The 107,436-nt window shown below is 70.8% G+C and carries 100 protein-coding genes and 2 pseudogenes (1 of these 102 running past the window's edge); 60 read left to right on the forward strand and 42 right to left on the reverse strand.

Annotated features, from left to right (window positions below; all coding sequences use genetic code 11):
* The 3 genes from ACFYPC_RS12300 to ACFYPC_RS12310 all read right to left on the reverse strand — a co-directional run.
* Positions 1–2,109, reverse strand: partial view of a DNA repair ATPase gene (locus tag ACFYPC_RS12300; RefSeq protein ID WP_388674114.1) — the start only. It extends 2,826 nt beyond the left edge of the window; the window shows 2,109 of its 4,935 coding nt (coding positions 1–2,109); the start codon lies at positions 2,107–2,109; its stop codon lies off the left edge, out of view.
* A gap of 101 nt (positions 2,110–2,210) precedes the next feature.
* Complete coding sequence (locus tag ACFYPC_RS12305) at positions 2,211–4,244, reverse strand: flotillin family protein (protein ID WP_388674116.1); 2,034 nt, start codon at positions 4,242–4,244, stop codon at positions 2,211–2,213.
* Between the two features lie 87 nt (positions 4,245–4,331).
* A complete protein-coding gene (locus tag ACFYPC_RS12310) occupies positions 4,332–4,769 on the reverse strand; it encodes a hypothetical protein (protein ID WP_388674118.1) in 438 nt (145 codons plus the stop codon).
* 231 nt (positions 4,770–5,000) lie between these two features.
* On the opposite strand from ACFYPC_RS12310, the gene ACFYPC_RS12315 reads away from it, so the two are divergent.
* Positions 5,001–6,059, forward strand: coding sequence for a PucR family transcriptional regulator (locus ACFYPC_RS12315; protein WP_388674120.1), 1,059 nt, complete (start codon positions 5,001–5,003; stop codon positions 6,057–6,059).
* Between the two features lie 96 nt (positions 6,060–6,155).
* Here the strand turns inward: ACFYPC_RS12315 and ACFYPC_RS12320 are convergent, their stop codons facing one another.
* Positions 6,156–6,806 carry a peroxiredoxin-like family protein gene (locus ACFYPC_RS12320; protein ID WP_388674122.1) on the reverse strand — a complete coding sequence of 217 codons (651 nt, stop codon included), beginning with the start codon at positions 6,804–6,806 and terminating at the stop codon, positions 6,156–6,158.
* A 183-nt stretch (positions 6,807–6,989) separates the two neighbouring features.
* Here ACFYPC_RS12320 and ACFYPC_RS12325 point away from each other — a divergent pair, with 183 nt between their 5' ends.
* The 4 genes from ACFYPC_RS12325 to ACFYPC_RS12340 all read left to right on the forward strand — a co-directional run bounded on the left by ACFYPC_RS12325 (position 6,990) and on the right by ACFYPC_RS12340 (position 9,203).
* The gene (locus tag ACFYPC_RS12325) at positions 6,990–7,589 is read left to right on the forward strand and encodes a TetR/AcrR family transcriptional regulator (RefSeq protein ID WP_388674124.1); all 600 of its coding nucleotides are present in this window, start codon (positions 6,990–6,992) and stop codon (positions 7,587–7,589) included.
* Positions 7,590–7,637: 48 nt separating this feature from the next.
* A complete protein-coding gene (locus ACFYPC_RS12330; RefSeq protein ID WP_388674126.1) occupies positions 7,638–8,327 on the forward strand; it encodes a haloacid dehalogenase type II in 690 nt (229 codons plus the stop codon).
* A gap of 89 nt (positions 8,328–8,416) precedes the next feature.
* The gene (locus tag ACFYPC_RS12335) at positions 8,417–8,866 is read left to right on the forward strand and encodes an SRPBCC family protein (protein WP_388674128.1); all 450 of its coding nucleotides are present in this window, start codon (positions 8,417–8,419) and stop codon (positions 8,864–8,866) included.
* A 7-nt stretch (positions 8,867–8,873) separates the two neighbouring features.
* Positions 8,874–9,203: a TfoX/Sxy family protein gene (locus ACFYPC_RS12340; protein ID WP_388674130.1), complete on the forward strand. Its 330-nt coding sequence runs from the start codon at positions 8,874–8,876 to the stop codon at positions 9,201–9,203.
* Positions 9,204–10,563: 1,360 nt separating this feature from the next.
* Here the strand turns inward: ACFYPC_RS12340 and ACFYPC_RS12345 are convergent.
* Both ACFYPC_RS12345 and ACFYPC_RS12350 read right to left on the reverse strand, forming a co-directional pair.
* Complete coding sequence (locus tag ACFYPC_RS12345) at positions 10,564–11,007, reverse strand: PIN domain-containing protein (protein ID WP_388674132.1); 444 nt, start codon at positions 11,005–11,007, stop codon at positions 10,564–10,566.
* Positions 11,004–11,264, reverse strand: coding sequence for a CopG family transcriptional regulator (locus tag ACFYPC_RS12350; protein ID WP_388674134.1), 261 nt, complete (start codon positions 11,262–11,264; stop codon positions 11,004–11,006). The genes ACFYPC_RS12345 and ACFYPC_RS12350 overlap by 4 nt, the downstream gene beginning before the upstream one ends.
* Before the next feature lie 473 nt (positions 11,265–11,737).
* Here ACFYPC_RS12350 and ACFYPC_RS12355 point away from each other — a divergent pair, with 473 nt between their 5' ends.
* Complete coding sequence (locus tag ACFYPC_RS12355) at positions 11,738–11,941, forward strand: hypothetical protein (RefSeq protein ID WP_388674136.1); 204 nt, start codon at positions 11,738–11,740, stop codon at positions 11,939–11,941.
* A 191-nt stretch (positions 11,942–12,132) separates the two neighbouring features.
* The gene (locus tag ACFYPC_RS12360; RefSeq protein WP_388674138.1) at positions 12,133–12,807 is read left to right on the forward strand and encodes a TetR/AcrR family transcriptional regulator; all 675 of its coding nucleotides are present in this window, start codon (positions 12,133–12,135) and stop codon (positions 12,805–12,807) included.
* Here ACFYPC_RS12360 and ACFYPC_RS12365 read toward each other — a convergent pair.
* On the reverse strand, positions 12,776–15,697 hold the full coding sequence (locus ACFYPC_RS12365) for a BREX system ATP-binding domain-containing protein (RefSeq protein ID WP_388674140.1): 2,922 nt from the start codon (positions 15,695–15,697) through the stop codon (positions 12,776–12,778). The genes ACFYPC_RS12360 and ACFYPC_RS12365 overlap by 32 nt on opposite strands.
* 453 nt (positions 15,698–16,150) lie before the next feature.
* On the opposite strand from ACFYPC_RS12365, the gene ACFYPC_RS12370 reads away from it, so the two are divergent.
* The 9 genes from ACFYPC_RS12370 to ACFYPC_RS12410 all read left to right on the forward strand — a co-directional run bounded on the left by ACFYPC_RS12370 (position 16,151) and on the right by ACFYPC_RS12410 (position 25,095).
* Positions 16,151–16,792: a hypothetical protein gene (locus ACFYPC_RS12370; protein WP_388674142.1), complete on the forward strand. Its 642-nt coding sequence runs from the start codon at positions 16,151–16,153 to the stop codon at positions 16,790–16,792.
* Complete coding sequence (locus ACFYPC_RS12375) at positions 16,789–17,535, forward strand: thioesterase II family protein (protein WP_388674144.1); 747 nt, start codon at positions 16,789–16,791, stop codon at positions 17,533–17,535. Before ACFYPC_RS12370 ends, ACFYPC_RS12375 begins: the two co-directional genes overlap by 4 nt.
* 80 nt (positions 17,536–17,615) lie before the next feature.
* Positions 17,616–18,506 (forward strand): methyltransferase, encoded by an 891-nt coding sequence (locus ACFYPC_RS12380; RefSeq protein ID WP_388674146.1) that lies wholly within the window; start codon positions 17,616–17,618, stop codon positions 18,504–18,506.
* 588 nt (positions 18,507–19,094) lie between these two features.
* On the forward strand, positions 19,095–19,922 hold the full coding sequence (locus ACFYPC_RS12385; protein WP_388674148.1) for a BTAD domain-containing putative transcriptional regulator: 828 nt from the start codon (positions 19,095–19,097) through the stop codon (positions 19,920–19,922).
* A 105-nt stretch (positions 19,923–20,027) separates the two neighbouring features.
* Entirely contained in the window at positions 20,028–20,489 is a 462-nt protein-coding gene (locus ACFYPC_RS12390) for a group II truncated hemoglobin (RefSeq protein WP_388674150.1), read from the forward strand.
* Between the two features lie 380 nt (positions 20,490–20,869).
* A complete protein-coding gene (locus tag ACFYPC_RS12395) occupies positions 20,870–22,096 on the forward strand; it encodes a Cmx/CmrA family chloramphenicol efflux MFS transporter (RefSeq protein ID WP_388674152.1) in 1,227 nt (408 codons plus the stop codon).
* A 155-nt stretch (positions 22,097–22,251) separates the two neighbouring features.
* Complete coding sequence (locus ACFYPC_RS12400) at positions 22,252–23,001, forward strand: methyltransferase (protein ID WP_388674154.1); 750 nt, start codon at positions 22,252–22,254, stop codon at positions 22,999–23,001.
* 111 nt (positions 23,002–23,112) lie between these two features.
* Positions 23,113–24,570, forward strand: a complete 1,458-nt coding sequence (locus tag ACFYPC_RS12405) for an NAD(P)/FAD-dependent oxidoreductase (protein ID WP_388674156.1) — start codon at positions 23,113–23,115, stop codon at positions 24,568–24,570.
* Positions 24,571–24,687: 117 nt separating this feature from the next.
* Positions 24,688–25,095: a RidA family protein gene (locus ACFYPC_RS12410; RefSeq protein WP_388674158.1), complete on the forward strand. Its 408-nt coding sequence runs from the start codon at positions 24,688–24,690 to the stop codon at positions 25,093–25,095.
* Between the two features lie 81 nt (positions 25,096–25,176).
* Here the strand turns inward: ACFYPC_RS12410 and ACFYPC_RS12415 are convergent, their stop codons facing one another.
* The gene (locus ACFYPC_RS12415; protein ID WP_388674160.1) at positions 25,177–25,761 is read right to left on the reverse strand and encodes a flavoprotein; all 585 of its coding nucleotides are present in this window, start codon (positions 25,759–25,761) and stop codon (positions 25,177–25,179) included.
* 223 nt (positions 25,762–25,984) lie between these two features.
* On the opposite strand from ACFYPC_RS12415, the gene ACFYPC_RS12420 reads away from it, so the two are divergent.
* From ACFYPC_RS12420 to ACFYPC_RS12440, 5 genes are all read left to right on the forward strand, one after another.
* The gene (locus tag ACFYPC_RS12420) at positions 25,985–29,257 is read left to right on the forward strand and encodes an amino acid adenylation domain-containing protein (RefSeq protein ID WP_388674162.1); all 3,273 of its coding nucleotides are present in this window, start codon (positions 25,985–25,987) and stop codon (positions 29,255–29,257) included.
* Positions 29,254–30,912 carry a GMC family oxidoreductase gene (locus ACFYPC_RS12425; protein WP_388674164.1) on the forward strand — a complete coding sequence of 553 codons (1,659 nt, stop codon included), beginning with the start codon at positions 29,254–29,256 and terminating at the stop codon, positions 30,910–30,912. The genes ACFYPC_RS12420 and ACFYPC_RS12425 overlap by 4 nt, the downstream gene beginning before the upstream one ends.
* A gap of 2 nt (positions 30,913–30,914) precedes the next feature.
* Complete coding sequence (locus ACFYPC_RS12430; protein WP_388674166.1) at positions 30,915–31,664, forward strand: thioesterase II family protein; 750 nt, start codon at positions 30,915–30,917, stop codon at positions 31,662–31,664.
* 4 nt (positions 31,665–31,668) lie between these two features.
* A complete protein-coding gene (locus ACFYPC_RS12435) occupies positions 31,669–32,811 on the forward strand; it encodes an acyl-CoA dehydrogenase family protein (protein ID WP_388674168.1) in 1,143 nt (380 codons plus the stop codon).
* 111 nt (positions 32,812–32,922) lie between these two features.
* On the forward strand, positions 32,923–33,534 hold the full coding sequence (locus ACFYPC_RS12440) for a helix-turn-helix domain-containing protein (RefSeq protein ID WP_388674170.1): 612 nt from the start codon (positions 32,923–32,925) through the stop codon (positions 33,532–33,534).
* A gap of 51 nt (positions 33,535–33,585) precedes the next feature.
* On the opposite strand, the gene ACFYPC_RS12445 is transcribed toward ACFYPC_RS12440, so the two are convergent.
* Positions 33,586–34,569, reverse strand: coding sequence for an NAD(P)/FAD-dependent oxidoreductase (locus ACFYPC_RS12445; RefSeq protein WP_388674172.1), 984 nt, complete (start codon positions 34,567–34,569; stop codon positions 33,586–33,588).
* Between the two features lie 352 nt (positions 34,570–34,921).
* Here ACFYPC_RS12445 and ACFYPC_RS12450 point away from each other — a divergent pair, with 352 nt between their 5' ends.
* Entirely contained in the window at positions 34,922–35,818 is an 897-nt protein-coding gene (locus tag ACFYPC_RS12450) for an ArsR/SmtB family transcription factor (protein ID WP_388674174.1), read from the forward strand.
* Between the two features lie 3 nt (positions 35,819–35,821).
* On the opposite strand, the gene ACFYPC_RS12455 is transcribed toward ACFYPC_RS12450, so the two are convergent.
* Positions 35,822–36,205 carry a peptidoglycan-binding protein gene (locus tag ACFYPC_RS12455; protein WP_388674175.1) on the reverse strand — a complete coding sequence of 128 codons (384 nt, stop codon included), beginning with the start codon at positions 36,203–36,205 and terminating at the stop codon, positions 35,822–35,824.
* A 75-nt stretch (positions 36,206–36,280) separates the two neighbouring features.
* Positions 36,281–36,664 carry a peptidoglycan-binding protein gene (locus tag ACFYPC_RS12460; RefSeq protein ID WP_388674177.1) on the reverse strand — a complete coding sequence of 128 codons (384 nt, stop codon included), beginning with the start codon at positions 36,662–36,664 and terminating at the stop codon, positions 36,281–36,283.
* 509 nt (positions 36,665–37,173) lie between these two features.
* Between ACFYPC_RS12460 and ACFYPC_RS12465 the strand changes: the two genes are divergently transcribed.
* Complete coding sequence (locus ACFYPC_RS12465; protein WP_388674179.1) at positions 37,174–38,709, forward strand: fused MFS/spermidine synthase; 1,536 nt, start codon at positions 37,174–37,176, stop codon at positions 38,707–38,709.
* Between the two features lie 46 nt (positions 38,710–38,755).
* On the opposite strand, the gene ACFYPC_RS12470 is transcribed toward ACFYPC_RS12465, so the two are convergent.
* Positions 38,756–40,723: a serine/threonine-protein kinase gene (locus tag ACFYPC_RS12470; RefSeq protein ID WP_388674181.1), complete on the reverse strand. Its 1,968-nt coding sequence runs from the start codon at positions 40,721–40,723 to the stop codon at positions 38,756–38,758.
* A 321-nt stretch (positions 40,724–41,044) separates the two neighbouring features.
* Between ACFYPC_RS12470 and ACFYPC_RS12475 the strand changes: the two genes are divergently transcribed.
* From ACFYPC_RS12475 to ACFYPC_RS12485, 3 genes are all read left to right on the forward strand, one after another.
* Positions 41,045–41,431, forward strand: coding sequence for a hypothetical protein (locus ACFYPC_RS12475; protein WP_388674183.1), 387 nt, complete (start codon positions 41,045–41,047; stop codon positions 41,429–41,431).
* 238 nt (positions 41,432–41,669) lie between these two features.
* Positions 41,670–42,026, forward strand: coding sequence for a PRC-barrel domain-containing protein (locus tag ACFYPC_RS12480; RefSeq protein WP_388674185.1), 357 nt, complete (start codon positions 41,670–41,672; stop codon positions 42,024–42,026).
* Between the two features lie 33 nt (positions 42,027–42,059).
* Positions 42,060–42,230, forward strand: coding sequence for a hypothetical protein (locus ACFYPC_RS12485; protein ID WP_385730254.1), 171 nt, complete (start codon positions 42,060–42,062; stop codon positions 42,228–42,230).
* 51 nt (positions 42,231–42,281) lie between these two features.
* On the opposite strand, the gene ACFYPC_RS12490 is transcribed toward ACFYPC_RS12485, so the two are convergent.
* The gene (locus ACFYPC_RS12490) at positions 42,282–43,607 is read right to left on the reverse strand and encodes an acyltransferase (RefSeq protein WP_388674187.1); all 1,326 of its coding nucleotides are present in this window, start codon (positions 43,605–43,607) and stop codon (positions 42,282–42,284) included.
* A gap of 131 nt (positions 43,608–43,738) precedes the next feature.
* Positions 43,739–44,002 (reverse strand): hypothetical protein, encoded by a 264-nt coding sequence (locus ACFYPC_RS12495; protein WP_388674189.1) that lies wholly within the window; start codon positions 44,000–44,002, stop codon positions 43,739–43,741.
* A 317-nt stretch (positions 44,003–44,319) separates the two neighbouring features.
* On the opposite strand from ACFYPC_RS12495, the gene ACFYPC_RS12500 reads away from it, so the two are divergent.
* On the forward strand, positions 44,320–46,248 hold the full coding sequence (locus ACFYPC_RS12500; RefSeq protein ID WP_388674191.1) for a YncE family protein: 1,929 nt from the start codon (positions 44,320–44,322) through the stop codon (positions 46,246–46,248).
* Positions 46,249–46,284: 36 nt separating this feature from the next.
* Here ACFYPC_RS12500 and ACFYPC_RS12505 read toward each other — a convergent pair whose 3' ends face one another.
* Together ACFYPC_RS12505 and ACFYPC_RS12510 are read right to left on the reverse strand one after the other, a co-directional pair.
* Entirely contained in the window at positions 46,285–47,310 is a 1,026-nt protein-coding gene (locus ACFYPC_RS12505; RefSeq protein WP_388674193.1) for a hemolysin family protein, read from the reverse strand.
* The gene (locus ACFYPC_RS12510) at positions 47,307–48,641 is read right to left on the reverse strand and encodes a hemolysin family protein (protein ID WP_388674195.1); all 1,335 of its coding nucleotides are present in this window, start codon (positions 48,639–48,641) and stop codon (positions 47,307–47,309) included. Before ACFYPC_RS12510 ends, ACFYPC_RS12505 begins: the two co-directional genes overlap by 4 nt.
* Before the next feature lie 429 nt (positions 48,642–49,070).
* On the opposite strand from ACFYPC_RS12510, the gene ACFYPC_RS12515 reads away from it, so the two are divergent.
* The 4 genes from ACFYPC_RS12515 (at position 49,071) to ACFYPC_RS12530 (ending at position 52,478) form a co-directional block, all read left to right on the forward strand.
* Entirely contained in the window at positions 49,071–49,274 is a 204-nt protein-coding gene (locus tag ACFYPC_RS12515) for a cold-shock protein (RefSeq protein ID WP_055611897.1), read from the forward strand.
* 346 nt (positions 49,275–49,620) lie between these two features.
* Positions 49,621–51,141, forward strand: coding sequence for a DEAD/DEAH box helicase (locus tag ACFYPC_RS12520; protein ID WP_388674197.1), 1,521 nt, complete (start codon positions 49,621–49,623; stop codon positions 51,139–51,141).
* A 103-nt stretch (positions 51,142–51,244) separates the two neighbouring features.
* Positions 51,245–51,574 carry an SCO5918 family protein gene (locus ACFYPC_RS12525; protein ID WP_388674199.1) on the forward strand — a complete coding sequence of 110 codons (330 nt, stop codon included), beginning with the start codon at positions 51,245–51,247 and terminating at the stop codon, positions 51,572–51,574.
* A gap of 565 nt (positions 51,575–52,139) precedes the next feature.
* Positions 52,140–52,478, forward strand: coding sequence for a MerR family transcriptional regulator (locus ACFYPC_RS12530; RefSeq protein WP_388674201.1), 339 nt, complete (start codon positions 52,140–52,142; stop codon positions 52,476–52,478).
* A gap of 5 nt (positions 52,479–52,483) precedes the next feature.
* Here the strand turns inward: ACFYPC_RS12530 and ACFYPC_RS12535 are convergent, their stop codons facing one another.
* A complete protein-coding gene (locus ACFYPC_RS12535) occupies positions 52,484–53,149 on the reverse strand; it encodes an SDR family NAD(P)-dependent oxidoreductase (RefSeq protein WP_388674203.1) in 666 nt (221 codons plus the stop codon).
* A 242-nt stretch (positions 53,150–53,391) separates the two neighbouring features.
* Between ACFYPC_RS12535 and ACFYPC_RS12540 the strand changes: the two genes are divergently transcribed.
* On the forward strand, positions 53,392–54,339 hold the full coding sequence (locus ACFYPC_RS12540) for a TauD/TfdA dioxygenase family protein (protein WP_388674205.1): 948 nt from the start codon (positions 53,392–53,394) through the stop codon (positions 54,337–54,339).
* A gap of 2 nt (positions 54,340–54,341) precedes the next feature.
* Here ACFYPC_RS12540 and ACFYPC_RS12545 read toward each other — a convergent pair whose 3' ends face one another.
* Entirely contained in the window at positions 54,342–55,331 is a 990-nt protein-coding gene (locus ACFYPC_RS12545; protein ID WP_388674207.1) for an alpha/beta fold hydrolase, read from the reverse strand.
* A gap of 265 nt (positions 55,332–55,596) precedes the next feature.
* Here ACFYPC_RS12545 and ACFYPC_RS12550 point away from each other — a divergent pair, with 265 nt between their 5' ends.
* On the forward strand, positions 55,597–55,992 hold the full coding sequence (locus tag ACFYPC_RS12550; RefSeq protein ID WP_388674209.1) for a molybdopterin-binding protein: 396 nt from the start codon (positions 55,597–55,599) through the stop codon (positions 55,990–55,992).
* A gap of 79 nt (positions 55,993–56,071) precedes the next feature.
* On the opposite strand, the gene ACFYPC_RS12555 is transcribed toward ACFYPC_RS12550, so the two are convergent.
* Both ACFYPC_RS12555 and ACFYPC_RS12560 read right to left on the reverse strand, forming a co-directional pair.
* Positions 56,072–57,238: an NAD-dependent formate dehydrogenase gene (locus ACFYPC_RS12555; RefSeq protein ID WP_388674211.1), complete on the reverse strand. Its 1,167-nt coding sequence runs from the start codon at positions 57,236–57,238 to the stop codon at positions 56,072–56,074.
* 198 nt (positions 57,239–57,436) lie between these two features.
* On the reverse strand, positions 57,437–58,369 hold the full coding sequence (locus ACFYPC_RS12560) for a LysR substrate-binding domain-containing protein (protein WP_388674213.1): 933 nt from the start codon (positions 58,367–58,369) through the stop codon (positions 57,437–57,439).
* A 162-nt stretch (positions 58,370–58,531) separates the two neighbouring features.
* Between ACFYPC_RS12560 and modA the strand changes: the two genes are divergently transcribed.
* The 4 genes from modA to ACFYPC_RS12580 all read left to right on the forward strand — a co-directional run bounded on the left by modA (position 58,532) and on the right by ACFYPC_RS12580 (position 62,098).
* A complete protein-coding gene (gene modA, locus ACFYPC_RS12565; RefSeq protein ID WP_388674215.1) occupies positions 58,532–59,311 on the forward strand; it encodes a molybdate ABC transporter substrate-binding protein in 780 nt (259 codons plus the stop codon).
* 89 nt (positions 59,312–59,400) lie between these two features.
* Positions 59,401–60,276 (forward strand): molybdate ABC transporter permease subunit, encoded by an 876-nt coding sequence (gene modB, locus ACFYPC_RS12570; RefSeq protein ID WP_388674335.1) that lies wholly within the window; start codon positions 59,401–59,403, stop codon positions 60,274–60,276.
* A 176-nt stretch (positions 60,277–60,452) separates the two neighbouring features.
* Positions 60,453–61,523, forward strand: coding sequence for an ABC transporter ATP-binding protein (locus tag ACFYPC_RS12575; protein WP_388674217.1), 1,071 nt, complete (start codon positions 60,453–60,455; stop codon positions 61,521–61,523).
* Positions 61,524–61,573: 50 nt separating this feature from the next.
* Positions 61,574–62,098 carry a cupin domain-containing protein gene (locus tag ACFYPC_RS12580; protein WP_388674219.1) on the forward strand — a complete coding sequence of 175 codons (525 nt, stop codon included), beginning with the start codon at positions 61,574–61,576 and terminating at the stop codon, positions 62,096–62,098.
* Here the strand turns inward: ACFYPC_RS12580 and ACFYPC_RS12585 are convergent.
* A complete protein-coding gene (locus ACFYPC_RS12585; protein WP_388674221.1) occupies positions 62,062–62,892 on the reverse strand; it encodes a regulator in 831 nt (276 codons plus the stop codon). The genes ACFYPC_RS12580 and ACFYPC_RS12585 overlap by 37 nt on opposite strands.
* Positions 62,893–63,062: 170 nt before the next feature.
* Here ACFYPC_RS12585 and ACFYPC_RS12590 point away from each other — a divergent pair.
* The 3 genes and pseudogenes from ACFYPC_RS12590 to ACFYPC_RS12600 form a co-directional block, all read left to right on the forward strand.
* Positions 63,063–63,592 (forward strand): annotated as a pseudogene (locus ACFYPC_RS12590) (alpha/beta hydrolase); the annotation flags it as partial.
* 183 nt (positions 63,593–63,775) lie between these two features.
* Complete coding sequence (locus ACFYPC_RS12595) at positions 63,776–64,189, forward strand: ATP-binding protein (protein ID WP_388674223.1); 414 nt, start codon at positions 63,776–63,778, stop codon at positions 64,187–64,189.
* A gap of 261 nt (positions 64,190–64,450) precedes the next feature.
* Positions 64,451–65,266, forward strand: coding sequence for a hypothetical protein (locus ACFYPC_RS12600; RefSeq protein WP_388674225.1), 816 nt, complete (start codon positions 64,451–64,453; stop codon positions 65,264–65,266).
* A 24-nt stretch (positions 65,267–65,290) separates the two neighbouring features.
* On the opposite strand, the gene ACFYPC_RS12605 is transcribed toward ACFYPC_RS12600, so the two are convergent.
* Together ACFYPC_RS12605 and ACFYPC_RS12610 are read right to left on the reverse strand one after the other, a co-directional pair.
* Positions 65,291–65,575: an SCO5918 family protein gene (locus ACFYPC_RS12605; protein ID WP_388674227.1), complete on the reverse strand. Its 285-nt coding sequence runs from the start codon at positions 65,573–65,575 to the stop codon at positions 65,291–65,293.
* Positions 65,576–65,761: 186 nt separating this feature from the next.
* Positions 65,762–65,965: a cold-shock protein gene (locus ACFYPC_RS12610; protein ID WP_010986199.1), complete on the reverse strand. Its 204-nt coding sequence runs from the start codon at positions 65,963–65,965 to the stop codon at positions 65,762–65,764.
* A 369-nt stretch (positions 65,966–66,334) separates the two neighbouring features.
* On the opposite strand from ACFYPC_RS12610, the gene ACFYPC_RS12615 reads away from it, so the two are divergent.
* Entirely contained in the window at positions 66,335–66,565 is a 231-nt protein-coding gene (locus ACFYPC_RS12615) for a hypothetical protein (RefSeq protein WP_388674229.1), read from the forward strand.
* A 271-nt stretch (positions 66,566–66,836) separates the two neighbouring features.
* The gene (locus ACFYPC_RS12620) at positions 66,837–67,676 is read left to right on the forward strand and encodes a hypothetical protein (protein ID WP_388674231.1); all 840 of its coding nucleotides are present in this window, start codon (positions 66,837–66,839) and stop codon (positions 67,674–67,676) included.
* 137 nt (positions 67,677–67,813) lie between these two features.
* On the opposite strand, the gene ACFYPC_RS12625 is transcribed toward ACFYPC_RS12620, so the two are convergent.
* Both ACFYPC_RS12625 and ACFYPC_RS12630 read right to left on the reverse strand, forming a co-directional pair.
* Positions 67,814–68,539 (reverse strand): L,D-transpeptidase, encoded by a 726-nt coding sequence (locus ACFYPC_RS12625; protein WP_388674233.1) that lies wholly within the window; start codon positions 68,537–68,539, stop codon positions 67,814–67,816.
* Complete coding sequence (locus ACFYPC_RS12630; RefSeq protein WP_388674235.1) at positions 68,529–69,077, reverse strand: SigE family RNA polymerase sigma factor; 549 nt, start codon at positions 69,075–69,077, stop codon at positions 68,529–68,531. The genes ACFYPC_RS12625 and ACFYPC_RS12630 overlap by 11 nt, the downstream gene beginning before the upstream one ends.
* Positions 69,078–69,262: 185 nt before the next feature.
* Here ACFYPC_RS12630 and ACFYPC_RS12635 point away from each other — a divergent pair, with 185 nt between their 5' ends.
* The 6 genes from ACFYPC_RS12635 to ACFYPC_RS12660 all read left to right on the forward strand — a co-directional run bounded on the left by ACFYPC_RS12635 (position 69,263) and on the right by ACFYPC_RS12660 (position 74,689).
* Positions 69,263–70,195: a L,D-transpeptidase gene (locus tag ACFYPC_RS12635; protein ID WP_388674237.1), complete on the forward strand. Its 933-nt coding sequence runs from the start codon at positions 69,263–69,265 to the stop codon at positions 70,193–70,195.
* Between the two features lie 281 nt (positions 70,196–70,476).
* Positions 70,477–71,043 carry a hypothetical protein gene (locus ACFYPC_RS12640; RefSeq protein ID WP_388674239.1) on the forward strand — a complete coding sequence of 189 codons (567 nt, stop codon included), beginning with the start codon at positions 70,477–70,479 and terminating at the stop codon, positions 71,041–71,043.
* Positions 71,044–71,135: 92 nt separating this feature from the next.
* Positions 71,136–71,696 carry a SigE family RNA polymerase sigma factor gene (locus ACFYPC_RS12645; protein WP_388674241.1) on the forward strand — a complete coding sequence of 187 codons (561 nt, stop codon included), beginning with the start codon at positions 71,136–71,138 and terminating at the stop codon, positions 71,694–71,696.
* A complete protein-coding gene (locus ACFYPC_RS12650) occupies positions 71,693–72,436 on the forward strand; it encodes a hypothetical protein (RefSeq protein ID WP_388674243.1) in 744 nt (247 codons plus the stop codon). Before ACFYPC_RS12645 ends, ACFYPC_RS12650 begins: the two co-directional genes overlap by 4 nt.
* Positions 72,433–74,115 carry a transglycosylase domain-containing protein gene (locus tag ACFYPC_RS12655; protein WP_388674245.1) on the forward strand — a complete coding sequence of 561 codons (1,683 nt, stop codon included), beginning with the start codon at positions 72,433–72,435 and terminating at the stop codon, positions 74,113–74,115. Before ACFYPC_RS12650 ends, ACFYPC_RS12655 begins: the two co-directional genes overlap by 4 nt.
* 352 nt (positions 74,116–74,467) lie before the next feature.
* Positions 74,468–74,689, forward strand: a complete 222-nt coding sequence (locus ACFYPC_RS12660; RefSeq protein ID WP_081218430.1) for a hypothetical protein — start codon at positions 74,468–74,470, stop codon at positions 74,687–74,689.
* Between the two features lie 209 nt (positions 74,690–74,898).
* Here ACFYPC_RS12660 and ACFYPC_RS12665 read toward each other — a convergent pair whose 3' ends face one another.
* From ACFYPC_RS12665 to ACFYPC_RS12675, 3 genes are all read right to left on the reverse strand, one after another.
* Entirely contained in the window at positions 74,899–75,681 is a 783-nt protein-coding gene (locus ACFYPC_RS12665) for a TIGR03943 family putative permease subunit (protein ID WP_388674247.1), read from the reverse strand.
* Positions 75,678–76,712, reverse strand: coding sequence for a permease (locus ACFYPC_RS12670; RefSeq protein WP_388674249.1), 1,035 nt, complete (start codon positions 76,710–76,712; stop codon positions 75,678–75,680). The genes ACFYPC_RS12665 and ACFYPC_RS12670 overlap by 4 nt, the downstream gene beginning before the upstream one ends.
* Positions 76,713–76,972: 260 nt before the next feature.
* Entirely contained in the window at positions 76,973–78,316 is a 1,344-nt protein-coding gene (locus ACFYPC_RS12675; protein WP_388674251.1) for a helix-turn-helix domain-containing protein, read from the reverse strand.
* Positions 78,317–78,469: 153 nt separating this feature from the next.
* On the opposite strand from ACFYPC_RS12675, the gene ACFYPC_RS12680 reads away from it, so the two are divergent.
* The gene (locus ACFYPC_RS12680; RefSeq protein ID WP_388674253.1) at positions 78,470–78,607 is read left to right on the forward strand and encodes a hypothetical protein; all 138 of its coding nucleotides are present in this window, start codon (positions 78,470–78,472) and stop codon (positions 78,605–78,607) included.
* A 66-nt stretch (positions 78,608–78,673) separates the two neighbouring features.
* Here ACFYPC_RS12680 and ACFYPC_RS12685 read toward each other — a convergent pair.
* Positions 78,674–78,850: pseudogene (locus tag ACFYPC_RS12685) on the reverse strand (Uma2 family endonuclease); the annotation flags it as partial.
* Between the two features lie 281 nt (positions 78,851–79,131).
* Between ACFYPC_RS12685 and ACFYPC_RS12690 the strand changes: the two are divergent.
* Positions 79,132–80,376, forward strand: coding sequence for an amidohydrolase (locus tag ACFYPC_RS12690; RefSeq protein ID WP_388674255.1), 1,245 nt, complete (start codon positions 79,132–79,134; stop codon positions 80,374–80,376).
* Here ACFYPC_RS12690 and ACFYPC_RS12695 read toward each other — a convergent pair.
* From ACFYPC_RS12695 to ACFYPC_RS12705, 3 genes are all read right to left on the reverse strand, one after another.
* Complete coding sequence (locus tag ACFYPC_RS12695) at positions 80,355–81,584, reverse strand: hypothetical protein (RefSeq protein ID WP_388674257.1); 1,230 nt, start codon at positions 81,582–81,584, stop codon at positions 80,355–80,357. The genes ACFYPC_RS12690 and ACFYPC_RS12695 overlap by 22 nt on opposite strands.
* Before the next feature lie 83 nt (positions 81,585–81,667).
* Positions 81,668–83,065 carry a SpoIIE family protein phosphatase gene (locus ACFYPC_RS12700; protein ID WP_388674259.1) on the reverse strand — a complete coding sequence of 466 codons (1,398 nt, stop codon included), beginning with the start codon at positions 83,063–83,065 and terminating at the stop codon, positions 81,668–81,670.
* Positions 83,066–83,094: 29 nt separating this feature from the next.
* Positions 83,095–83,736, reverse strand: a complete 642-nt coding sequence (locus ACFYPC_RS12705) for an NAD(P)-dependent oxidoreductase (RefSeq protein ID WP_388674261.1) — start codon at positions 83,734–83,736, stop codon at positions 83,095–83,097.
* Positions 83,737–83,953: 217 nt separating this feature from the next.
* Between ACFYPC_RS12705 and ACFYPC_RS12710 the strand changes: the two genes are divergently transcribed.
* Positions 83,954–84,334, forward strand: coding sequence for a hypothetical protein (locus ACFYPC_RS12710; protein WP_388674263.1), 381 nt, complete (start codon positions 83,954–83,956; stop codon positions 84,332–84,334).
* Positions 84,335–84,406: 72 nt separating this feature from the next.
* Here the strand turns inward: ACFYPC_RS12710 and ACFYPC_RS12715 are convergent, their stop codons facing one another.
* Entirely contained in the window at positions 84,407–84,994 is a 588-nt protein-coding gene (locus ACFYPC_RS12715; protein WP_388674265.1) for an SH3 domain-containing protein, read from the reverse strand.
* Positions 84,995–85,227: 233 nt separating this feature from the next.
* Here ACFYPC_RS12715 and ACFYPC_RS12720 point away from each other — a divergent pair, with 233 nt between their 5' ends.
* From ACFYPC_RS12720 to ACFYPC_RS12740, 5 genes are all read left to right on the forward strand, one after another.
* A complete protein-coding gene (locus ACFYPC_RS12720; RefSeq protein ID WP_388674267.1) occupies positions 85,228–86,154 on the forward strand; it encodes a hypothetical protein in 927 nt (308 codons plus the stop codon).
* 144 nt (positions 86,155–86,298) lie between these two features.
* Positions 86,299–87,102 carry an alpha/beta fold hydrolase gene (locus ACFYPC_RS12725; protein ID WP_388674269.1) on the forward strand — a complete coding sequence of 268 codons (804 nt, stop codon included), beginning with the start codon at positions 86,299–86,301 and terminating at the stop codon, positions 87,100–87,102.
* A 109-nt stretch (positions 87,103–87,211) separates the two neighbouring features.
* On the forward strand, positions 87,212–87,652 hold the full coding sequence (locus tag ACFYPC_RS12730) for a hypothetical protein (RefSeq protein WP_388674271.1): 441 nt from the start codon (positions 87,212–87,214) through the stop codon (positions 87,650–87,652).
* Between the two features lie 112 nt (positions 87,653–87,764).
* The gene (locus ACFYPC_RS12735) at positions 87,765–88,769 is read left to right on the forward strand and encodes an endonuclease/exonuclease/phosphatase family protein (protein WP_388674273.1); all 1,005 of its coding nucleotides are present in this window, start codon (positions 87,765–87,767) and stop codon (positions 88,767–88,769) included.
* 27 nt (positions 88,770–88,796) lie between these two features.
* Positions 88,797–90,734 (forward strand): FUSC family protein, encoded by a 1,938-nt coding sequence (locus ACFYPC_RS12740; protein ID WP_388674275.1) that lies wholly within the window; start codon positions 88,797–88,799, stop codon positions 90,732–90,734.
* A gap of 137 nt (positions 90,735–90,871) precedes the next feature.
* On the opposite strand, the gene ACFYPC_RS12745 is transcribed toward ACFYPC_RS12740, so the two are convergent.
* A complete protein-coding gene (locus tag ACFYPC_RS12745; protein ID WP_388674277.1) occupies positions 90,872–92,935 on the reverse strand; it encodes a PhoX family protein in 2,064 nt (687 codons plus the stop codon).
* 314 nt (positions 92,936–93,249) lie between these two features.
* Between ACFYPC_RS12745 and ACFYPC_RS12750 the strand changes: the two genes are divergently transcribed.
* From ACFYPC_RS12750 to ACFYPC_RS12760, 3 genes are all read left to right on the forward strand, one after another.
* Positions 93,250–94,713, forward strand: coding sequence for a VWA domain-containing protein (locus ACFYPC_RS12750; protein WP_388674279.1), 1,464 nt, complete (start codon positions 93,250–93,252; stop codon positions 94,711–94,713).
* A 118-nt stretch (positions 94,714–94,831) separates the two neighbouring features.
* Positions 94,832–96,439, forward strand: a complete 1,608-nt coding sequence (gene metG, locus ACFYPC_RS12755) for a methionine--tRNA ligase (RefSeq protein ID WP_388674280.1) — start codon at positions 94,832–94,834, stop codon at positions 96,437–96,439.
* 173 nt (positions 96,440–96,612) lie between these two features.
* The gene (locus ACFYPC_RS12760; protein WP_388674281.1) at positions 96,613–97,089 is read left to right on the forward strand and encodes a hypothetical protein; all 477 of its coding nucleotides are present in this window, start codon (positions 96,613–96,615) and stop codon (positions 97,087–97,089) included.
* A 16-nt stretch (positions 97,090–97,105) separates the two neighbouring features.
* Here the strand turns inward: ACFYPC_RS12760 and ACFYPC_RS12765 are convergent, their stop codons facing one another.
* From ACFYPC_RS12765 to ACFYPC_RS12785, 5 genes are all read right to left on the reverse strand, one after another.
* A complete protein-coding gene (locus tag ACFYPC_RS12765; protein ID WP_388674282.1) occupies positions 97,106–98,980 on the reverse strand; it encodes a carbohydrate-binding domain-containing protein in 1,875 nt (624 codons plus the stop codon).
* Positions 98,977–99,777 carry a VTC domain-containing protein gene (locus tag ACFYPC_RS12770; protein WP_388674283.1) on the reverse strand — a complete coding sequence of 267 codons (801 nt, stop codon included), beginning with the start codon at positions 99,775–99,777 and terminating at the stop codon, positions 98,977–98,979. The genes ACFYPC_RS12765 and ACFYPC_RS12770 overlap by 4 nt, the downstream gene beginning before the upstream one ends.
* Positions 99,774–100,367 carry a DUF4956 domain-containing protein gene (locus ACFYPC_RS12775; protein WP_388674285.1) on the reverse strand — a complete coding sequence of 198 codons (594 nt, stop codon included), beginning with the start codon at positions 100,365–100,367 and terminating at the stop codon, positions 99,774–99,776. The genes ACFYPC_RS12770 and ACFYPC_RS12775 overlap by 4 nt, the downstream gene beginning before the upstream one ends.
* A gap of 191 nt (positions 100,368–100,558) precedes the next feature.
* Positions 100,559–101,374 carry a hypothetical protein gene (locus tag ACFYPC_RS12780; protein WP_388674287.1) on the reverse strand — a complete coding sequence of 272 codons (816 nt, stop codon included), beginning with the start codon at positions 101,372–101,374 and terminating at the stop codon, positions 100,559–100,561.
* Between the two features lie 418 nt (positions 101,375–101,792).
* Entirely contained in the window at positions 101,793–102,905 is a 1,113-nt protein-coding gene (locus ACFYPC_RS12785; RefSeq protein WP_388674289.1) for a glycosyltransferase, read from the reverse strand.
* A 228-nt stretch (positions 102,906–103,133) separates the two neighbouring features.
* Here ACFYPC_RS12785 and ACFYPC_RS12790 point away from each other — a divergent pair, with 228 nt between their 5' ends.
* Complete coding sequence (locus tag ACFYPC_RS12790; RefSeq protein WP_388674291.1) at positions 103,134–103,871, forward strand: peptidylprolyl isomerase; 738 nt, start codon at positions 103,134–103,136, stop codon at positions 103,869–103,871.
* 31 nt (positions 103,872–103,902) lie between these two features.
* Here ACFYPC_RS12790 and ACFYPC_RS12795 read toward each other — a convergent pair whose 3' ends face one another.
* The 3 genes from ACFYPC_RS12795 to ACFYPC_RS12805 form a co-directional block, all read right to left on the reverse strand.
* Positions 103,903–105,231, reverse strand: coding sequence for a DUF2079 domain-containing protein (locus tag ACFYPC_RS12795; RefSeq protein ID WP_388674293.1), 1,329 nt, complete (start codon positions 105,229–105,231; stop codon positions 103,903–103,905).
* A 423-nt stretch (positions 105,232–105,654) separates the two neighbouring features.
* On the reverse strand, positions 105,655–106,020 hold the full coding sequence (locus tag ACFYPC_RS12800) for a hypothetical protein (protein ID WP_388674295.1): 366 nt from the start codon (positions 106,018–106,020) through the stop codon (positions 105,655–105,657).
* Positions 106,021–106,239: 219 nt separating this feature from the next.
* The gene (locus ACFYPC_RS12805; RefSeq protein ID WP_388674337.1) at positions 106,240–107,115 is read right to left on the reverse strand and encodes a dioxygenase; all 876 of its coding nucleotides are present in this window, start codon (positions 107,113–107,115) and stop codon (positions 106,240–106,242) included.
* Positions 107,116–107,436 lie beyond the last annotated feature (321 nt).

Raw genomic sequence — 107,436 nt, forward strand, 5'->3', positions numbered from 1 at the left:
GAGTGCGCCGGTGACGGCTTGGCCGAGCAGCGCGAACTCGGCGGCGAACTCCGCGCGTCCCTCGCGGTTCTGAAGGTCGCGGCGGCGGCCGTCGAGGGTGGCCCGAGCGCGGTTGACGCCGGCGAAGACCTCGGCGATCCGCTCCAGGACGGCCGTACGGACGGTGGCGTCGCCGATGTCGAGGCCGGCGACGACCTCGGTCACCGTGCGCAGCTGGTCGGCGAGTTCGTCGAGGCGGGCGGCGACGGGCCCGGCCTCGGCGACGGTGGCGATCACCTCGGCGTCGGAGACCAGCGTCTCGACGTCGGCCTGGTGATCGGCGAAGGCGTCCTCGCGGGCGAGGTGGGTGACGGCCCGCTGCCCGAAGGCGGCGAGGTCGGTCCCGGTGTCGGCGGCGAGTGCGTCGATACGGGCGATGTCCGCGTAAGGAAGGTCCTTGAGGGTGAGCAGATGGCCCTGGGCGTGCCGGAGTTCGGTCAGGCCGGTGACCCAGGCGGCGGCACTGCGGGGAGCTTCGCCCCGCAGACGTCGTACGACCGTGGCGACCCGGGTGGCAGCCTCGGTGAGCGCGTCGGCGGCCTGGCGGGTGAGGTCCTGGACGGTCTCGAACTCGGACAGCACCTGCTCGGCGGCGGCCCGCACCTGCGCGAGAGGCTCGGCCAGATCGCCGAGTTCGGGTTCGCCCAGCCAGTGGTAGGAGTCGGCGGCGCGGACGCACGCGGCGGCCAGTGCCTCGTACACCTCGCTCGTCGGGTTCGTCCCGGTGACCGCGCGCGTGATGGACAGGCAGTCGGAGATACCGCGCACGAGGTCGGAGTTGCCGACGCGGGCCAGCGGGCCGGTGCCGACGGGGAGGGCGGCGGCGTGGGTGTCCGAGACGTACGGGGACGTCCACAGCTGGACCGGGTGCACGCGCTGCGGCTCGTCGCTGTCGGCGCGCAGGACGACGAGCGCACCGTCGTCGAAGAGCGCCCAGCCGTGACAGGACAGCGGGGTGGCGACCTCCTTGCGGATCACGTTGTACGGGAGCAGCAGGCTGCGGCCTTCCACCCGCGCGTGGAAGGCGTACAGCAGGTCCTCGCCGTTCGGAGAGCGCACCTCGCGCTCGAACTCCAGGCCCGTGGTGTCGAGTTCGTACGTCCTGTGCGTGCCGGAGGCCAGGCAGTAGCCGCCGGGGAAAACGATGCCCTGGTCCTCGGGCAGCCGGCGGCAGGCCCTGCCGATGCCGTCGAGGCGGGCGACCTCCCTGGTCAGGGTGTTGAAGACCAGGTAGCGGTCGGCATCCTCCTTGTAAGGGAGGATGCGCAGCAGGATCAGGGCGCCCACGCGCGCGTACGCGATGCCGGCGTCTGCGAGGGACTGCAGCGGCTCGTCGACCGGCTCCGTGTAAATGCCCTCGCCCGTCTCGGTGTTGTCCTCGGCCTTGACCGTCAGCGTCCCCCCGAGCGTCTCGACGAAGACCTCGCCCTCGATGGACACGTGCGGGTGACGGCCAAGGACGTGGTCCTCGCGGGTCGTCCGCGTCCAAGCGAAGTCGTGGGTGGGCGGAAAGACGCGGTCGCGATCGCCCCGCGCGTCCAGGAAGGCCACCTGTCCGTCGTCCGCGAGCGTCCAGCGCAGCACACGGATGTCGTCGGCCTTCTCGCCGGTCCGGAAGACGGCGAGCAACTTGCCTTCCACTCTGCGGAGTTGGAGGAGGTGCGCCTGCCGGTAGTAGCGGTGGAGGGCGGCGAACTCCCGTACAAAGGCAGGGTCGTCGAGCAGGCCGGGCACGGCGTCGTCGGGCAGGCGGTTCAGGTCGCGGTCGTGCAGCGCGAAGACGTCACCGACGGCCGTCTCCGGCTTCAGGCCGAGGAAGCCGTTGTGACCGAACAGCAGTACGTCGCCGACGGCGACGAGGTCGCGGGGCACGCAGGCGTGTTCGGTGCGCAGCCGTTCGGTGCCGGCCAGTTCGAGCCGGGACGAGCCGAACTCCTCGGTGCGGCGGGCGTTGAGCGCCTCTGCACGGCGGGCCAGTTCGGCGGACTGCGCGGTGAGGCGCTCGCGCAGCACCTCGTAGGCGCCCATGTCGAGCGCGCCGTACGTGCCGGTGTCCGGGCCGGGGGTCATGGGGTCCCTTTCAGAAAGGTGGTCATGGGGTCCTCTCAGAAAGTGGGTGAACATGGCCGGGAGCTGCCGTCCCCTGTGCGGCAGCTCCCGGCCATGGGCCGTCAGAGCTTGGCGTTGCCGTTGACCGTGGCGAGCGGAGTGTCGGCCAGACCCAGCTCGCCGGCCCGGTCCAGCAGTTGCTGGAACTGTCCGGCGTTCACGCCGTCGGTCTTCATCAGCTTCATCAGCAGCGCGGAGACGGTCACGTTCTGCACGTCGGCCGTGGACACCGAGCCGAGGATCCGGCCGAGGTCGTCGGTGAAGCTGGAGGTTCCGTCCAGCCAGGGCTTCACCAGCGCCTGCGCGGTCTCGGAGTGCTGGACGAACCCGTCGACGCCCTTGCCGAGCGCGATGGAGGACACCAGCCGGTCGAAGAAGACCGAGTCCCCTCCGACGATGTTGATGTCGGCGTTCTCCAGACCGGTGGCCAGCACCGTGGCCTGCGCCTCGGCGACCTGCCGCTGCACCTCGAGACCGGCGAGCCGGATGTCCTTGTCGGCCTCCAGCCGCAGCCGGTACTCCTCGTGCCCGCGAGAGGCGTCGTCCAGGATCGCCATCGCCGCCGCCTTCTCGGTCAGGCCGGCCGCCTCCGCCTTGAGCTTCTCGCCGATGCCCTCGGCCTCGGCCAGGGCCTGCGCCCTGGCGCCCTCCGCTGCCGCCCGCATCCGCGCCTCGGCTGCTCCCGCCTCCGCCCGGCCGGCCTTCTCGATGACCTCGGCCTCCTTGTCGCGTACCTGGACGGCCGCAAGGCCCTCGGCCGCGCATTCGGCCTGGACGCCCTCGGCGAGCCGCAGCTTGGCCTGCGCGTCGAGGTCGGCACTCTTCAAACGGGCCTCCGCCAGAGTCACTTCCTCGGCGGCGCGGTGGGAAGCGGCCTGTTCTGCGGCCTCCGCGGCCTTGATGTCCTTGACCAGCTGCTCCTGCGCCTCGGCCTCGGCGGCGATGACGACCGCCTGCCGCTGACGCTCCGCGTCCTCCACCACCCGCAGCGTCTTGATGGACTCCTCCTGCTCGGCGACGGTCCGGTCCACCGCGATCCGTTCCCGGATGACCTCGGCGATGTCCCGCTTCTCCGCCTCGACCTCCTTCTCGGCCGCGATCTGCGTCAGTTGCGTCTCCCGCTCTCGGGCGATGACCTCCAGCTGACGGTCCTTCTCGATGCGCTCGTTCTCGATGGCGATGACCCGCTCGCGGTTCTTCGCGGCGACGGCGACCTCGCGGGCCTGGTTCTCCCGCTGCACACCCAACTGCTCCTCGGTGCGCAGGAACGCGCCCTGCGCCCGCAGCCGCTCCTCCTCCACCACCCGTGCCGTCTCGGCCTCCTCGCGGGCCCGCACGGTGTCGATCTCCCGACGCTGCTTGATCTCCGCGTCCGCCTGACGCCGCTCCAGCTCCAGGATGGCCTCACGGGCGTCGACGTTCTGCCGGGTGATCTCCTTCTCCTCGGTGCGCTGCGCCTCGTTGGTGGCCACGTGCTCCACGGCCGTCAGCTCGGTGATCTTCCGGATGCCCTGGGCATCGAGGACGTTCGCCGGGTCCAGCTGGGTGATCGGCGTCTGCTCCAGGTAGTCGATCGCCGCGTCCTCCAGGTGGTAGCCGTTGAGGTCGACGCCGATGACCTCGATGATCCGGTACCGCAGCTCCTCGCGCTTGGTGTACAGATCGGTGAAGTCCAGTTGCTTGCCGACGGTTTTCAGCGCCTCGGAGAACTTCGCGTGGAACAGCTCCTGCAGCGTGTTCCGGTCACTTGCCCGCGCCGTCCCGACGGCCTGGGCGACCTTGATGACGTCCTCGACGGTCTTGTTGACCTTCACGAAGAACGAGATGCGGATGTCGGCGCGGATGTTGTCCCGGCAGATCAGCCCTTCCTTGCCGGCCCGCATGATCTCGATGGTCTTCACCGAGATGTCCATCACCTCGGCCTTGTGCAGCACCGGCAGCACGACCTGCCCGGTGAACGTCACGTCGACCTTGCGCATCTGGGACACGATCAGGGCCTTGCCCTGCTCCACCTTGCGGAACAACCGGGCGACGACGAGTACGACGAGCAGGCAGACGGCGACGAGCACGCCGATGCCGACTATCACGGCAACCATGGCATACGTCCTTCAGGGATAAGGGAGTTGAGCGTGAGGCAGAGAAGAGGCAGAGAAGCCGCAGCTGAGATCCCGAGGCGGCACGAATCAGGCGGCGTGGTCCCGCAGGTGAGGCTCGGCGGCATCGCCGGTGCAAGCGTCGCTCGGCACAGGCAGCCCGGGTTCGTCGGGGAAGAGGCGATGCAGCGGCCGCACGATCCGGCGGGTCAGGGACCAGGCGACGAACAGCGCCCCCACCGGTACGCCCGGACGCAGCAGGCCGACGGCAGGCCCCGCGGGGGCGAACACGTCAAGCGCGACCGCTGTCCCGACGCTCAAGGACCAGGCGACCACGGTCACAAGTGAGAGGGCGACCGTCACGGGCACCCCGCCCAGGTGCCATCTCCCCAGGTCCACGTCCGTGTCGAAGCTGTCCACGGCGGCGGCGCCCACGGCGACCAGGAGCCAGAAGCAGACGACCACGACGAGGGCGGCGGACAGCAGGATCGTGTGCAGGCCCGTGGCCGCTGCCAGAAACGTCCACATCTCCTGCTCCCCCCTTCCGACGCTCTGCAAGTGGGCACGGCTTCCCCCGGTTCCGGTGCCGGACCACCTGCCGGTGTCCGGCACCGGAACCATCCGCCGTGCTCCCCGTGAACCATGCTGCACGAGGGGATCGCACCCGCGCATTGCCGGTTCCCGGCAACGTTCATTAGGGTCTGCATGCCGGTGGGCGTCAGGAAACCGTCAGCGGCGCGTCAAGAATCGGGGGCGGGCGTGACGGAGCGGGAGATTCCCGAGCAGTACCTGGACGGCTACGACCGCATCCTGGCCGAGGTGTCGACCACCGGCCGACGTCTCACCCGGGACGAGCTCCAGGCCCGGCGCGCCTTGGGGGAACAGGCCGCGGAAGCCGGTCACGGGCTGCGTGCCCTGGTCAGCGCACACCTCACCGCCGCCCGCACGGCCTGGCCGGGCACAACCGGCTCGGCCGCCGACGCCCTGGCCGCCGTGCAGCAGGTCATCGACGCCTTCGCCGAGGGCTACGAACGCGCCCAGCGTCTCGCCGTACGCCAAGAGGAGGCCGCACGCCGGGAGTTCATCGACGACCTCCTCTACGGCCGCAGCGACCTGGGCCGCCTCGCCGAACGCGCCGAACGCTTCGGCCTGCGCCTGTCCCAGGCCCACGCGGTCGCCGTCGCGCGGGGCCCGGCCGCCTATGAAGAGGGCGACCCGGTACCCCGGCAGGTGGAACGCGCGCTCAACTCCCGCTTCAGCGACCGCAGCGTCCTGCTCACCACCAAGGACGGCCGGCTCCTGTGCATCGCCCCCGGCCACCAGGACGAGATCCTCACCCACTTCGCCAAACAGGCACATGCCGCCACCGACGGCGGCCAAGTCGCCATCGGCCGCCCCCAGCCCGGCCCCGGCGGCGTCGTCCAGTCCTACGAGGAGGCCCTGGGCGTTCTCGAACTGGCCGAGCGCCTCGACCTCGACGCCCCCGTCCTGCGCGCCGCCGACCTGCTGGTCTACCCGGTCCTCACCCGCGACCGGCAGGCCATGGCCGACCTCGTCACCGGCACGCTGGGCCCGCTCAACACGGCCCGCGGCGGCGCCGATCCCCTCCTCGACACCCTCACCGCCTACTTCGACTGCGGCTGCGTGGCCGCCGAGGCCGCCCGCCGTCTCTCGCTCAGCGTGCGCGCCCTGACCTACCGTCTGGAACGCATCCACAAACTCACCGGCGCCAACCCGGCCGACCCGGCCCACCGCTACATGCTCCAGACCGCGGTCATCGGCGCGCGGCTGCTGGACTGGCCCGTCAAGGCGCTCTGACCACTGCCCTTGTTCCCCGGCAGTCGCCCCTGTCATATCGGTCGGGCCGTCGGGCCCCCCGCCCCGCTCCTTCAGGGACCTGACGGCCCTCGGGATTCAGCGCAGCGTGTCGAGGACGGCGATGATGTCGGCCGGTTCGGCTCGGGTGGTGTAGTCGGAGTTGACGAAGGCCCAGCGGATCGCGCCGTCGCGGTCGATGACGTATGTGGCGGGCAGCGGGAGTGTGCGCGGGTGGCCGTCGTTGACGCGCTGGAGGTCGAAGCCGAGTTTGTCGTAGACGGCGGCGAGGTCGTCGGGGAGGTCGAAGGCCAGGCCGTACTGCTTGGCGGTGTCGGAGCCGATGTCGCTGAGGACGTCGAAGGCGAGTTCGTGCTTCTCGGCGAGAGCGAGGGACTCGTCGGGGATCTGCGGGGAGACGGCCACCAGGCGGGCGCCGCGTGCGGTGATGGCGTCATGGTGCTGCTGGAGGGAGCGCAGGGCGATGTTGCAGTACGGGCACCAGGCGCCGCGGTAGAAGGTCAGCACGACCGGTCCGTCGGCGAGGAGGTCCTCCAGGGCCAGCGGCTGCCCGGTCGCGGCGGGGAGGCTGAAGCGCGGTGCCTGCGCGCCGACGGCCAGGGCGCGGTCGGCCTGGCCGGAGTCGGCGAGTTCCTGACCGGCCCGCTGCATGATCTCCCGGATCCCGGCGGGGATCTGCTGCCGGCGGGCTTCGTAGAAGGTGCGCAGTTCGGCGTTGAGGGTGGTCATGATGCTTGTTCCTCCTGGCTGACGACCGGAGCGGGACCGGACGCGACTCGGGGCTCTGGCAGTACCGGTAACACATCTTGAAATGACCGTTCCAAGATAGGGCCATGCATGGCCCCGCGCCAGCCCCGGCACGATGAACGGGGAGTATCTTGGAATCCTTATTTCAAGATGGCGGGGTGAAACATGCCGGACATCAAGCACTTCGATCCGGACGCCACCCTGGAGACCGTGGTGCGACTCTTCTGGCGGCAGGGCGTGACCTCGACCGGTATCCAGGACGTGGTGACCGCGACCGGGCTCAACCGCTCCAGCCTGTACGCCACGTTCGGCGGCAAGCAGGAGCTCTACCGCGCCGCGCTGCGCCGCTACCTGGAGCAGCGGTCCCGGCCGATGTTCCGGCGTCTGGCGGAGGACGAGCGGGGGCTGGCGGCCGTCTCCGAGTTCTTCGGCGGGCTGATCGATGCTCGTTGCTCGGGCGACTACGCCCGCTGGGGGTGCATGGTCTCCAACGCGCACGCCGGGGCCGACAACAGCGATCCGGACGTACGCGCCGTCCTGGACCAGCACCACCGGGAGCTGCGGGACGCGCTGTACGCGGCGCTCGTCACCGCCGAGCACCAGGGGCAGCTCGCCCCGGGCGCCGACCCCGGCGACTCCGCAGATCTGCTGGCACTGCTCGCCTACGGCGTCAACCTGCGCTCCCGTGCCGGTGCCGACGCCGTGACGCTGCGGAAGACGGTGACCGCCGCCCTGGGCTCGATCGCCGACCGGGCGGCGGCGTAGTCGTGCGTGGATCCGGCTCCCGGGTACGGACGCCAAGAGGAGGAGAGCATGCTCGCCGACCAGCACCGGGTCCTCGTCTTCGACGTCAACGAGACACTCAGTGACTTCACGCCGCTGCGCACTCGCTTCGAGGACGTCGGAGCCCCCGCGCATCTGCTGCCGACCGGGTTCGCCGGGGTACTGCGGGACGGATTCGCCCTGCCGGCCGCCGGTGCGTACGCGGACTTCGCATCGGTCGCCCACGACGGGGTACGGGCGCTGCTGTCCGGTCTGGAGGGCTGGGCGGGGGACGGTGAGGCCGCGGCCCGGCACATCCTGGATGGCTTCTCCCACCTGGACGTACACCCCGATGTACCGGACGGCATACGGAAGTTGAGTGACGCCGGTTACCGGCTGACGGCGATGACCAACGGCAGCGTGGCCCTGACCGAACGGCTCCTGGAGAAGGCCGGAGTACTGGACCGCTTCGAGTCCCTGTCGGACGTGCGCGGCCCCCGCTGCTGGAAACCGGCCCCCGCCGCCTACCACCACGCCGTCGCGCGGGCCGGCGTACGACCCGACCAGGCGCTGATGGTCGCCGGGCATCCCTGGGACATCGATGGGGCGCGGCGTGCCGGACTGGACGGTGCCTGGCTGCGTCGCGGGGCTTCCGTGTACCCACGGGCGATGGCCCCGCCCAGTTGCACAGCGCAGGACCTGCTGGAGCTCGCGGACGTGCCGGCCGCCGGCCGATCGTGAAGCTCGCCTTCGTCCGAGTGCACGGTGGCCGGGTTGCTGGAGTGCTCACCGGGTGGTGACCGCTCGCGAGAAGGCGGATGCTCGATGCCATGACGATCGACGTGACGGCCGACCGGGTCATCCCCCTGCCGCCCGAACGCGTGGCCGAGTACGCCATGGACTGGCGCCACGACGCCGACTGGACCCAGGGCATCCGTACGGCGGAACTGACCGCGGAGGCGGACGGGGGCGGCTTCGGAGCCGGGGCCGAGGTGACCCGTACCGCCTACTTCCTGGGCCGCCGCATCGACTACGTGCTACGGGTCACCGCGTACGAACCGCCCGGCCTCCTGGACATGGTCTCGGTGGCGGGCCCGATGCCGATGCACGTCACGTATGCCTTCGAGCCCCACCTGACTGGCACCCTCGCCCGTATCCGCGTCCGGGGCAGCGGGGGAGGTTTCTACCGGCTGGCGGCACCGCTGCCGGCCCGCCAGGTCCGCGCCAACCTCACCAAGGACCTGCGCGACCTCGAAGCAAGGCTCTTGGAACAGGGGTGAGAGGACGATGGCGTACGACGCAGGACTCGCGCAGAGGATCAGAGAGCGCTGGGCAGCGGACCCGGAGGTCAGCGAGAAGCAGATGTTCGGGACGGTGGTTTTCCTGTACCGGGGCAACATGGCCGGGGGCGTCACCGGCGACGACCTCATGGTCAGGGTCGGCCCGGCGGCGGCCGAAGCGGCGCTCGCCCGGCCGGGAACCCGTGTCTTCGACATGACCGGCCGTCCGATGCGGGGCTGGGTCGTGGTCGACGGCGCGGCGGTCGCGGAGGACGACACGCTCAGCGCCTGGCTCGACGAGGGACGCGCCTTCGCCGCGAGCCTGCCGCCCAAGTAGGACGCCCGGTAGAGGAACCGGCACGCAGTTTCGGACCCTTCCCATGCCACGTTGCCGATTGCACACGCGAGCTCGCCAGGCACGTCCATCGGTGGACGTGCCTATCGGTCGGCTCTCCGCCGACAAGACAGGCAGACAATCGGCGCCGCCCGAGGCCGTGCCCAATCAGTGCCCGAGCCGTGCCCGAGCCGTGCCCGTTGAGAGCGGACAACAGCGGTCCACCACGGTGCGAACCCAGTCACCCAGCTGCGCCACGAGGCCGCATAACCTCAGGTCAAGCCCGTCTCGCCGCCCAAGCGCCGTCGCTTCCCAAGCTCAGGGCTTCGGCCACCGAATACGCGGTGGCCACCTGGCGCGTGGTTCTGTAGTTTGCCCCCATGACCGCCAATCGAAGGGGCAATGCCGCGTAGGCGCCCGTCAGCCCTGCGGGGCGGCCTCCCTATCCGCCCCTGGAGGCGGCGACGGTACCCGTTCATTGATCGCCTTTCAGGATCTTGCACAGTTGACCTGCGGCGGCTGGAGCGGACCCGCTTCTGGCCCGAAGCCACAGAAGAAGCGTTCTGGCACTGGCAGGCCTATGCCCACGGCCCCCTCAGACAACTTGCAGACCCACTCACAGGTCCCGATTGCGGCATCCCTGAGTGCGGGTGTTACGGCGCCGGCTTCCGCGAGCACCTCGAAGCCGTGCTTCACGCACTGCCCAGGAAGAGCGCACGTGAGTTGCGCGCCCTCGTGTGGGCCCTCGACGGGAAGATTCTGGCAAGGGCCAAGGTCATCCCAGCTGACAGCCTGGACGTGCCATGGTGGCGAGGTCAGTTCTAGGACCATGGGCGGCCGTGTCAGTTTCCGTCTCAGTGACCCCCGTTCACGACCGTTCACGACCGTTCAGGCGAGACCCTCCGCCGTCCCCGCGTCGACAGCCAACCGCCCATGAACGCAGGTGAACGCCTCCGCACACACCCGCCCCCCACCACCACAGTTGGAAAGCGTGCGCCCTCGGCACTGATTTGGCGCGCGTCGGCGCTGCCCAGGCCGTGGGTGCTCCCCGAGTTCGGGGACCTGTCGGGGCACGTGCAAGGAGAGTCTTCAGTACGCGATGGCTCTCCATCGGTCGGCCCACAGCAGCCAGTCACCGCCCGTAGCGCCCACCTGGACGCGGCAGGCTTCCACCTGCCAGACGGTGCCGTGGAGCGTGGCGCTCGGAAGATCTGCTCTGACAACGTCGTAGACGTCGAGGTCATCCTCAACCGGTCGACTCCATACGGCCAAGAGGACAAGAGGACAGGGGCAAGGGGACAAGGGGAACTGCCGCCGTTGGGCGCCGCGCAGTTCCTGATCGACACCAGCGCCCTCGCTCGTGTCAGAGCGGGAGGTCGTCAGGCAGTACCCGGAACGCCTTGTGGCGGCCCAACGGCCGTACGGCCCGGAAGTCCCGTCGGTCGAGGGTGAGGATCGCGTCGGTGTCGTAGTCGGCGGCGAGCGCCACGTTCACCGCGTCGGCGAGGTCCAGGTCGAGCGCGCTGTCGCGGACTCGGACGGACTGCGCGGCGCCCAAGTGGTGCTCCGTGATCTGGGGCATGACGATCCGACCCCGGCTCATCCACCGCCGCAGGTCATCGACCGCGCTGACGGCGGCTGCTCGCCCCAGCTCGCGCGTGGCCACGTGATCGAGTTCCGCCAGCAGGAGCGGGGACATCACCAGGAGACCGGCCGCCATGATCGCCTCGTTAGCCGCTCCGTGTTCCGGATGCGTCGAGTCGAGAGCAGCCAGGAGGCCGGACGTGTCCGCAATGACGATGATCACGCGGCGGTTCCGGGGTCTGTCTCGCGGCGGACCGCATCGGCGACCGCGTCACGGACCTCAGCCTTGGTCGCCGTACGCCCCGGCCCCTCGAACGTCCGCGAGAAAAGCGGCTCGTCCCAGACCCGGTTCGCCATGGCCGCGAGATGGATCCCCTGTCGGATGATCTCGGCCTCGCTTATCCCCCTCCGCTTGGCCGCCTCCTTGATGATCGCCAGGTCTTCGGGATCGGCATAGACGTTCGTACGCTTCATGGACATGTACCAACGGTAGTCCATGTACTGGATTGATGTATTCGGGAATCCACTCGCTTTGAGGTCGAGTCGGAGTTCTTGAGCCGGTGTCCCATCCAGCAGGCCGCCGTCGGCAGGACGCTCACGACCTGCGAAGGGATTCAGGTGATCCACTCAGTGCCCCCAGCAGGCACCGACGCGTTCACAAGCGCACGATGGGAGACAACGCCTCATGGGAGGACGGGTCCATGAGCAAGATTCGGCATTCTCGGCACCCACAAGCCCAGCCGCCACAGACGTGGGGCGCAGGGGCCCCCGGTCCTTCGTCATCAGAACCGGTCCAATGGCCCGGACCGCCACAGGTTTCCCGATCAGGCAAACTGGTTTCCCCATCAGGCCAACTCCCCAACCAGGGGCAGCCCGCTCCTCCCCCGAGGAAGCGCCGTCGCGTCTTCTTCTGGATCTTCCTGGCAGTCCAGATCCTCTTCCTGATCTGGGTCGTGGCAGGTGCCGCCAGTAGTAGCGGGACGCCGGAATCGTGCTCCGGCCTGACGGGCGACAGCCTTCAACTGTGCAAGGACGCCGGCGACCTCGGCACCACGATCGGGGTGGGCCTGGTCGTCGCGTTCTGGGTGGCCACAGACTTCATCCTGGCCCTCACGTACGTGATCTACCGGATGGCCACCAGGCAGCCACGAGCGTAAGCGGGCCTGTCGTCCCTTGCAGTGCTACGGGCCGGGTGCTCTCTCAGCTGAAGCAGGGAGATTCCGCCAGCCGGGACGAGCGCGTGGCGTGGGAACGCAACAGTCATGTTTCGTTGCCTCCCTTTCCGTGTCGGAGCGCGTCTTGGTGCGAGACGATGCCGCTCCCAATGCCCCATACCTCGGAGCGTGCGATGACGCCGCTGACGCGTCCCCACATCGTGGCGGCGGGACTGCGTCTGCTGGAGCGCGAGGGCGTGGACGGTCTCAGCATGCGCAAGCTGGCCGACGAACTCGGCAAGGCCCCGGCCGCCGTCTACCGGCACGTCAGCGACAAGCGGGAGCTGATGTCCCTGCTCTTCAACGAGGTGTCCCGGCGGATCGTCCTGCCGGACGCCGGGGACGACCCCCGTACGGCTATCGCTGAGGCGGTGCAGAGTGCGCACCGGGTCCTGGAGAAGCACGGCTGGATCGCCACCGAAATGCTCAACGGGGGGTTGCTCGGTGCCACCTCGATGCGGCTGTCCGAGTTCATCCTGGACTCCCTCGTCCGGGACGGGCTGAGCGACGCGCAGGCCGCGCGCCTGCACGTCGCCATCTGGGAGTACCTGGTGGGGCACCTGGTGGCCGCGCGGGCCACGGCGCCGGGACTGTCCCCGCACCCGATGGCGGGGACAGACGAGGACTATCCGACCGTATGCCGGGTCGCCCCGCTCGTGGCCGAGATGAGCGACCAGGAGCGGTTCTCCGCCGGGCTGATGGTCCTGCTCGACGGGGCGTTCGCGGAGCCGCGGGCTTCGCACGGAGGGACGGCCGCCTGCGAGGAGCCGTCATCCGTCAGCCGATCAGCAGCTGGTGCGGTGGAGTGAGCGCGGTCCGCGACTGGTAGAGCAGCACCGGCTCCGCTGCGGAGTCCTGGTCCGGAGGGAAGAACCTGGCCAGCTCGTGCCGTCCGCTGATCCGTAACTTCCGGTAGGAGTGGGTGAGATGGGACTCGACGTTCCGCAGACTCACCTTCAGCCGCTGGGCTATGTCGCGGTTGCTTATACCGCGCGCGGCCAGCCCGGAGACCTGCCGTTCGGTGGGGGTGAGCAGTGATTCCGTGGAGTCCTTGCGCGGGTCGGGCCGACCACCCGCGTACCGCAGCTCCCGTTGCACCGCCTCCACCAGGCCGCCTGCGCCGAGCGAGATGCCCACCTCGTTGGCGCGGTGGAGCAGTTCACGGGAGCGCCGGGCCTTGCCGAGCTGCCGGTGGGCGCGCCCCGCCTCGTGCAGGGCGTGGGCGAAGAGCAGGGGCGTGGGGGCCGGTTCGAGTATCTCCAAGGCCCGGTCCACGAGCTGGAGCGCCTCGCGTCCCGAGCTCGCCGAGGCCTGCGCGACCAGGGCCCGGCCCAGGGCGAAGGGGGCACCCCAGCGGCGGGCGAGTTCGGTCTCCTCGCGGGCGACGCAGCGGGCGGCGGCCATGTTGCGCAGGGACAGCTGGAGGGCGGCCCGGGTCGAACGCCAGGGCAGGATCGCCGGGTTGACGACGCCCCGGCGGGCCAGCTCCTCCTCGCACTGGGCGATCAGGGCGAGGCCGCGCTGTGCCTGGCCGAGCCGGCCCAGGGCGCGCCCGGCGCTGTGCAGGAGGTGCAGCCGCCACCAGGTGACGGGCTGTTCCTCAGGGAGCAGCGGCGCCTCCTCGAGCAGGGCGCCGACCGCGGCGACGTCGTCCTGCTCCAGGGCCACGTCGATGAGGACGCTGCGGACGAGCGCCCCCGCGTGGTATTTGCCGGCGCCTATCCCGGTGAGCAGGTCAAGCGCCTGGCGGGCGTCGTCCTTGGCGTCCTCCAGCAGGCCGCGGTGCAGTTGCACCAGTCCGCGTACGGCCAGGGCTTCGGCGATCTGGGTCATGGCGCCCTCGGCACGGGCGAGTCGCACCTCGGTGTCCATGTGCCGCCGGGCCTCGTCAGCGTCGCCCGACCACAACAGGGCGAGCAGCGCGTGGTACCAGGTGGGGGAGCCGTACGGGGCGCGGGGGCCGGCCAGGAAACGGTCGGCGATCCGCCGTACCGCCTGCGCCGAGTCGCCCGCGGCGGTGCGCAGCAGCATCACCCGCTCCAGCCGGTCCTCGCCTTCGTCCTCTTCGTCCCCCTCCCCGGGCCGGTAGGTGCCCTCGTGGAGCCGGATGTGGGTGAGGCGCTCGCGCAGCCGCGCGGTGGTGGAGGGGTCCGGGGTGCCGATCTCTCCGCGGGCGTCCTCCAGGACTTGGCGGGCGCAGGCCGGTTCGTCGAGCCGCAGAAGGATGTCGGACAGCCGCAGGGCCTCCTGGAGCCGCTCCTCGGGCCCCAGGTCTCCGGCGGCGTGCGCGGTGAGCGCCCGGGCGGAGGCGGGCAGGTCCAGGTCGGTGAGTGCCTGGATCAGCAGCCCCTCGGCGCGGGAGGCCAGTTCGTCCGGTACGCCGTGCAGCACGGCCTTCTCGATCAGCCGTCGGGCCCCCGCGGGGTCACGGCCGACCATGGCCTGGGCGACATCGAGGAGCAGCCGGGCCATCCACGGCTCGTCCAGCCGGTGGGCGTGCAGCAGGTGGGCGGCGATGTCCTCGCAGGGGGCACTGCGGCGCCACATGAAGCGGGCTGCGAGCCGGTGGAGTTCGGCGCGCTCAGAGCACGGGATGTCCTGGTAGAGCAGTCCGGCGAGGAGGGGGTGGCGGAACTTCATGTCGTGGGGACACAGCAGCCCCGACTCGGTGAGCCGCGAGAGGCTTCGGCAGGCGTCCTCCGTCGGCACGCCGCACAGGTCGGCGAGGCCGGCGGGGTCCCGGGCCGAGCCCAGGATGCTGGCCGCCCTGGCGACGTCCAGGCTGTGCGGGTCCAGACGGCGGAGCATGCACATGATGCGCTCCTTGACCGCTTGCAGGCGCATCCTCTCTTCGGGCGGGCCCGCCGGCGCCCGGCCGGCCAAGGTGTCGACGGGGTGCCCGGCCCCGCTGGGGAGCGGGGCGCCGTGGCCCGTCGGCACGGCCCGTATCTGCTCGGTCAGCAGATACGGGTTGCCGCCCGTGTCGGCGACCAGTGCGTCCACGGACACCTGGCCGTGGCCGCACAGCGCGGCGGCCAGATCGAAGGCGGCACTCGGGCTGAGGTCGTGCAGATGGATGTGGCGGTCGGGGCGGATGCCCTCCATGAACTCGACCAGGAGATGCTGGTCGCTCGCCGGCTCACCGCAGCGCTTGGTGGCGAGCAGCAGGACGGGGAAATTGTCGAGACGGCGGCTGAGGAAGCCCAGCCAGAGCAGGGACTTGCGGTCGGCGTGCTGGACGGAGTCGACCGTCAGCAGGATCGGGGTACGCCGCGCGGCCCTGCCCACGCCCGCGCAGAGTTCGGCGAGCAGCGGGTAATCGGGCTCGGCCGGCCCGTCGTCAGTCGCGCCGCTCGACGCGAAGGCGCGTTCCCACACCTGTGCCGTCTCGGGCAGCGTGGCGAGGAGCTGGTGCACGATTCCCAGCGAGAAGTGCTGCTCGGTGTGGGACGCCCTGGCGGACAGCACCACCATGCCCTGCGCACGTGCGGATTCCTCGGCCCAGCGTAAGAGTGTGGTCTTGCCTGTTCCGATGATTCCATCTATTAGAGCGCCGGCGCCCGCGCCCGCTCTCGCGGACTCGAGCATCTCGGTGATGATCTCAGATTCTTCGCTTCTCCCGAACAGTTCCTGGGGCACCGCACGTCTCCCGCCTGAACAGTGAATGATCCGGACAAAACGGCTGGTGTGGCGGACCATGCGCTCTCGTCCGCTCGCCGACCGGCACGGTCGCGCTCTTCATCGGAATGGTGTGGCAGGACGGCCGGTGTCAAACCAGCGTCCTCAAGGCGTTTTCCGGTCATTATCAAGCCGGTCCCGCCCTGACGGAAAGGGAGTTTCCCCAGACAGTGCGGACGAGGCTCCGACTCCCCCAATTCGCCTCCCGTTCACCGGTGAACGGCGTTCACATCTGACGCGCCCGGACGTTAGCACGGCCGACTGTCGAATTTGTACAACCACTTCCGCCCGAAGGATTCGAAGCGTGTTTCTTCGGCCATTACTTCGGTCCCACCGTATTGATGTGCCCGGGTACCGCATGGGTACGGTCTGCACGGTGGCGAGCGGTAAACCACGTGGAAAGCGCTCCCCCGGTACCTGACATATTCCCCCTCCACTTAATGGCCGAAATCTGATGGAAGGATCGGTGCCCGCGTGCCCGCGACCAGTGAGGACCTTCGCCCGTTATGGGGCATCCGCCCGGCCCTGCCACCGCGGCCGCACCGCAGCCCGTCCGACGGCGGCCGCGCCGAGCAGTTCGTGTTGTCCCTGAGCGGCGTCCTGCCGTTGGTGTACGAGCAGGCCTGGCAGTCGGTCCTGGACGGCACGCTCCTGTGCCGCACCGCGTTCCACCGGTGTCCGGACGGCGGCCTCACCCGCACGGTCCGGCCGGAAGCCCGCTTCCGCCTGCACGTCGTGGACTGGCGGGCCACTCGCGCAGAGGTGCAGGACTCCCGTCTCTCCGAGCGGCTGACCCGGGAGTCGGCCACCGGACTGCCCCTGGATCGGGCGCCGTTGATGTGCGCCACGCTCATCCGGCGCGACGACAGGACCTGGACCTTCGCCTGGCGGTACGCCCGCGGTCTGATGGAGCGGCGTGCGGGGCTCCGTCTGCTGGAGGAGGCCACCGAGGCGTACGGGGTACTGCTGCGCGGAGGCACCCCTCGCCGCAGCCACACCCGGCTCGGTGCGGACGACCCACTGAGCGCGGGCGACCCACTGAGTGCCGACGACCCACCGAGCGTCGACGACCCACCGAGTGCGGACGACCTGCTCGTGGGGCCGGTGACCCGATGACCGGCGACAACTCGGTGCGGCTGTTCTGTCTCCCGTTCGAGGGCGTCTCGGCGGGCGTGTACCTGCCCTGGACCGAGGTCATCGGTCCCTCGGTGGTCGTCACGCCCGTGGAGCTGCCCGGAAGGGGCAGCCATCCGCGCACCAAGCCGTGCGGCAGTCTGGAGCCGCTGATGGCCGAGATCATGCCGTTCGTGGTCCGCATGTGCGACCGGCCGTTCGCGCTGTACGGGCACGGCTTCGGTGCCCTCCTCGCGTACGAGATAGCGGCGCGGTTCGAGTGGGAGCACGACGCGGTGGCCGAGCGGCTGTACGTGTCGGGCTCCGGAGTGTCGCACCGGCCGAACCTGGAGCGATCGGTCGGTCATCTGTCGGAGGCAGCCATGGTCCGCAGGCTCCGCGACCGGGGCAGGATGCCCCCGGTCGCCCGGGATCCGCGGCGCGCGGGCCGGGCGATGTCCGCGCTCCGCGCGGACATCGCCGTCATGGAGGCTTACCGGCGCAACCCGCGCCACGTCGTGCACTGCCCGGTCACCGCGATGGGTGGGCGTCGGGACCCGAGCGTCACGGGGGCGGACCTGGCCGGCTGGCGTCGGTGCACCCGGCGCGCCATGCGCGTGGAGATGTTCCCCGGCGACCACTACTTCCCGCTCACTTCCCAAGCGGAGCTGCTGGAGACCTTCGGCCGGGACCTCATCCGCCCGTCGGCCGCGCGCCGCGTGCGGTCGTCGGCGGCCGTGTACTGACCGCCTGCCAGTTCCGGAATTGGCAACAAGAGTTGTCCGGGAGGCGCGGCGTCCACAAGCTGGCCGCCGGAGGTGACCGTATGACACCCATACACCGAACCCAGGACCTCGATGGCGAGGCCCCCGGTGCCGAGGCGGAGCAAGAGGCGGAACTGCACTCCGGCTTTCTGAGGGACGCGGCGCAGTGGCTGCGGGGCCTGCTCGGGTCCGAGGACCGGGTCACGGCGTCGGTCCGCCGGATCCTCGACGTCGGCAGCGGGCCCGGAGTGGCTTCCTGTGTACTGGCCCGCGCCTTTCCCCAGGCGAACGTCATCGCCGTGGACCGGTCCGCACCGCTCCTCGCCCGGGCCGAGGTCCGCGCGGCGGAGCGAGGGCTGACCGGGCGGGTCACCACCCGACGAGCCGAGCGGCCCGAGGAGTTCGGACGGCTGGGGCCTGCCGAACTGATCTGGACCGGCAACGTCTGCCGTCACCTGGGCGACCAGCAGGCGGTGCTGCGGAGTCTGGCGTCCGCGTTGCGGCCCGGCGGAGTGGTCGCCGTCGCCGAACGCGGGCTGCCACCGCGTTTCCTGCCCCGCGACATCGGCCTGGGTCGGCCCGGCCTCCAGGCACGCCTGGACGCGGCCATCGAGGCGCAGTTCGCCGCCGAGCGGGCCCGGCTGCCGGGTGCCACCTCCGTGGTCGAGGACTGGCCGTACCTGCTGGCGTCCGCCGGGCTCGTCCCCACCGGCACCCGCACCTTCCTGATCGACCTCCCCGCTCCGCTGGGCCTGCCCGCGCGCCGGCATCTGCACACCCGGCTGCGTCGCATGCTCGCCGCGCTCGGCGACGGGCTCGACCTCGTCGACCGGCTGACCGTGGAGCAACTCCTGGACGGGGACGCCTGTACGGGCATCCTGTGGCGCCCCGACGCGTTCTACCTCACGGCGGTCACGGTGCACACTGCCCGCCTGTGCCGGCCTCGGACCTGACCGAGCCAGCCCCAGCCCCAGCCCCAGCCCCGCGATACGCCGACGGAGCCGACGGAGCCGACGGAGCCGACGGAGCCGACGGAGCCGACGGCCATTCGAATCCCGGTCAGACCTCGGTCCGACCGGGATTCGCCTGTTCTTCGGCAGGCCGGGGGCGGTCCCTTCGACGATTCGCCTGTTCTTCGGCAGGCAGGGGGCGGTCCCTCGACGCTCCCGGATTCCATTCGCGCGCTCGCGAGCCTGCTCGTCGCGGTGTCCCCGTCATGCCGGCCACGGTCCCGCGCGAGGGCCGCCGGCCTCCGGGCCCGGCGTCGGACAGGACGCCGCGGTGATCGCGGACGGTGCTCGCGGCATGTCCGCGGCGGTCCGGTTCCGGGTGAAGCCGACGTGCGCGGGGTCGATGTCGCAGGAGTGGACGGGGAGTCGGGCATGACCGTAGGGCGATCCCGACCGCAGATTCTTCGGTCAGCCCTACGGTCCCACCGTATTGAGGCCCTCACCCCCGCACTTCTACGTTCCTTCCCAGAGCAGCCGCCCGGCGAAATCGGGAAACCGGACCGGGTGCGATGAGTGAGGGAGGCAGGACGCGTGAAGTTTCAGATCCTTGGCCCGCTGCACGCCGAGACGGGCGGAGTTCCGGTCGTCCCCTCGGCGGCGAAGGCGCGGCAGATTCTGGCGCTCCTCGCGCTCTGCCCGGGGCAGCTCGTTCCGGTGACCACCCTGCGGGAGGAGCTGTGGGGGCCCGTGCCGCCGCGCAGCGCGCGCACCACCTTCCAGACGTACATCCTGCGACTGCGCCGAATCCTGGCTTCTGCCCTCGGCGGTCCGGACGGCCCGGCCCGCGCACGGCGGTTGCTGGCCACCGGTCATGGGGGATATCTGCTCCGGGTCGCCGAGGAGGACGTGGACGCCTTCGCGTTCCGGCGGGCAGCCCAGGCCGGCCACGCGGCCTTCGCGAACGGCGACAGCGAGCTGGCGTCCCAACTGTCGCGCCAGGCCTTGGCGCTGTGGCGGGGGCCGGCGCTCGTGGACGTACGGGCGGGTTCGGTGCTGCGGGTCCACGCGGCCGGCCTCGAGGAGAGCCGGCTGCTCGTGACCGAGCGCCTCATAGACGCCGAGCTGCGCCTCGGGCGGCACAGAGAACTCCTTGCCGAACTCGTCGAACTGACGGAACGGCATCCCTCCAACGAGCGGCTGTACGCCCAGGCCATGATGGCTTTCTACCGCTCCGGTCGGCAGTCCGCGGCGCTCGACCTGTACCGCAGGCTGCGCCGACGGCTGATCGAGGAGCTTGGGCTGGAGCCCGCTCCGCAACTCCAGCGACTGCACCAGGCGATGCTCTCGGTCGATCCCCGGCTGGACACGGCCGCCCAGGGCGGCCGGCCCACGTCGACCTTCGACCTGTACGCGGCCTGACCCTGCCGCACCACGGACACCGAGCATTCAGGGACACCGGGCCCACCCGTCCCAAGGACCACCCATGCCTCCGCCCAGGCGGCCGAGCGAGAAGGTGACAAAGCGATGGAAAAGATCCCCAGCCTCTACGAGTGGGCAGGCGGCGCCGAAGCGCTGGAACGGCTCACGGAGGAGTTCTACCGGCGCGTCCGCAAGGACGAGATCCTTGCCCCGCTCTTCACGCACATGGCCGACGACCACCCCCAGCACGTCGCGACCTTCCTCGGCGAGGTCCTCGGCGGCCCCCAGAGCTACACCGAGCACCACGGCGGCTACCCGCACATGGTGTCCCGGCACGGCGGCCGGGCCATCAAGCCGGAGCAGCGGGAGCGGTGGGTGGCCCTGATGCTGGAGGCCATGGACGTCGTAGGGCTTCCGTCGGACGCGGAGTTCCGCTCGGCGTTCGTCGGCTACATCGAGTTCGGCTCGCGCCGGGCAATGGCCAACTCCCAGCCGGACGCCGGTCCTTCGAGCCGTACGACCATCAAGAAGTGGGGCTGGGGCGAGGCCCTGCCCGGTCATGACTGATCCGGTGGCCGTTCTGCGGGCCCGGCCCCGCCGGATCCCGGTCGCGCGTCCCGGTATCGGCAACAAACGTTGCCTGTCCGCCACGCACGATTCCAGCATGGGGACCAGTAGTGATCACCGTGATCAGGCGGATCACCGTGGCGGCCGTGCCGCGCAGGCAGCTGCCGGAGGAGTCCGGCGTTGCCGGCCTCCCCATGCCTGGCTGACCGGCACGCACCCGCCCTGATCCGCCCGCCCGAACCATCCGATACAAGGAGTTCGCCCATGCGTTTGACCACTCCTGGGCCGGTGCACAGCGTCACCGCGCAGACAGGTCCCGAGCGCGTTCTGTCGCGGTCCGCCCAGCGGCCGGCAGCCGAGCAGGCGGGAGGCGGCAGCCGATGAGCGTCCGGACCGAAACGCACGAGGCGGCCTCTCGCAGGACCGCCGACAGGCTGCCGCTCGCGGTGTACCTGCTCGCGCTCAGCCTGTTCGCGATGGGCAGCGCCGAGTTCCTGCTCGCCGGAGTCCTCCCGGACATCGCCGACGACCTGCACATCTCGCTCTCCTCCGCCGGCGCGCTGATCTCGGCGTTCGCCATCGGCGTGGTGATCGGCGGACCGCCCCTCGCGGTCCTGACCCTGCGCTGGCCGCGGCGGACCACGCTGGTGATCTCGCAGGCCGTCTTCGCCGCCTGCGTGGCGATCGGCCTGGTGACCGACAACTTCACCGTCCTGCTGGTCACCCGCTTCCTGTGCGGCCTGGCCTACGCCGGATTCTGGGCGGTCGCCGCGGTCACGGCGATCGGACTCGTCACCCCTGACCGCACCGCACGGGCCTCGGGCGTGGTCGTCAGCGGACTCAGCGTCGCCATGGTCGCCGGCGGCCCCGCCGGCGCGCTGCTCAGCCACTTCACCGGCTGGCAGGGCGGATTCTGGGCGGTGGTCGCCCTCACCCTCCTCGGCGCGGTCGCGACGGCGATCGCCGTCCCGGCGACTTCGGCGGCCCAGGAACAGAGCGTGCGACGCGAACTGCGCACGATGCGGCAGCCGCAGCTGTGGGTGGTGTACGTCGCCACCCTGCTGAGCACCGCCGCGTACATGATCTCGTACAACTACCTCGCGGCGTTCCTCACGGACGTCACCGACGTCGACTCCGTGTGGGTGCCCCCGATCCTCGTGCTGTTCGGCATCGGCGCCTTCGTGGGTCTGTCCATCGGCGGGCGGATCGCCGACGGCCGTCCCCATCACGCGCTCCTCATCGGAGCCGGCGGCATCCTGGTCACGTCGGTCCTGCTCGCTCTCCTCGCCGAGCACATCGTCGCCGTCATCGTCCTGGTCCTGCTCATGGGCGTCGCCGGATTCGTGCTCAACCCGGCCATCTACGGGCGGGTGTTCACCGTGGCGTCCAACGCGCCGACGCTCGCCGGAGCCACCGCCGTCTCCATGTTCCAGCTCGGCATCAGCCTCGTCCCCCTCCTCGCGGGCGTCGCCCTCGGTGCCGGAGCCGGACTGGATTCCATCCCCTGGCTGGGCGCCGGACTGGCCCTGCTCACCATCCCGGTCGTCCTGATCGACCGGACGATTGCCCGAAATCGGGCGCGGAGCCCGCAGACCGGCGAGAACTGACACCCCTTTCCGCTCCCAGGTCTGCGCAACACCGTCCGGCGTCCGTTTCCCCGTCCGGCGTCCGTTTCCCCGTCCGCCGGCAGCACATCCATCGCCGGGAGCCGCAGAGAGTTCCGACAGGATTTCTCCGCGGCTCCCCCCAGAGGGAGGTTCTCATGGACAACAAGCTCGGTTACGAACTCGGAAATTGGGTGGTGTCGCAGATCCAGGGCCCGGACGGTCCGACGCAGACGACTTTCACGCTGCTGGACATGGAGTGGGAGCTGCTTCCCGAGGTGTTCCCGCCCTACACGGACCCCGGTCCCGGGCTGTTCGCCTCCTGGGTGCCGTACGAGAAAGGCGTCCGCTTCCTCGAGATGGGCTGCGGCGCGGGCATCTCGGCGGTGCTCGCCGCCCAGCGCGGCAGCGAGCACGTGGTCGCCCTGGACATCAACCCGGCGGCGACGGAGAACACCCGCCGCAACGCTGCCAGACATGGGGTGTCCGACCGGATCACGGCGCTGACCAGCGATCTGTTCGACGCCCTGGAGCCCGCCGAGCCGTTCGACCTCATCTTCTGGAACACCCCGTTCATCGAGGCGCCCGCGAGCCACTCCTACGCCGGCCAGATCGAACGCGCGGTCTTCGACCCCGGATACGAGATGGTGCGCCGGTTCTTCCGCGACGCGGCGGCCCATGTGGCGCCGAACGGACGGGTCTACCTGGGCACGAGCGAGGCGATGGGCAACAAGGAAAAGTTGCTGAGGGCGGCCGCCGACGCGGGCTTCGAGGGCCACCGCTACCGCAGCGATTCCGTCGAGCTCCCCGCGGCGGACTTTCCCGACTCCCCGGTGGTCGCGGCCCACACGAACGAGCGCGGAATCGTGGACATGGACTTCACGATGTACGAGTTCCTGCGCCACTGACCCCGCTTTCCCGGTGCCTCGGTAACCCCCCGTACCGCGGCACGAGCACCAGTTCAGACGAATTCGATTCACCACTGGGCGACACGAACGCCCCAGGAAGATGGGAATGTCATGAGCGCCAACGGGAAAGCGAACGACACCGGTTTCGATGTCGTCATCGCCGGCAACGGAGTCCTCGGACTCTCGCTCGCCTGGGTCCTGGCACAGCGAGGGCAGCGCGTCGCCGTGCTCGGTCAGCCACACCGCCCCTGGGCCGGCTCGGCCGCGGCCGGAGCCATGCTCGGCTCCTTCGGCGAGGTCACCACCTCGCTGCTGTCCACCGAGCACGGCCGGGCCAAGCTGGAACTCGGCATCCAGGCCACCAAACTGTGGCCGCAGTGGCTGGCGGAGCTGGAGGAGGGGACCGAAGGTGCCCGCGTCAAGACCGCCGAAGGCACCACCGTCATCCTCAACACCATCGGTACGGCCGAGATCGACGACGCCAACTACAACGCCATCCGCGCCGAACTCACCCGCTATTCGGAGCCCTTCGAGGACGTCGAGCCCACCGACCTCGACTGGGTGGACGCCGAGCCGATCTCCCGCCCGCTGAAGGCCTTCCACATACCCGGTGAGCACGCGGTCAACGCCGCCACCCTACTGGAGCGGCTCGAGCAGGCGGTCGTCCGGGCGGGCGCCACCCTCGTCCCCGAGCTCGCGACCCGCGTCGTGCACCAGGGCGAGCGCGTGACGGGAGTCGTCACGACCTCCGGGCGGACGATCAGCGCCGACCACGTGACGCTGGCCGCCGGCGCACGCAGCCAGGAACTCCTGGACAGCCTTCCCGTCGGCCCCCGCGTCCCCCGTCTCGTCAGCGGCTACGGCGTCTCCTCCCTGATCAAGACCGTGGACGGCACGACGCCGGACAGTGTCATCCGGACCCCGAACCGCTCCTTCGCATGCGGCCTCCATGTCGTCCCCCGCGGCGACGGGCACGTCTACCTCGGCGCCACCAACGTCATCGCCGTGGAGCCGCGCGACACCGCCGAGATGCGCGACCTGGTGTTCCTCCTCCAGTGTGCCCACCGCCAGGTCCGCCGCAGCCTCTGGAACAGCGACGTCGTCAAGGTCCAGGTCGGCAACCGCCCCGTGTCCATGGACGGCTTCCCGCTGCTCGGTCACGGCGGTATGGACGGCCTGTGGATCATGACCGGCACCTACCGTGACGGCCTGCACCTCTCCCCGCTCCTGGCCCAGGACTTCGCCGCCCGGATCCTGGGCGAGCAGCCCCAGGCCGACCTGGACCGGTTCGCGCCCCTCCGGAAGCCCATCAAGGCGGGCACCCGCCAGGAGATCGTGGACCTCCTCATCGACCACCAGATGGGAATCGGCTACGAGCAGGACTGGACGATCCCCGTCGAGTGGCACCAGTGGATCGAGATGGACCTGCGGCCGGCCACCCTCGCGTGGGCCAACGAGCTGGACCCGGAGTTCACCCCGCCGGCCGAGCTGCTCTTCGCCTCCCGCTTCGATCCCGAGCTCGTCAGCCTGCTGCGCAAGTACTACGCGACCTGCCGGGAGAACGTCTGACCGCGGGGCCCGCACCGCTGCCTTCCGCGTCTCTCCCCCTCCCCCGAACCGCATGGTCGCCGTGCGGGTGGGTGCGACGGCATCCGCCCGCACGGCACTTGAAGAAAGGACGAAACAATGGCAGTCGAGGCGATCGACCCGCCCGGCCTTCCCAAGCCCTACGGATGGCGGCAGCTTGCCGTCGGCACCGGCAGCCGGATGGTGTTCCTCAGCGGCCAGACCCCGCGTACCGCCGACGGTGAACCGGTGGGCATGGGAGACCTCGCGGCCCAGACCGAGCAGATCTACCTCAACATCGCCACGGGCCTCGCTGCCGCCGGCGCCACCTTCGACGACGTCCTGCGCCTGACCGTGTACGTCGTGGACTGGTCGCTGGACAAGTGGGCCGACATCACCGCCGGCGCCGAACGCGCGGCGGCCAAGCTGGGTGCCGACGTCATCAGGCCCACCACCCTGGTCGGGGTCGCCACGCTCGCCGAACCCGACTTCCTCATAGAGGTCGAGGCGACCGCCATCGCTTCCTGACAACGCCCGCACAGAGGTGAGGCCCCGCTCTCGGCGGGGCCTCACGCGTTGTGTGTGTGTGGGGGCGGTGCTGCTCTTCGGTCAGTGCTGCCCTGCGAGGAGCTCGTCGAGCACCTTGGCCACCGACTCGGGCGAGGGCAGGGCGGGGTGATGGCTGACGCTGCCCGTGGTCGGGTCGAAACTGTCGTGCCACTGCGGCTCGTTGACCAGCCCCCCGTCCTCGCGGATCCGGGCGATGTTCCGCTGCACGGCCGGTTTGAACCACATTTTGGCGCCCATCACCGGAAAGTAGACGACCGGATAGTCCACCGACAGTGCGACCGTCATCAGACGGTTGGGCGCGGCGCCACCCGCGGCGGAGGCGAGCGTGTGGGCGGTGGCCGGCAGGACCGCGAGGATGTCGTGGTCGCCGGCGAGCCGGGACGGCTTGTCGGTCGGCCAGTGGGCCGGGGAATCCCCGTACACCACCCGCTCGGCGAAGAGCGCGACGCTCTCGGGGGAAATGAAAGATGCCGCGGTGTGCGTGAGCAGAACGGTGAACGTGCTGCCCGATATCTGTCGGCGCATCTCCTCGACATACGACGGAAGTCGGGATACCGCAATGGATCCGGTGCCGCCGATGAGGATGCGTTTCCCGGCTGTCCCCGGGGAGTTCTGATTTCCCATGCGTCGATGATGTCGCCGCTCTCCCACCAACGGTCAATGGTCCCGAACGGGCCACACCGGGAGAGTCCGGCGCGAGTCCAGCGGCGGTCGAGTACTGGCCCAACCCTACGGTCGTCCCTGCGGTCGGACCGTATTGAGGCCGTTTGCCGCCCTGTCTAGCCTCGGTTTCCGTACTGGAACTCGAATGCCCAACAGGGCATCTGATGAAAAGAGGCAGACTTCGATGGAGGATCTTTTCGCGGAACTGCGCGGCGGTGCCGGCCACCCCCGCCTCGAAGAATCCCTGCTGCCCGACCTCGAGCCGCATCCTGAGCGTCGTCACGAGCCTTTCCCGCTCACCGACATTCAGCAGGCCTATCTGATCGGTCGCCACAAGGGCCTGGAACTCGGCGGCATCTCCAGCCAGTACTACCTGGAATTCGACTGTCCCGGTCTCGACGTGAAGCGGCTGACCGAGGCCCTGCGGAAGGTCATCGACCGGCACGACGCGCTGCGTACGGTGGCCGGGCCGGACCAGACCCAACGCGTCCTCGCCGCGGACGAAGTGGCGCCGTACGTCATATCCGGCACGGACCTGCGAGGCCGGAGCGCCGCGGACCAGATCGCCGAAGTGGACAGGATCCGCGCCGAGTTGACCGACCAGGTGCTGCCCGTGGACCGGGCGCCGCTGTTCGACATCCGCGCCACGCTGCTCGACGGCGAGCGGGTCCGGCTGCACCTGGCCGTGGATCTGCTCTTCCTCGACATGCGCGGCCTCCACCTGCTCCTTGACGAGTGGCGCCGGTTCTACGACGAGCCCGCGTGGCGGCCCGAGCCGCTGGAGCTGTCCTTCCGTGACTACGTACTCGCGCAGGAGGGGCTGCGCGGCGGCGCCCTGGGCCAGGCCGCCGCCGCGTACTGGGCAGACCGCCTGGACACGCTGCCGCCCTCGCCTGAACTCCCGCTGGCCGCGGCGCCCGAGCAACTCGGCACCCCGCGGTTCGTACGGCACCGGGCGGTGCTCGCGCCGGAACGCTGGGAGACGCTGCGGGCGGCGGCCGGTCGGCACGGGCTGACCCCGTCGGGCGTGCTGCTCGCGGCGTACGCGGAGGTGGTGCGGACCTGGTCGCGGCGGCAGGAGTTCACCCTGACCGTCACTCAGTTCCACCGGCTCGGGCTGCACAAGCAGATCGACGATGTCATGGGCGACTTCCTCGCGCCGAGCCTCCTCGCCGTCGGCGGCCGGCCCGAGGAGACCTTCGAGCAGCGGGCGCGGGGCGTGCAGCAGCGGGCCCTGGAGGACCTGGAGCACTCCACGCACGGCGGCATCCGGGTGCTGCGCGAACTGGCCCGCCGCAAGGACGACGGCCGGGCGTCGATGCCGGTGGTCTTCTCCAGCATGCTCGGCGCCGACGGGCCGGGTGCGGGGCGGCTGGAGTCGTTCGGGGAGCTGGTCCACGACCACAGCCGGACCCCCCAGGTGTGGCTGGAGAACCAGATCCTGGAGCTGGGCGGACGGCTCTGCGTGAACTGGAACGCGGTCGAGGGCCTGTTCCCGGAGGGCACGCTGGAGGCCATGTTCGAGGCGTACCTGGTGCTGCTCGACCGGCTGGTGGACGACGCCTCGGTGTGGGACGAAACCCGCGGGATCGTGCCGCTGCCGACCGCGCAGGCCCAGGAGCGGGAGCGGGCCAACGCCACGGCCGAGGACGTCCCGCCGGCACTGTTGCACGAGCTGGTCGCCGAGGCGGCCGCGCGCCGCCCCGACGCGGTCGCGGTCATCACGCCCGGCGCGGAGACCACGTACCGCCGGCTCACCGAGGACGCGCACCGGATCGCGCACCGGCTGCTCCAGGGCCCCGGTGCCGGGCCGAACGAGCTCGTCGCGGTGTCGATGCGGCCGGGCGCCGCCCAGTTCTCCGCGCTGCTCGGCGTGTTGCACACGGGTGCCGCGTACGTGGCCATCGACCCGGAACTGCCGGAGGAGCGGCGCCTGAAGCTGCTGGCCCGATGTTCCGTGCGGTCGGTGGTGACCGAGCAGGACCTGCGGGAGACCCTGAGCTGGCCGCCGGGCGTGATGGTGGTGACCCCCGAGGACGAGGCCACCCTGAAGTGTTCCGCCGAGGCGCCCGAGCGCCGGCAGGGCCACGACGACCTGGCCTACGTCATCTTCACCTCCGGCTCCACCGGCGAGCCCAAGGGCGTGATGATCACCCACCGGAGCGCCGCGAACACCGTGCAGGACATCAACCGGCGTTTCTCCGTGGGTGAGGACGACCGCACGATGGCGCTCGCCCCGACCGGCTTCGACCTTTCGGTGTACGACATCTTCGGCGTCCTGGGCGCCGGCGGTACCGTCGTCGTGCCCGACCCCGCCCGCGCCAACGACATCGCCCACTGGTCGCAGCTCATCGGCCGATACGGCGTGACCATCTGGAACAGCGTGCCCGCGCCGATGCGGATGTGGATCGACTCACTCGGCGACGGGGGAGTCCCACGTGGCTGCCGACTGCGGCTTGCGCTGCTGAGCGGCGACTGGATCCCGGTGGACCTGCCGAACCGGATCCGGGAGAAGATCCCCGCGATGCGGGTGATCAGCCTCGGCGGCGCCACGGAGGGCTCGATCTGGTCGATCCACCACCCGATCGAGACCGTACGGCCCGAGTGGTCGAGCATCCCGTACGGCAAGCCGCTGGCCAACCAGACCATGCACGTGCTCAACCAGTGGCTGGAGCCGTCCCCCGTCGGGGTCACCGGCGAGATCCACATCGGCGGTATCGGCGTGGCACAGGGCTATTTGGGCGACCCCGAGCGCACCGCCGAACGCTTCCCGAGCCACCCGGTCACGGGGGAGCGCATCTACCGCACCGGCGACCTCGGCCGGTACCTGCCCGGCGGCGACATCGAGATCCTGGGCCGCGAGGACTTCCAGGTGAAGATCAACGGCTACCGCGTCGAGCTGGGCGAGATCGAGGCCGCCCTGCTGCGTCAGCCCGGGGTGCGCACCGCGCTCGTCACCGCGCCGGCTCACGCCCGCACCGGGCAGCGGCAGATCGCCGCCTACGTGGTGCCCGAACCCGGGGCGGACCCGGACCCGGCCGTGCTGCGCGAGGCGCTGACCGCCCTGCTGCCCGGCTACATGGTGCCCCACCGCTTCCTGACCCTGGACACCCTTCCCCTCACGACGAACGGCAAGATCGACCACAAGTCGCTCCCCGCGCCGTGGAACGACGACTCCGACACCGCCTCCTCGCGGGTCGCGCCCCGCAGCCCGGTCGAGGAGCACCTGTTCGCCCTCTGGTCCCAGCAGCTCGGCCACGGTGACTTCGGCGTGGAGGAGGGCTTCTTCGACATCGGCGGTGACTCCCTGCACGCCGTCGGCCTGCTCGCGCTGCTGCGCAAGGAGTTCGGCATCGAGGCCGACATGGAGCAGGAGATGGTCGAGGGGTTGTTCATGAACGCGTCGATCGCCTCGTTCGCCGAACTGGTCGCAACCGTCGAGGAGTCCGCAGCGTGACCACCAGCCCTGATCCCGTCGCGTCGGTCCGCGAGTGGCAGTACGTGATTGTCGGAGCGGGCTCCGCGGGAGCCGTGACCGCCGCCCGACTCGCCTCCCAGGGCTCCGGGAACGTCCTGCTCCTCGAGGCGGGCGGCGACCAGCCGAGCCCCCGGGACCGGGCCCATCCCCTGGCCGACGCCGGACGGCTCGTCCTGGCCGACTACAACTGGGACTACCGGGCCAACCTCCGTACCAGCGGCCGTTTGGAGGACCTGGTCCAGGGCCGCGCCGGAGCACCGGACGCCACGGGAGCCTCCGGCGGGGCCGGCGGCCGGTCGGCGGCCCGGGCCCTGTGGGAGCGCTTCCCCTACCAGCTCGGCAAGGTCGTCGGCGGCGGTTCCGCCGTCAACGGCGCCATCGCGCTGCGCGGGCTGCCCCGCGACTTCGCCGTCTGGGAGGCCGCGGGCAACCCGGACTGGTCGTGGGAGCACGTGCTGCCGTTCTACAAGGACATCGAGAACGACGCCGACTTCCCCGGCCGGCTGCACGGCGACAGCGGGCCGCTGCCGATCCACCGCACCCCGCGCGACCGGGTGCATCCACTGGACGCGGCGTTCTGGGAGGAGTGCAACCGGCAGGGCGTCGCCGACCTGCCGGACCTCAACGCCGGCGACGAGGCCGGGGTCGGCCCGATCCCCGGCAACGCCGTGGACGGCGAACGCATCGACGCCTCCACCGCGTTCCTCGCCGGCGCCCGTGATCTGCCCAACTTCCATCTGCGCACCGGCGTCCGGGTCACCCGGGTGCTGTTCGAGAAGGGCCGGGCCGTCGGTGTGGAGGCCGAGCTGGACGGCACGCTCACCACGATTCGGGCGGAGCGGGTAGTGCTCAGCGCAGGGGCCGTCGGCACCCCCGTCATCCTCCAGCGCTCGGGCGTCGGCGGCGCCGGGCTGCTCCGGGCCCTCGGCATCACGCCCGTGGCGGACCTGCCCGGGGTGGGCCGCGACCTGGTGGACCACCCCTCGGTCGTCATCTGGTCCAGGCCGGCCGACGGGGTGTGCACCCCGGGACTGCCCTGGCGGCAGGTCGCGGCCAGGATGAGCAGCGGCTTCGACGGCGACGTGGACATCCAGGTGGGGCTGCTCAACAACGTGGAGAGCCACACCATCCCCGGCTTCGTCGACCGTCTCGGCTGGCCACTGGTCGTCGGCATCTCGGTGATGCTGATGCGCCCGCGCTCGCGGGGCCGGGTCTTCCTCGACAGCGCCGACCCGTACGCCGCGCCCGTCATCGAGCTGGGCATCGGCACCGACCCCGAGGACGTGGAGCGACTGTGCCACGGCGTGCACCGGGCCTGGAGCTTCCTGCGTTCCCCCGGCCTGTCGAGCCGGCTGACCAAGACCCAGTTCTGGAGCGATCGGATGATCGCCAACGACGGCGTGGTGCGCAGCGGCGTCCGCCACATCATGAACCCCGGCTGGCACGCGTCCGGTTCGTGCCGGATGGGGCCGGAGACCGACCCGTGGGCGGTCGCCGACCAGGAAGGCCGGGTGCACGGCACCGAGAACCTGCGGATCGCCGACGCCTCGCTCTTCCCGGCCATCCCCAGCGCGCCCACCAATCTGACCACCCTGATGCTGGCCGAGAAGCTGGCCCGGAGCACGAAGGAGTGACCGTGCAGCCTGCATCCAGCCCACCGGTGCGGCTCTACTGCTTTCCGCACGCCGGGGCGACCTCGCTGTTCTACCGGGGCTGGCAGCCCCTCGGCGAGCCGCACCTGCTGGTCCGGGGCGTGGACGCGCCGGGCCGCGGCACCCGCCGCCGGGAACGGAAGGTCGCCGGTTTCCACGCGCTCGTACGGTCCATGGCCGAGCAGGTGGCGGCCGATCTGCTGGCGGAAGGGGAGCGGACGGCCGGTCCGCGCTGGGCGACCTTCGGGCACAGCTTCGGCTCGACGACGAGTCTGGCGGTGGCCGCGGAGGTGGCCCGCCAGGTCGGGGTGGCACCGGAACGGGCCGTGCTGTCCGGGGCGGTTCCGCCCCATCTCCAGCGGCCCGGTTCGCTGCTCGACTCCGTAACCGACGAGGAACTGCTCGCCAGGACCGCAGCCGACGGAGGGACACCGGCGGCCGTGCTCGCCGACCCGACCATGAGCCGCATCCTGCTGCGGATGCTCAGGGAGGACGACTCGGTCAGGGCCGAGTTCGCGCAGGAGGCGTCCGGGCTGCGGGTGGACTTCCCACTCACCCTGATCGCCGCCCGGGAGGACGTGTACGCCCCGCCCGAGAAGGTCTGGCGGTGGTCCGCGCACAGCTCGGCCCCGACTCGCCGGGTCGAGATCGACGGCGGCCACTTCGCGGCCGTACAGCGCCCCAAGGACATCCTGACCACCATCGCCGACGACACCGACCCCGGGGAGGGGTGACCGCGTGGCACGCAGCAGGTACGAGGCGGAGCACGAGCAATTCCGGGACACCTGCCGGGAGTTCCTCCATCGCGAGGTCCTGCCGCACCACGCCCGGTGGGAGCGGGAGGGCATCGTCGACCGCGAGGTGTGGCGCAAGGCCGGGCAGGCGGGGCTTCTCGGCATCGGCGTGGCCACCGCGCACGGCGGGGGCGGCGAGCCGGACTACCGGTACCCGGTGGTGTTCTCGCAGGAGATCATGTGGGCCCGGGCGACAGCGCCGGGCTTCGTGGCGCACAACGACGTCATCGCCACCTATCTGGCCGGGCGTACCACCGAGGAACAGCGCAAGCGGTGGCTGCCCGGGCTCTGTTCGGGCGAGCTCATCGCGGCGATCGCGATGACCGAGCCCGACGCCGGCTCCAACGTCACCGACATCCGAACGACCGCGGTCCGCGACGGTGACTCCTACGTCATCAACGGACAGAAGACGTTCATCACCAACGGCGAGAACGCCGACGTCGTCGTGGTCGCCGCCAAGACCGCCCCCGAGCGCGGCGCGCAGGGCATCAGCCTGCTGGTGGTGGAGCGCGGGGCGGCCGGTTTCACCCGCGGGCGGCGCATGGAGAAGCTGGGCTGGCACGCCAGCGACACCTGCGAGCTGTTCTTCGACGACTGCCGGGTGCCGGCCGGGAACCTGATCGGCAAGGAGAACGCCGGTCTCGCCTACATGATGGCCGGGCTGCCCCGGGAGCGGCTGAGCATCGCGACTGTGGCGGTGGGTGCGGCCGAGCGGATGCTCGCGGACACCCTGGAGTACGTCAAGAAGCGCGAGGCGTTCGGTCGGCCCATCGGCAGCTTCCAGCACAGCCGCTTCCAACTCGCCACGATGGATACGGAACTGACGATCGCTCAGGTCTTCCTGGACCACTGCGTCGCCGAACTCAACGCCGGACGGCTCTCGGTGACCGACGCCGCCAAGGTGAAGTGGTGGACGACCGAGCTCCAGGTCGACATCGCCAACCGCTGCCTCCAGCTCCACGGCGGCTACGGCTATCTGAAGGAGAGCGCGATCTCCCGGGAGTGGGCCAACAGCCGGGTGCAGACGATCTACGGCGGTACGACGGAGGTGATGAAGGAGCTGATCGGCCGGTCTCTCGGCCTCTGAACCATCCGTGCCCTGCGCCGCCCCGCCCCCCTGCTGGGGTGGGGTGGGTCGGGGCGGTGCGTGGTGTCAAAACGGCATCCGACATTGCTATTTCAGGAACCGGCCGGTCTAATGCGCGACGTGGATCACTCCTCGACCATCACCCAGGCCCTGTCCGCGGTCGGGCCGCGGCTCAAGCGGGTGCGTACCGCTCGTGGTGTCACCCTCGCCGCGCTGGCGGAGGCCACCGGCATCTCCAAGAGCACGCTGTCGCGCCTCGAAGCGGGACAGCGCCGCCCCAGTCTCGAAGTGCTGCTGCCCATCGCCCACGTCTACCAGGTCCCCCTCGACGAACTGGTCGGCGCCCCGGAGGTGGGCGACCCGCGCGTCAGGCTCAAGCCGCACGCGGTGAACGGCAACACCGTGCTGCCGCTGACCCGTCAGCCAGGCCCGCTGCAGAGCTACAAGATAGTGCTGCCGGCGAGCCGCGCCGCGCCTGAGCTGTGCACCCACGAGGGGTACGAGTGGCTCTACGTGCTCTCCGGGCGGCTGCGTCTCATCCTGGCCGACCAGGACCTGGTCCTCGGCCCCGGCGAGGTGGCCGAGTTCGAGACCCGGCTGCCCCACTGGTTCGGCAGCACCGGGGAGGGCCCGGTCGAGGTGCTGAGCCTCTTCGGCCGCCAGGGCGAGCGGATGCACGTACGCGCCCGGCCGACACGCCGAGCGCCCGCCTCCGGCACATGAGCCGGAGGCAGGCAGGGGGCGGAGGCGGCGCCGTGGCCGTCACCCGCTGGCTCAGGAAGCGGGGACGGGCGACTGCTCGGCAGCGGCGCGGTGCGCGGCGAGGTCGCGCTCGACCTCTTCGTCCACCAGGTCGTGGTTGAGGGCGAAGGCGGCCGCTGCCCCCATGCCGGCCGCCGTGACGGCCTGGGCGCGCGGGTCCACCACATTGCCGACGGCCCACAGGCCGGGGCGGCTGGTGCGGCCGGCCCGGTCGGTGACCAGCCAGCCCTGCTCGTCGACCTCGCAGCCGAGGCCGTCGAAGGCCCCGGCGTTCGGGGTCATCTTCGGGAAGAGGAACACTCCGGAGCACTCCAGCGTCCGCCCGTCGGCGAGTTCCACCGCGTGGAGCCGTCCGTCCTTGCTGAGCAGGCCGGACACCGGCCCAACGGCCACTTCGATCCCGCGCGCGTCCATGCGCTCCCGCTCCTCGTCGGTGAGCGGCCGGCTGTGCGGGACGTACGTGATGTGGGGCGACCACTGGCGCAGCAGCAGCGCCTGCCCGGGGGAGGCGGGATGCACGCCGAGCACGACGATCGGCAGGTCGCGGACCTCGTAGCCGTGGCAGTACGGGCAGAAGTGCACGTCGTCCCCCCACATCGCGCGCACGCCGGGGATCTCGGGCAGCTCGTCGCGCAGGCCTGTGGCGAGCACGACGTGCCGGGCGTCCAGCACCGCGCCGCCTTCCAGGCGCACCACGTACGCCCCTGTCTCCCCGGCCTCCACCCGCTCCACCCGGCCGTCGATCCGAACCGCGCCGTAGCGCGCTGTCTCCGCGCGGCCGGCCTCGAGCAGGGTGAGCGGGGGGACGCCGTCACGGGAGAGGAAGTTGTGCATGTGGGCCGAGGGAGCGTTACGGGGCTCCCCGGCATCGACGACGGCGACGGTGCGACGGGCCCGGGCCAGCACGAGCGCTGCGTTCAGCCCACCCGCCCCGCCGCCTATCACGATGACGTCGTACGAGGTTCGGTCGCTGGTGTTGTTGTTGGCGCCGGTCATGGCGATCACCTCCGCCGCAAGCGTGCGGTCCGCCGCCCTCCCGGGCAATCCTTGTTGCCGTTTCCGGGACAGGTCTCCGCGCCCGTGTCCGGCGGGCCGGGAGTGTGCGGCCGAAGGCGGCGCCGCTGCGGGTGCGGACGAGGCCGGCAGGGCCTTCGGTCCCGGCCTCCGTGGCCTGTACCCGGTGTGGCGTAAAAGAGCTTCCTGGCCACAACGGGCGTGGTGCAGAGTGAGCCGCGGCAAGTCGGGGGACAGCCGTGCGGGGGATGCAATGCTGCGCTTGCACATCACCAGTGAGGATCTCTTCAGGGTCAGGTTCGCGAGCGGACCTGACCCCCTGTCGGAAACCGTGATGAGCGTCAGGCTGCTCCGCGGCGCTCGGGGCGGTGCCGTGTTCGACCCGTGGCGGGCGCAGGTCCGCGACCGGCTCCGTCGACTTCCGCAGCGGTACGTGCGTCTGCTGCGCCATCTGGTGCCTGCGACAGGCGACTTACCGGGTTTCCTGACTCCGCAGCGGGCGGAGCAGGGGCTGGAGGCGGGGATCGAGGCGGTGCTCGGCACCCCGCGCGTCCGGCTGCGGCGGGAGCTGTCGGCGCTGCCGGGGGCGCCGTCGTGGATACGGCCGTTGGCGGAGGGCGAGCCGGCAGCGCTGGCGCGGCTCGGCGCGGCACTTCGTGCGTACCACGACGCGGCGATCGCCCCCTTCTGGCCGCGGGTGCGGTCACTCGTCGACGCGGAACGCGCCGCCCGGGCCCGCACCTTGCTCGACCACGGGACCGAAGGGTTACTGGCCGCGATGCGGCCCGCGATGCTGTGGCAGGCACCGGTGCTCGAGGTGGCCCACCCCGTGGAGCGCGAGATCCGGCTGGCCGGGCGGGGGCTGGTGCTGGCGCCCTCCGCGTTCTGCTGGCGCCGGCCCGTGACCGTCGTCCACCCGGGGCTGCCGCTGGTGCTGATGTATCCGGTCGAGCGGGGACCGGAGTGGTGGACCGGCCCCCACCACGCGCCCGGGGCCCGGGCGCTGGCGAACCTGCTGGGTCCGACGAGGGCCGCGTGCCTCACGGTCATCGGAAACAGCTGCACCACAAGCGAACTGGCCCGCCGCACGGGGGTCACCGCGCCCACGGCGAGCCTGCACGCCACGACGCTGCGGGCGGCGGGCCTGACCACCTCGACGCGTCAGGGGAACACCGTGGTGCACACCCCGACCCCGCTGGGTTCGGCGCTGCTCAGGGCGGCCGGCCCCTGATGCCTAGACCACGTCGCAGTTGCGCAGCGCGTTCCAGGTGGAGGGGCCGACGACACCGTCATTGGGGATGGCGTGGTCGTACTGGAAGCGGCGAAGGGCGGTCGCTGTCGCCGAGTCGAAGATGCCGGTGATGGGACCCGCGTAGTAACCGCACTGGGTCAGCAGGCACTGCAGTTCCTTGACCGTGTTGCCGGTGCTGGGGTAGCCGATCGTGGGCGGTGTCACGCGGTTGTCATAGCCGCAGTACCAGGCGGCCGGCCGGACGTCGGCGGACGCGGCCTTGGTTGCGGCGTCAGGGGCTCCGGTGAGGGCGACGGCCTGCGTGCCGAGACCGGCGGTCAGGGCGGTGGCTGCCACGGCCGCCGCGATCGAGCGTAGGGATGGCATGAGCCTTCCTTTCTGGGCGGGAGCGGAACGGATGAAGCCGCCCCGGGGGATCCGGGGCGGCTCGTGGCGCGGCGATCAGCAGTTGCGCAGACAGTTCCAGGTCTGCGGGCCGACGATGCCGTCGTACTGAAGCCCGTAGTCGGCCTGCAGGGCGTAGACGGCGGACCGGGTGGCGGAACCGAATTGGCCGTCGATCCCGGACGAGCCGACGGAGTAGCCGAGCGAGATGAGCAGGCACTGGGCCTCGCGGACCGTGTTGCCGGTGCTGCCGTATCTGATGGTGGGCGGTGTCACACGGTTGTCGTAGCCGCAGTACCAGGCGGCCGACTCGACAGCGCCGGTGGTGGCCACGTCGCGGGTCGGCGCGGCGGAGGCCGAGCCGGCCGTCAGTACGGTGCCGCCGGCTATGACCGTCGCGGCCAGGAAGGCCGACACGGCGGCATTGCGGATGCGCATCATGGATTCTCCTCGTCAGCGGTTCTGGATCCTGGAGGAGCGGTCTGCCCCCACCCTGGATTTCGCCAGCATGGCCTGGCAGGCACGTGCCGAGCCAGGTTCTTGTGTCCTGGCCTAAAAGCGCAGGTCGGCGCGGTGCGGATGCCCGTGTGCTGCACAACCGGAAGCTGACCCACAGTCAACAACCGGAAGCTGACCCGCAGTCGATGGAGGAGCTCCGGCGACCCCTGGCGCGGGCGGGGCCGCCGGGGGCTTCGTGGTGGTTGCCCGGAGCCGACGGGGTGCGGCGCCGGGCGACGATCAGGTGGCGACCCAGCCTCGAACGGCGTGCGCCCCGACGCCTCGGACGGCGTGCGTCCCGACGCCTCGAACGTCCGCGAGAACAAGGGTTCGTCCCAGACCCGGTTCGCCGTCGCCGTCGCCGCGAGATGGATCCCCCGACGGATGATCGCAGCCTCGGGCGGATTTCCGCGTGGTGTCCGGTCGTTGAGCCGCGTGCAAGGATGTCGCCCGTGACCGGATCGCCGTCCTCGCCTGTCGCCGAGAGCACGCCTCGCGACCACGGCCCGGGGCCCCGTGCCGCCGCCGCGCTCGTGTTCGGGTCCTCGGCCGCGGTCCTGGTGGTCGAGATCGTCGCTCTGCGGCTGCTGGCTCCCTACCTCGGCCTCACCCTCGAGACCAGCACCATGGTGATCGGCATCGCCCTCACTGCGATCGCCCTCGGCTCCTGGCTGGGCGGGCTCATCGCCGACCAGGTCGACCCGCGCCGGCTCATCGGCCCCTCTCTGGGGGTGTCGGGGGCAGTCGTGGCGGTCACCCCCGCCGTGCTGCGCACCACCGCGGAGTGGTCACCAGCGGTGCTCCTGCTGATCGCGTCGCTGACCATCCTGGTGCCGGGCGCGCTGCTCTCCGCGGTGACGCCGATCGTGACCAAGTTGCGTCTCACCAGCCTCGCCGAGACCGGAACGGTCGTCGGCCGGCTGTCCGGCTTCGGCACCGTCGGCGCCATCTTCGGCACCGTCCTCACCGGCTTCGTCCTCATATCGCGGTTGTCGGTCAGCGGCATCCTGATCGGCCTCGGAACCCTGCTGGTGGCCGGCGCGGCGCTGGTCGAGTGGCGAACGCGGGGGTGGAGCGGCACTCCTGCCCTCACCCTCGTGGTCGTGGCCGGCGGCCTCGCCACCACCGTCGCGCCCGGTGGCTGCGACACGGAGACCAAGTACCACTGCGCACGGGTCGTCGCAGACCCCGACCGGGCCGGTGGCCGCACCCTCGTTCTGGACGGCTTGCGGCACTCCTACGTCGACCTCGACGACCCTGCCTTCCTGGAGTTCGAGTATGTGCGCGCCATCGCGTCGGTCGTCGATGCCGCCTTTCCCGAAGGCCGGCCACTTGCCGCCCACCATCTCGGCGGCGGCGGGCTCACCTTCCCCCGGTACCTCGCGGCCACGCGGCCCGGGACGCACAGCCTGGTGTCCGAGATCGACAGCGGAGTCGTGCGCATCAACCGCGACCGACTCGGGCTGAGATCAGGAGCCGGCATCGACGTACGCGCCGAGGACGGCAGGCTCGGCCTGCGGCGGCTGGACACGGGCAGTCGTGACCTCGTCGTCGGCGACGCCTTCGGGGGCGTCAGCGTGCCGTGGCACCTCACCACGGTGGAAGCGATGACCGACGTACGACGGGTGCTCGACGAGGACGGCCTGTACGTCGCCAACCTCATCGATCACGGTGCCATGGCCTTCGCACGTGCCGAAGTGGCCACCCTCAGCGAGACCTTCGAGCACGTCGCCCTCGTCGGCGAACCCGCCGACATCGGCATCGATCCGACCGCCGCCCCCCGGGGCGGCAATCTGGTGATGCTCGCCTCCGACCGGCCGGTCGATCTGCGCGCGACCCAGGAAACGCTGGACGCCCGGCGGACCGGCTGGAAGATCGCCACCGGCGACGAGCTCGTCTCCTGGATCGGCGATGCCCAACTCCTCACCGACGACTACGCACCCGTCGACCAACTCCTCCAGCCCTCCAGCACACGCGGCAGCCGGTGACCGGACACCCGGTGTGCACGCGTCACACGAACCCGGCTCGGTCATGTCACGTCCGGGGCAGTCGTCTCGCGATGTTCCCGACGACGACGGCCGCGAACTCCGTTGCGGTGTCGCACAGTTGCTTGGACGGCTGCGGGGCGTACACGGTGAGCTGGAAGAGTTCGGTGGTGCGGTCGCCGACGGAGTCGGTGTAGGTGCGGTGCGGGGTCCGCACGGTGCAGCTGTCGTCCTCGGCCTCGTCGGCGATGAAGTAGCTCTTCGTGCCGGCGACGTCCACCGGCGTTCCGTCATCGGCGTCCAGCGAGTTGTCGCGGCTGAACTGGATCTCCACCGCACGGTCGCCGTCGTCGCTCGACCAGTCGCAGTCCCAGGATCCGAAGCCGCGGTCCCGGTTGTCGGCCTCGACGCCGGGAAGCCGCTCGAGCTCGGTGGCATCGAGCAGTGTGCAGGTGTCGAGCCGGGCCAGGGAGTCCGTGGCGGGCGCCGACGGACGCCGGGGCACCGGGCTTCCGGCCAGCACGCCGACCACGTGATCGGTGGCGGCGTCGGCCATCTCGCACGGATCGGGCGACGGAGTGTCGAACTGCTTCCCGATGACGCGGACCTGTTTGCCGTCGGCGGTCAGGACGGCCCGTGCACAGGCCTCCCCGTCCCGCTTGAGCGTCACGACCGTGAGGCCGCCGACCAGGCGACTCGACAGGACGTCGTCGAAATCGTCCCGGTCCGAATCCAGGTTGACCTGGACCTCCGCATTGTCGTCACCGCTGTTGTTGCGCACCAGGACGTCGCACCGGTCGATCTCCCCGTAGTCAGGGTCCAGTGCGGTGTCGCCGAAGCGGCTCAGCGAGGCTGCGTCGAGCAGTCCGCAGGGGTCCGCCGTCCGCTCGTCGCCGATGGCGCCGGCCTGCGCCGTGGCAGACGGTTTCGCGTCGGCCGCGCCGGTACGGCCCCCCTTGTCGGCCTCGTCCTTCGAGGCCCACGGGCCGAAGACGGCGAGGCCGGCCGTGATCGCGCCCGCCGCGACCAGGGCCACCGCCGTGATCGCCAGAGGGTGGCGGCGTCGTCGACGTACGGGGGGCTGTGGCGGCTGGAGCATGAAGGGCGTGAAGTCCTGCGAGCGGCGCAGGAGTCCCGGCAGCCTGAGCGTGCGGGAGATGCGGTCCCCCGTACGGCCGTTGTGCAACTGCTCCTGGATGTACGGGGGCGGGGGTGCCGCGCGCGTCAGCAGCTGGTGCGCCCTGGCGGCGTCGGGCCGGCGCCGGGGCTCCACCTCCAGCAGCTCGGTGAGCGGCCCGTCCAGCGGGCCGGCCCGGTGCATGGGCTCGATGTGTCCCTCCACGGCCCGGGCCAGATACGCCATGAGGTGTTCGGCCTCCCCGTACGGCGACCGGCCCTCGACCGCCGCGAACAGGGAGGCGCCGAGTGAGAACACGTCGGACTTCTCGCTCGCGGACTGGCCCTTGGCCAACTCCGGTGCCAGATACCGGGGTTTGCCCCGCACACTGCCCGGCGCGCTGTGGGTGACGTCGCTCCACAGGGCCCGCGAGATCCCGAAGTCGGTCAGTCTCGCGATGCCTTCGTCGGTGACGAGGATGTTCTCCGGCGTCACATCGCCGTGCACCACTCCCGCGTGATGGGACTTCACCAACGCGGCCGCGATCTGACAGCCGATCGACCCGGCCTCCTCGGGCGTGAGCGGGCCGCTCTCCGTCACGATCTGCGCGAGGCTGCGCGAGGGGACGTACTCCATGATGATCCAGCAGGTGGCGCCCTCATCGACGAAGTCGAAGACGCCCACGATGTTCGGGTGGTGCAGCCGCCCGGCGTTGCGCGCCTCGACCATGAGCCGTCGCGTGGCCCGATCGTCGTCCAGGCGCCCGCACTTGACCGCGACCGGCCGTTCGAGCCGCTCGTCCCAGGCCAGCCAGACGACGCCCATTCCGCCTCTGCCGATGGGCTCCTGCAAGAGATACCGGTCAGCGATCCTGTCCCCGGCCTCCGGCGTCACCAGCACCGCCCCACCCCTCGCCCCACACCCGGCCCTCCTGTCAGGTCACGGAGTGTACTCAGCAAGAACTTGACAGTGATCTACTTCACCGGACTTCGCGCGGACCCGCCCACAACCCCCACAGTGAAGGTCCGACGATCGCGGTCGACGAACTCGCCGGATCCTTCGGGGCCCGCGGGACCGCACAGGCCGGTTCGCCCGGCTCGTCCGGCCTGTCTTGAGGCGTAGTGTCGGCGTGCCCGCCGTCCACCAGGCGCCCGTACCCCGGCCGCGACCACATCCCGTGGGCACTCGCCGGCACGAAGCAGAGGGAAGTGGCACACGACGATGTACGACCAGACACGCGCCCAGCAGCCCGCGAGCAACCTCCCCGGCCGCGCCGAGCGCCGCACCCCGGGCCCGGAGCCGCTCCTCCCCCCGGACGAACGCAGCCGGATCGACCTGCGCCTCCAGAAGGCCCTGAACACCTTCGACGACAACCCGACCCAGGCCCTGACAGAGGCCCAGGACGCCTTCGACGAAGCCACCGCCCAGCTCGTGAGCACCCTCGCGGAACGGCGTCGCGAACTGCACGCCGCATGGCAGGAGCAGGAGCGGGAACACGAAGAGGGCGAAGGCCGGAGCGAGGGTCAGGATCCGGAGGCGCGGGCGGCCGAACTCCGGCTCGCGCTGAGGCAGTACAGGGAGATCACACAGCGGTTGCTGCGCATCTAGGCGGCAGTCGTTCAGGCGTCGTAGCCGTACGAGGAATTCCGATTCCGACATTCCCATTTGATTGCATCAATTCAACCAAATGGGAAGAACAAGATAAATACACCTAGAAGCACTTTCGGCAGTAAAATGGACATCGGGTCGGCGCACTCCGACGTGCGGCCGCCCCTGAGGCCGACTCCGGCGTGTCCGCGCCGGAGTCGTTTGTCGCAGTCGTTCGGCTCGGCAGGAGGGAGACGGCATGATCCAGTCAGCCGACATCCGCGAGTGGCGCACCCATGACGTCGTCGACCCGAAGGGGCACAAGATCGGCGTGCTCGAAGCGGTCTACGTCGACACCGCCACCGACGAACCGTCCGTGGTCACCGTCCTGACCGGGCTGCCGACCCGACGGCGCCTGGTCTTCGTACCCCTCGACAAGGCACTCCTCGGGCCGGGCTACGTCAAGGTGTCCTACGACAGGAACCAGGTGCGCAAGGCCCCCTCGATCGGCACGGACGACGTCCTGCCCGCCGAGCAGGAACCCGGGATCTTCGAGTACTACGGCCTGGCCTATCAGCCCGGCGCGGGCGGCGAGCGGCAACTCGCACGCCGCTGATCGCCCGTCCGGCCCAAGGGAGGTGTTCGAGTCTTGGTGCTCTTCCTGCTGCTCGCGCTCGTCGCCGTGGTGCTGGGGATCATCGGTGCGGCAGCCGACGGTCTGGGCTATCTGCTGATCATCGGCATCGTGGTGCTCGTGGCCGACGTCGCCTTCGCCACCGTACGACTGTCCCGGCGCGCCCGGCGGCGTCCCCTGCGCTGACCGGGTCCCGGCCGAGCGCGAAGCACGTCAACGCCGCCATCCGTCGCGACGTCAGGCCGCTTCCTCCAGCACGTCCTCGGCGCCCCTGGGCCCGCCCGCGCTTCGGCGCACCGCCGTCCGTCCGGAGGCCATCACCAGCGCCGTGCCCAGCGCCAGACCGAGCGCGGGCAGCACGGGGAACCGGCCGTCGTAGGCGAACCCCCGCACGGCGAAGCGCGTCAGCGCGACGGTGCTCGCCGCCAGGCCGAGCCACAGCGGCCAGCGGCGGTGCGGGCCGGCGTCCGGCCGCCTCCACTCGTACAGGAGTGTCAGCGCCCGCTCCAGCGGCCGCAGTGCCGTGACCACGCCGGCCAGGATCAGGCCGAGCACCAGCAGCCACGGCACCCGCAGCCCCCACCAGGCCACCGAGCCGTACTCGGGCTGGGGCGCGAGCCCCGTCAGGTAGAAGGCGGCGGCCGCGACCAGCACCGGCACCATGTGCCACAGGTAGAGCGTCATGCTGGCGCCGCCCACCGCACGCGCCGACCGCCACACCCGCTCGCGGGCCAGCAGCCTGCGCAGAGCCGGTGCGGCGAGCAGGCACAGCCCGGCCTGGGCCACCACCCACGCCAGCATCGCGGCCGACGGCGGATCGGTGTTGCTGGGGGTCTGCCCCGTCACCAGGATCAGGCTGACCGGGAACGGCCCGAGCGTGATCAGCGCGGCGAAGGCGAGCCCGCCGCCCGCAGCCATCAGGGCCGGCCCGCGGCCCGTCGTCAGCAGTCCGTCCCGCCAGCCGAAGCCCAGCTGGTAGGCGACGCCCCACACGAGCACGTAGTTGAGGAGTCCGACGTACGACGTATGGGCACTCACCACCCGTACGTCGACCGCGAGCGCGACCACGCCCATCACCACGGGGACGGCGAGCCCCCAGCGGCGGTGTGCCGCGTGCAGCGCCGGGGTGAGGGCGCTGAGCAGCAGATACACCGGAAGGAACCAGAACTGCATCGCCAGCGCCCAGCCCACCAGCGCGAGGGTGTCCCGGTCCACGCCCACCGCCGTGCAGATCCCGACGGCGGAGAGCACCGACGCGCTGTAGGCGGCCGTCGGAAGCAGCAGCCGCCGCGCCCGTCCCGCCACCCATCCGGACGCCGTCCCGCCCGCCGCCCGGGTCCGCGCCCAGGAGCCGCCCGCCGCATGGCCCCCGGCCAGGAAGAACAGCGGCATGACCTGGAAGGCGAGGGTCAGCCACTGGGTCCAGGGAATCGTCGCCAGCAGCTCGGGGGCGGCGATCTCCCCGCCGGGCTCCCGGACCAGGGCGGTGATCAGCCAGTGGCCGAGCACCACCAGGACGATCGCCCACGCGCGCAGGAAGTCGACGTAGCGGTCTCTGCTCATGCGTCGTCATGCTGCCGCAGGGCCGGAGCGAGCGTGGCGGGAAGTCCGGGCCGCAACCGATTCGTGCCCTGTACGGGCGTGGACCTGCTCAAGCTCCACCTGGAGAACGGCCACTGAAGCTCCGACCGGAACTACTCCCCCGACCACTTCCGCAGCAGCGCCTCGCTTTCCGCACGGCGCGGGGTGCTGTCGTCGGCCTGCCCGCGCCGCCACGCGAGCAGGTCGCCGACGGACGCGCCGCCGTCGGCGAGGCGCTCCAGCACGACGGCCGAGAGTTCGCGCTCGACCTGGAGGTGGATCCCTCCGGAGACAGCGGGGAGAGCGCTCACCGCGACGGGCTCGGCCCCCACGTACACGGCGTCCTCGGTGATCCAGAACAGGCCGACCATGGCCATGGAGTTCCTCCGGCGGTTGCGCGATTCCCTGTGAGTGAACAGCTGTACGCCGCCCACGTGTTGGCCTGTGAGACGGGCGAGGCGGCCGCACGGTTCAGCCGCGCCGGGAAGTCGCCGGAAGGCGGAGGCGGCACACGCCCGGCCCGGCTGAAATCTGTTCACCGGAAACTCCCTCCTCATCTGTCACAGCCATGCCATACGCTGCTGACAGCAGCCGCGCCCCGCGCGTCACCGCAACTCGGCGGTCACGTCCGGGCGTTGCGCGGCGTTCTCAACTCCCGGCCATCCACCGGGTTTTCTTGTGGGGGTACATCACTGTGCGCAGGCGCAGCATTTCGACCGCGACAGCGCTCGCGGTTCTTTTCAGTTCGGCGGCGCTGAGCGCTGTCTCGGCCGGCCCGGCCTCGGCGGCCTCCGTCGCCATCGTCTCCAGCCCCGGCGGACTCGTCGTGGACGCCGCCCTCAAGCGTGTCTTCGTCGGTGACGGGGCCGACGGGCGGATCCAGGCCACCGACTACAACGGCAACCTCGTCGACCTGGCGGACGGCCTCGGCAGCGTCAACGACCTGGCGCTGTCGGACGACGGCACAACCCTGTACGCGGCCTCTTACGGCCGGGCCGAGATCGTCGCCCTCGACGCCGCGACCCTCGACATCCGGGCCGTCTACCCGGTCGGGACCGAGACGGGCCCGCAGCACCTCGCTTACGCCGGCGGCAAGGTGTGGTTCACCTACGGCGACTCGACGTCCGGGAATCTGGGCTCGGTCGACCCGCTCGCCAACCCGGCCGACGCGGTGCAGAGAGACCTGTTCCCGGCCGCGGCGCCGACCGCCCTGCAGGGTTGGGGTCTCCTCGACGCCGACCCAAGCACGCCAGGCCTGCTCGCAGTCGCAGCGAACAGCACGCCCGCGCGCTCGATGGCCGTCCTCGACATCACCGGGGCCGCGCCGCAGTTGGTCGCCCACAGCGACGCCTACAGCGTCGGCGACGTCGACCTCGTCCCGGGCACCGCCCAGGTGTTGCTCAACGCCACCGACCGGCTCGGCTACGCGGACGGCGCGTTCACCACGGCCGGCTCCTACCCGACCGTCGGCCAGCTGGCGGACGTCACCGCGGACGGTCTTGTCGCCCAGCGCACCGGCACCGACGTGGCGGTCTACCGCGCGAACGCCGCGAAGCCGCTGCGCACCTACACCACCGCACACGGCGTCAACGAGCTGGCCTGGGCCCCCGACTCCTCCCGGATCTTCGTGCTCGCGGCCCAGGACAGCGGCTACCAGCTGAAGGTCCTGACCGACCCCACGAAGAACGTCCCCACCGTCACCGTGAGCGCCCCCGCGTCCGCTCCCCGTGCCAAGAAGCTCACCGTCACCGGCAAGCTCTCGGCGACCGTGCCGCTGCCGGCCGGCGCCAAGCTGGCCGTCACGCGTACCGACCTGGACAGCCCGGGCGGCAAGGCGCTGCCCGCGGTCACGGTGAAGTCGGACGGCACCTACAGCTTCACCGACACCCCGCCGGCCGGCGGCACGGTCACGTACAAGGTCACCTATGCGGGCGACGCCGAGCACACTTCGGCCACGGCGTCCGACAAGGTCACGGTCTCCCGTGCGAAGCCGGCGCTGAGTCTGAACAAGAACGGCAAGGTCTACAACTACGGCACCGACGTCGCCTTCACCGCGCACCTCGGCTCGACGTACAAGAACCGCACGGTCGAGATCTGGGCGGACCCGTTCGGCAGCGACAAGCCCAACAAGCTGATGAAGACCGGCAAGGTCAACTCCAAGGGCGACATCGGCGCCTGGGTCGACATGACCCGCGACACGGTGATCACCGCGGTCTTCAAGGGCGACGCCCGCTACGCCCCCCGGACGGTGAAGGTCACGGCCTACGCACGGGTCAAGCTCTCCACCGCCGTCACCAAGCACTACAAGACCGGCAAGATCGGCTCGACGGCGTACTACTGGTTCCACAAGAACACCGACCCGGTGCTGACCACGACCATGACGTACTACCCGGGCCGCAGCCAGCGCCTCGAACTCGAGGTCTACTACCAGGGCTCCTGGTACAAGTCCGGCTCGGAGTACTTCGCCCTCGCCACGAACGGCAAGTCGGCGGTCAGCCTCGAGGCACCCGGCGAGTCCGGCATCCGGGCGCGCATGCGGTCGGCGTACATCAACAGCACGTCCGGCGACACCGTCAACTCGACGACGTACGGGTCCTGGAAGTACCTGTACTTCTCCAACTAGCCCGCCCGTAAAGGGATCTTGACGGCCCGGTTCCGGTCACGCGCGGGTGGCCGGGGCCGGGCCGACCAGTTCCGAAAGCACGTCCTCCATCGTGACGAAGCCGAGTACCGCGCCCTTCTCGCCGGTGACCGCGGCGAGGTGGCTGCCGTCGGCGCGCAGGGCGGTGAGGGTGTCGTCCAGCGGGGTGTCGATACGGACCCGGGTGACCGGGTGCAGGGCGGCGGGTGGGAAGGGGCGGTCGCGGTCGGCGACGCCCAGGGTGTCCTTGATGTGCAGGTAGCCGAGCAGGGTGCCGTTCTCGCCGGTGACCGGGAAGCGGGAGAAGCCGGCCTCGGCGGCCGCCCGTTCCAGCCGCGCAGGGGTCACCGTGTGGTCGACCGTGCGCATCTTCGGCACCGGCACGAGGATCTCGCCGACCGGGCGGGTGCCCAGCTCCAGCGCGTCGCGCAGCCGCTCGCCGTCGGCGGACGTGAGCAGTCCGGCCGCGCTGGAGTCGACCACCATGCGGGCGAGCTGGTCGTCGGTGAACACCGACTCCACCTCGTCCCTGGGCTCCACTCGCAACAGCTTCAGCAGCACGTTGGCGAAGGCGTTGATCCCGAAGACCGCCGGCTTCAGGGCCCTGGTGAGGGCCACCAGGGGCGGCCCGAGGAACAGCGCGGTGGGCACGGGGGCGGCGAGCGCGATGTTCTTCGGCACCATCTCGCCGATCAGCATGTGCAGATACGTCGCCACGGTCAGCGCGATGACGAAGGCGACCGGGTGCACCAGACCGTCCGGGATGTGCGCCGTCTCGAAGGCCGGCTCCAGCAGATGCGCGATCGCGGGCTCGGCGACCGCGCCGAGCACCAGCGAGGAGACGGTGATGCCCAGCTGGGCGGTGGCCATCATCGCGGAGATGTGCCGCAGCCCCCACAGGGTCATCCGGGCCCGCTTGTCGCCCTCCTGCGCGCGGGGTTCGATCTGACTGCGGCGCACCGAGATCAGCGCGAACTCCGCGCCCACGAAGAACGCGTTGGTCAGCAGGGTCAGGGCGCCGATGGCGAGCTGGACGACGGTCATCGGGCTTCCTCCGTGATCCGCTGCGGCGCGGCGGCCTGTTCGGTGATGCGGACCCGGTCGGCACGATGGTGCTCGACGTCCAGCACGGTCAGCCGCCAGCCGTCGAGGTCGACGGTGTCTCCCTCGGCGGGGATGCGGGCCAGCCGGGTGGCGACGAGTCCGGCGACGGTCTCGTAGGGCCCCTCGGGCGCCGTCAGTCCCATGCCGGTCAGCTCGTCGATCCGTACGCTGCCGTCCGCCTCCCACACGGCGCGGCCGTCCTCGGTGGCGGTGGCGGGCAACAGGTCGGGCGCCTCGATCGGGTCGTGCTCGTCACGGACCTCGCCCACGACCTCCTCGACGATGTCCTCCACCGTCGCCACCCCCGCCGTACCGCCGTACTCGTCGATGACGACGGCCATCGTGCGGCTCTCGCGCAGCCGCTCCAGGAGCCGGTCGGCGGCCAGGCTGTCGGGCACCAGGAGCGCGGCGGTGGCCAGCTCGGTGACCGGTGTGACAGCTCGCTCGGCAGGCTCCAGGGCCAGTACGTCACGGATGTGGACGGTGCCGACGACGTCGTCGAGGCTGCCGGCGTAGACCGGGAAGCGGGACAGCCCGGTGGCGTGGGTGAGGTTGGCGGCGTCGGCGGCCGTCGCGTGCGCTTCGAGCGCCTTGACGTCGACGCGCGGGGTCATCACGTTCTCCGCCGTCAGTTCGCCCAGGTGCAGGGTGCGTACGAAGAGTTCGGCGGAGTCCGCCTCCAGCGCGCCCTCGGCGGCCGAGTGCTGGGCGAGCGCGACCAGTTCCTCGGGGCCCCGGGCAAAGGCCAGCTCCTCGGCGGGTTCCAGGCCCATCCGGCGTACGAAACGGTTCGCGGTGTTGTTCAGGTGACGGATGAACGGCCCGAACGCGGCGGTGAACCCTCGCTGCGGGCCCGCCACGACCTTCGCGACGGCCAGCGGACGTGAGATGGCCCAGTTCTTCGGTACCAGCTCGCCCACCACCATCAGCACGACGGTGGAGACGACCACACCCAGCGCGGTCGCCACGGAGGAGGCCGCGCCACCCAGGCCTGCCGCCTCCAGCGGACCGCGCAGCAGCGTGGCGAACGACGGCTCGGCGAGCATGCCGATCACCAGTGAGGTGACGGTGATGCCGAGCTGGGCGCCGGACAGCTGGAGGGTCAGGCGGCGCACCGCCTTCAGCACGCCTTCCGCGCCGCGCTCGCCCGCCTCGGCGGCGCGCTCCAGATCACCGCGCTCGACGGTGGTGAGGGAGAACTCGGCCGCCACGAACAGCGCGCAGGCCAGCGTGAGCAGCAGGGCGAGCAGCAACAACAGGATCTCGGTCACCGTGCCACCCCCGATCCCTCACGCAGGCGTGGCGGGCGGGATGTGGCACGGCTGGTACTGGGAGGTTCACCCATCGCGGAACCGTCGCTCCTCGGTCGTACTCGTGGTCGTAGGTCCCGTCCAGTGTAAAGGGATCGCAAAGTTGTCCGACACCCCGGCCCCGTCGGCGACCGGCACCCCGGCAGGAACGTTGGAGCCCGAGGGAGTCAATATCTATGGCCGCAAAGTGAGAAATTGACGCGAGGTGCGATGAGGGTTTTTCGATCGACCGGCGGAAAAGATTTACCTATCACACATACCCGGTGGCAGCGTGCTACTGTTGATCTCAGTTGCAGTTGTGGTCCCCAGAAAATCCTGAGGGTAATCATCACGGCGACACGGAGTGCGCACAGCGTGCAGTCCGAGCACCGCCCCGAAGGAGATTTCGACATGGCTGCCGGTACCGTGAAGTGGTTCAACGCGGAAAAGGGCTTCGGCTTCATCGAGCAGGACGGCGGCGGCGCCGACGTCTTCGCCCACTACTCGAACATTGCCGCCCAGGGCTTCCGCGAGCTGCAGGAGGGCCAGAAGGTGACCTTCGACATCGCGCAGGGCCAGAAGGGCCCGACGGCCGAGAACATCGTTCCCGCCTGACGCTGACGTTTACTTCGCAGCTGGGGCCCGCACCTTGGGGTGCGGGCCCCAGCTCGCTGCGTTCACGGGGCGGGCTCGCTCCGGATGCGCACCGGACAACAAGACGGACAGAAGCCGGATTTCGATCCGGCTGTCGGACCGGCTTGAAATCCACCAGGCCCGGCCACACCTCATACTCAGCCTCACCACCAGGATCGCGCTGTTCAATTCGGCGCCGCATTCGGTGAGTACTTACTGCAGACCGATTTCGGTCTCGCATTGTCTTCGGCTCGTTCTTGCGATTCTCTGCGCTGCTCATTCGCTGCGGGAATTCCTTGATACGCGCCATATCAAGGAAGGTTTCGCATTGAATCGCGACCGCACACGTACCCGCACGAATGATCGCTTCGCGCGCACACGCTCCGGCGGCTCCGGCTCCGGGGGATACGGCTCCGGCTCAGGAGGCTCCGGCTCCGGAAGGAGTGGCGGCGGCCGCTCCGGTGCTCCCAGCCGCGGCGGAAGCTACGGGCGCCGCCCGGCCGCGCTGCAGGGCGAGTTCGCACTGCCGAAGACGATCACACCCGCTCTCCCCGCCGCCGAGTCGTTCGCCGATCTCGACATGCCGGCTCCGTTGCTGGCCGCGCTCGGCCACGAAGGCGTGAGCGCGCCCTTCCCGATCCAGGCGGCGACGCTGCCGAACTCCCTCGCGGGCCGTGACGTACTCGGCCGTGGCCGCACCGGTTCGGGCAAGACCCTCGCCTTCGGGCTCGCGCTGCTGGCCCGTACGGCCGGTCAGCGTGCCGAGCCGCGCCAGCCGCTGGCTCTCGTCCTCGTGCCCACCCGCGAGCTCGCCCAGCAGGTCACCGACGCACTCACCCCGTACGCCCGCGCCGTGCGGCTGCGGCTGACCACCGTGGTCGGCGGGATGTCGCTCGGCAGGCAGGCCGGTGCGCTGCGCACCGGGGCAGAGGTCGTCGTCGCGACCCCGGGCCGGCTCAAGGACCTCATCGACCGTGGCGACTGCCGGCTGAACCAGGTCGCCATCACCGTCCTCGACGAGGCCGACCAGATGGCCGACATGGGCTTCATGCCCCAGGTCACCGCGCTGCTCGACCAGGTGCGTCCCGAGGGCCAGCGGATGCTCTTCTCGGCCACCCTGGACCGCAACGTCGACCTGCTGGTCCGGCGCTACCTGACCGACCCGGTGGTGCACTCCGTCGACCCGTCCGCAGGCGCGGTCACCACGATGGAGCACCACGTCCTGCACGTGCACGGCGCGGACAAGAACCGCATGACCACCGAGATCGCCGCGCGCGAGGGCCGGGTGCTGATGTTCCTGGACACCAAGCACGCGGTGGACCGGCTGACCGAGCACCTGCTGAGCAGTGGTGTCCGTGCCGCGGCCCTGCACGGCGGCAAGTCCCAGCCGCAGCGCACCCGGACCCTTGACCAGTTCAAGACCGGGCATGTGACGGTGCTGGTGGCGACCAACGTCGCGGCGCGCGGGATCCATGTCGACAACCTCGACCTCGTCGTCAACGTGGATCCGCCCACCGACCCCAAGGACTACCTGCACCGCGGCGGTCGTACGGCCCGCGCGGGCGAGTCCGGCAGCGTCGTCACGCTGGTGACGCCCAACCAGCGCCGCGAGATGACCCGGCTGATGGCCGCCGCCGGCATCACCCCGCAGAACACGCAAGTACGCTCGGGCGAGGCTGAGTTGAGCCGTATCACGGGCGCCCAGGCCCCCTCGGGCATCCCGGTCGTCATCAGGGCGCCGGTCGTCGAGCGGCCCCGGCGCGGTGGCTCCTCCTCGTCGTCCTCGTCGTCCCGCGGTCGTCGCGGCCGCACCGGACAGCGGCGGCCCGCCGCCAACCCGGCGGCCTAGCGGCACCGGTGGACCGCTCCACCCACCCCGGCCCCGGCCCCGGCCCCGGCCAGCCGCTCGTCCCCTTTATCCCCCTCGTTCTCCCCCTCCCATGTGAGGCATCATGCGCTGTGTCATCGCCCGCTTCCCGTTCGACCTCACCAAGAGCGGGGTTCTGGAAACGATGAAGGGCGTCAAGCCCGAGCCGATCACGGGTGAGTCCGTGATCATCGGCCGCTGCCACTACCCCGCCAAGCAGGTGGGCGAAGTCATCACCCGGCAGGACCGCCGCGACTTCACCAGCGGCGAGGTCACCCGGGCCATGGCCCGCCTCGGCTTCACCTGCCGCGGTGGCCAGGAGGCGGTCGCGCCCGCCGCCCCCGCCCCGCGCCCCCTGACTCCGCTCCAGAACGCGTCGGCGCTGCTCGGCAGCCCGGCTTCCCTGGAAGTCTGAGCGAGGGCGGGAGCAAAACCCGCCACCCGTCACCCGCCACACCAGTTCAGCCAGCTGTACAGCGATACAGCGATGAGGGCCCTGCCGACGCGCGTCGGCAGGGCCCTCATCGCGTTTGATCACGTTCCAGCGGGTTCTCAAGGGGTCTCAACGGTCCTCAACGGTCGAAGTAGCAGAATATTGACCTCCACGGCGCGCCGAAATCTACGCTCGCCAGAGTAGACATTGACTCGCGGTGTGGCTAAGGTTTCTCTCGTAGCCGCGGTCGAGCGAGACCCGGCAGGCACGAACGACAGACCGACCCAGAGGAAGGACGGAGGAGCAGACGCCATCTGGATCGCCCGGACCGCGATGTATCCGGTCCGGGTACCGCAAGACCCCTGGATTGGAAGGTGGTCCCCGGTCACGCATCCGCGATCCCCGCAACCCGGTGCTTCTCTCAGGCCGGGCAGCGGAAACAGAAGGTCGGCGCAGCGGTAAGGCCGACCGATGGTGTTGAATTTCCTTCGGGGCCCTGGTGCCGTACGGCACCAGGGCCCCTCGACGCGTTGCACATCGAGGTGAAATGACAGCAGATACTCCGCTCGGTGGCCGTCTGGACGACGACGACTACCCCGCATACACGATGGGCCGGGCCGCCGAGATGCTCGGCACCACCCCGGGCTTCCTCCGTGCCATCGGCGAGGCCCGTCTGATCACTCCGCTCCGTTCGGAGGGCGGGCACCGGCGGTACTCCCGCTACCAGCTGCGGATCGCCGCCCGCGCCCGCGAGCTGGTCGACAAGGGCACCCCGGTCGAGGCCGCCTGCCGCATCGTCATCCTCGAGGACCAGCTCGAGGAGGCTCAGCGCATCAACGCCGAGTACCGCCGCGCCACGAAGGAAACGACTGACAGATCCAGCTGACCGAGTCAGCTGTCGAGGTCGTCCGCGTAGTGCCGGAACCCGTGCCTCTCCCGGTGGATGCCCCACAGGGTGTCGGCGAGCGCCGCGGGGTCCTTTCTGTCGTGGCCCTGGATGATGGCGCCCGGGATGATGAGCTGCGCGACGTGAATTCCGTCGGCGGCGAGCGTGTCGTGCAGCAGGTGGCCGTAGGCGCTCTCGGCGGCGAAGGCGATGGAGGTGCCGGCCCGGTCGGGGTGGGGAACGACGGCGGTACCCCCGTTCACGAAGAGGATGGTGCCGCGCCCCAACGACCGCATCGAGGGCAGCGCCTCGCGGACGGCGGTGGCGGCCCCGTACAGGGAGAACTCGATCGGGCCCACGAGGTCGGCGGGGGCGGTTTCCAGTACCGGCCGCATGAAGTCCCGGTGCGGGATCGGGCTGTACTGCAGTACCTCGATCGGACCGAGCGTCTCGGCCGCGGCGGCCAGCGCCGCCTCCAGGGCTTTTGGATCGCGTACGTCGGCGGCGAAGCCGCGCGCTGTGACGCCGGCGTCGGCCAGGCCCGCGGCGAGGGCTTCGGCGCGTTCACGGTTGCGCGAGACGAGGGCGACGTCGTGGCCCTCCCGGCCGAACCGCCGCGCGACGGCGGCGCCCAGACCGGGTCCCGCTCCGATGATGGCGATGGTGGTCATGAGTGAGGCTTCCTTGGGTCGCGAAGGTGGCGGAGGTCGAGGAGTGGCGGAGCGGACGCGGGGTGATCAAGCGGTGGAAGGACGGGGGGCCGGAGCGGACGCGGGGGCTCCCGCGCGGGAGGGGGTCCTCCATGAGCATCCCGACTGCGGGCCGGACGCGCATCCCCGCAGAGCCGAGGACAGTCCATGATTCTTTCGACGGGGTCGGAACCAGGGTCGAAATCACGGTCAACGGAGCGCAGATGACAACAGCGGACAGTGTCGAGGTGAAGCCGGTCGCGGGGCTGATCGGCGCGGAGATCACGGGCGTCGATCTGGCGGACGGCTCACTGGACGACGAGGTGGTCGCGGTGATCCGGGCGGCGGTGCTGCGCTGGAAGGTGGTGTTCTTCCGGGACCAGCGGCTGGACCACGCGGCGCACCTCGCTTTCGCGCGGCGGTTCGGTGAGCCGGTGACGCTGGGCAAGCGCGGGAGCGCGTCGCCGGAGGGGTTCCCCCAGGTCGAGACGACGGCCGACCGGCTGGAGCTGGGCGGACGGTACGGCATGCACCACGCCGAGTGGCTGGAGCGGCGCCGGCACACCCTGCTGAGGGGCTGGCACTGCGACCACGGCGCCCGGATCGACCCGCCGGCGGCGACCATCCTGCGCGCCGAGACCGTACCCCCGTACGGCGGTGACACCACGTGGTCCAACCTGGCGGCGGCGTACGCGGGACTGTCGGAGCCGGTGCGGAACTTCGTGGACGGGCTGCGCGCCGAGCACCGGCTCGGGGTCGGATACCAGCCGCGGCCCGGCGACGACGCGTACGCACGTCATCTGCTGGACCGGCAGGTCGCCTCCAGCCACCCGCTGGTCCGGGTGCACCCGGAGACGGGGGAGCGGGTGCTGTCCGTCAACGGCTACTACGTGGAGCAGATCCAGGACGTGTCCCGCGCGGAGAGCCGGCTGCTCCTGGAGATGCTGCTCGAACAGGCGACCAGGCCCGAGTACACCGTCCGCTTCCGGTGGGAGCCGGGCAGCGTGGCCTTCTGGGACAACCGCGCCACCATCCACCTGGCCCCGAACGACCTGGCCCATCTCGACTTCCCGCGCGTCATGCACCGGGTCATGCTCACCGGTGACATCCCCGTCGGCGTGGACGGCAGGCCTTCCGAGGCGATCGTGGGGACGGAGCCGGGCCGCTGGTGACCTCAGGCGGCAGGCAGTGAGGCCAGCCAGTCGATGAGGAGCCGGTTGGTCTCGTCGGGGCGTTCCTGCTGGAGCCAGTGGCCGCAGCCATCGAGGATGTCGGAGGAGAACAGGCCCGGAAGGGTGGCGGGGTAGGCCTTGATCGCGTCGGCCCTCCAGGTGGTGGAGGCGTCCAGGCCGCCGCCGATGAACAGGGCGGGCTGGGTGATCGGGGCGCCGTCGAAGTCGGCGAGGTCCTCCCAGTCTCGGTCCATGTTCCGGTAGCGGTGCAGCGCTCCGCTCAGGCCGGTTCGCTCGAACTCCCCGGCGTAGAAGTCGAGATCGTCCTCGCCGAGCCAGCCGGGCAGCCGTCCGTCGGCGGGAAACCGGTCGCGCAGTTCCCCGCCCCGGCCGACGAAGTGCAGGTCGGGCGCGCCGGGTTCGGGCATCGTGTCGGCGGACAGGCCGGCGTAGAAGCTCGCGAGCCAGCCGCGTACGTCGGGCTCGATCTCGGCCTCGGCGCGACCGGGCTGCTGGAAGTAGGAGACGTAGAACTCCTCGTCCCCGCCGCCCATACCCGCGAAGATCTCGGTGGGCCGGGGGCCGCCGCGCGGCGCGTACGGAACGCTCAGCAGCCCCACCGCACGGAAGACATCCGGCCTGACCAGCGCGGAGTTGGCGGCGATGGGCGATCCCCAGTCGTGACCGACGATCACCGCCGACCGCTCGCCCAGGGCGTGCACCACCGCCGCGTTGTCCTCCACCAGTTCGAGCATGCGGTACGCCTCCGTGGCGGCGGGCCTGGAGGAACGGCCGTAACCCCGGACGTCGATGGCGACCGCCCGGTACCCGGCCGTCGCCAGCGCCGGGAGCTGGTGGCGCCAGGAGTACCAGGACTCCGGGAAGCCGTGCACGAGCAGCACCAGGGGGCCCGTGCCCTGCTCCACCAGGTGGATCCGGCCCGCGGGGGCGGGGACCAGCCGGTGCGTAACGTCCATGACCGGATGCGACATCTGTCCTCCAGGGTCCAGGGGGCTCGGTCTGCGGCTCAGGGTCTCCGTCTGCGATTCGATCATGCGGAACAGGGCAGGCTCGCGGCGAGTGTTGTTGCCGTTTCGGCAAACGGTTCGGTCAGTCCCCGGCGCAGAGGGCCGTGTGGAGAACGGCGTCCCTCGCGATTCGCCTCGACACCGTGACCGGTGAAGGTGACGGGACTGTCCGGCAGGTTGCCCGACCGCTCCGCGAGGCGGGCAGCCGGCTCCCCGTATCGTGACGCGTATGCAGTCCTACACAATCGGCCAGGCCGCCCGGCTGCTCGGCGTGAGCCCGGACACCGCCCGGCGGTGGGCGGACGCCGGGCGGGTTGCCACCCACCGGGACGACGGCGGGCGGCGGCTCATCGACGGCCGGGATCTGGCCGCGTTCTCCGTGGAGCTTGCGAAGACCGGCGGTGAGGAGGACGTCTCCTCCTACACCTCCGTCCGTAACGCGTTCGCGGGCATCGTCACCGCCGTCAAGCTCGGTGACGTCGCCGCCCAGGTGGAGATCCAGGCCGGGCCGCACCGGCTGGTCTCCCTCCTCACCCGGGAGGCTGTCGAGGAACTGGGCCTGGAGGTCGGCATGGAGGCCACCGCGAGGGTGAAGTCGACCAACGTGCACATCGACCGCGCTTAGGGCGCGCCTCCGCCAGATCCCTGTCAGGCCGCTGTCCGGTCACTGCCAGACCGACGCTCAGGTCGCTGTCCGGTCGCCGTCAGACCGACGTCGACGTCGAGTACGAGTGCGCCCCCGTGCCCGCCAGTGCACCCCCGTCGACGATCAGGTACTCGTCCCGGATCGGCGTGCCGTCGAACCACGACTCCAGGATCTCCCGGGTGCCCGCCGCGTAACGGGCCTGCGCGGAGAGCGAGGAACCGGAGATGTGCGGGGTCATGCCGTGGTGCGGCATGGTGCGCCAGGGGTGGTCCGCAGGGGCGGGCTGCGGATACCAGACGTCACCCGCGTAGCCCGCCAACTGCCCGCTCCGCAGGGCGCGTTCGACCGCGTCCCGGTCCACGATCTTCGCCCTGGCCGTGTTGATCAGATACGCGCCGCGCTTCATCGCACCGAGCAGCTCGTCCCCGAACAGCCCCTCCGTCTCCGGGTGCAGCGGCGCGTTGATGGTGATGACGTCGCAGTGCGGGGCCATGTCCTGGGAGCTCTCGTGCCAGGTCAGGCCCAGCTCCTCCTCGGTCTCGCGCGGCAGCCGGTAGCGGTCGGTGTAGTGCAGCTTCACGTCGAAGGGCGCCAGGCGGCGCAGCACCGCGAGCCCGATCCGCCCGGCGGCGACCGTGCCGACGTGCATGCCTTCGAGGTCGTACGACCGTGCCACGCAGTCGGCGATGTTCCAGCCGCCGTCCAGGACCACCTGGTGGGAGGGGAGGTAGTTCCGTACGAGCGAGAGCGTCATCATCACCACGTGCTCGGCGACACTGATGCTGTTGCAGTACGTCACCTCGGCGACCGTCACGCCGCGCGCGATCGCCGCGTCGAGGTCGACATGGTCGGAGCCGATGCCCGCCGTGACCGCCAGCTTCAGGTTCTTGGCGGCGGCGATGCGCTCGGGGGTCAGATACGCCGGCCAGAACGGCTGTGAGATCACGATGTCCGCGTCGGGCAGCTCACGGTCGAAGACCGAACCGTCGCCGTCCTTGTCGGAGGTGACGACGAGGGTGTGGCCGCGTTCCTCCAGGAAGCGGCGCAGGCCCAGCTCGCCGGTCACGCTGCCCAGCAGGTGACCGGGGGTGAAGTCGGTCGCCTTCGGGGTGGGCGTGGTCTGGCCGCCCGGGTAGTGGTCGATGACGGGCAGATCGTCCCGGGCGTACGTCTTCGGGTATCCGTCGGTCGGGTCGTCGTACAGGACGCAGAGCACCTTGGCCATGTCGCGGCTCTCCTCAACTCCGTTGTGGGCAGGTGCTCTTCACCATCCTCGGGGTCGATTCCGCAGGTCAAAGCGAACGTTGCTATGCCGGGATAGACGGCGGCTATCTCACCGCCGTACCTCCGGGCAGCGGCCGCGTCGCCGCAGTACGACCGGGCAGCGGCCGCGTCACCGCCGTACGACAAGGCAGCCGCCGCCTCACTCCCGTACCTCCAGGTAGGTGTGGAGCAGCGCGTCCAGGGCGTCGCGCACCCCCGCCTCGCGCGCCACCTTCAGCAGCGCCTGAGCGAGCACTGACTGCGGATCCCCCTCGGCCACCACGAGCCCCACCCGCGGTCCGTGCGCCGGACCCTTCAGCGGCACCACCCGCATCCCCTCCGGTACGCCGAACATGTGCAGCCAGGCGTGCGAGATCACGCTGGACCAGCGGCCGCCGGGCAGATGCGCGTACAGCCCGGCCACGCTGTCCGACTCGATCGCGGGCGCGGCCTCGGCGCCGTCTGCGGCGAAGCACTCGTCGATGATCCGGCGGTTGCGCATCCGGGGGCTCAGCAGGCACAGCGGCAGCGCCGCCGCGTCCGCCCAGCGCGCCGTCGAAGCGGCGGCCAGCGGGCCGTCCACGGGAGTGAGGAGCACGTACCGCTCCTCGTACAGCGGAAACCGTCGTACGTGCCGCAGCTCGTCGTCGTCCAGATACGTCATCGCCGCGTCCAGCTCGAACTCGGCGAAACCGTGGGTGATCTCGGCGGACGACAGCGACTCCAGGCTGACCCTGGCCTGCGGATGGCGCTCGCAGAACGGGTTGGTGAGGAGGGAGGCGGCGGGCAGCGCGGTGGGGACGATGCCCAGGCGCAGGGTGCCGGTCAGGCCGCCGCGCAGCGCCGACAGCTCCTGGCGCAGGGCGTCCCGCTCGGCGAGGATGCGGTGCGCCCAGGCGAGCACGACCTCGCCCTCCGGGGTCAGCCCCTCGTACCGCCGGGCCCGCCGCACGATCGGCACGTCCAGCTCGTGCTCCAGGCGCCGGATCGCCGCGGACAGCGAGGGCTGCGACACGAAACAGGCGGCCGCCGCCCGCGCGAAATGCCGCTCCCGGGCGAGCGCGACCAGGTACTCCAGCTGACGCAGCAGCATCAGTCACCTCCTCGACGACGGTACCCGCACGACAGCCGCCCGGTATGAACGCACATACAAGGGCTACCGGCTGATCACACGGCTCATGCAAAGTGACAGGAGACTTACGGCTCGCATATGCGGAAGTATGATCCGCCTATACCTGCCCGAGGGAGTAGTCCTGTGATCACCCGTTCCGTACGCCTCGCCGGAGGCACCGCCGCCGCACTCCTGGCGCTCAGCGCCTGCTCCTCCTCCGAGTCCGACTCCGCCTCCTCATCGGAGCTTTCCGGCACGGTGACCGTCTTCGCGGCGGCCTCGCTCCAGGAGAGCTTCACGACGCTGGGCAAGGACTTCGAGAAGGCCCATCCCGGCACGAAGGTGACGTTCAGTTTCGGCGGCAGTGACACGCTCGCCGCGAGCATCACCGGGGGTGCCCCGGCGGACGTGTTCGCCTCCGCGAGCCCCAAGACGATGGCGATCGTGACGGACGCTAAGGACGCGTCCGGCACCCCCGCCACCTTCGCGCGCAACCAGCTGGAGATCGCGACCCTGCCGGGCAACCCCGACAAGATCGCCTCCCTGAAGGACCTCACCAGGTCCGGCCTCAAGGTCGTGCTCTGCGACGAGACCGTGCCGTGCGGCGCCGCCGCGCAGAAGGCGCTGGACGCGAGCGGCCTCAAGCTCACCCCGGTCTCCTACGAGCAGGACGTCAAGAGCGCCCTGACGAAGGTGGAGCTGAAGGAGGCCGACGCCGCCGTCGTCTACAAGACCGATGTGAACGCGGCGGGTGACAAGGTGGACGGCGTGGACTTCCCCGAGTCGGCCGAGGCCGTCAACGACTACCCGATCACCCTGCTCAAGGACGCGCCCAACGCCGCAGCGGCGAAGGCGTTCATCGCGCTGGTCCAGTCCGCCGAGGGTCAGAAGGTGCTGACGACCGCCGGGTTCCTGAAGCCGTGACCGAGCCCGCCCCCGACAAGCCCGACGCCCCGAACGACGCCGTGACCGATACCGCGGCCGATACCGCGGCCGAGAACGGGACCGACACCGTGACCGGTGGGCCGCGGCGCCGGCGTGTCCGGGGCGGGGTGCCGGGCAAGCGGGGCAGCGTACCCGGCAAGCGGGGCGGCGTACCCGGCATCCGGGGCGGCGTTCCGCTTCCCCTCCTGCTGCCCGCGCTCGTGGGACTGGCCTTCCTGCTCCTCCCTCTGGTCGCCCTGCTCGTCCGGGCTCCCTGGCGCAGCCTCCCGGACCAGCTGGCCAGTACGGCGGTCTGGCAGGCCCTTCAGCTGTCGCTGCTCACGGCGACGGCGGCCACCGCGGTGAGCCTGGTCCTCGGCGTACCCCTCGCCTGGCTGCTGGCCCGCACGGACTTCCCGGGACGCGGCTTCGTACGCGCCCTGGTCACCCTGCCCCTCGTGCTGCCCCCGGTGGTCGGCGGTGTCGCGCTGCTCCTTGCCCTCGGCCGCAACGGTGTCGTCGGGCAGTGGCTGGACTCGGCCTTCGGGATCACGCTGCCGTTCACCACGGCGGGGGTGGTGGTCGCCGAGGCGTTCGTGGCGATGCCCTTCCTGGTCATCAGCGTGGAAGGCACGCTCCGGGCCGCCGATCCACGCTACGAGGAGGCAGCGACGACTCTGGGCGCCTCCCGCTTCACCGCGTTCCGCCGGGTCACCCTGCCGCTGATCGCCCCCGGCGTCGCGGCGGGCTCCGTACTGGCCTGGGCCCGTGCGCTCGGCGAGTTCGGCGCGACGATCACGTTCGCCGGCAACTTCCCCGGCCGTACGCAGACCATGCCGCTGGCGGTGTACCTCGCCCTCCAGAACGACCCGGCCGCCGCGATCGCCCTGAGCCTGGTGCTGCTCGCCGTATCGATCGCGGTACTGGCGTGCCTGCGGGACCGCTGGATGACGGGAGTGTCATGACGACCGACGCAACGATCGCGCCACTGACGACGTACCCCCGGAACGCCGGACGACGTGGATGTCATGCACGCTACTGACGTACCCACGGAACCGCCGCACGACAGGACTGTCATGACGACCGACACATCGATCGCGCCACTGACGCACCCGCGGAACCGCCGCACGACAGGACTGTCATGACGACCGACGCAACGATCGCGTCCGGCAAGGGCCTCGACACGCGCCTCGTCGTCGACCGCGGCTCCTTCCACCTCGACGTCACCCTCACCGCCGCCCCCGGCGACGTTGTCGCGCTCCTCGGCCCGAACGGTGCCGGCAAGACCACCGCGCTACGCGCCCTCGCCGGACTCACCCCGCTCTCCACGGGCGGCCATCTCCGCCTGGACGGGAGCGACTTGGACGGTACGCCGCCCGAGTCCCGTCCCGTAGGCGTCGTCTTCCAGGACTATCTGCTCTTCCCGCACCTCACCGCACTGGACAACGTCGCCTTCGGACCGCGCTGTCAGGGCGTGCCCAAGGCGGAGGCCCGCGCGCAGGCCGCCGGCTGGCTGGACCGGATGGGGCTGGCCGAGCACGCGGGTGCCAAGCCCCGTCGGCTGTCCGGCGGTCAGGCCCAGCGCGTCGCCCTCGCCCGCGCGCTGGCCACCCATCCCCGGCTGCTCCTGCTCGACGAGCCGCTCGCCGCCCTCGACGCCCGCACCCGCCTCGACGTACGGGCCCAACTCCGGCGCCATCTCGCCGACTTCGAGGCCGTGGCCATCCTGGTGACGCACGATCCGCTGGACGCGATGGTGCTGGCGGACCGGCTGGTGGTCATCGAGGACGGCCGCGCGGTCCAGGACGGAACCCCGTCGGACATCGCGCGCCATCCGCGTACCGACTACATCGCCCAGCTCGTCGGCCTCAACCTCTACCGGGGCCGGGCGGACGGCCACACGGTACGGCTGGACGCGGGTCCGGCGATCACGACGACCGAGGACCTCACCGGCCCCGTCTTCGTGGCCTTCCCGCCGAGCGCCGTCACCCTCCACCGCGGCCGCCCCACCGGCTCCAGCGCACGCAACCTGTGGAGTTGCGAGGTCGGCGGCCTGGAAACGCACGGCGACCAGATCCGCGCGGACCTCACCGGCGAACTCCCGCTGGCCGCCGACCTCACCACCGTCGCCGCCACCGAACTCGATCTGCGTCCGGGCGCGCCGGTCTGGGCGACGGTGAAAGCGACGCAGACGCACGCGTATCCGGCGTGAGCCGCCGGGACCATCCCCCTCAAGGCCCGCGGTCCGCTACAAGTGACCCTGTGACATCGACCCCTCGCGATTCCGAGACCTCCACCTCCGAGACACCCATCTCCCAGGCGCCCATCTCCGAGACCCCCACCTCCGACACCCCGGCCCTGGCCACCGCGCTGGGCATGCAACGGCACCCGGAGGGCGGCTGGTTCGTCGAAACATGGCGGTCGCCGCAGGCCTTCCGCCCCGACGGCTACCCCGGCCCCCGCGCAGCGGCCACCGCGATCCACTTCCTGCTCGGCCCCGGCGACACCTCCGCCTGGCACACGGTCCGCTCCGACGAACTCTGGCTCTGGCACCGCGGCGGCCCGCTGGAACTCCTCCTCGGCGGCGACGCCGACCAGCCGGACAAGGCCCCTGAGGTCATCCGCCTCGGCCCCGCGGTGGAGAACGGCGAACGCCCACAGGCTCTCGTACCCGGCGGCATCTGGCAGTCCGCCCGCCCGGCAACCGACCAGGAGGTCCTGGTCAGCTGCATCGTCGCCCCCGGCTTCGACTACGAGGACTTCCGAATCATCGACTCCCAGGACTGAGCCCCTGGCTCCGTCAGACGCGCGTCATCCTGCGTCGCTGGTGTCCGCCGGCCACCCTGGGGCGCGCAGTGCCGTCTCGATCCGCGTAAGCCAGTGCTCGACGGTCCGAGGGTGAGCAACCCGCTTCCCGCGCCCGCGAGTTCACCGGCCGCCGGAAGGAGCCGGGCGTGGCTGCGCTCCAGGGCCGCCCGGTCGTCCAGTGCGAGGGCGGCGGTGGCCTCCAGACAGCACAGGGCCTCATACAACAGGTCGTGGGGCGGCTCAGGCACGGCACGCAGCGCGACGGCCGCCTCCGCACGGCGGCCCGCCTCCAGGAGGACCAGCGGTTCGGCCCAGGGGCGGTACGGTCCCCAGTCCGCGTGCGGGTCCACGCCGCTCGGTCCCCAGTCCGCGTGCGGATCCGCGTCGCTCGGCGGCATCCCGAGGCTCAGCAGGGCCAGGGGGAGCAGCCCTCGCTCAAGGCCGGGCATCCCGGCGCCGTTCAGCCGCGCGGCGGCGGCCCGGTACGCGGTCTCCGCCCCCTCCCGGTGCTCCGAGGCCGCCAGCCGCAGCGCCGCGTACCACTCGGTGAACACCCCGACCAGCGGCAGTTCATGACGCTCCGCCAGGCGGTCGGCCGCGGCGGCGTGTTCGTCCGCCGTACGGAAGTCGGCGAGGGCACTGCGGGACTGGATCCGGATGAGATGACCGAGGACCTCGAAGGTCGTCAGGCCGTGCCGCGCGGACACGGCGATCAGCTCCGCGCCGATCCGGTCCCGCCGCGCGGCGAGACCGGCCCGGGTACAGGACTGCATGAACGTGCCGTTCAGAGCGAACACAAGCAGCGCCGGGTCGTCGATACTGCGGGCGATCGCCTCCGCCTCGCGGGCGGCCTCCGGTCCGCGGGGCGCGTGCGTGCCTCGCGACTCCAGCGCGATCGTGGCCAGCAGGCGGCAGCGCGCCCCCGTCGTACGCCGGGCCCGGGCCCGTCGCGGTGACCCATCTCGCCTCGCTCGACGTGCTGCCCACCCTGGACATGTGGGACGTGCTGCACGGCACGACCGCCGCGGTCGCCTTCCACCTGTACCTGATGGCGCAGCCGCCGGGTCTGCCGGAGCAACTGATCGGCGCGGCCCCGGACGCGTTCTTCGGTCACTTCCTCGACCAGTGGACGCGGAACCCGGAGTCGGCGGCCATCCCGGAGAACTTCCGCGCCGCCTACCTGCAGGCGTCCCGCGAGGCGGTGCCGTCGATCGTCGCCGACTACCGCGCCTCCGCCGGTATCGACGTCGTGCACGACTTGGCCGACCGCGAGTCCGGCAACCGGCTGCGGATGCTGTCACCGTCCTGCAGCAGGACTGGGGCGCGGCCCTCGGTTTCGACGCCGCCGCCCGGTGGGCCGCCTGGGCGACCGATCTGCACCATTCCACCGTGTCCTGCGGGCACTTCATGGCGGAGGAGGCACCCGCGGAGGTCACCAAGGCGGTCCGGGACCTGCTCACCCGGACCCCGTGACAGGCATCCCCGTACCCCCGTAACCCTCTTGGCGCCTTTGTGACGCCGGACGCCGGTTGCGGATCACTCAGCGTGGGCATGACCCGTAGGCAGGACCGGCCGCGCACCGTATCGCGCGGGTCCCGGCCGGCGGGGGGTCCGACCGCCGGGAGTGCCGACCGTCCTGGAGGGGAGTGAGGTGTCATGCGTGCGCATGAGCGCGCCGTCCGGCAGACCGCCCGCGTCGAGTACACACTGCCGCGCACAGCAGTGTCGGCGGGGAGGGCCCGCAGGCTCACTTCGGCGTTCCTCACCCGGCCGCGGACGGACGCGCCGACCGCCGACCAGGTCGACGACGCCACGCTGATAGCTTCCGAACTCGTCGCCAACGCCGTCCGGCACGGCCGCACCGCCTGCCGGCTGCGCCTCCAGGTGGCACACGGCGAAGTGACGGTCGAGGTGCACGACGACAGCCCCGGCCGACCCAGTGTCGGCCCGCTGGACACCGACTCGGAGAGCGGTCGCGGTCTCGCGATGGTCCAGCAACTCGCCAAACGCCTGGAGGTCGTCAGCACCGGCTTCGGCGGCAAGACGGTCCGCGCGGTCCTCGCGGTGTGAGCCGCGGACGGTCCTCGCGGTGCGAGCCGCGGCTCCCCGGCCCGGAGTGACAGCTCGCCGGTCCGGAGTGACGGCTCCCCGGTCCGGAGTGACGGCTCCCCGGCCCGGAGTGACAGCTCCCCGGCCCGGAGTGACAGCTCGTCGGCCCGGAGTGACAGCTCGTCGGCCCCGGGCGACGGTGTGCGCCCGGGAGGGTGACGCGGAGCGGCCCGCCGACCGGCGTCGGCCGATAATCACCCCGCGCGCATGTAGAGACGAACCATGCGCTTCTCTCGTATCTCCCGCGTCGTCCGCGTCTCCCGTACTCGGAAAGTCTGGGTGTCGGCCGTGGCGGCGACGGCGGTCGCGGGCACCGCGCTGACCGCGGTGCTCATCACCGGAAGCGGAGACGACAGTGACGGCGCCGGCTCACGCGCCGATTCCGCGGACGAGGACCGGCGTACGGCGATGGCGCTGACCCGGTTCCGGACATCCACGGCCGCCGGCCCCTCGGAGGTCACCGTGCGGCTCCCCTCCGCGGGGACCGGGACGGTGACGGTGCGCGCCGTGGCCGACCATCGCCTGCATCGGGCGGTCGGGGTGTACGAGGTGACGGACGACGGCCACATCATGCGGGGCCTGCTCGCCTGGGACCTGGAGGGCATCGCGGTGGCCGGGTCCCCGGCGTCGGCCACGGACAACAGCCTTGCCACCAAGGCGAGACCGGCCGCCCCGGGTCCGGTGACCACCGCCGTCCAGGCGGCGCGTCGGGCAGGCACTTTGAAGTCCGGTCAGTGGACCCGCCGCCCCTACGGCACCGCTCCGCTGGACCAGGCACTGCGTGTGGCGCTGTCCGTGGGCGCGGACGGCCGGGCGAGCGGCCGGCTCCCCGCCGCATCCCAGCGGTTGGCGCCGCGCTCCCCGGGCGGCGACACCGTCGCCCGTCCCACGCCCTCGGCGCTCGCCCAGACCTACTCGCTCGACGCGGACGGCGATCTGCGCCGCATCACGGCCGAGGTCGCTCCCGGGCAGAAGGCAACGGTCGACTTCGCTGCGACCCGGGCCCGCGCAGGTGTTCCCGGCGCGCCGTGGGAATGATTCCCGGGCGCGGAACCCGGCCCGCTACACCGGTTCGGCTGACCAGTCGGTGAGGGCGGAGGGCTGCGTCGGCGCGGCAGCCGCACGGCAGACGAACCCGAGGCGGGTGAGCGCGCGGGCCACCTCGAACTCGGTGAAGTCGCGGCGGTCCTGCCGGGTGATGACCTCCCCGACCTGCTTGACGGGGTAGGTCCGCGGACCGATGACCACGGACGCGCCGGTGACGGATTCGGGCTGGATGTCCGCCATCGACTGCTCGACCTCGCCCTTGATGAGGTCGAAGGGGAAACGGGCGATCACACAACGCATGGGTGCCTCCGCGGGGGAAGTTTCCGAACACCGGAAAGCAGGCACGGCGTCACGGGAAATTCGCCGAAAATTTAATGCGGGAATAAAACAAAAGCAGGTGGCCGGGACGCGCACCTCAGGGTGCAGGTCCCGGCCACCTGTAAGCGTCGGCCGACTCAGGAGTCAGGCGTCAGCGGGGGTCCCGGACTAGGCGGGGACGATGTTCTCCGCCTGGGGGCCCTTCTGGCCCTGGGTGACGTCGAAGGTCACCTTCTGGCCTTCCTGGAGCTCACGGAAGCCCTGGGTGGCGATGTTCGAGTAGTGGGCGAAGACGTCGGCGCCGCCGCCGTCCTGCTCGATGAAGCCGAAGCCCTTTTCCGCGTTGAACCACTTCACGGTGCCAGTAGCCATGTCAAATCTCCTTCGGGGCAAAGCTCGAGGACCCACACTGTGTGGGTCCGCGTCTGCGCGATGTTGCCCCCTCCGGATAAGCACCGGATATTCAGAAGCCGACTTCCCGGTACGGACCGGAAAGCAGGCTCCAAGACTTTGGGAACCACAACTGCAACTGATATCGACACTAGCACGGGACGAGCGCGAAGGGGGCGCACTATCTCACCCCTCTCGGGGGAATAAAGAAACTCCCCGCACAGCGCTCCAATTTCTCTGTCTGTCAGCACAGATATTCACCCCCGCCGGTGGCAGTGATCACCTCCCGGGCGCCGTCGGCTGGCGCGGTCCCGACTTGCCCGGCCCCGCCGTCCGGGGTGCCCTGGGGGCATGACGACCGAGCCCGGCGCGGTCCGGGAGACCTTCGCGTTCGCCTGCCGGAGCTGCGGTCACAGCTGGCGGGCGACATTCCGGCTGATGTTCTTCACCGACCCGCTCGACACGACGGGACAGACCACTCAGGAGTACGTCGACGAGGACGGGGCCGCCGTCAGGTCGCCGCTGACCGACGCGGTGTGCGGGAAGTGCGGGAGCCGGCGAGTCCAAGTGTCAGCGGCCTGACCTACCCGGCGCATACGCATGCCGGCCGCCGCCTGACCTACCCGGCGCGTACCCCTGTCGGCCCGCCGACCTACCCGGCGCGTACCCCTGCCGGCCCGCCGACCTACCCGGCGCGTACCCCTGCCGGCCCGCCGACCAACCCGGCGCATACGCATGCCGGTCGGCTGGGCGGGCCCTGGGCCGGGACTCACCCGGACGGACCGGTGCGCTGGTGGGGGCGGAGGTCCGGTGGTGGCGTGGGGGTACTGCCGCGTCCTCTGGAGGCCCCGCCATGAACCCTCGTCCGTCCCGTCTTCTCGCCTCAGCGCTGACGGCGGGCGTACTGGTGTCGGGGTCCGCCTGCTCGGTCTTCGAGCAACCCGGCGAGGAGGCGACCAACGAAAGGGTCACCGCGTCCCCCGCCACCCCGTCGTCCCCCGCCGCGTCCGCCACCCCCTCGCTCACCGTCACGCAGGCCCACGCCGCCCTGCTCCGCCCCACCGAACTGGGCGAGCGGTGGTCCGCGACACAGGGCGGGGCGACCTGGCGGGACGGTCTCCTCAAGGGCCGGACGGACGTCGCGGACTGTCAGCGGCTGCTCGACGGCCTGTACGCCGAGGATCTGCTCGGGAAGCCGAAGGGCGCCGGCGCGGTCGTCGGCCTCGACGAGAGCGACACCGAGGCGCAGTTGCGCTACCAGGTGGCCGCGTACGGCGGACCGGCGGAAGTGGACGCGAAGATGGCCTGGCTGCGGACGCTGCCGGTGAAGTGCGCGGAGTTCACGTCCACCGATGTCCGGGGCGGGCGGCAGACGGTGACGGTCGTCCGGGCGAAGCTGCCCGGTGTGGGCGACGCCCGCGAGGGCCTGCGGATGACCATGAGCGGTGAAAGCGATCCGTACGGCGAGACCCCGACGTTGACGCTGGACTTCGCCGCCGCGCGGGTCGGCGACCGGGCCGTCTCCCTCACCAATGGCGGACTCGGCGGCGCCGAGGAGGACTTCACGAACCGGGCGATCGAGCTGGGCACCCAGCGCCTCCAGGACGTCCTCGCGAAAAAGTCCCCGGCACCCCGTCCCTCCGCCCGGCCCTCCACCCGGCCCTCAGCCCGCCCCTCCGCCCAACAGGGCTGATCAGAGCGGGAGTTTCGGCGACCTCGGACAGCTCGGGATCGTCTCCGTGGATGCCGAGGTGGCGAGGTGGCGAGGTGGCGAGGTGGCGAGGTGGCGAGGGATTCTCGTGGCCCTCGACGCGCCCGCCGACCTCGACGTCACGGAGCGGTAGCCGCCGGCGTTGCCTCGCCCCCGGCAGGCAGGGCATCGGAGGACGTCGAAAGGTCGGGGGTCGCCGTGGGCGCCGTGGGCGCCGTGCCCTCGATGTCGACCACCGAGCCCACCGCCAGTTGCCCGTACAGCCACTCCGCGTCGCTCATGCGCAGGCCGATCCAGCCGGACGTGCGGTCGTAGGCGCCGGGGGCCTTCTCGTCGTAGGAGAGGGCGGCGATGTAGTTCGTCCGGCCGTCGGAGGAGAGGAGTTCGATGAACCAGGAGACCTTGAGGTCGTAGCCGGGGGCGACGACGTCGTCGCTGGGCATCATCTTCGTGCTCACCTTGGCGGTGACCGTCATCCGGCCCGTCGCCGTGGGCGTCTCGACAGTGCCGGAGGAGACCGGCAGTTCGCGGCCCCCGACCGTGACCGTTCGCCGGGACAGGTTGACCGTGGCGTCCGCCGTCGCCGGAATGCTGGGCGTGCCGGTGGGGCTCCCCGCCGGGGACGGGTGCCGGTCCGCGGTACCGCCGCCCAGGTTCAGGGCCACGACCAGGGCGAGCGCAGCCGCGGCGGAGGCGCCGACGACCGCGCCGGCCGTACGGCGGTGGCGCCGGCGGCGTACCGCTCTGCCGCGGATCTCCGCGCCGGACAGCGACGGAGGCGTCTCACCGGCGGCGGCCAGCTCCCGCAGTTCCGCGCTGAGTTCGGAGGTGAGTTCATCGGACACGGTCGTCCTCCCGCTCCCCATCGCCGACCGAACCGGAGGAACCGGCCGAGCCCGCGCCGCCCGCCGAGTCCGCCGTGAGCTCCCGCGCCAGCGCCGCCCGGCCACGGGACAGCCGGGCCTTGACCGTCCCCACCGGGGCGCCGGTTTCGGAGGCTACCTGCTCGACACTCAGGTCGCACAGATGGTGCAGGACCAGGGCCATCCGCTGTGGCTCGGGCAGTGTGCGCAACGCGGCGACCAGAGTGGCGCGGTCCGGATCGGGCCCGGGGACGTGCTGCGGCGGCGGATTCCTGCGCACCAGTTCCAGCCAGCGGCGCGCGCGGCGCCAGCGGCTCACCGCGAGCCGCATCGCCACAGTCCGTATCCACGCCTCGGGTGCTCCGTCGAGGAGGAACTCCCGCCGCTGGTCCCAGGCGCGGACGAACGCCTCCTGGACGACGTCCTGGGCCTCGCCGTGGTCCCCGGTGAAGGCGTAGAGCTGGCCGGTCAGCCGGGGGAACGCGGTCGCGTAGAACGCGTCGAACTCTTCCTCTGTCATGCCCCCGCCGGAGTTTCCGGAAAATCCCCAGTCCTGTGCAACCCGGCGGTCAGTGCCGTGCGTACAGGTCCCGTACGTCGCACATCGAAACACATCACAGGGGGATCTGGATGACCACGGGGACCGGGACGACCGCGAGGACCGGGAGGAACGGGAGGAGCAGGAGGAGCAGGAGGACCGAGGGAGTGAGGAGCGGCCGGGCGGCCCGCGCAGTGAGCGCGGCGGCCCTGTGCGTGTTCGCGCTCGCGGGCTGCTCGGCGCAGGCGGTGGCCGGGGGGACACCGCGCGCGGCCGAGCAGGAGGCGAACGCCCGGCCGGCGGACGCGAAGCCGAGCAGCACGGCGAAGCCCACGCCCACCCGGACACCCCTCAAGGCACTGGACGGCGCGCACATCAACATCGCCGACGGACAGACCGTGGGCGTCGGTATGCCGATATCCGTGACCTTCGACCACGCGATACCCGCCGCCGAACGGGCTGACACCGAGCGGCAGTTGAAGGTCTCGGCCGATGTCGAGGGCTCTTGGAGCTGGGTCAGGGACCGCAATCTGCTCGACGGGCAGCGCGTCGACTTCCGTCCGCGCGAGTACTGGAGTCCGAGCACGGAGGTCACCGTCCGGGCGGGCTCCGGGATCACCCGGCACTTCACCGTCGGCCGCTCGCTCGTCGCCACGGTCGACGTCCGCAGCCACACCATGACGGTGGTCAAGGACGGCCGGACCCGGACCGTTCCCGTCACCGCGGGTGCTCCGGGCATGGACACCTGGAACGGCACGATGGTCGTCTCCGACAAACAGCGCGAGGTCTTCATGGACTCGCGCACCGTCAACTACGGCGACGCGTACGCGGGTTACTACTCCTACGCCGTCCACCTCACCACCTCGGGCACCTACCTCCACGAGAACCCGAAGGCCGACACGTACGCGGGCCGGCAGAACGTCACGCACGGCTGCGTCGGGCTCGCGACCGACGGCACGGCGAAGCGGTTCTACGACGAGGTCATCCCCGGCGACGTCATCAAGGTCGTCGGCTCGAAGGAGACCGTCGACGTCGGCAACGGCTACGGCGACTGGAACGCGAGCTGGGAGCAGTGGCGGGCGGGCAGCGCGCTGACGTGACACACCGGCCGAAGAAATCCGGCGCCTGTGTCATCCCGGCTGTGGCCGCCGGGAGTTTCAGGGAGTGGAAGGGAGTGGAGAGGCGCACTCCGCCCCACAGCGGTGCTCATCACACAGCGGTGCTCGTCACACGGCGGTGCTCGTCACAGAGCAGTACTCGTCACACAGCGGTGCTCGTCTCACAGCAGTACTCGTCACACAGCGGTGCTCGTCTCACAGCAGTACTCGTCTCACTCATCCGGATCCCCAAAGGTCCGCGCAACACGAGGAGTTGTCCGTCCATGACACGGATGTCCATGACACGGATACAGCAGTACGTGGCCGTCACGGCGGTCGCCGCCGCGCTGGCGGGGGTGCCCACGGTGTCGTACGCCGCCGCGCCGGGGAGGGCGGCGTACGACACCGGCAGGCAGGCGCCTTCGGCACAGATCGTGGCCCCCGGCGAGCACGTCACGGGCGGCGAACCCGGCTTCGAGCTCTGGCTCACCGAGGAGGGCAAGTACTGGACCACCCCCGACGATCCCGAGCCGCGGTTCCGCAGCGTGGTCGACGGGAACATCGACCCCAGCCGGCCGGGCGTCTCGGTCCAGGCGGAGGGCAATCAGGGGCACTACGTCCTGTCCGGCCTGTACTACGGCGGCACGGGCACGGCCTCGCGGGTCGCCGTCAGGACCTCTGTCGGGACCGTGCACGGCAAGCTGCTGGAGCTGGCGGGCAAGCCCGGCTGGGGTGTCTGGTACGCCACCGCCGATGTGCCGATGAGCGATGAGGGTGGCTTCGACGCCTTCCACTCCGTCACCGTCTACGACACCAGAGGCAGGGTCTACTCCCAGCTCAAGCTGAACTGAGCCTGCGAGCGGGGGAGTCGGGTCGCTCCGGTCTCGACTCCCCCGCACCGCACCTTCCCCCACGAACCCGATTCCGAGGGACACCGCCGGCCGTGCAGCACAACTCCACCGACGCCCCCGTAGCCCACGAAGTCCCTTCCCGTGAAGGGGAGTTCGCCGCGTACGCCGCCGCTGCCTGGCCCCGCCTCGTGCGCACCGCGCACATGCTCACCGGCGACTTCCACGAGGCCGAGGATCTCGTCCAGACCACGCTGGCCAAGGTGTACGCCCGCTGGCGGCGCATCCCGCGCGACGACGTCGACTTCTACGTACGCCGCTCGCTGGTCAACAACAACCTCAGCCGGGTGCGCAGAAGACGGGTCGTCCATCTGCTGACGCCGTTCCTGCCCGAGCGGATGCACCAGCGCGAGCCGGGGCACGCCGAGGCCGTCGAGCAGCGGGCGGCGCTCGGCCAGGCGCTGAACTCGCTGTCGGCGCGGCAGCGGGCCGTGCTGGTGCTGCGCTACTGGGAGGACCTGGGCGAGGCCGAGATCGCGCAACTGCTCGGCTGCTCGGTCGGCACGGTCAAGACCCATGCCCGGCGCGGCCTGGAGTCCCTGCGCGTCCACCCCCTGTTCGCCGGCCGACACACCGTTTCCGGAGCCCGCCCATGAACCGCACCTCCCGACCGCAACGTCCTGTCGTGGAGCCCGAGGGACTGCGCGAGGCCTTCGCCGAAGCCGCCCTCGACGTCACACCCTCCGCCGTGCCGATCGCCGCCATCGAGCGCGCGGGCCGCCGGCGCAAACGGCACCGCAGAGCCGCCGTGCTGGGGGCCGCCTGCGGAGTGCTGCTGCTTCCGCTGGCCGTGGTCGTGCTCCGTGAGGACGTGGCCTCCGGGCAGGGCGAGAGCGAGCGGGTGACGCCGCCTGCCGCGAGCGCCGGTCCGACGCCGTCCCCATCCGTGGCGCACGCCGGGAAAGTGCGGATCGTGACGCCCGGCGAGCGTGTGGAGGTCTCGCCCGGTACCGAGATCTGGCTCACGGAGGACGGCAAGCACTGGTCTGAGCCGGACCGGCCGACCCAGTTCCGCAGCGTGAGCGACGGCAACCTCGACCTGAGCAGTCCCGGCGTCAGCGTCCAGGAGTCCGGGCACGACGACGTCTACTTCCTCTCCGGCATCTTCCACGGAGCGGGCGAACCGGCTCGCGTCGAGGTGAGGACCGTCGCGGGTGACATCGACGGCACGGCGCTCACGCTGGCGGGCGAGCCCGGCTGGGGCGTCTGGTACGCGGAGGTGCAGGTGCCGGAGTCCCGGACGCCGTCCTCGGACTCGCTGACCGGTGTCACCGAGAGCGTCACGGTGTACGACTCGGCGGGCGGAGTCCTCGCGAGCCAGGAGCTCGCCACGTGAGGGCCACCGTGCGCAACACCCGCGCCCGTCTCGTACGCCGCGTCCGCGCCCGCCGTACACGCGTTCGGCGCACCCGTGGCCGCCGGCTGCGACGCGTCCTCGTCGTGCTCCTCGCCCTCCTCCTCACCCTCGCGGGCGCGGCCGTGGTGGCGTACCGGATGACGGACATCCCCGAGCCGCACCCGGAGACGGCGATGCAGAGCACGGTCTTCGTCGACTCACACGGGGACTACCTGGGCAGACGCGGCCCGGTGGACCGGCAGGAGGTGCCGCTCTCCCAGGTTCCGCGGCATGTGCAGGAAGCGGTGATCGCCGCCGAGAACCGGTCCTTCCGTACGGACACGGGGATCGCCCCGACCGCGATCGCGCGTGCGGCGCTCGCCGCGGTGACCGGGGGTGCCCCGCAGGGCGGTTCGACGATCACGCAGCAGTACGTGAAGAACGCGCTGCTGAGCCCCGAGCAGACCTTGTCCCGCAAGGCGCGGGAGGCCCTGATCGCGGTCAAGCTGGACCGCACCCGGTCCAAGGACGAGATCCTGGAGGGCTACCTCAACACGGTCTACTTCGGGCGGGGCGCGGCGGGCATCCAGGCCGCCGCCCGGAACTACTTCGGCGTGGACGCGAAGGACCTGACGATCAGCCAGGGAGCGGCGCTCGCGGGCATCGTCAACATCCCCTCGTACTACGAGAAGGCGGGCTCCGACCCGGAGGTGACGGACACGCTGCTGGCCCGGTGGGAGTGGGTGCTTGACGCGATGGCCGACAGCGGCGCCGTCACGGCCGCCGAGCGGAGCGCGGCGCGTTTCCCCGCCTTCCGTTTCTATCCGCCCGGCGACACGGACGGGCAGCGCCAGTACCTGATCGACGTGGCCGCGGCGGAGGCCGCCGACCGGCTCGGCATCACCCAGGACGAGCTGGCCCGCGGCGGCTACACCGTCCACACCACCTTCGACCTCACGGCCCAGAACGCGGCGGCGGAACTGGTGGACGACGCCAGGCCTTCGGACAAGGATCTTCAGCTCCACACGGCGGTCGTCGCGGTGGTCCCCGACGACGGAGCGGTCCGGGTGCTGTACGGCGGCGCGGACTACGCGCGGCAGCCGTTCAACGACGCGCTGAACGGCGCCGTCGAGGCCGGCACGGCGCTCGAGCCGTTCACCGGCACGAAGCTCGGCGCGCCACTGACGGACCTGCCGCGCAAGACCGCACCCACCCCCTTGGAGCTGGCGTCGGCATGGGCCACGGCCGCTGCCCAGGGCACGTACGCCGAGCCCTACACGGTCGGGAAGATCACCCGGTCCGGGCACACCGTGTACGAGGCCCACGCCCGCACCCGCAGCGCGATGGAACCGTTCGCCGGCGAGATGATCGCCCAGCGCCTGTACGGCGAGACCTCCGGCCCCGTCGGCCCGGTGGCCGCGCACACCGGCGGCGCCGGAACCCGCACCCTGTGGCAGACCACGTACGACGACCGGCTCGCCGTCACCGTCGCCCTCTTCGCCCAGCATCCCGCCGAGGGCGAACACCCGGCCGGCCCGGCCCAGCTTCCCTCCGGCGCCTCCGACCTGGCCCTCAGGGTCAACGCGGACGTACGGAACCGGCTGGCGCCGGGGGCGTGGGAGGCGGCCGCTCCTGCCCCGGCGCCGACCGACCGGGCGTGGCAGAAGAAGCCGGAGTGACGTACACCGCACGTCCCCGCACACGGCACGCGCCGTGCGACCACATCCCCGCGCACGGCACGACGCACCGCGAGACCACATCCCCGCACACGGCACGTCGCACCGCGAGACCACCGCGCACACCGCACGCGCCGTGACCTTCCTCTCGCACCATGACCTCGGCCCCGTCACCGAACCGTCCTCACCGAACCGTCCTGATGAACGGTCCCGCGGACCTGCGGGACCACCGGAGCCCTACCCGAACGGTTGAGCGCGGGAAGCGATCCAGAGCCGAGATCGACTCCGCCCAGAGCCGGGATCGAGACCTTCAAGCTCTACCGCGGGCCGAAATAGGGCCCATACTGGTTCTACGATGACGAAGCCATCCGCGCCCCGGCGCCACCTGCCCACCAGCCCCTTCGCCGCCCCGGTCGTCCCCGTGGCCAAGGAGTTCAGCCTCGGAGACCGCGTCTCCCACGACCAGTACGGCCTGGGCACGATCGTCGGTGTCGAAGAGGGCATCGCGATGCTCGTCGACTTCGGCGCCCGCCAGGTCCGCGTCCTCAGCCCCTACACCCGGATGGACCGGCTCTGACCCGCACATTGTGACTGGTCCGTCACCCGTCCACCTCCACCCCGTCCACCTCACCCCGCCACAGCCGCCTCCGCAGCGTGCGGAGCCCGCGGTGAGCGGCGGTGGAGGTGGACGACTACGTTCGTGCGCCGGCGTCGACGAGTCGGCGCACGTGCCACCCACTGCTGAGCGGCCCACCCCACCAGCTCCTCACCGTCTGCCGTGACGTCCTAACGGCGCTCGTACGGGTTCGCCGGTTCCTTCACGTTCTGCACCGACGTCGAGTCCAGTACGGGGGGCCACGCCTCGTCGGAGCCGAGCTTGCCCTTGGGGTGCCAGGTGCCGGTGACGGTGACCCAGGTGTCGTTCACGGGGGCGTCCGCGCCGGTGATCTGGATCTTGTACGTGCTGGCGTCGGCCGCGCAGCATGTGATGAGGAGCCGGGCCAGGTACCAGGTCCCGTCGTCGCCCCGGGTGACGAAGCCGGTCATCCGTACCGTGCGGCCCGTCAGCGACTTGCCGCTGTCGTAGATCGCCCGGGAGGTGTACTCGCCCAGGGTCAGGTCCACGGGGTCCCCGGAGGGGAGAGCCGGGAACGTCCCGACGCCCTGGGCCGCGCGCTGCTGGGCCTCGCGGTCCGCGCTGTACGAGCCGAGGGCGGGGGGCGGGAAGAGAAGGAGGGCGGCGGCGGGGACGGCGAGGAGCCAGGCTACGCGGGGGGTGCGGTGGTGGCCGTGACGGTGGCCGAGGTCGTCTTCGGCGTCCTCGGCTTCCGCTTCCGCTTCGGTTTCGGCTTCGTCCTCCGCCTCGGCCTCGTGGTCGTGCGTTCTCGTCGCGCGTACTGCGCTCAGCGCGCTCAGCGCGCCCAGCGCCAGCAGCACCACCCCGGACGCGATGAGGTACACCTTCAGCCCCGTCTGCACATACCGCAGGTACAGGTCGCTGAACAGGGTGATCTTCAGTGTCGCCGCCCCGCTGAGCAGCAGCAACAGTGCGGGTCCGTAGCGCCTCACAGCAGCCACCACCCGACCAGGACACTGCTCACGAGGGCCACCACCCAGGTCACGGAGGAGAAGCGCACGGCGAAGGACTTTCCGAAGGTTCCCGCCTGGAGCGCGATCAGTTTCAGGTCCACCATCGGGCCGACGACCATGAAGGCCAGCCGCGCGGTGGGCGAGAAGCCCGTCAGGGAGGCGGCCACGAAGGCGTCGGCCTCGCTGCACACGCAGAGCACGACGGCCAGTACGGCGAGCAGCAGTACCGACAGCCACGGGGAGCCGGTGAACAGGTCGAGGACGGACCTCGGAACGACGATGTTGAACGTCGCGGCCGCCGCCGCGCCCAGCACGAGGAACCCGCCCGCGTGCAGGAAGTCGTGCTGGAGCCCGGCGCGGAAGTCGTCCCAGCGGGAGCCGGTGGATGTCGTTTTCTCGGGGGCCGGCTGCTTCGGCAGCCGGATCCACTCCTCCCTTCCGAAGCGGACCCACAGCCAGCCCATCACGACGGCCGTCGCCAGGGAGGCGAGCAGCCTGGCGAGGACCATCATCGGATCGGCCGGGAAGGCGATCGACGTGGCGACCATGACGACCGGGTTGATCGCGGGCGCGGAGAGCAGGAACGCGAGGGCTGCTGCCGGGGTGACCCCGCGCCGCATCAGGCTCCCCGCGACGGGGACCGAGGCGCACTCGCAGCCCGGGAGTACGACGCCGGCCGCTCCGGCCACGGGTACGGCCAGCGCCGGATTGGCGGGGAGCAGCTTGCTGAAGACCCGCTCGGGGACGAAGGCGCCGATCGACGCCGACACGAGCGTGCCCAGCAGGAGGAAGGGGACCGCTTGTACGACGACCGCCGTGAAGACGGTCCACCACGCCGACATCGCGGGGGTGGCGAGGTCCAGGGCGACCATCGGGCCGAGCACCGAGACGACGGTGCCGATCGCTATGAGTGCGAGGCCGCCGAGGACCAGGTGGACGAGGGTGCGGGCGGCTATCCGCACACCGTCGGCCAGGCCGCTCCGGCGCGCCGGGTGGTGCTGGTTCTCCACGCGCCTGGTTCCCGCCTGCCCTTGGATGTGCCGTTCGTACGCATCCGCAGGCTAACCGGGGGCGCTGTGCGGGGGACAGCATTCGTCGAAGAGGGGGCTGTGCGGGGGCTGAGGTGGGTTTGTCTCGCCCCCTCCGCCCCTACCCGTCCCGTGTTCCCGTGTTCCCGTGTTCCCGTGGGCTGCCGCACCCAGACCCCCGCTTCGGCCTGAACGGCCTCGTCCTCAAACGCCGGGCGGGCTGAAACCCGGGGCCGAAAAACTCACAGTGGGGGCTGGGCCGGCGCCGGGCCCAGGGTGGTGGTGCCCGGGGCCGTGCGGTGGCCGAGGCCCGTGCGGTACGCATCGAGGGCGGCCTCGACGCGGCCCGTGCGTCGCAGCAGGTCGCCGAGGAGGCGGCACAGGTCGGCGAGGTCGCCCGCCGCGCCGGCCCGTTCCAGGAGGCTCAGCGCGCGTACGTAGTGCTCCTCCGCCGATTCCGTGTCCCGGGCGTCCTCCGCGATGATCCCGAGGAGGCGGTGCGCGCCGGCCGAGTGGACGGCGCCGCGCTCGGAGTTGAGGTCGCCGAGCACCTCGTGCAGCAAGGTGGCGGCCTCTTCGGACTTCCCGCGCCGGTGCAGTACGTCCGCCAGCTCCACGGCGACCTGGCTGGTGTAGAGGGCGGCGCGCTTGGCGGAGAGCATGGCCCGGGCCTCCCTCAACTCACCTTCCGCGCGCTTGAGTTCGCCGTTCTGGACGTACAAGTACCCACGCATCCAGTGGCAGTTGGCAAGTTCCGTACGGATCTGAAGCTGGCGGTACAGCTCGGCGGCTTTGGCCAGCGAGGCGTCGGCCTCCGCCATCCGGCCTTCGGCGATCATCGTCCGGGCGACCGACCGGTGCATACGGGCCAGTAGCGCCGGGTCGCCGACCTGCGGTGCCAGCGCGAGGGCGAGTTCGGCCGCCTGAGCGGCGCGGGCGTGCGCGCCCATGTCCATGTAGGGCGCGATGATGCCGGTGTAGAGGAGCAGGAGGGCGTCGGGGTCGTGCATCCCGGTGCGGTTCAGTTCGTCGAGGGTGGACTCGAACAGGTAGCAGGAGTAACGGAGTTCACCGGCGAGGTAGTGGGACACCGCGCGGCCACGGATGGCCGGCACGCGGTTCGGCAGCGGGGCGTCGCCCAACCGCCCCTCGGACTCCTCGAACCGCTTCCGCGCCGTTTCCAGATCCCCGGTCTCCAGGGCACATTCACCGAGCCCCAACAGCGCGGCGGCCTGCTCCGCGACCAGCCGGTGCGCGTCCGCCTCCGCGAGGAGCCCGTCGTACTGCTCCGCCGCGACCTCGGCCTCGCCGGTGGCGAGGGTGCGCTGCGCGTCGGTGAGCCGCAGCCGCAGGTCGGTGGCGAGATGGGTGGGACGGCCGGTGGTCAGTTCCTCGTACGCCACTCCGAGGCGCTCGGCGATGTGCCTGAGCGCAGGCTCGGAGGCCCGCACCCGTCCGGCTTCCAGGGTGGAGATGTAAGCGGGTGTGTACACCGGCTCCGCCAACTGCTTCTGCGTCAACCCGAGCTTCATACGCAACTGTTGGACCCTGCGCCCGATGATCTCCGGGTCGTCGCGCTCCGCCATGACTCAAGGATGCCAGTACGCCGACTTACATTCGGTCAACTTTTGACTATTATTCCAACTCCCCTTGATTGCCTTGCCCTTTGACACTCAGAGCCCCTACGTTAAGCGCGAGGTTAAACCCGCTTAATACGCCGCTGTCGTTGCGAGGTCGCCATGCTCCGACGTATTACCACCCGCTACTCAAGAGGCTTCGGCGCGGCTGTCATCGCCGTCGCCGCGCTGCTCCTGGCCGCGAACGCGGGCCCCGCACGGGCGGCCGACCCGGCGCCGGTCGCGAGCGCGACGCGCTAGATCCGGTCCTCGAAGCTGGGGGTCCAGCTGACGAGCGACGTCCGGTCAGAATTCCGACGTGTCCAGTGGCACCACGCAGATCTCCCCTTCGACCAGCTCCACGCGCCAGCCCTCGGGGGCAGCCGCACTGAAGAGCTCGAAGGCCTGCTCGACGCTCACGCCGCCCACGTAGTGGGGCAGCTCGTATTCGCCGTCAGGATCGTCGTAGGGACCGTGAATGGCCTCACCCTGGTACCCCGGCATGATGATCGGCTCCACCGTCTCCACGACAGACATCCTTCGCTCAGCGCGACAGTCCCAGCGTAGACCGACGGTCCGTATACGGAATCCGGAACGGTTCACTCGAACGAGCGTGCTGTTACGTTTCCGCGCCGGGAAGTGGCAGATTCGAGGGAGGTGAAGGTCGGTGTGGTTCGCGTGCCCCGTCAAGCGGGATCCCGGCCCGGGCCGGGCCGGCGAACGGTCCCGCCGAGCGTGGTGAACGCCGCAGTCCGGACGACAGCAAGCCGGTCTACGCTGCGTTCATGACCTCTGCCGCCGCACGCGTCGCCTTGGAAATCACCGCCGACCTCCCGGTCTCCGCGCTGGAGGACTTCTACCGGGACCTGCACCGCCACCCCGAACTGGCCTTCCAGGAGCACCGTACGGCGGCGAAGCTGGCCGAGCGTCTGACCGGGGCGGGCTTCGAGACGCACGAGGGCATCGGTGGCACCGGAGTTGCCGGGCTGCTGCGCAACGGCGAGGGCCCGACCGTGCTGCTGCGCGCCGACATGGACGCGCTGCCGGTGTCCGAGGAGACCGGGCTGGCGTACGCCTCCGGGACGCCCGGGGTGATGCACGCCTGCGGGCACGACATGCATGTGACCTGGCTGGCCGGCGCCGCGGCGGCGCTGGCCGCCGGACGGGACGCCTGGTCCGGGACGCTGCTGCTGGTCGGCCAGCCCGCCGAGGAGTCCGGTAAGGGCGCGGCCGCGATGCTCGCGGACGGGCTCTACGCCCGCGTTCCGCGCCCCGATGTCCTGCTCGGCCAGCATGTGACGCCGGGCCCCGCGGGCCTGTACGCGCATGTGCCGGGGCTGATCATGTCGGCGACGACGGACGTCGACATCGTGGTGCACGGGCGGGGCGGGCACGGGTCGCGGCCGGAGACCACCGTCGATCCGGTGGTGACCGCCGCGTACATCGTGACCCGGCTGCAGACCGTCGTCAGCCGCGAGATCGCCCCGCGCGAGTCGGCGGTCCTGACCGTCGGCCGTATCGAGGCGGGAACGGCCTCGAACATCATCCCCGCGACCGCCCGTATCTCGCTCAACCTCCGTACGCAGTCGGACACGGTCCGGGACCGGATGATCACGGCCATTCGCCGGATCGCCGAAGGCGAGTGTCTCGCCGCGGGCTGCCCGCGCGAGCCCGAGGTGACACTGGGCAACAGCTTCCCGGCGACGGTGAACGACCCGGAGACCGACCACCGTGTCGCCGGCGTCCACCGCGAGGTGTTCGGCGAGGGGACCGTCTTCGACTCCGGCCCGGCGATGGGCAGCGAGGACTTCTCGCTGCTCGCGGAGGGCAAGCTGCCGTACGCCTACTGGTTCGTGACGAGCACTCCGGCCGCGGTGTGGGACGAGGCGCCGGGCGAGGACCTGATGACGAGGTTCGACGCCGTCCCCAGCAACCACAGCCCGCACTTCGCACCCGACCTGTCCGTGGTCGCACCGGGCGTACGGACGCTGGTGTCCGGGGCGCTCACCTACCTCGCCCCCGTCGGCTGACCGGCGAGTTCCGTCGCCCGGAGTTCGTCCAGGTGTTTCTGTACGTGACTCAGCGCGCCCTCCCGGCGGCCGGGGACCCGGTGGCGCAAGTGGGCCAGGGCGGCGCCGAGTTCGCGGGCCGGTGCCACGTCGCCGATGCTGCTCCACTGGTGGTGGGCCCGGTCGGCGGCCGTCTCGACGGCGGGCGCGTCCGGGGGCTGGCCCGCGCCGAGCCGGGCGTTCGCGACCGCGAGCCAGGTCCGGCAGCTGCGGACCGGGTCCCCCGCGAACATCGCGAGATCCGCACGGACTTCCATCCAGTGCAGCACCTGCTCGGAGGCCGGCCCGTACATCCGCAGGGCCTCCTGTTCCTGCCGGGCGGCAAGCGCGTCGGCTTCGCCGTGCCGCTCGGACTGCACGGCGGCGGTGATGAGGGCATGGACGGTCGGGGCTGGGGCCGGGACGGGTGCCGGGGTGGATGCCGGGATGGATGCCGGGGTGGGTTTTTTCGCCCCCTCCGCCCCTACCCGTCCCGTACCCGGGGGCTGCCGCCCCCAGGCCCCCGCTTCGGCCTGGACGGCCTCGTCCTCAAACGCCGGACGGGGTGAGAACAGCACCATGTCCCCGTACCCGCCCTCCCCCGCGATGCGCGTCAACGCGTGCTGATGGAGCTGCGGAAGCGACGGCCGGTGACCGCTGCGCAGAAGGGTCGCCACGGCCTTCATGTACGTCGGCGACGCCACCGTACGGCGCGGCGGAGGCGGCGCGACGCGGCCGTACAGCGCGGCGGTCCGGCCCGCGGCGAGCGGATGCGCGGTCAGGTGCTGCCAGGTCTCCGGGTCGGCGTGGAGGTCGGCCAGGATGCTCGTCGTGCCGGGCGGGCGCAGCCTCAGTTCCTCGGCGATCCAGTGCCAGGGGAAGGCGGTGTAGCGGACCGTCGCCGGGGTGGTGCGGGCCAGGGCGAGATGGGGGAGTCGCTGGCGGCGGTCCAGTTGGAGCTGGCCCGTCACGAACATGGTCAGCGGGCCGGGGGCCGCCGCCGCGGCGCGCAGCCGGGTGAGGACGGCCTGCGGCTCCAGCGGGTCGGCGAGTTCGACCACGTTCGCGGTGTCCGCGCCGGACAGGACGGCGGGGGACACCGCCGCGAGTACGGGTAGCACGGAGGCCGCGTCCACGAGACGCCCCTTGCCCACCGGCGAGGCCGCAAGGAGCAGCACGGTTCCGGGCACAGGTTCCCTCCCCATCGATCACTTACGCCAGCACCGTAACCGCTGCACCTGCGAAGGAGGGAGACAGGAGTGCAAACGCCCTGCTATGACGCGGCTTGTCCCTCACTCACAGAAGGCTGCCGACGTCGTACGGCGAAGATCGTCGTGTCGTCGGCCAGCCTGCCGCCGCAGTGCCTCAGGGTGGCGTCGCGGACGAACTGCACGAGGAGCTGCGGATCGGCGATGCCCGGGTCCTCCGCCACGGCGTGGGCCACGCTGTCGCGGAGCGGGAAGAAGGCCCCGGCGGAGTCGCGGGCCTCGGTCACCCCGTCCGTGACGAGGAGCAGGGTCTCGCCGGAGGCGAGCGGGACGACGATCAGCGGCGCCGGGTGGTACGTCAACTCGCTGAGCCCGAGCGGGAGTCCGTCCCCGGGCGGCAGCGAACGCACCCCGTCGGGGGTGATCACGAGCGGCGGTTCATGGCCGAAGTTGATGACCTCGACGGTGTCGATGGAGGCGGGCAGAGCCGGACCGTCAGGGGGGACCGGGCCGTCCTTGGGGACCGGGCCGTCAGGCGGAACCGGGCCCTTGGGACGGACCGAGCCCTCAGACAGAACCGGGCCCTCGGGACGGACCGGCCCCTCTGGACGGACGACGCCCCCAGGCGGGACCAGGCCCTCGGGCGGGTTCGAACTGTCGCGCCGGGTCGGGCCCTCCCAGGCGGCCCTGGGGAAGCCGACCAGGATCGCCGTCGCGAAGCGGTCGTCCTCGTCGTAACCGAGCGCCGCGCAGTAGTGGACGTGCCGGAGCATGCGGATCTCCAGGCGTTCGGAGACGGTGCGCAGCAGACGCTCGTGGTACGCGGACTCGCGGAAGGTGCCCAGCAGCGCGGCCGCCGTCTCCACCGCCTTGAGTCCCTTGCCCTGGACGTCGCCGAGGAGCACGCGGGTGCCGTACAGGCCCGGCTGGATGTCGTAGAAGTCGCCGCCGACGCGGGCCTCGCTGTCGGCGGCGAGGTACACGGCCGCGTGGTCCAGACCGCCCCAGCCCGGCGCCAGCGGGCGCAGCAGGGTGCGCCGGGTGGTCTCGGCGACGTCCTGCATGTGCAGCATGCGCCGCTCGCCGCGGACCCGGACCGCGCAGGCCAGTGTCGCGAGGACGCCGCCCACGGCGACGAGGATGAAGTCGGGCAGGCCGGTCTGGTACTGGTGCGGCCAGGACGTGTCGACGGTGAAGTAGGTGATCAGCGAGAGCACCGCGAACGCGCCCGTGCCCCACACCCCGCAGATCGCCGCCGCGATACCCGGCACGAGCACGATCCACGAGATGATCCGGAACTCGCCGGAGGTGTTCGCGTCGGCCAGTGTGATGCCGATGAGGAGGAGCAGCGGCGGCACCCAGCCGACGCTTCGGCCGCGCAACCGCAGGATCTTCTGCCGCTGGACCGGGTCCGCCCGTCCAGCGGGGGGCAGTTGCTCGATTCCGGACCACCGGCTGCCCACCTCGCCGTACCGCCTCTTCCTCGTGCCCGTCAGTACGCGACCGACATCCGGGCCCGCGGATGGGCGTCCTTCTCCAGCTCGTCGACGAAGGCTACCGCGTAGTCCTCGGCGCTGATCCGGCCCGCGTGGTGGTCCTCGGTGAGCAGCTGGTCGCCGCCGATCCGGAACCGGCCCGTGCGTTCGCCGGGGGCGATCTCGGGGGCGGGAGACACATAGGTCCAGTCGAGGCCCTCGTCGTCGAGGGTGCGGAGGTAGGTGAGGACGTCGCGCTGGGCGAGGGCCTCGGGGAGGTAGTCCTCGGGGAAGCCGGGCTGGTCCGCCAGTGCCTGACCGGGCGCGACCTCCAGGCTGCCCGCTCCCCCTACGACGACGAGCCGCCGTACTCCGGCCGCCCGGACCCCCTCCACCAGCGACTGGTTCATCACGAGGAAGGGCGCCTGGGGATTCGCGCCGTCCCGGGGCGGCGCGCACGCCGACGCCACCGCGTCCGCGCCCGCCGCCAGCTCGGCGACCCTGGCCCGGTCCGAGATGTCGGCCACCGCCGTGGTCACTCCGGGCACCGGGGACTGCCCGGACCTGCTCACGGCCGTGACCTGGTGTCCGCGTGCCGAAGCCTCCGTGGCGATACGGCTGCCGACCATGCCGGTGGCGCCGAAGAGTACGAGCTTCATGAAGCTCAGCGAAACACGGTGCGCCGAGCCCCGCATCCCGACTTGCCAGGCACCCGGGCCAGGTGTGCCCTGTAGGCAGGGGCGAGGAGAGAGGAGTGCTCCCATGGCTCAGGCAGCACCCGCATCACCGGCGTCAGGGACACCACGTACAACCGGACCGCGGAAAACCGGATCGCGCACAACCGGACCGGATCGGCCCGGCTTCCTGTACGACCTCATGGGTCCGCGGGCGGCGGGCCTCGTCAAGTGGGCGATGCCCGTCGTCGGCGGTCTCGTCTACGGCTTCTGGGCGGCGGCCATCAACCGCGACACCGCCGCGATCACGGGCTGGAACGTGCTGTTCGGTTTCGTCTGCGCCATCGCGTTCGCCGCGGCCTGGATCGGCGTACGCATGATGGCGCCGCTGATGAAGCGCGAACTGCACGCGCTGATGTGGATGGCGTTCGCGGGCATCGCGTTCGGCTTCCTCTACAGCCAGACCGGCCACACCGTCCTGCGGTCGGTGATCATGTCGCTGGCGATCGCGGGAAGCGTGTTCGCGGTGCTCTTCTACCGCTACTACACCCACGAGGACGCCGAGGGGCACCGGGTCGACTGACCGCCCGACACTCGACGTACAGCACCCGGGGCCCGGCTACTGCGCCGGGCCCCGGGTGCCTCCCTCACTCACCTATCCCCTGGGACCCCAGTCCCAGGAGCTCGCGGAGGAGCCGGAGATGCTCCAGCTCCATGAACCGGAGGCGCTGAAACTCCAGGAACCGGACGAACTGGAGGCGGAGTCACCGCCGTTCCACCGGTCGTTGTTGTCCTGGTGGTCGTTGTTCCAGCTGTTGTCGCCGTACTTCCAGTTGTCGTCGTCCCAGGCTCCGTCCTTCCAGCCGGGGCACGGGTCCTGGCAGCTGGGCACCCACTGCCTGCCGATGTCCACGAACTCGGCGCTGGCCCAGCCCTGTGCCCCGACTAGCCAGAACCACTCCGTGTTGCCGAAGACGCTCTGCCCCTGCACCGCGCACAGGACGCGGTCCTGACTGCCCGGCGAGAGTCTGTCGACGACGGACGAGTACGTGGTGGGGTCCTCTCGTACGTTCATGTGGCCGCGGGAAACGACGGTGCCCCATATGGGACTGTCCGAGCCGCCGCCACCGGAGGTGGTGTGCGCCGGCGTGGCCGCCGCCGAGGTGCCCGCCACGGCGACGGTGAGAACACCGCCGGTGAACAGGCCCACAGCAAGGGTCCGCAGGGCCGGGTTGGTGCGCATATCGGCCTCCTTTTCCCCAGAACCAGGTAACACCCGTTCGGGTGAGGGCTCCACCGGAGAGCACGCGGGCCGTGCGGTTACTGGGCTGCGGGCGGGTGCGCCGGTACGTGGTGAGTTCCGCACCGGAGCCCGGCTCCCCGTACGGCTTGTCGTATGCCCGTACGGCTTGTCGTATGCGCCCATTTGCAGCCAGAACGGTCGCGCCGCGCGCCGTGGAGGTCTTGCCTGGAGGGGTGTCCCACCGTGCCCGCAGCGCCCTGTCGGCCGCGCTGATCGTCCTCGCCTGTCTGCTCACGCCGCTGGGCGCGCTCTCGGCCTGGGCGCTGTACGGGATCGGCGACAGGGCCCGCTACGAGGCCACCATGGCCCCGCTCGCCGCCGACGCGGACGTGCGGGACGCGATCACGGCCGGGGTCGCCGACGGGATCATGCGGGAGGTCCACGTACGGCCGCGCATGCAGGGGCCGGTGAACTCCTTCGTGCGGGACGCGGTTCGCTCGTTCACGCAGACGGAGGCGTACCGCACGGCGTGGGAGGCCGCGAACAAGGCCGCGCACGACGCCGTGATGCGGGCGCTGCGTGACGACAGCGCGGGCCCGGTGACCGTCGACCTCGCGACCGTCACCGAGCGGGTGAAGCGCCAACTCGCCGCCGACCACATGCCGTTGGCGGACCGTATCCCCGTCGAACACACCGAGGTCACGGTGCTCGGGGCCGAGGAACTGGTCCGGCTCCGGAAGGGATTCCACGTGCTCGAGGTCGCCGCTTTCTGGCTGCCGGCGGCCTCCGTCGTCCTCACCCTCGCGGGAATCCTCGTCGCGGTGTGCCGCCGCCGCGCGGTGCTCGCCACGGGGCTCGGCACCGCGCTGGGCGCCGCACTGCTCGGCTTCGCGATCGCCGTCGGCCGCCGGCTCACCCTCTCCGACCTGCCGGCCGGCGTCTCCCACACGGCGGCGGGCGCGGTGTACGACGCCCTCACGTCCACGCTCCGCCTCGCCTGCTGGCTGCTCCTCGCCCTCGGCGTCACCGTGGCCGTCATCGCGCTGCTCGCCGGCGCGTACGCCCGGCACGCCCGGCACCGGCGGGCGGCAACGACGGGGGCGCCCGCGCAGGATCAGGCTCAGGCTCAGGCGGAGGGCGCGACGCAGGTCGGGGCATGACCGTGTCGTGCGGCCCAGCCGTGCCGCGGGCAACCCAGCCGTGTCCAGCGGCCCAGCCGTGTGGGACAGCCCGGCCTTCTCCTCATTGCACTAGACCAAAGATCTTATTGCACTGGGGAGTTGGCCGTGCCTAGGCTCGTGACCATGGCAGCCGACCTCCCGCACCACCCCCCGTACCTCGCTTACGCAGACGAGGGGAACGCCGACTCCGCCGCGCTCCCCCTCGTCCTGATCCACGGCCACCCCTTCGACCACACGATGTGGACCCCCCAGATCGCCGCGTTCGCCCCTTCCCGGCGGGTCATCGCCCCGGACCTGCGCGGCTACGGCGCTTCCCCGGTGGTGCCCGGCGTCACCCCGCTCTCGACGTTCGCCGAGGACATCGCGGCGCTCCTCGACGACCTCGGGACCGAGGAGTTCGTCCTCGCCGGGCTGTCGATGGGCGGGCAGATCGTCATGGAGTGTTACCGGCAGTTCCCGGAGCGCATCCGGGGTCTGGTCCTCGCGGACACCTTCCCGGGCGCCGAGACACCCGAGGGGAAGAAGACGCGCAACGCGATGGCGGACCGATTGCTGCGCGAGGGCATGCGCGGCTACGCCGACGAGGTGCTGCACAAGATGGTCGCGCCGTACGCCGACGCGCAGGTCGCGGGGCACGTGCACCGGATGATGACCGCGTCCTCCCCCGAGGGCGCGGCGGCGGCCCTGCGCGGCCGCGCGGAACGCCCCGACTACCGTTCACTGCTGACCAGGGTCACGGTCCCGGCCCTCGTCGTCGTGGGCGCCGACGACGAGTTCACCCCGGTCTCCGACGCACAGGCCATGCACGCGGCGCTCCCCGACTCCACGCTCCGCGTGATCGACTCGGCGGCGCACATGCCGAACCTGGAGCGCCCGGAGGAGTTCAACGAGGCACTGGCGGGCTTCCTGGCAGAGGTGGACGGCTGACCCGGAGGGCTTCGCGGCGGCTCACCCGTTCGGCCCACCCCTGATGCGTGCCCTCCGCCCCCGGGGCGAACCTGCCAGTGACCTCCAGGCCAGCTTCGAGGAGACCCCAATGACCCAGCACGCCGCGCCGCCCTTCGACCCCAAGCACCCCACAGCCTCGGCCGGAGGCTCGGCCTGGGCCACCGGCGGCACCGTCTTCGCCGGTGTCCTGATGATGGTCAGCGGCATCCTGAGCGTGCTCAACGGCATCGCCGGCATCGCCGCCGACGACGTCTACACACGCCTCGGCAGCTACGTCTACGAGTTCAACCTCACCACCTGGGGCTGGATCCACCTCGTCATCGGCGTCCTGGTGGCCGTCACCGGCTGGGGCATCCTCCAGGGCAAGCCCTGGGCCCGCGGCGTCGGCATCGGCCTCGCCGCCCTCTCCATGGTCGAGTACTTCATGTTCCTCCCCTACGCCCCCTTCTGGTCGATCATCTCCATCGCCATCGCGGTCTTCGTGATCTGGGCCCTGGCCACGGCGGGACGCCCGTCGACCACGAAGTAGTCCCCCGGCACCGGCCTCCAGGGCAACCCACGGCCGCCTCATCTCGTCCTTAGGGTTCTGAGGGGAGAATTCCGCACCCCCTCGCGGACGAGCGAAAGGCCGGGGCCTGGACTTGGACACTGCGGCGGCGGACCGGTGGACCGGGCCGGAGGAGGCCGTTGGGCGCCGGCGGGGTCCGGGGATGTGGCTCGCGGGTCTGCTGCTGGCCGGGGTGAGTGTGGTTCTCGGTTTCCGGGTCGGGGACAGTGACGGGATCACACCAGTACCGCAGTTGCTGGCGTTCCTGCCGTGGCTGCTCGCGCCCGCCGGGCTCGGACTCGCGCTCGCGCTGCTCGCCCGCTGGCGGACCGGAATGGTGTGGGGGGTGGCCGTGCTGGGCGGTCTCGCCTGGTACATCGAGCCGTACGGGAAGACCGGCTCACCCACGGGGACGCCGCTGGCGGAACTCCGGGTGATGACCGCCAACGTGCAGTTCGGGCGAGCGACCGACGCGCTGATCGGCGCCGTCGAGCGGGAGAAGCCCGCCGTCGTGTTCGTGACGGAGTGCGAGTACACCTGCTCCCGCGCCTTGCGGGACGCCTTCGGCGGGAGCGGCGGGGCGTTCCCGTACCGGGAGGCCGTCGAGGGCGCCGGATCCGCGGGGTCCGTGATCCTCAGCCGGTTCCCGCTCAAGGCCGCCGACGGCATCCGCAAGACGACCATGGGCATGCCCGGCGCGGTGGCGGACGTGGCCGGTCACGACGTACGGCTGCAGCTCGCGCACCCCATGCCCCCGCTGCCCGGCCAGGTCGGCGTCTGGCGGCGCGAGCTCGGCGCGCTGCGCGACTACGCGGCGGCGAGCGAGGGGCCCACCATCCTGGCCGGGGACTTCAACGCCTCCCAGGACCACGCCGCGTTCCGCCGCATCCTCGACACCGGTCTGCGCGACGGCGCCCGCCTCGCCGGAGCCGCCCGCACCCCGAGCTGGCCCTCCCGGACCGCCCCCACCCTGGGCGCCCAGATCGACCATGTGCTGGTCTCCGGGGACATCGCCGCCCGCAAGGCCGCCTTCCTCCCCCTCACCGGCTCCGACCACCACGCACTCGTCGTCGACCTCACCCTCCACCAACACGGCTGACACAGGGCCGGCCGCCATACTGGGGCAATGTTCCGCCAGCTCCCCATCAGCCGCCTCACGCCTCCCGACTGGCTGGTCAGGAACCTCAAACCGCAACCGGCCCCGATCCCCTGGGCCGCCGTCGCCCGCGCCGCGATCGCGATGACCCTGCCGCTCGCCATCGGCCTCGCCGCCGGACAGCCGGGGTACGGCGCCCTCGCCTCCATGGGCACCCTGTCAGGAGTCATCAGCGACACCGCCGACGCCTACCGCATGCGGATCCTCAACATCGCCGTCCCCCAGCTCTTCGGCGCGATCGGCGTCACCATCGGCACCCTCGCGTTCGGACACGGCTGGGTCACCGTGGGCGCCGTCACCCTCGTCGCACTCCTGTCGGGGATGATCTCGTCGATCGGCGCCGTGGCCTCCGTGTCCGGCCTGCTGCTGCTCCTCTACTGTGCGATCGGCGCCGGGCTTCCCCTGCCGGGCCAGTGGTGGCTGGCGCCGCTGCTGATGTCCGGCGGCGGGCTCCTCGTACTCGCCCTGGCGCTGCTCGCCTGGCCGCTGCGGTCGGGGGTGCCCGAACGGGCCGCGGTGGCCGCGAGCTACCGGACGGTGGCGGATCTGCTCGCCGCGAGCGGGACCGCGAAGTACGACGACCTCCGCCTCGCCGTCACCGAGTCCTTCAACCAGTCCTACGACCTGATCCTCGCCCGGCGCGCCTTCCACCACGGCCGTAACCCTGAACTGGTGCGCCTGCTCGCCCAGTTGAACGCCGTGACACCCGTCGTGGAAGCGGCTCCGGCGGCCCACCAGTACGGGAAGCCGCTGCCGGCCGAAGTACCCGCCGCCCTGCGGCACCTCGCCGAGGCCGTGGAGACCGGCCACCGCGGCCCGACAGTGCTCAAGCTCCCCCTGCCCGAGAACGAGACCGCGCGCGCCGTCGACCACGCCCTGCGGCACGCGGCCGCCGTGGTGACCCACCGGACGCCGGACGCACGCAATGCCGCCGACCCGCTCGGGAGGCCCGCCGCCCTGCATGTCCGCGCCGCCCGCACCGCGCGCAACGTCGTCCTGTCCGGCGCCTCCTGGCGCTACGGCCTGCGCCTGGCCCTGTGCATCGGGCTCGCGCAGGTCCTCGTCTCGATCGTCCCGGTGCCGCGCTCGTACTGGGTCGCCCTCACCGTCACCTTCGTGATGAAGCCCGACTTCGGCTCCGTCTTCTCCCGGGCGCTGCTGCGCGCGCTGGGCACGGTCGCGGGGCTCGTCGTCGCGGCCGGGGTCCTCGCCGTCGTACCGCTCGGCTGGTGGGACGTGCCCGCGATGTTCGTCCTGGCGCCGCTCATCCCGGCGTTGACCCGGCGCGGATACGGCTACCAGACCGCCGCCGTCACCCCGGTGATCCTGCTGCTCTCCGACGTCCTCAACCACCAGGGCACCGCGCTCCTGGTGCCGCGCCTGGTCGACTCCCTCCTGGCGTGCGCGATCGCCATCGTCGCCGGATATCTGCTGTGGCCGGAGAGCTGGCACACCCGGGTCGGCGACCGGCTCGCGGACGCGGTCGCGGACACCGCCGAGTATGTGGAGCACGCCGTCGGAGACGACGCCGACTCCGCCGCCCGCGCCCGGATGCGGCGCGGCCTCTACCGCGATCTCTCCGTCATCCGTACGGAGTTCCAGCGCGCCCTCACCGAACCGCCGCCGAACGGCCGGCGCGCCGCCGCCTGGCTGCCGCTCGTCGTCGCCGTGGAACGGATCGTCGACGCGACGACAGCGGCCGGGGTACGCATCCGGCACGGCGCCGCCCGGCCCTCGTCCGGCGAGATCAGCCAAGTCGCCCTGCAGCTACGGGAGTTGTCCGAGGGGCTGCGCAAGACCGACGTGCTCTTCGAGGTCCGCACCGACCTCACCGGGCCTTCGGGCAGCGTCCTGGAGCCACTGCGGCAGGAGGTCGCGGCGGCCCGGGCGATCACGTCGCAGCACTGACAGCCGGTGGTACGAGGACGGGGGCACCCCTCGGCCAAGGGGCGCCCCCGTCCTCGGTGGCTACTGCTGTCCGACGCCGGTGTCGGTCGGACGCCGGTGTCGGTCGGACGCCGGCGTTCGTCAGACGCCGATGTCGGTCAGACGCCGATGTCGCAGCCGTCCTTGCGCCACACGGAGACGACGGCCGGGCGGACGATCTTGCCGGGGCCGTCGGGCCAGATGCTCGCCGGCTTCTCGACGGTCGCGCCGCTGATCTCGCCCGGGTGCTGGACGGAGACGAGCACACGCCGGTCCTGGACGAGCGGACCGCAGGTCTCGGCGCCGTGCGGGACGGTCAGGAACTGCTTCAGCTCACCGCGCCGGTCGCCCTTGGTCGCGACACCGAACAGGCCGTCGTGCGAGCCGAGTTGGTTGCCGTCGGTGGAGATCCACAGGTTGCCGTGCGGGTCGAAGGCCACGTTGTCCGGGCAGGAGATCGGGCTGACCTTCTCCTTCGGGAAGCCCGCGAAGTAGGTGGCCGGGTCGGTCGGGTCGCCCGCGACGAGGAACAGCGACCAGCCGAAGGTCGTGCTCTCGGGGCGGTTGCGGTACTCGGTGAGCTCGAGGACGTGCCCGTGCTTGTTGGCGTTGCGCGGGTTGGCCTCGTCGGCCTTGGCGTTGCTGCCGACACCGCGGTTGGTGTTGTTCGTCAGCGCGACGTACACCTTGCCACTGGTCGGCGACGGCTCGATGTCCTCGGGGCGGTCCATCTTGGTCGCGCCGACCTTGTCACCGGCCAGGCGCGTGAAGACGTACACCTCCTCGGCGGTCATGCCCTCGACGTGCGAGACGGCGCCCTTCGCGGTGGCGGTCGCGAGCGGGATCCACACGCCGCCGCCGTCGAACTCGCCGTCGGCGGGCAGCTTGCCGGTGCCGTCGATCTCGGCCGCCGGGGAGTCGCCGGTGAGCTTGGCGACGTACAGGGTGCCCTCGTCGAGCAGGGTGAGGTTGTGCTCGCGGACCGAGCGCGAGCTGCCCTTCTTCATCTTCTTGCTGCCGACGAACTTGTAGAAGTAGTCGAAGCGCTCGTCGTCACCGGAGTACAGGACCGGGCGGCCGTCGTCCGTGAGGCGGGCGGTCGCACCCTCGTGCTTGAAGCGGCCAAGGGCGGTGCGCTTGCGGGGCGTGGAGGTGGGGTCGTACGGGTCCAGCTCGACGACCCAGCCGTGGCGGTGGACCTCGTTCGGCTCCTGGGCGACGTCGAAGCGCTTGTCGAAACGCTCCCACTTGCGCTCGGTGGCGCCGGTGCCGATGCCGTAGCGGGCGTCGGTGGGACGGCTGCTGTTGGCGAAGTACTGGTTGAAGTTCTCCTCGCCGTGCAGCGTCGTGCCCCAAGGGGTCTCGCCGCCCGCGCAGTTGTTGAGCGTGCCGAGGACCTTCGTGCCGGTCGGGTCGGCGGAGGTCTTGAGGAGGGCCGAGCCGGCGGCCGGTCCGGTCACCTTGAACTCGGTGGTCGCGGTCACCCGGCGGTTGAGCGGGTGACGGGGGACCGCGGTCAGCTTGCCGCTCCGCTCGTCCTCCTCCACCACGACGACGGACAAGCCGTGCGCCGCCCAGGCGATCTCGGCCTGCTCACGGGTCGGGTTCGCGGCGTCGTACGCCCTGAACATCAGGATCTCGTCCGTGTACTCGTGGTTCGCCACGAGGATCTGGCGGCCTCGCTCGCCGGGGAGCGGAAGCAGCGCCAGGAAGTCGTTGTTGTAGCCGAACTGGCCCGCCTGCGCCGCGGCGGTCTGCCGGTCCGGGTCGAACGCGGGGGCGCCGCGGAGGATGGGCTCGCCCCAGCGGATCACGACGTTCTGGGCGTACCCGTCGGGGATCACCACAGCGTCGGTGAGGTTGGGGGCGACGGGCGTGAAGCGGAGGCCGCGCGCCGCCTTGTCGCTCTTCGAGGTCGTCTCGACGGTCGCTGCCTGCGCCTGCGGGGCGCCGGTGCCGACGACGGCTGCGCCTGTCGCCGTCGCGACGGTCACGACGGCCGCGGCTCGCATCATCGAACGGCGGCTCAGCGCGGTGGCGATGACGTCACCGACGTACTCGTTCTCGGTCGGGTTCGGTATGTCATGGAAACAGGCGTTGCCACAGCGGTAAAGACAGGTCATCGCCGACCTGCCGCCGGGATGCGATTCGGGCGTTCCGATCAATGGCAGAAGTCTGCGCACTTTGCTCTCCCCATGCGGTCCCTTGGTTTCAGCGTGACGCTAGATGGTGCGTATGTGCGGAAACAGGCCACCGGGGTGAACGAGGGGTGAACCCGTGGGGTCCTGAGGGGGGTTGAGGCTACGCGGGTAGCTTCCGCGAGGACTGATCGAGGGTGCCGGCACGGCGGGTCGCGGGTCGCGTCGGGGACGCGGTCTTGACGAGTGCGGCCCTCATACTCCGCCCCTGCCCAAGATCACCATCTGTGACCGCTAACCTTACGTGTCCGTCCTGGCCAGGGATTGACGGGCACCAACTCACGCGAAGGGTTGCGCACATGGGCATTCTCACCGTCTTGCGGAATGCGTTCGGCCGCTCACGCAAGGGCCGTGACACCGACGGGGAGACCTCGCGGGAGGCTTCGACTCCGACGGTTCCGGCACAGGTTTCCGCACAGGCTCCCGGGCCGGAGGCCGAGCCGAAGATTCCGGCACCGTCCTCCGAACTCCGGCAGGAACCAGCCACGGAACTCCCGGCTCCGGCCCCCGAGCCCCATCCGTCCGTTGTGGACGAGCTGGTGTCGGCGGCGTTCGACAATGTGACGGTTCCTTCGGCTCGGACTCCGGAGCCGACACCGACACCGACGCCGACACCGACACCGACGCCGACTCCTGCGTCTGAGGCGGAGGTCGCGACGGAGGCTGAGCCCGAACCGGAGGCCGAGGTTGTGGCCGAGCCGGTTGCCGAGGCCGAGGCCGAGGCCGAGGTTGTGGCGGAGACGAAGGCTGAGGCGGAGACGCCTGCGCCGGCGGTTGAGCCCGAGCCGGTCGCCGAGACCGAGCCGGTCGCCGAGGTCACGGAGGTCACCGCGCCGGAAGCCGAGGTCACGGAGGTACCCGAAGCCACGGAGGCGGAGCCGAAGGCCGAAGAGACCCCCGCGCTGGAGGCCGAGGAGACCTCCACGCCGAAGGCCGAATCGACCCCCGAGCCGGAGATCTCGGAGCCGAAGGCCGAAGAAACCCCCGAACCCGCCAAGGCCAAATCGACCCCCGAACCGGAAATCTCGGAGCCGAAGGCCGAAGAAACCCCCGAACCGGAGCCCCAGCCGGAGCCCCAGCCGGAGCCCCAGCCCGAGCCGCAGCCGCTCACCCCGGTCGCCGCCCAGGCAGACGTACCCGCAAGCCTCCTCACCGCCTACGCCGAGGCGGCCACCACCCTCGAGACACAGAACCTCACCGGCACCCGCGCCAAGGTCTACCTCGTGCTCGACCGCTCCGCGAGCATGCGCCCGTACTACAAGGACGGTTCCGCCCAGGCACTCGGCGAGCAGACCCTCGCCCTCGCCGCCCACCTCGACCCCGAGGCCACGGTGCACGTCGTCTTCTTCTCCACGGAGCTGGACGGCACCGGCGAGCTCACCCTCACCGACCACGAGAACAAGGTCGACGAGCTCCACGCGGGCCTCGGCCGCATGGGACGTACGAGCTACCACGTGGCCGTCGAGGAAGTCCTCACGCACTACCAGAAGTCGGACACCACGGCCCCGGCCCTCGTCGTCTTCCAGACGGACGGCGCCCCCGACGCCAAGACCCCCGCCACCCAGTCCCTCACGGACGCGGCGAAGAGCCACCCCTCCGTCTTCTTCTCCTTCGTCGCCTTCGGAGAGACGGACAACAAGGCCTTCGACTACCTCCGCAAGCTGAAGACCGACAACGCGGCCTTCTTCCACGCGGGCCCGACCCCGCGCGAACTGACGGACGCGGAGGTCTACGAGGGCGTACTGGCGAACTGGCGCCCGTAGCCCGACCCGCTGGACAAGCCGATGGAGCCCGGATCTATACCCCGGGCTCCATCTCGGCAATCGTCACCGCCCGTAACCCATGTGAGTCGATCTCCTCCGGACCAGTAGGATTTCGACCATGGCGGCCACTGGATCCGAGAAGCAGGGTGAGAAGGCGTTCTACGTCTCCACCCCCATTTATTACGTCAACGACGCTCCTCACCTGGGCCACGCCTATACGACCGTCGCAGGCGACGTGCTCACGCGCTGGCACCGTCAGCGCGGCGAGAAGGTGTGGTACCTCACCGGCACGGACGAGCACGGTCAGAAGATCATGCGCACCGCGGAGGCGAACGGCGTCAGCCCGCAGGAATGGTGCGACAAGCTCGTCGAGGAGGCCTGGAAGCCGCTCTGGGAGCACCTGGAGATCGCGAACGACGACTTCATCCGCACGACGGAGAAGCGTCACACGGACCGCGTCCAGGAGTTCGTCCAGGATCTCTACGACAAGGGCGAGATCTACAAGGGCGGCTATGAGGGCCCGTACTGCGTCGGCTGCGAAGAGTACAAACTCCCCGGCGACCTCATCGAGGCCGAGGACGGCACGAGGCTGTGTGCCATCCACAAGACGCCGGTGGAACTCCTCAAGGAGGAGAACTACTTCTTCAAGCTGAGCGAGTACGGCGACAAGCTGCTCGCCCACTACGAGGCACATCCCGGCTTCATCCAGCCCGAGTCGGCGCGCAACGAAGTCGTGAACTTCGTACGCCAGGGCCTTCAGGACCTCTCCATCTCCCGCTCCACCTTCGACTGGGGCGTACCGGTCCCCTGGGACGCCAAGCACGTCATCTACGTGTGGATCGACGCGCTGCTGAACTACGCCACGGCCGTGGGCTACAACGAGAACCAGGCCAAGTTCGACGAGACGTTCCCCGCGAACGTCCACCTCGTCGGCAAGGACATCCTCCGCTTCCACGCGATCATCTGGCCGGCGATGCTGATGGCCCAGGGGCTGCCGCTGCCGGGCAAGATCGCCGCCAACGGCTGGCTGATGGTCGGCGGCGAGAAGATGTCGAAGTCGAACCTGACGGGCATCAAACCGCAGGACCTCACCTCCCACTTCGGCGTGGACGCGTACCGCTGGTACTTCCTGCGCGCGATCGCCTTCGGCCAGGACGGTTCGTTCTCCTGGGAGGACTTCTCGGCCCGCTACACGAGCGAGCTTGCGAACGACTACGGCAACCTCGCTTCCCGCGTCGCCGCCATGGTCGGCAAGTACTTCGGCGGTGAACTCCCGGCAGCCGCCGCTGCAAGCCCGGCCGAGGAGGCGATCCAGGACGGCCTGGCGAAGGCAGTCACGGACGCCGACCGCAAGATCGGCGAGGACCTGGACTTCCAGGGCGGCATCACGGCGATCTTCGACTTCGTCAAGCAGGTCAACGGCTACATCACGGAGCAGGAACCGTGGAAGGTGGCCAAGGACACTTCGGAGGAAGGCCAGTCCCGGCTCGCCACAATCCTCTACACGGCGGCGGAATCGCTCCGGGCGGTAGCCGTGCTGCTCAACCCGATCATGCCGGAAACCTCCCAGCGGCTCTGGGACTCCCTGGGCGCGGAGGCCTCCCTCGGCGCGCTCTCGGACCAGAAGGTCACGGACGCGGGCGAATGGGGCACACTTCCGGCAGGCGTGTCGGTGACGAAGGGCGCGATCCTGTTCCCGCGCCTGGAGGAGAAGCCGAGCGCGTAGCGACGGACGAGGACCTGGCGTCGTACAAGGAGCGCTTCGGCGGCGCACCGGAGTAGTCATGACGTAGTGAGGAAGGCCCGGCACCTCGTGGTGCCGGGCCTCTTCACAGAATCCGCCAGGCCGGAAACAGCCCCCGGCGCTGGCATGTTCGCGACCACCCGTATGGTTTCGCCATGGCAGTCCCCGCGGTCATCCCGATCGCCTACCAACCGCACCACCGCACCGAGGCCATCGGCCAGTACGAGGATGGCCAGTTCCTGGCATCGGTCACGTACGCCTTCCCCGAAGGGTTCCGTCCCGACGACGGCTGGGAAGAGCACAAGCGCCTCTACACGGTGCTGCACACTTTCGACGCCGAGGGCCGGTACCGCGACTCGGAGATCTGGTGCGCGGGCACCTGGGCCGAGCAGCACCGCGCCCCGCACGCCGAGGGCTCGGTCCTCGCCCGCGCCGAGGCCCACCTGGGCAAACTCCTGCGAAGCCTCCCCCGGCGCTCCTACACGGACATCGCGATCCGCCCCTTCCAAGTCACCGTCGACGGCGTCCTGTTCGGCCTGGTGATCAAGGAGGACGAGGAGGAGAGCTGGGCCGAGCTCTACCCGGACCGCCTGGCCTTCTCCGAGCCCTGGGACGGCTCGTACGACACCTGAGGTCCGCCCAGGAGCTCTACCCCCGGGCGCGCTGTCCTCCGCCCCCGCCCCCGCCTCCGCCTCCGCCGAAGCCTCCCTCGGGAGCCTCCCCCGCCGTCACCGTGGCGATCTCCTCGGCCGAGCCGAGTTCGCCCGCAGCGGTCAGACCGCCTGTGCTCGTGCCTGAGGCGGAGCCGCCGGAGTGGATCCGGTACTCCTCGCCGCTCTTGACCGCGGAGGAGGAGTAAGTGATGCCCCGGACGGACTTGGAGGTGACGAAGGTGGCCAGGACCTCGCCGTCGGAGTCGACGACGTGCAGGGTGCTGCCCGCGGGGACCGCCGAGTCGACGGTCGCGGAGAGCCAGCCCTGCCCGGACTCGGCGTCAGGCGTGGCGATCCTGCCCCCGCCGTCCGCGGCAAGGACGACGCCCCCGTCGATGGTGAAGGTGCCGTTGACGTCGAGGCCACTCTCGCCGCCGGACGTTTCCGGTCCGTTGACGACGACGGTTCCGCCGGTGATCTCAGCGATGCCGTTGGAGTCGAAGCCGTCGCCGCCGGCGGTGATGACAAGGGTGCCGCCAGTGACGGTCAGCGTGTAGTCACCCACCTCGCTGCCGGCCGCGCCCCTGCCCCCGCCGCCCGAAGTCGCCGTGGCACCCGACGCGTTGACCCCGTCGTCGGTGGCGTTGATCTCCACGCTGCCGCCGTTCACCGCGATGTCAGCTCCCTCCAGCCCTTCGACCGCCGAGGTGATCTTCAGCGATCCCTCGTCGACGATCAGCTCGCCCTCGGCGTGGACCCCGTCGTCACCGCTCGCGGCCATCACCCTCGCGCCGCTGAAGCGGACCGCGCCGTCGCTGTGCACGGCGTCGTCGGATGAGTCGACCGACACGGTGCCGCCCTCCAGGACGTTGATCACGCCGGCCTTGAGTCCCTTCGTGGATGTCTCGTCTGAGGGCTGCGTGCCGCTCCCGTCTCCGCTGTCGACGGTCAGCGTCCCGCCGGTGACCACCATGTCGGTGGCCGCGTCGATGCCGTCGCCCCCGGCGCTGACCTTCAGCGTGCCGCCGCCGACCGCGACGTAACCGGAGTCCGTGTCCTCGGCGTTGTCGGCCTTGAGGCCGTCGCCACCGGCGGTCACGGTGACGTTCCCGCTGTCCAGGATCAGGTAGTCCTTGCCCCGGGCGCCGTCGTCGACGGCGTCGACGGTGAGCGTGCCGGAGGAGATCACCAAGCCGTCCGAGCTCGCGATGCCGTCGTTGCCGTTGCCGTGAACGGTGAGCTTGCCGCCGCCGGTGACCGTCAGGTCGGCGGCGCTGTAGAGCGCGGCGTTGGCCTCGGCGTCGTCGGCGTAGGAGTCGGCGTCGCTCAGGGTGTTGTCGCTGCCGTCGGCCAGGACGACGACGGCCTCGTCCGCCTCGGTGACCTCGATCGCGGCTCCGGAGGCATGCGAGACCGACGCTCCGTCGAGGACCAGCCACACCTTTTCCTCAGGCGCGTTGACGACGATCTGTCCGTCGGTGAGGGTGCCGGCGATCCGGTAGGTGCCGCCTGCCGTGATGGTCACCGTGGAGCCGTCCACCGCCACCCCGTCGCCGTCGGCGGACGCCGAGTCGCCGTCCAGCTCGATCACGACGGCCTCGGACTCCTCCCAGTCGCCGTCGGAGGCCTCCGCGTGCGACTCCTTGTTGTCGGCGAGCACCGCGGCGGCATCCTGGTCACCCTCCACGGCTGCCGACGACTCGCTCGCACCGGGCGTGGCGGAACCGCTCTCGGAGCCGCTGTCGGAGCCGCTCTCGGAGTCACTCCCCGACGAGCATCCGGCCAGTGCCGCGGCGGCCAGCACCGCGGAGGCCAGGGCGCCCACCGCCTTCGTACGAAACCGTCGTGCCGTGTATGCGTGTGTCTTCATGCTGGGCTCCCGTCCAGTGCGGTCGGAAAATGGCGCCGCAGGACGGGCAGCCAGCGGTTCGAGGGAAGTTCCGGGCGCAGGGCGGCGAGCCCGGTGCCGTACTTCGACACCGGGCAGGGCCGGTGCTTCAGCGACCAGAGCAGCCGGTCCGCTCCCGAGCCCGCCCGGCCTGCTTTTGTCTCGACGATGGTCCGGTCCGGGGTGCGCAGTGCGGTGCCTTCGGGCAGCATCCACGTCAGGTCGGTGTCGGCGGTCAGCCTGCTTCCGGTGGCCGGGAGGAAGATGGTCGTGCGCCGGTAGTAGGTGGTCAGCGTGGGCACGAACCGGTAGCTGCCGGAGTCGATCCCGGACTCGGCGAGCGCCGTGTCGGCGTACGCCCGCGCCTCGGCTCCGAGCCGCCCCAACTCGCCCTCGTACGGGATGCGTTGCTTGACCGTGGTGCCCCGCGGGCCCCGCGTCTTGACCTCGAAGAAGTGCCGGCCGGAGTCGAGACCGGAGTCGAGATACGTACGGATCCGCAGCTTGAACCGGCGTCGCCTGCGGCGGGCTGCGCTCAGGTAGCCGTCCATCTCGGGGGTGTCGAAGTAGACGGACCGGTACGCGAACTGCCGTGCGCCGTCGATCTCCAGGACCTGGGCGTCCTCGTCGAGGCCGCCGAGCACGAAGGGCAGATCGGCTGTGGGCAGCATGTACTTGCGGTCGAAACGCGTCAGCAGCGAGGCCTGCGCGACGAGTTCGTCGAGCCCGATCGGCCGCAGTGTGCCGACGACCGTGCCGACGGAGTCGAGGGCGGTCACGCGTGGGCTCCCCGCTCGGTGCGGGACCCGAGATCCTTCGGCGGCCGGGAGGCGGCGGGGACGACGTACCGCACCTCGACCTGAGTCGTGTCATTGACCAGGTCGATGCCCCGCACCGAGAGGTTCACCACCCGTCCGCCCAGCAGCACTTCGAGGTATGCGCGCAGAGCGCGCTCGTCGGTGTACGCGGAGTCCAGGCGCAGGTTCTGCTGCCGGTAGCGCGGGAACAGCCGGGGGTGGTCGCCGACAAAGAGCGTGCCCACAACCAGCAGCATCAGCCCGGCATGGAGGAGGCCGAGGGACTCCGAGAGCCCGGCCAGCAGGCCGAGAGCCAGCGCCGAGAAGTAGTACGCGATCTCGTGCTGGGCGATCTCGTACGACCGGAGCCGGATGATCGACAGGACCCCGAACAGACCCATCCCCATGCCGATCCCGACCGGTGTGGAGCCGAGCACCATTGCCACGGCGAGCACACCGACGTTCACGCCCAGGAACGCCGCCACCATGTCCCGGCGGTGGTGGCGGGGGAAGTAGATCGCGAAGGCAAGCACGGAGACGGAGACGAGGTCGGCCGCCACAAGAAGCAACATGCACTGACAGTCGTGGGTCTCCCTTTGAGGTTCCTTTACCTCCTCTTAACGAAACTTGAGAAGTATGAAGGGCGAAGCAAGGGTGAACTGAAGCAAAGGTGACTGGCAGGTCTGCTCAGCCGTCCGGAACCTGCCCCGGGTCGCCGCGCGCGCCGCCGTGCGCGCGGCGAGCCGCGGGTCTCAGGAGGGTGTCAGTGACCCTTCCTGCTCGTCGGGAGGCCGTTCAGGGCGCCGATCGTGTTCAGGTCGCCCTTGGATTTGATGACGGCGCGGAGCACGTCCGTCGGTCCGACCAACTGGTCCCAGTCGTCGGTCCAGGAGAAGTTGGCGCCGTTCGTGACGCCCAGCGTCTCCCAGACGTCGCCGTCCGTGGTCACGACCTTCACCGAGGAGTCGTTGCCCTGGGCCGCGATGGAGATGCCGCAGGCGTCGTCCGGGAAGTTCCCGTTGTCGCTGAGGTCCGTCCACGAATAGGCGCCCGGCGTCGGGGTGTTGCTCCTGCGCCCGGCGTACGCCACGCCGTCCACGAGCACGGCGCTGAACTCCTCCGAGCCCGAGGGCGCGTAGGTGTCGATGTCGGTGCAGGGTCCCGTGGCGCCTGTGGCACCCGTCGGGCCTGTGGCGCCCGTGGCACCGGCTCCGGGCCCGGTCGGACCTGTCGCGCCGGTCGGACCCGTCGCACCCGCACCCGTCGCGCCGGTCGGGCCCGTGGGCCCCGTAGGCCCTGTCGGTCCGACCTGGCACTTGTCGTGGGCGCCGTCGGCCACGGGCCCGACGGCCATCCCCTTCGGCCTCGGCTTGGGCTTCGGCTTCTTGCAGGGGTCCCCGGTCGACGGGCTCGACACGGCGGTCTCGTTGGCCGGATCGGCAGCGGGCGCCTTTGCGCCCGCGGGGGTCGCGATGCTCGAGAGCAGGAGGGCGAGCGAGGCGATGGTGCCGCCGGTCAGCCAGGCGTTCCGTCGGGGAAGCGGACCGAACGGGGATCGGTTCCGTTTTTCAGGACTCATGCACTGCTCCTCATGGTTCTGATCGAGTGATGTCACGGAAGCACGTTCGAAATTCCATTCCGGAAGCACGTTCGAGCTTCCTTCGGCAACATCGGATCGAAGGAGCAACGCCTTAAGAGTCCTGCAGAGGGATCAACATATCGGCGTACCGGGAATCTCCGATGGGTGCGTGCGCGGCAGCGAATTCGGAGCTGCGTACCGGCGAGCCTTCACACGGCCCATGACTCCCGTGCCTAGGGTCTCCCGCGCCGAATCGCCGGGAGTGGTGTTGCCGTGCGGGCGCCCGTCTGCCTCTGCTCGATCGTCAGCAGCGAGTCGGCAGCGAGTCGGCAGCGAGTCGGCAGCGAGTCGGCAGCGAGTCGGCAGCGAAGTCGAGAATTATCGAACGTTGTCTCGAATTCGTGCGCTGTCGGTGGGGTCAGGCGTCGACCAGTTCGCCCGCGCCCGGTTTGCGCCGGGCGAATTCGAGATTGCGGATCACGCGCTCGCGCTGCCCGTCGGGCAGCTTCCCGCCGTCGAGGAGTCGCTCGCAGCAGGCCATGGACTCCTCGTACTCCCCGGCCCAGTACGCCGCCACGGCGAGCTCGTCGAGTGCGCGCCAGTCGTACCACTCGAACTCGACGAACAGGATGTCGCTCGGATACGGGATCTGCGCCGCGGCCCTCGCGAAGAGGTGGGCCAGCGGCCAGCGCGGGCCGCTTTCCCGGCAGAAGCGCGCCAGATCACCCAGCGCTTCGGCGCGTGAGGGCCGGCTCTCGTGCGCGCGGAGATAGCGGTCGATCACCTCGGCGGCCGGCCTGTCGAGACCTGCCGCGAGCCGTGCGGCATAGAGGTGCGCGCAGAAGACCTCCTCGTCCCACCCGCCCATGGCCGCCCGGCGGTCGTACGCGGCGAGTGCCTTCTCCGGTTCGCCGGCGTCGCGCCAGCTCTGTGCGAGATAGAAGACGTAGCGGGCGTTGTCGGGCTCCTTGACCAGGCCTTCCTCCAGGATCTCCGCGTCACGCAGGTACTTCTTCCGCTGACCCTCCCTCAGCCGCGCGCCGCCTCCCACGGAGAGGATGTTGGCGCCCTTGAACGTCCCCCGGCTGTACGGCGTTCCGCAGTCGAGGTACTCGTGCAGGACGCCGACATAGCGCCAGGGCAGCCGGGTCGAGACCAGGGCCGGGCGCCAGTGGACGATCGGCCCGTCGTGGAGGGCGACCCGGTAGGCGTCGTGTGTCAGCTCCGGCATACGGAACCCCTCCTCCACCTCCATCAAGTCGTCGGCGTCGATGAACAGCAGGTAGTCCGCACGGTTGCGGGCGAGGTCGATCGCCTCGCTACGGCTCCCGTCGAACCCCTTCCAGGGGCGCTCGTGCAGGGCACCGGGCAGTCCTCCGAGAACCTCACGGATGACGTCCTGGGTGCCGTCGGTGGAACCGGTGTCCACGATCACCCACGTATCGATCAGGGGGCGGACGGATTCCAGACAACGGCGAATCACCGGTGCTTCGTCCTTGACGATCATGTTCAGACATACCGTTTGATTCACGGTCCACATCAAATTCCAGCTCCCCGGCATGAATGCCTGAGGCGCGCCGAGCCGAAACGGGGACGGTGTGTGTCGCTGACCCCGATCCAAATACGCCTGGATACGCTCTCGGCGTCGTGTCGGCCAACGCACCTCACCACGATCGGGGAATGCATGCCCATCAGTGAATGGCCAGGAAAACTGAGGGATTACGCACGGCCCAGGAACCGAGTGGCGGCGGCCGCGGCAATGGCTTTCGCCGTCACGGGGATCGGCTCGGCGCTGACCTGGATTTCGGTCTCCCTGACCGCAGAAGGTTCCGATTCCAAGCCGCGGGCCACGTGTTCCTACACGCCCACCGAACGCGGCAAGCCTTCCGGCACCTCCGGCACCTCTGGCACCCCCGGCACTTCCGACACCCCAGGCACCCCAGGCACCCCAAGCACCCCAAGCACCCCCGTCATCCCCGTCATCCCCGTCATCCCCGTCTTCGACGCCGAAAAGGCCGCCCGCCCGTTGACAGCCACCTTGGTCACCAACCGGGGAGAGATCACGCTCAAGGCCTTGACCGGTGACGCGCCCTGCACGACCAACTCGTTCTCCTTCCTTGCCCGCAAGGGGTACTTCGACGGCAGCGAATGCCACCGCGTCACCACCCGCGGTATCTACGTCCTGGAATGCGGAGACACGAAGGGGGACGGCAAAGCCGACCCCGGGTACTTCTTCCCCGACGAGAATCTGGACGGCGCCGACTATCCGGCGGGCACGGTGGCGATGGCCAAGGCGGCACCGGGGAGGAATGGAAGCCAGTTCTTCATCAGTTACGCCGATCCGGACGTCGGCTTGCCGTCCCAGTGGACTCCGTTCGCGAAGGTCGTCGGAGGAACGGACGTGCTGCAGGAGATCGGCATGGCCGGGACGTCGGACGGATCCACCGACGGCAGGCCGCGCAAGCCCGTCGTCATCGAGTCGGTGGTCCTGCGGTAAGCCTGGGGCTCGAAGTCGGACGGGGGCCCCGTCAGCCCGAGCGGGTGAGCAGTACGAAACCGTCCTGTTCCGCCGCGGTGCGGTACCCCTGGGTGCGGGCACGGTCCAGGGAGATTTTCTCCTCCCCGAAACTCTGCGGCCAGCGCCGATGCTGCGGTACCAGGGTGTCCACCATGATCCACTCCGGGTCGGGGCGGCTGTCGGCCCAGCCGTAGAGGCTGGCGCTCGTACGGCCGGTGAGCTGGGGCACAAGCTGGTTGGACGCCTGGACCGTCGCGCCGTCGGGGATGCGGTCCATGAGGCCGTGCGCGACGGCGACCCGAGGATCGGACCGCCAGGTCTCCGGCTCGACCAGCTGCCACAGCGGGTACTGGGGAAGGATCACGGCCGTGATCGCGGCCGAGCCCACGACGTAGCGCCGCAGGCTCACCCCGCTCGGCTGCCTCCGGACCAGGGCATCGACGAAGGCGGCGAAGACGATCGGCATCAGCACGAGCGAATAGTGGTAGCTGGTGCCCCAGTGGGTGGAGAGCCCGGAGGCGAAGCGCCAGACCAGGGTCGGCAGCGCGACCCACAACAGCGGGGACCGCAGAGCCAGGAACAGCGTGGGAGCCAGCAGGAACAGCAGGGTCGTGACCTTGGCGTCGGGGGTGACGAGACCGATGGTGGCCTTGTACAGCAGATCCGGCAGCCCGCTCTCCCCGCCGCCTTCCGGACCTGTCGTCAGCCAGTGCGAATACGCGTAGGACCCCTGCGGGTTGAAGGCGGGCAGAATCACCAGCATCGCCAGAGCCGTTCCGGCCAGACCGGCCGCGGCGGTGGCGATCCCCAGCCTGCGGTCCCCCCGCCGGGCGATGAGGAAGCCGATCACGGCCACGGTGAGGCCGAGGTCCTCCTTGACCAGCAGCAAGGGCAAGGCCCAGCACGCCGCGGCACGCAGCCGGTCGCTGCCCAGAGCAGCCAGTGAGCACGCGAGGAGCGGAACGGCGAAGGCCACCTCATGGAAGTCGACGCCGACCGCACTCGCGATGCCCCAGGACAGGCCGTAACAGGTGCCGATGACCGCCGCGGCACCGGATCCCAGTGCCCGACGGGCCCACATGGCCAGCGGCAGAACGCTCGCGGCGATCAGCGCCGCCTGCACCACGAGCAGGACCTGGGGCGAGGGCCAGAGCCGGTACAACGGAGCGACGAGGGCGAGCACGGGGTGGAAATGGTCCCCGAGGACGGGGAAGTCCGGCCCCTTCACTTCGGACACGGGAAGGTGCCCGTCCGCGTAGGACCGGATGACCTGTTCGAAGATTCCCAGGTCGAAGGCGTTGGAGAGCATCCGCTGATGGAGACGGAGGGACAGCGTCATGTACGTGAAGAACAGCGCTCCCGCAAGGACCCAGCTCCACCACGGAATCCCGGACCGACTCCTGGGAGGATCCTCTGCTCGCGCCTGTTTGTCGTTGTCGGGCTGTGACTGCCGAGGCGGGAGCGTGGCGCTGTCGGCGGGGGAGGCCTGCATGACGGTGCCTTTCCAGAAACGGCTACAGCGTCCGAAGGCCCCTCAAGATGCCAGCATTTTCCTGGCCCCGACTCTGAACGATCTCCCCTGCGGGCAGAATCCTCCGAACAGCCGAACTACCGCCCCGGCCCGGCATCCACCGGCGCGGGTCACGAATTCGGCATTCGGTCCCGTGCTGGCGAGTCGACCGAACTCGACGACGAACGGGCACCTTTCTGCCCGTTCATGCCGGCCCGCATACGGTTCACCGAGCAGCGTCTCGCGGCGGAGTCACCCCAGTTGCGCACTGACGTGGTCGATCACCTCGTTGAACTCCTTCGTCGGCGAGAAGTCCACGTACTCGCAGTCCTCAAGTGCCAGCGGGACGTGACCCGGCGCCCAGTAGAAGGCCTGTCCCGCCTCGTAGGTCTCGTCCCCCTGCTCGGTGCGCATCTTCAGCCGCCCCTTGAGCAGGTAGCCCCAGTGAGGGCACTGGCACGAGTCGCCGGGCAGGCCCTTGACCGCCGGCGTCATGTCCGTACCCGCGGGGAGCCGCGCGAAGGCGACGCTCATGTCTCCCCCGATCTCCTGCGCGCGCAGCTCCACACCGCCGCCTTCGATCGCGACGGGAGTCTCAGTCCGCGTGGTCGCCGTCATGACTCCTCCAGGGTGGGTGGGTCCATGGGCGATCGGCAGATCCGTCCCAGGCATGACCTCGGTAAGGCCTGGTAACGGCTGCCACGGCTGGTACAGATCCGCCGATCACCGCCTACTGTCCAGTCTGGCCCCGGTTGTTGCCTTCGGCCAGTTCCACACAGTGGCTTCCATCCGCGCCGCTGAAGAAGGTCGATTTTGCCACTGAGCCACGTACGTCCGTCAGCTCGTCGGTGCCGGCGTGGAGGGTGACGCCGTCGACTGGGACGGGACCGGGGCGCTGGCGGGGGTCTCTTCGAGGATCACACCCATGGTCAGGCCGGCGTGGACGCCCGTCGTGATCTCGTCCTCGTCGTAGTCGAGGAAGAGCAGGCCGCCCTCGTAACCGTTGTCGGCATAGAACCTGTCGGTGTCCAGCGTCGTGCGGGGCGTCGTGTTCGTGGAGTACGGGGCCACCTGGGCCGCCAGCAGTATCGCCGCCTCTTCGAAGAACAGCTGGCCGGTGTGACAGACGTGGCCGCCCTCGTAGCCGGTGTCCGTCCACGCGCCGTCGACGTGGACCTTGACGTGGATGTGGACGGCGCGGCCTTCGTACCAGCCCGGGAGGATCGACTTGAACGTGACGTAACCGCTCTGATCCGTCTTCCACGCGCCACGCAGGTAGCGCTCGTCGTCGGTCGGTTCCACGTGCCCGCCGCCCGAGGGGCCGTCGCTACCGACGGCCTCGTAGCCGGAGTAGACGCCCATCGCGGTGCAATGCCAGATGTCCACCGCTGCGTTCACGACCGGTTCGCAGGTGTCCGCGTCGATCACCCTGAGCCGGAGGCTCAGCGGGATGCCCTCCTTGTCCTCGGTGATGTCCGCGCGGACCTGCTCCGCGCCCAGGTAGTAGGGGCCCTCGGTGGTCTCCGAGGTGAGGACGTAGCACGCCTCGGCGGCGCTCGGGGAAGCACTCGCGGACACAGTGCCGCTCGCGTCGTCCGCGAAGGCGTTCACCGCCAGGGCGCCGCCCAGCCCCACAGCGGCCACCGTGGCTCCGCCCGCGACGAGGACATCGCGTCGCGTCAGTTTGTTCTGGTACTCGGGTCGCCGATCCATTGTCATGTACGGGAAGTTAGGGAAGAAACCTGAGAGGTTGCGGGGGGTTCCGCTGCCGTCGACCGACTGACGTCGAAAAGGGGCTTGAAACCGACCCCGCGGTTCCGTGGATCTTCGTTTGGATGTAGGCGGAGATCCGCCCCTATATCGGCTTGCCCTGGGGGTGGCGCAGCCGCTCCTGCGTGATTCCCCGCCCACGCAAAAGTGGGGGGGGGGCCGCCCCCCGGGGGCGGCCCCCCCCCCCCCCCCCGGGGGGCGGGGGGGGGGGGGGCGGAGTGGGGGGGGGGCGGCGGGGGGGGCGCCCCCCCCCCCCCGGGGCGC

The sequence above is a fragment of the Streptomyces sp. NPDC005808 genome, assembly GCF_042871385.1.
Taxonomy (GTDB): Bacteria; Actinomycetota; Actinomycetes; order Streptomycetales; family Streptomycetaceae; genus Streptomyces.

What these genes read in the sequence shown, in the direction of transcription:
- ACFYPC_RS12495 (WP_388674189.1), bottom strand. Translation starts at nt 44,002, where the DNA reads ATGGCCATGGTCGGCCTGTTCTGGATCACCGAGGACGCCGTGTACGTG.
- ACFYPC_RS12450 (WP_388674174.1), top strand. Translation starts at nt 34,922, where the DNA reads ATGAGCGTCAGGCTGCTCCGCGGCGCTCGGGGCGGTGCCGTGTTCGAC.
- ACFYPC_RS12600 (WP_388674225.1), top strand. Translation starts at nt 64,451, where the DNA reads ATGCGCTTCTCTCGTATCTCCCGCGTCGTCCGCGTCTCCCGTACTCGG.
- ACFYPC_RS12740 (WP_388674275.1), top strand. Translation starts at nt 88,797, where the DNA reads ATGTTCCGCCAGCTCCCCATCAGCCGCCTCACGCCTCCCGACTGGCTG.
- ACFYPC_RS12595 (WP_388674223.1), top strand. Translation starts at nt 63,776, where the DNA reads ATGCGTGCGCATGAGCGCGCCGTCCGGCAGACCGCCCGCGTCGAGTAC.
- ACFYPC_RS12620 (WP_388674231.1), top strand. Translation starts at nt 66,837, where the DNA reads ATGAACCCTCGTCCGTCCCGTCTTCTCGCCTCAGCGCTGACGGCGGGC.
- ACFYPC_RS12650 (WP_388674243.1), top strand. Translation starts at nt 71,693, where the DNA reads ATGAACCGCACCTCCCGACCGCAACGTCCTGTCGTGGAGCCCGAGGGA.
- ACFYPC_RS12615 (WP_388674229.1), top strand. Translation starts at nt 66,335, where the DNA reads ATGACGACCGAGCCCGGCGCGGTCCGGGAGACCTTCGCGTTCGCCTGC.
- ACFYPC_RS12750 (WP_388674279.1), top strand. Translation starts at nt 93,250, where the DNA reads ATGGGCATTCTCACCGTCTTGCGGAATGCGTTCGGCCGCTCACGCAAG.
- ACFYPC_RS12305 (WP_388674116.1), bottom strand. Translation starts at nt 4,244, where the DNA reads ATGGTTGCCGTGATAGTCGGCATCGGCGTGCTCGTCGCCGTCTGCCTG.
- ACFYPC_RS12415 (WP_388674160.1), bottom strand. Translation starts at nt 25,761, where the DNA reads ATGGGAAATCAGAACTCCCCGGGGACAGCCGGGAAACGCATCCTCATC.
- ACFYPC_RS12405 (WP_388674156.1), top strand. Translation starts at nt 23,113, where the DNA reads ATGAGCGCCAACGGGAAAGCGAACGACACCGGTTTCGATGTCGTCATC.
- ACFYPC_RS12440 (WP_388674170.1), top strand. Translation starts at nt 32,923, where the DNA reads ATGCGCGACGTGGATCACTCCTCGACCATCACCCAGGCCCTGTCCGCG.
- ACFYPC_RS12515 (WP_055611897.1), top strand. Translation starts at nt 49,071, where the DNA reads ATGGCTGCCGGTACCGTGAAGTGGTTCAACGCGGAAAAGGGCTTCGGC.
- ACFYPC_RS12320 (WP_388674122.1), bottom strand. Translation starts at nt 6,806, where the DNA reads ATGACCACCCTCAACGCCGAACTGCGCACCTTCTACGAAGCCCGCCGG.
- ACFYPC_RS12550 (WP_388674209.1), top strand. Translation starts at nt 55,597, where the DNA reads ATGCAGTCCTACACAATCGGCCAGGCCGCCCGGCTGCTCGGCGTGAGC.
- ACFYPC_RS12400 (WP_388674154.1), top strand. Translation starts at nt 22,252, where the DNA reads ATGGACAACAAGCTCGGTTACGAACTCGGAAATTGGGTGGTGTCGCAG.
- ACFYPC_RS12675 (WP_388674251.1), bottom strand. Translation starts at nt 78,316, where the DNA reads ATGGCGGAGCGCGACGACCCGGAGATCATCGGGCGCAGGGTCCAACAG.
- ACFYPC_RS12605 (WP_388674227.1), bottom strand. Translation starts at nt 65,575, where the DNA reads ATGCGTTGTGTGATCGCCCGTTTCCCCTTCGACCTCATCAAGGGCGAG.
- ACFYPC_RS12350 (WP_388674134.1), bottom strand. Translation starts at nt 11,264, where the DNA reads ATGTCCATGAAGCGTACGAACGTCTATGCCGATCCCGAAGACCTGGCG.
- ACFYPC_RS12610 (WP_010986199.1), bottom strand. Translation starts at nt 65,965, where the DNA reads ATGGCTACTGGCACCGTGAAGTGGTTCAACGCGGAAAAGGGCTTCGGC.
- ACFYPC_RS12330 (WP_388674126.1), top strand. Translation starts at nt 7,638, where the DNA reads ATGCTCGCCGACCAGCACCGGGTCCTCGTCTTCGACGTCAACGAGACA.
- ACFYPC_RS12660 (WP_081218430.1), top strand. Translation starts at nt 74,468, where the DNA reads ATGACGAAGCCATCCGCGCCCCGGCGCCACCTGCCCACCAGCCCCTTC.
- ACFYPC_RS12765 (WP_388674282.1), bottom strand. Translation starts at nt 98,980, where the DNA reads ATGAAGACACACGCATACACGGCACGACGGTTTCGTACGAAGGCGGTG.
- ACFYPC_RS12760 (WP_388674281.1), top strand. Translation starts at nt 96,613, where the DNA reads ATGGCAGTCCCCGCGGTCATCCCGATCGCCTACCAACCGCACCACCGC.
- ACFYPC_RS12380 (WP_388674146.1), top strand. Translation starts at nt 17,616, where the DNA reads ATGACACCCATACACCGAACCCAGGACCTCGATGGCGAGGCCCCCGGT.
- ACFYPC_RS12575 (WP_388674217.1), top strand. Translation starts at nt 60,453, where the DNA reads ATGACGACCGACGCAACGATCGCGTCCGGCAAGGGCCTCGACACGCGC.
- ACFYPC_RS12475 (WP_388674183.1), top strand. Translation starts at nt 41,045, where the DNA reads ATGTACGACCAGACACGCGCCCAGCAGCCCGCGAGCAACCTCCCCGGC.
- ACFYPC_RS12710 (WP_388674263.1), top strand. Translation starts at nt 83,954, where the DNA reads ATGGGTCCGCGGGCGGCGGGCCTCGTCAAGTGGGCGATGCCCGTCGTC.
- ACFYPC_RS12360 (WP_388674138.1), top strand. Translation starts at nt 12,133, where the DNA reads ATGACGCCGCTGACGCGTCCCCACATCGTGGCGGCGGGACTGCGTCTG.
- ACFYPC_RS12775 (WP_388674285.1), bottom strand. Translation starts at nt 100,367, where the DNA reads ATGTTGCTTCTTGTGGCGGCCGACCTCGTCTCCGTCTCCGTGCTTGCC.
- ACFYPC_RS12805 (WP_388674337.1), bottom strand. Translation starts at nt 107,115, where the DNA reads ATGGATCGGCGACCCGAGTACCAGAACAAACTGACGCGACGCGATGTC.
- ACFYPC_RS12365 (WP_388674140.1), bottom strand. Translation starts at nt 15,697, where the DNA reads ATGGTCCGCCACACCAGCCGTTTTGTCCGGATCATTCACTGTTCAGGC.
- ACFYPC_RS12480 (WP_388674185.1), top strand. Translation starts at nt 41,670, where the DNA reads ATGATCCAGTCAGCCGACATCCGCGAGTGGCGCACCCATGACGTCGTC.
- ACFYPC_RS12340 (WP_388674130.1), top strand. Translation starts at nt 8,874, where the DNA reads ATGGCGTACGACGCAGGACTCGCGCAGAGGATCAGAGAGCGCTGGGCA.
- ACFYPC_RS12630 (WP_388674235.1), bottom strand. Translation starts at nt 69,077, where the DNA reads ATGACAGAGGAAGAGTTCGACGCGTTCTACGCGACCGCGTTCCCCCGG.
- ACFYPC_RS12310 (WP_388674118.1), bottom strand. Translation starts at nt 4,769, where the DNA reads ATGTGGACGTTTCTGGCAGCGGCCACGGGCCTGCACACGATCCTGCTG.
- ACFYPC_RS12325 (WP_388674124.1), top strand. Translation starts at nt 6,990, where the DNA reads ATGCCGGACATCAAGCACTTCGATCCGGACGCCACCCTGGAGACCGTG.
- ACFYPC_RS12555 (WP_388674211.1), bottom strand. Translation starts at nt 57,238, where the DNA reads ATGGCCAAGGTGCTCTGCGTCCTGTACGACGACCCGACCGACGGATAC.
- ACFYPC_RS12705 (WP_388674261.1), bottom strand. Translation starts at nt 83,736, where the DNA reads ATGAAGCTCGTACTCTTCGGCGCCACCGGCATGGTCGGCAGCCGTATC.
- ACFYPC_RS12505 (WP_388674193.1), bottom strand. Translation starts at nt 47,310, where the DNA reads ATGACCGTCGTCCAGCTCGCCATCGGCGCCCTGACCCTGCTGACCAAC.
- metG (WP_388674280.1), top strand. Translation starts at nt 94,832, where the DNA reads ATGGCGGCCACTGGATCCGAGAAGCAGGGTGAGAAGGCGTTCTACGTC.
- ACFYPC_RS12780 (WP_388674287.1), bottom strand. Translation starts at nt 101,374, where the DNA reads ATGAGTCCTGAAAAACGGAACCGATCCCCGTTCGGTCCGCTTCCCCGA.
- ACFYPC_RS12395 (WP_388674152.1), top strand. Translation starts at nt 20,870, where the DNA reads ATGAGCGTCCGGACCGAAACGCACGAGGCGGCCTCTCGCAGGACCGCC.
- ACFYPC_RS12800 (WP_388674295.1), bottom strand. Translation starts at nt 106,020, where the DNA reads ATGACGGCGACCACGCGGACTGAGACTCCCGTCGCGATCGAAGGCGGC.
- ACFYPC_RS12795 (WP_388674293.1), bottom strand. Translation starts at nt 105,231, where the DNA reads ATGACGCTGTCCCTCCGTCTCCATCAGCGGATGCTCTCCAACGCCTTC.
- ACFYPC_RS12790 (WP_388674291.1), top strand. Translation starts at nt 103,134, where the DNA reads ATGGCTTTCGCCGTCACGGGGATCGGCTCGGCGCTGACCTGGATTTCG.
- ACFYPC_RS12715 (WP_388674265.1), bottom strand. Translation starts at nt 84,994, where the DNA reads ATGCGCACCAACCCGGCCCTGCGGACCCTTGCTGTGGGCCTGTTCACC.
- ACFYPC_RS12560 (WP_388674213.1), bottom strand. Translation starts at nt 58,369, where the DNA reads ATGCTGCTGCGTCAGCTGGAGTACCTGGTCGCGCTCGCCCGGGAGCGG.
- ACFYPC_RS12725 (WP_388674269.1), top strand. Translation starts at nt 86,299, where the DNA reads ATGGCAGCCGACCTCCCGCACCACCCCCCGTACCTCGCTTACGCAGAC.
- ACFYPC_RS12375 (WP_388674144.1), top strand. Translation starts at nt 16,789, where the DNA reads ATGACCGGCGACAACTCGGTGCGGCTGTTCTGTCTCCCGTTCGAGGGC.
- ACFYPC_RS12525 (WP_388674199.1), top strand. Translation starts at nt 51,245, where the DNA reads ATGCGCTGTGTCATCGCCCGCTTCCCGTTCGACCTCACCAAGAGCGGG.
- ACFYPC_RS12460 (WP_388674177.1), bottom strand. Translation starts at nt 36,664, where the DNA reads ATGATGCGCATCCGCAATGCCGCCGTGTCGGCCTTCCTGGCCGCGACG.
- ACFYPC_RS12535 (WP_388674203.1), bottom strand. Translation starts at nt 53,149, where the DNA reads ATGACCACCATCGCCATCATCGGAGCGGGACCCGGTCTGGGCGCCGCC.
- ACFYPC_RS12540 (WP_388674205.1), top strand. Translation starts at nt 53,392, where the DNA reads ATGACAACAGCGGACAGTGTCGAGGTGAAGCCGGTCGCGGGGCTGATC.
- ACFYPC_RS12410 (WP_388674158.1), top strand. Translation starts at nt 24,688, where the DNA reads ATGGCAGTCGAGGCGATCGACCCGCCCGGCCTTCCCAAGCCCTACGGA.
- ACFYPC_RS12445 (WP_388674172.1), bottom strand. Translation starts at nt 34,569, where the DNA reads ATGACCGGCGCCAACAACAACACCAGCGACCGAACCTCGTACGACGTC.
- ACFYPC_RS12420 (WP_388674162.1), top strand. Translation starts at nt 25,985, where the DNA reads ATGGAGGATCTTTTCGCGGAACTGCGCGGCGGTGCCGGCCACCCCCGC.
- ACFYPC_RS12390 (WP_388674150.1), top strand. Translation starts at nt 20,028, where the DNA reads ATGGAAAAGATCCCCAGCCTCTACGAGTGGGCAGGCGGCGCCGAAGCG.
- ACFYPC_RS12585 (WP_388674221.1), bottom strand. Translation starts at nt 62,892, where the DNA reads ATGCAGTCCTGTACCCGGGCCGGTCTCGCCGCGCGGCGGGACCGGATC.
- ACFYPC_RS12530 (WP_388674201.1), top strand. Translation starts at nt 52,140, where the DNA reads ATGACAGCAGATACTCCGCTCGGTGGCCGTCTGGACGACGACGACTAC.
- ACFYPC_RS12455 (WP_388674175.1), bottom strand. Translation starts at nt 36,205, where the DNA reads ATGCCATCCCTACGCTCGATCGCGGCGGCCGTGGCAGCCACCGCCCTG.
- ACFYPC_RS12730 (WP_388674271.1), top strand. Translation starts at nt 87,212, where the DNA reads ATGACCCAGCACGCCGCGCCGCCCTTCGACCCCAAGCACCCCACAGCC.
- ACFYPC_RS12680 (WP_388674253.1), top strand. Translation starts at nt 78,470, where the DNA reads ATGCTCCGACGTATTACCACCCGCTACTCAAGAGGCTTCGGCGCGGCT.
- ACFYPC_RS12640 (WP_388674239.1), top strand. Translation starts at nt 70,477, where the DNA reads ATGACACGGATGTCCATGACACGGATACAGCAGTACGTGGCCGTCACG.
- ACFYPC_RS12335 (WP_388674128.1), top strand. Translation starts at nt 8,417, where the DNA reads ATGACGATCGACGTGACGGCCGACCGGGTCATCCCCCTGCCGCCCGAA.
- ACFYPC_RS12545 (WP_388674207.1), bottom strand. Translation starts at nt 55,331, where the DNA reads ATGTCGCATCCGGTCATGGACGTTACGCACCGGCTGGTCCCCGCCCCC.
- ACFYPC_RS12690 (WP_388674255.1), top strand. Translation starts at nt 79,132, where the DNA reads ATGACCTCTGCCGCCGCACGCGTCGCCTTGGAAATCACCGCCGACCTC.
- ACFYPC_RS12490 (WP_388674187.1), bottom strand. Translation starts at nt 43,607, where the DNA reads ATGAGCAGAGACCGCTACGTCGACTTCCTGCGCGCGTGGGCGATCGTC.